Source organism: Virgibacillus subterraneus (genome assembly GCF_900110695.1).
Lineage (GTDB): Bacteria > Bacillota > Bacilli > Bacillales > Amphibacillaceae > Lentibacillus > Lentibacillus subterraneus.
Map to the genome: position 1 here is coordinate 230,686 of NZ_FOEH01000003.1, position 115,343 is coordinate 346,028.

Here is a 115,343-nt window from a genome sequence, read left to right on the forward strand (position 1 = left end):
TTCAGGCATGTATGCGGTGGATCAAGATCAAGGGCATATAACGTAACCGGTGATTACATGGAGAGTGAACCATATTGCGTTTATATTCCAAAAGCAATGCGGAAAAAGAAAAAACAAGCTAACTAAACTGCAAAAACTTCTAGCAGGTATTTGGCTAGAAGTTTTTTCTTTTATTGGAGAATTGAAAGGCGTGTATTAATTTTATAACAGGTCGGGCGAGTAGTTGCGCACTTCCCACGATAAATAAAATGGCGCCTGCAGTTTTTAAAGGTTCAAAAAGAAAAAACACACTTCCAATCAGAAACCAAAGCCCAAGTGTGAAGTCATTTAATAAAGTTATCAGTCGGTATTTTTTGTTAAATGAAAGTTCATAGGTACCGAGATGGATATCCAGGAAATTTTTTTCATCTTTTATAAAAGCCATAAAAATCCCTCCATAGGGTTTAAATACCCAATTGGAGGGATTAGCAAAACATAATTATAGGAAGAGAATGACAAGTATACCTACGATAAAGCAATAGAATGCGAAGTATTTAAGGTTTCCGCGTGCCATTACATTCATAAACCAGCGTAATGAATAATAGGAGGCAACAAGTGATGCTGCAAATGCCAGGATATAAGGTATCGCTAGTACGCTTATGTTATCATCTCCAAGAATTTCACCGGCAGACATAACCGTTATTCCTAAACTTACTGGAATATAAAGCAGGAATGAAAAACGTAAAGCTGTTTCTGATTTCATGCCAACAAGCATTGCTGCGACAATCGTTGCACCTGAACGGCTAATCCCTGGTATTAGAGCAACAGATTGAGCTAAACCAACAATAATTGCGTCCTTTATGGTTATATCACCATCATTCTTATTGCCACGTAAATTGCGAATGATCCATAAAGCAAGTCCAGTTATAAGTAGTGTATAACCGATTACGGATACTGTGCTTAACTCTTCTTCAATATAATCTTCAAATAATACACCAAGAATACCAGTTGGAATCGTTGCAATAATGAGAAACAGGATAAATTGAAAATCACTTTTTGCAGCGTTATCCTTCGTTGAAATATACCGAATCCCATTTTCAACCAACCGATATATATCTTTTCGATAAATAACAAGGACAGCAATAAGTGAGCCAAAGTTAACCAGTATTTCGAACGATAGCCCTGTTACCTCGGTTACACCAAATAGCTCGCGTAAAATAACAAGATGGCCGCTTGATGAAATCGGAATAGGCTCAGTAAAACCTTGTATCAATCCTAAAAAAGTATATTTTATTAATACCCAAAGCGAATTAATTACTTCCATTGTGTTTCCTCCCAAACGAAGATGGATTTTCAACCATAACAAGTCACCAACCTATAGGCAATTGAATAGTCTAGTTGGTGAGGAGGTTGAAAATATGAATCAGAATTATCAACAAATGTATGAATTATGTAAGAATCATATGCATTCTTATGTACTGGTTGAAATGAATGATGGAACAAAAGTAGATGGCATCATAACAGGTCTTGATGATGAATATGTATATGTTGCAGTTCCATTAGGGCAAGGAGATGAGCAGCATGCAAATGCATACCCGTCTGACCACCAGCAGCGCCAATTTGGTTTCGGGTATCCCGGTTATGGGTATCCCGGCTATGGCTATGGTTATGGGTTCGGTTATCCTAGAAGAAGATTCAGACGACTTATCTTACCTTTGGCAGCACTTACTGCATTAAGTGTATTACCCTGGTATTAAAACAAAAACCCTTGCCATTCGTCACCTTGAAGGCAAGGGTTCATCAACAGTTTAAATGACTGCTTAAGTACAATTATGACACTCGCCATAAAAGCCTAGTTAATGCCAAGTTTTCTAATAAATTTTAAATTATATTATTGTTCACTTTCACTTTTTAAAGCACCTTCACCCAAAATGCTGATAGCAATTGTAACGATTACGGCAAGTATAACTGTGTTCATCAAATTGAATGGGTTGCCAGCCATACTACTTAAAACGTATGAAATAACACCACTAATTAAAAGTGCCCAAACTAATGGAAGTAGAAACCGCATAATTTACACCTCTTTTTTTATTTACGACAAGTACTGATTCGTGAAACTTTCCTCATATAGTTTATCAAATCCACATAAAAAATAAAAGTATTTATTAGTTAAGAATAAAAGTGAAGGATGGATATTCATGTTATTTTTAGTAGAGAACTGTTTTCAGTGGGTTGGTTTTCATATTGTTAATTGTTTACTGGAAAATGGTTATAAAGTAGATGGAATTGACGATCTCTCCTCAGATAAAAAAAAGCACCTATCAATGTTTGTGGGAAGAAATTCATCATTCCAGCATATATCTTCTTCGGAAAGGGATGCAACGTACGATAGTTCAATTAAAATCACAGAAAATCAACTTGATTTAACACTTCAACAGAATACAAGCCATTTAATTAAACTTCCAATACTTTTTGGTGAATGGATGCCTATGAAAATTAATGGAATGTATCATCATAACTCATTTATACCGTTTGATTCGGATATTTTTTTGAATGAAGCAATTTATATAGGAGACTTTATGAAAAGCCTTACCCAGTGGATAAAGTCGTCTCAATTACCAGAAATCTTAGAAGTTAAATCAATAAATAATAAACAAAGTGAGGAGATAAAACTTGAAAATTCCGTCTATATTCGAAACAATAGAACTATAGAAGAAAATCTAAAAATGGTTATAAAGCACTATGAGAAATTTGAAGACTTTTATTAATATCCTGAGTATTAACAGGTAATTAGCATTTTTCAAGTTGTAGTTTATGGTTAAAATACAGACAAGCAATCATCAATCCGGATTGGAGTGCGCGCGTTGAAAAAAGTTTCCATTGTTATATTAACAGCTATTATATTTATGATTTTATCGGGATGTTCAAATTATTTTGATCAAGGTAAATTGCAGAAGGCAGGAATGCTGGTTGAAACATCTATTCACGATCAGCCATGGGGGAAAAAGGGGTATCAAGGATTACTTGAAATAGAGGAAGAGTTTAATGTTGATGTTTTTTTCAAAGAAGGTATTCAAACCGAACAGGAAGTTAATGAGGCAGTTGATGAACTGGTTAATCAAGGGGTAAATCTTATATTTGGACATAGCAGTACATATGGGAAACACTTTAAAGATATTTCAACAGCATACCCAGATGTTCATTTTGTCTATTTTAACGGTGGTCAGTTTGATGAAGATTTGACGAGTCTGAATTTCAACTCACATGCCATGGGGTTTTTTGGTGGAATGATTGCAGCAAGGATGACCGAAACGGATAATGTAGGGGTTGTTGGAGCGTTTGAATGGCAGCCTGAGATAGAGGGTTTTTATGAAGGGGCAAAATACCAGAACCAAGAAGTTGAGGTACACTTAAGTTATGTAAACAACTGGAATGAAAGTCAACTTGCATTGGAAAAGTATGAACACATGCAGAACAAAAATGTGGATGTATTCTATCCAACCGGAGATATGTTTAGTGCTTCTATTATTAAACATGCAAGTGAAGATGACTTGTATGCTATTGGATATGTTTCAGATCAATCTGAAATCGCTGAAAATACAGTTTTGACAAGTACAATTCAGCATGTTGAAAAATTATATGTTCTTACTGCGGAAAAATTTAATGAGGGAGAGCTTCGTGGTGGTGTGTTAACGTTTGACTTTAAGGATGATGTTATCTCTTTGGGGAAATATAGCCCGGATGTCCCTGAGGAATTTAAGGACAAGATGAAAGAAGCGGTTGAGGAATATAAGGAAACTGGATTATTACCGAATGAACAAGAGTCAGATTAATTCTTTTTCTTGCACATTGGGAAAGAATGCATTAAAATTAGTACCAAGTCATAAGATTTGATATTAACATTAGTTATAAGGGGATGAAAATATGAATGTTGGTCTTTTAGGCACTGGACATTACGTCCCAACCAACGTAGTGACGAATAAAGATATGGAAAAAATTGTCGACACAAACGATGAATGGATAAGAACAAGAACTGGTATTGAAGAACGCAGAATAGCAAGTGATGATATAAATACTTCAGATATGGCCTTTTTTGCAGCACAGGAAGCATTGAAAGAGTCAAATGTAAAGGCAGAAGATATTGATTTAATACTTGTTGCTACTGTAACACCAGATACACCGTTTCCATCAGTATCATGTATGATCCAGGACAGATTAGGAGCACGTAAAGCTGCGGCAATGGACATAAGTGCAGCTTGTTCAGGATTTATGTACGGGGTAGTTACAGCTAAACAGTTTATCGAAACAAATGCCTATAAAAACATTTTAGTAGTTGGTGTAGAAAAGCTTTCTAAAATTACCGATTGGTCAGACCGTAATACATGTGTGCTTTTTGGTGATGGAGCTGGCGCGGCAGTAGTAGGACCGGTTTCAGAAGGTAAAGGAATTCTGTCCTTTGAACTTGGAGCAGATGGTTCAGGCGGAAAAGAATTATACCAAAATGATGAGGATCACCTTATGATGAATGGTAGAGAAGTATTTAAATTTGCTGTGCGACAAATGCCGGATTCGTCGGTAAATGTCGTTGAGCAAGCTGGATACAACAAAGAAGATGTTGATTATTTAGTACCACACCAGGCGAATATTAGAATCATGGAAGCGGCCCGGGAAAAATTAGGAATTTCAGAAGAAAAAATGGCGACTTCCATTAAACGATATGGAAATAATTCGTCTGCTTCTATTCCGATAGCTTTATCTGAAGGTGTAAAGAGTGGTAAGATAAAAGATGATGATTTAGTCGTTTTAGTTGGCTTTGGCGGAGGATTAACGTGGGGTGCTATTGCGCTTCGCTGGGGCAAATAACTTAGTTTACGTCATAGGAGGAATACGCAATGGAGGAAAGAAGAGTAGTTATAACAGGACTCGGATCAGTTTCCCCCGTAGGAAATGATGTACAGACAATGTGGGATAACGTTGTCGCAGGGAATTCTGGAATTGATTATATAACTAGACTTAATAAAGATGATTTTCCCGCACATGTAGCTGCAGAAGTGAAGGATTTTGATCCAACCCTTTTCATGGAGAAAAAAGATGCAAGAAAGATGGATTTGTTTACACAATATGCTGTGGCTGCTTCTAAAATGGCAATTGACGATGCAAATCTTACAATCGATGAAAACAATGCTAATCGAGTTGGAGTTTGGATTGGGTCTGGCATTGGTGGTATGGGAACATTAGAAGATCAGCATACGAAGTTTTTGGAAAAAGGATATCGTCGTGTGAGTCCTTTCTTCGTGCCAATGATGATTCCGGATATGGCAGCAGGTCAAGTATCAATCCAGTTTGGTGCAAAAGGAATTAACTCATGTACTGTAACAGCATGTGCATCAGGCGCAAATTCAATTGGTGATGCCTTTAAGGCTATTGAGCGCGGTGATGCTGACTATATCATCGCAGGCGGAACCGAAGCACCGATTACAAATATGGCATTTGCGGGTTTTTCTTCGGCAAAAGCATTATCAACAAATGAAGATCCAAAAAAAGCAAGCCGCCCATTTGATTTAGATCGTGATGGATTTGTAATGGGTGAAGGAGCAGGTATTCTAATTTTAGAAACACTAGAATCTGCACAAGAGCGTGGTGCGCACATTTACGGTGAGATTGTTGGCTATGGTGCAACAGGTGATGCGTATCACATTACTGCTCCAGCAGAGAATGGTGAAGGGGCTGCACGTGCCATGCAGCATGCAATTGAGGATGCAGGAATTTCCCCTTCAGATGTCGACTATGTGAATGCACATGGAACAAGTACACATCTTAATGATAAGTTTGAAACAGTAGCAATCAAAACGGTTTTTGATGAATATGCTTCTAAACTGCCAATATCGTCGACCAAAGGGGTCACAGGGCATTTGTTAGGTGCAGCTGGTGGTATTGAATCAGTCATATCTATTAAATCGATTGCGGACGGTCAAATCCCTGGGACAATGAACTATGAAACACCAGACCCGGATTGTGATCTTGATTATGTTACCAACGGATCTCGGAAACAGGATGTCAACGTCGTGATGAGTAATTCACTTGGATTTGGTGGACATAATGTTTCGTTAATTTTTAAAAAGTTTAACTAGTCTAAGCAAGAGGCTGGCCTGAGGAGGTCAGCCTTTTTTTATGGCGGTTTAGAAACTATAAATACTTTTTACTGGAGGTTTTAAGAAAGCAATTTACGATTTCATAAGAATACCTTTAACGAATGCCAAGTTTCTGAGATTTGGCAGGGGGAAGCGTGTGGAGTGGCCGGACCGCGAATAGTCGTACAAGAGTTGTATCACTTCGCTCTGCTTACAGCTATTCATGTATTCCATTGCCCATGCATAAAATAAAATAAATGCACTGGACAAGCATGGGTGGTGGAAAAAATGGGGACTGTCTTTTTATTTTTGATAGGCTTTGGACTGGCTGTTACAGGTGGGGTAACAACGATAGCATATATGAATTTCCTGCCTTCTGGGATTTCTTGGGGGGATTATTTAATTTTCATCACAGGACGGTTGGAATGTTATTTTTTACCAATAGGCTTTATATTAATGGCAATTGCACTTTTTCGATACCCTCACAATATGTAAACTTCTCGCAAATCGAATATTTTTTTGCATGATGGTCATAATGTATTTTAAATGATTTCATTTTAGAAAAAGACAAAGTGCAAAGAAGCGAGGGTTGTATATGTTGTATTTACACGATGTTTGGGTTAATTGGTTTGAAGGTGAAGAAAATGGCTATAGTGTTTGCTATTTTCATGAGTGGCGAAAAGAAGACGGGATAGAGCTGTTAGATCAGGTTCCACTACTATACATATCTGAAGTGCTTTATAACTACATAGAAAATGACATGCATGATTTACCTAAAGGACTTCTTGATATGATTCACAAACGTGCCTATGTCCGCAAAGGCCAGGAGAGAACGGTACTTGATTACGCATGTGTTGTTACCGACGGCAAGGATATTATTGCTTTTGATTCAATCGGCTATCGGATACCTATTCGTAAAAGCAGACTTATTCCACGTCAAGAGCAACTTGTGTTTGATATGATCAAAACCACCAAACCAGAATCGTTTAAATTTGAAGGAGAAATCGTCGAAAAAGAATATCATATGCTTTCGATGGCTCCAGAACTTGTTCATGGATTGACACGCAGAGAAAGGCAGCTCAAGCAATTGCTGATGATTGCCCTTGATCAATTGAGAACTGCAAATAACCTGGAAGAGCTTCGCTACTGGCTGACCGAATGGGATCCGAAAAAATACCCTTATATTCGGTATATGAACGAGGATAAAGTGTGGGAAGCACTTTATGAGGGTGTTAAGCAAGGGTGGAGTATTGGGCATGAAGAATTGTGCAGCAAGATGATTAAAGGACAGCCATTTCTGGAAAGAATGTGGGAGCTTGAACAAGCGCCTGAGCAAAATACATCGAAGCAGAAGTAGAGCATTGGCGGGCTCGCCGAATTCACGGCGGATATAGCTGAAACGATAAAGTTCGACACGGAATCGATAAAGCCACCTCAGAATTGTTGGAAGTTAAACTCGGAATAGATAAAGTTCGACAAGAAAACGATAAAGTTCACCTTTCACGAAAAATAAGGGGTGCTCCGATATAACAAAATCGGAGCACCCTCTCCATTTAACGCTTTTTCTTCACGCGTCCTAATCCCATTGCTTTTTTAGCTTTTGCTAATGATTTATTAGCTGTTAAGGAAGCCTTTTCTGCCCCTTTATCTAAAATCTCATCCAATGCTTCTGAATCGATTAACTCGTTATAGCGCTCCTGAATAGGTTTCAGTACATCCACAATAGCATTTGCAACGTCCTGCTTAAATTCACCATAACCTTTACCTGCATAAGCAGCTTCGATAGCTTCTACTGATTTACCACTACAACTAGCGTAAATAGTCATCAGGTTAGAAACGCCAGGTTTATTTTCTTTATCAAACTTCACAATGCCCTCTGAGTCAGTGATAGCACTTTTAATTTTTTTCTCAATTTTCTTCGGTTCATCAAGCATGGAAATAAATGATTTTTCATTTTCATCTGACTTACTCATTTTACTTGTTGGTTCCTGCAATGACATAATGCGGGCCCCGACTTTAGGTATGTGGACTTCAGGTATCGTGAATATGTCATTGAATTTTTTATTGAAACGTTGTGCCAGATTTCGTGTCAGCTCAAGATGCTGTTTTTGATCATCACCAACAGGGACAATATCTGTCTTATATAACAAAATATCCGCAGCCATTAGAGGAGGGTATGTTAGTAATGAAGATGAAACGGTTTCTTTACCTGTTGATTTATCTTTAAACTGTGTCATACGCTCCAGCTCACCGATATAGCTGATGGACTGCAGCATCCAGCCCAGCTGTGTATGTGCTGGAACTTCTGATTGAATAAACAAGGTTGATTTATCCGAATTAATTCCAGCTGCAAGGTATAAAGCTGCTAGTGAACGAATGTTTTGTCTTAGCTTCAGTCGATCCTGAGGTACGGTTATTGCATGCTCATCCACAATACAAAAGTAGCAATCGTGATCCTCCTGAAACTCTACAAATTGCTGAATTGCACCTAAATAATTACCAATCGTTAATGTTCCACTCGGTTGAATTCCAGAAAATATTGTTTTCATTTTCCACACTCCAATATATTTTTTTCCATTAAAAAAAGCCCATTTATCCCTATCGAAAAGGGACGAATGAACCGCGGTGCCACCCTGATTATCCTACATGTGCAGGATCACTTACTGTTAAATTAGCTCGAAAGTCCAATTCCAATTCACCGTGGTACTTGTTTCCACCAGCCACAAGCTCTCTAAAAATCCAGCGGGTAATTGTACTTTATCTTTGTCAACGCTAAGTGTATTAATTTTGCTTTATTATATATGAAGATAGAGGAGAAAATCAAGTCTCATTGATTAACTGGTATATTTACAGGAAGTAGATGATGGGACAATTTATTTTTAGTAAAAGAATTTCAGAAAAGTACAGGAAGCCGTTTAACAAATTAACATAATAATTCTAATTATGATAAAATACAGGTATAAATTGAGCACTAATCTTAAAGATTGTTGAAAGGAAGAATAAGCTTGAAACGTAGAGTTGTGATTACAGGGACGGGTGTTATTTCACCATTGGGAAATGATACAGAAACCCTTTGGGATAACATAAAGAAGGGAAAGTCCGGTGTTAAGCGACTGGAATCCGAGGTATATGAGGATATTAACACAAAAATTGCGGGTTACATAGATGATTTTCATGGGGAGAAGTACCTTGAATCTAAGGAAATAAAACAGTATGATTTGTTCACACAATATGGGTATGCTGCTGCAATGCAAGCATTAGAACAGTCAAAAATAAAATTGGATGCGGTGGATAAGGATCGAGTTGGAATTTATATTGGCTCCGGTGCTGGAGGTCTGCAAACTCTATTACATAATCATAAAACAATGCTGGAAAAAGGAGCCAAACGGGTGTCCCCATTCTTAATCCCAACGTCTATAAATAATATAGCTTCGGGATTAGTTGCGATTAAGACAGGGTTTCGTGGACCTAGTTTTGCAACAGTTTCTGCCTGTGCGACGAGCAATCATGCTATTGGAGAAGCTTATTTAAATATAGCTCATGGATATTCAGATGCAATTTTAGCAGGTGGGGCAGAGGCTACCATTACACCACTTTATTTTGCCGGGTTTTCAAAAATGCGTGCAATGTCAACTAAAAATGATACACCTAAAACGGCTTCTCGTCCATTTGACCTTAACCGTGACGGCTTTGTTATGTCAGAGGGAGCAGGTGTTTTATTTTTGGAAGAATATGAACATGCAAAGAATCGTAGTGCACCTATACTTGGTGAAATTATCGGTTATGGAAGTACAACAGATGCATACCATATTACAGCGCCGAATTATCAGGGGGCTGTAAAAGCGATGAAGCTGGCAATCGAGCGGGCACAGATTCAGCCGGAAGATGTGGACTATATCAATGCCCATGGGACAAGTACTCCGGCGGGTGACATTTCCGAGACAAAAGCGATTAAAGAAGCATTTGGGGAACATGCGCAACATCTCAAAGTCAGTTCTACGAAATCCATGACAGGTCACTTGTTTGGTGCAGCAGGAGCTATTGAGGCCGTGATTACACTGAAAAGTATGGCAGAAAATATTTTTCCGCCGACAATTAACCTGGAAAGTCCAGATCCAGAATGTGACTTGGATTATGTAGGAAATAAAGCTGTGAAAGGTAACATTACTATTGCTTTATCCAATGGTTTCGGATTTGGCGGTCATAATGCTGTGATTGCTTTTAAGAAGGGCTAACTCTTTTGTCTTACTGCATAAGTGCAACTGAGGCTTATCTATATTAAGGCACTTGGCGATAAGCCAAGTTTTCTAATGATGTTTGCTTCTAAAAGTTTGTGATATTTTCATAAAAACATGAAGGAGGAGTATGAATGTCTTCAATATCAAATCAAACGACTCTAAGTCAGAGTGTTTCAGAAAGACGAAAGGCACTAGAGGAACGTTTTCCGGTATGGCCGCGGGATACAATTGCAAGACACTTTTCAAAAGCATGTATTCAATATAAAGATAGACCTTATATCTACATAAATAATGAAGTAGTTACATATGGAGAAGTCTGGGACAGGGCAGTTCAATATGCAAAGGCATTTATAAAACTAGGGGTGAAGCGAAGAGATCATTTGGCGATTTTAATGGATAATGATTCCACCTTCCCATCATTGATGATTGCCTCTTCTCTAGTTGGAGCAGTATTTATTCCAATCAATGGGATGCTTACGAAGGATGAATTGAGATATATAATTTCTCAGTCAGATACCCAGTATTTAATTTTAGAGCAGATGATAAAGGATAAACAACATGGTGAAGCGATTTCCGAATTACTGGATGAAGCGGATTTTCAAGAAAATAGTGAATTAAAGCAAGTTATTTGCTTTGAAAATGAAAAACAGGATTCCGTCAAAAATCATTTTCTAACATGGGATGATTTTATCAAAGGATCAGAATCCGTTACATATGAGGAATTGGAACAAAGGTGGGGTGAGTCCCGTTATCCAGATGAAGTTGCTATTATAATGTATACATCCGGTTCTACCGGGAGCCCAAAAGGTGTAATGCTTACAGATGATATGCTTCTTCGTTCTGGATATGGTACATGTATGAGCAGGGCGATTGAAGAAGGACGGGTGACGTTTGCGCCTCTGCCATTTTATCATTGCTTTGCTATTATTGAAGCAATTTTTGCGATGTCCTTTGTCGGTGGTTCGTTCATATCAGCACTTGGGGCATCTCCGCTTTTATCACTGCAGTTAATGGAGAAATACAAGGCAAACGATTATCTGTGTGTACCTTCCACATTGGTCCCATTATTGAATCACCCGCGTGTTTCCGAATTTGATTTATCCAATCTTTTTGCCATGTGGTGTGGTGCAGCGCCAGCTCCAGTTCCTGTATGGAAAAAGGCAATAGACGTACTTGGTTTAACCGAAATAATTACTGGATATGGTCAAACAGAGGTGGCGTCATCAGGGGTCACGACGGAAATTGGTGATTCGCTTGAACGCATCTCATCAAGAGTTGGTCGTCCGAAGCTCAATGGGAGCAGTGGACTTCCGGAATTTAATGGCAGTGCAGTTCAGTATAAAACGATTGATCGGGATACCGGGGAAGACTTGCTTGCTGGTTCTGTAGGAGAACTTGCAGTTAGGGGTGCTACGGTTACCCATGGCTATTATAAAAAACAGGATGAAACGGCAAAGGCAATTGATAAAGATGGATGGCTCCGTACAGGGGATGTTGGAAGAATTGACGAAAATGGTTATCTGCAGGTTCTTGGCAGAAGTAAAGAAATGTACAAGGTATCAGGAGAATTGGTATCCCCTCGTGAGGTGGAAATAGCAATCTCCCATCATCCAGCAGTCAGTCAAGTAAACGTTATTGGTGTACCAGATGCCTTAACAACAGAAATAGGTGCTGGTTTTATTGAGCTAAAAGAGGGTGAAACCTGTACAAGAAGGGACATTATAGATTGGTGTTCTTCCCGTCTTGCCCGTTTTAAAATCCCTCGTCATATTTGGTTTATAGATTCTACTGAGTGGCCAATGACGAGCACAGGGAAAGTGCAAAAATTCCGTTTAACGGAAGTAGCAGAAGAAAAACTATCAAGAAACAATTGATAAAATTTTCATGACGGGAGGATTAACAAATGGCAGAAGCCTGGCAACAGGAAAAGATGCGTGTCCAGTATAAGGATACGGACCAAATGGGTATCGTACATCATGGCAATTATGTAACCTGGTTTGAAGTTGGCCGTACCGAATGGATGCGTCATTATGGGATTGCTTATAAAAAGATGGAAGTCCTAGGTCTTCTTCTCCCGGTAATAGATGTAAATGTAAATTATAAAAAATCTGCCCACTTTGACGATTGTATCGCTATTTATACAAAAATAGCCAACGCTTCTCCAGTGCGTTTGGAGTTTTTATATGAAGCCAGAAAAATTAGTGAAGCAGAATTCAAACAAAGCGAAGGGAAAGAAACAGTTGTACCTTCCGGGGAGCTGCTTGCAAAAGGTTCAACAATGCATATGTGGGTAAATCAGGAGTGGAAACCAGCACGCATCAATAAAGTTGCTCCTGAAGTTTATGCTGTTCTCCAAGAGCTAATATAAGAAATTAGCGAGCGAAAAAGACAGGAAAACGATATTATTATTAAATACTGAAATGACCATCAATTTGGTGGTCATTTTTTAGTGTTACTTTTGAAACAGTGTGTACTCTTGATTTTATTACTAGGCGTTTTCATTTTCCATATATCATAGGTTCTATAGTAAAACAAGACTTAGCGTTTATGCTAATATTTTAATTGTAATTAATGAAAAAGAGTAAAGAATATGACATGCACTATTTACTTAAATAGCTGAACAAACGACATAATCATTTAACCAAAATTGAAAGGAGTCTTACTTGATGAGAAATGAATTAATGGAAATGCTGGAAGAACGGAAAGATGAAATGATCGAAATCCGTCGCCATTTACACGAGCATCCTGAACTTTCTTTTAAAGAAGAAAGAACAGCAGCCTATATTGCCGATTTTTATAAAGGAAAGAATGTTGAAGTAGAAACGAACGTCGGAAATGGATATGGAATCATTGTAACGTTAAAAGGTCAATTGCCAGGCAAAACCATCGGCCTTCGTGCTGATTTTGATGCGTTGCCAATCACAGAAGAAACAGCTTTTTCGTTTAAATCAAGCAATGAAGGTGTGATGCATGCGTGTGGACACGATGCCCATACAGCGTATATGTTAATTTTGGCAGACTGCCTCATCCAATTAAGGGATAACATCAAAGGAACCATTAAAATTATTCATCAACATGCAGAAGAGCAACCTCCTGGTGGTGCAAGAAGCATCATTGATTCTGGAAAACTTGGTGAGTTAGAGGCAATCTTTGGCATTCATGTTTTACCAATGGCGAAAGCAGGAACAGTTGGCTATCATAGTGGATATTCATTTAATGGGCGTACTTATTTTAAGTTACGGATTCAGGCAAGCGGAGGGCATGGATCATCCCCTCATAAAGCAAATGACGCTATTGTGGCAGGATCCTACTTTGTAACAGCAGTACAAACAATTATCAGTCGTAGAGTAGACCCGCTCGCTACAGGTGTCGTAACGATTGGTTCATTTGATGGAAAAGGTAGCTTCAACGTTATTAAAGATAGCATTGAGCTTGAAGGTGATATTCGTTATTCGAATGATGAAACACAAGCGGTTATCGACAAAGAATTTCATCGGATTGTGGGTGGAGTGGAAGAATTGTTTGGGGTAACTTGCGAGCTAACGTATACACCTGACTATCCACCATTATATAATGATCCTGAATTGACTGCATTTGTTGCAGAGACCTTGGAAGGGGTTAAGGATAAAAACATTACAGAAGTCAGAGAATTTCCTAGGATGGCACCATCAGATGATTTTGCGTATTACTTGGAAAAAATCCCTGGTTCTTATTTCTTTATTGGATGTACCCCAAAAGGTGTTACAGACCCTTACTTTAACCACCACCCAAAATTCGATATAGACGAGGATGCGATTCTTATTGCAGCCAAATCAATGGGTCATGTTGCTTGCAGTTATTTGGATATGGATTAAATGACTCGTTTCGTGACACATGAACCCGAGTGCCACCCTGATTACGGAGGGATGAGAGCGCGAAAGAGGAGCTGAAGCAGTTGAAAGGTTTCTCATGAGAGGGATGAGAGCGCAAAAGAGGTATTTAAGCCAGTAAAAAGTCCTTCATCGAGGTGATGAAGGACTAAAGGCATCATGAAATTTTATTCGTAGTAAGTCCACTGATGAACCCCGACAACATGAAAATTAGTTGCCAGTATTTGTCGAATCGCCCTTTTCGATTGTACTACTTGGCACCAGTCATGAATGGTATTGGTGGTAATCCTTTCGTTTAGGAATAGAATCTTAAATTCTTTTACACTTCTTAATACAGTGCTTGTAATTGGCTCTGTGAATCCACATTCGTGACAAACACATTTCCTTTTCATTATAGACACGGAAAATGAATCACATTTAGCACAGGTAGTCCCTTTTTTTAGTTGGTCATAATCGTAGGAAGGTATTTGTTTATAAGGAGAATCGGTGTTATTCAACGACAATAATTTTTCTGCAAGTTTTTTAGCAGATAAGAAAGTATAACTACTTTCTTACTGCATAAGTGCAACTAAGGCAATTCGCCCAAAGGCTTGGCGAATTACCAAGTTTTCTAATGACTTTCAGTTAATTTTGAAGGTATTATATTTAAATTTTCCATGTATTGCTTAACTTGAGTTGGAAAAATAATTGGTTTATCTAGAGGTGCTTGGTATAAGGTGAATTTAGGATTAATAAAGACTATGGAAGCATCAATTTGGAGTTTGAATCCGAGGCTGAGAAGTAACTGACGTAGTAAGGATTCGCTTCTACTCAATTGGAGATATGGATTAATAACTTCTAAGTTGGGTTTCTTGAATAGCTTATCATACTCATAATAATAATCGCCTTCATAGTTTTTCACTTCAAAAAAATAGATTTTACCTGCCAAGATAATGAGGGAGTCAATTTGGAATGTGGTATTATTTACTATCAGTAACAAATCATTTAATATCAAGCATTCACACTGTAGTTTTTCTGTTAAGCTATCAAATAACACCTCTCCTTCTTAGCCTTTTTTAAGATTGAAATAGTGCTGCCTTACCTTGCTATCTAAATTCATTCGTTTGCTTAATAATTCTATGATTATTAATTCATTCGATTTTGTACGCGATTTATAGGGCATAGTCCACCTCCTCTTATTTATAGAACTGATTTTATTATACTATAATAGAATATTGAAATGGAATACAAAAGGAGCATGAAGCTAATGATTGACATCGAGTCTGTATTATAACTATAATATGAACATATACCGATATACACATATATAAAACTGAATTGAAACGGAAGGCGAGGGAATTATAATGGAGGAAAATAAAGAAGCTGAAGAAAACGAACTAAGAAAAGACTTGGATGAAGAAACATTGTTTGTGGTATCTCAAACTTTCAAGGCATTAGGGGATCCAACAAGAATTCGGATTCTTCATTTACTCTTTAATAAAGAATACTCCGTAAATGAGATTGCAGAAACACTGCACCTTAGACAATCTACTGTTTCACATCAATTACGCTTCCTGAAAAATTTACGACTAGTTAAATATCGTAGAGCGGGTACGACGTTATTTTATTCTCATGATGATGAACATGTAATGAATATGTTAAAACAAACATTGGATCACGCTTGCCATCATTAATAAAATCAAAATCACACATTTAATATGAGCGAATTGTTGCATAGGAGGTGTTACAAAAATGGGACACGATCACGGTCATGATCATACACATGGTGCAAACAAAAAAGCTTTAATGATTAGTTTTTTAGTAATCACGGCTTATATGATTATTGAAGCAATAGGAGGATTCCTTACTAATAGTCTTGCATTGTTATCTGATGCAGGTCATATGTTAAGTGATTCCATATCACTCGGAGTTGGCCTGTTAGCCTTTAAATTCGGGGAAAAAGTAGCTAATTACAGCAAGACTTACGGTTATAAACGATTCGAAATACTAGCAGCTGTGTTTAATGGGGTCACCCTCGTACTTATTTCAATTTATATTTTCTACAAGGCTTACAGAAGATTTACAGAACCACCTGAAGTCGCAACGACTGGGATGTTAATTATCGCTTCTATCGGCTTATTGGTTAATATTTTTGTAGCATGGATATTGCTGCGTGGAGATACAGAAGAAAATTTAAATTTACGTGCTGCTTTTCTTCATGTGTTAGGTGACTTATTGGGTTCAGTCGGTGCAATTACTGCTGCATTGCTAATCATATTTTTCAATTGGGGATGGGCCGATCCACTAGCAAGTGTTATCGTTGCTGTTCTCGTGCTTATAAGTGGCTGGAGAGTTACGAAGGATGGAATTCACGTGTTAATGGAAGGAACACCAAAGAACGTAGATTTAGATGACATCATAAATACGATGGAAAGCGCTGAAGGCATTAAAAGCATACATGACTTGCACGTTTGGAGTATCACTAGCGGACAAAATGCACTCTCTTGTCATGCGGTAGTAGATGGAGACTTATCTGTTCATGAAAGTCAGAGGCTGTTACGAACGATTGAACATGAATTAGAGCATAAAGGTATTGGCCACGTGACAATCCAGATGGAAAATAATGAACACCCACATGAAGATTCGCTGATGTGTCAAAATGACCATGAACAGTTGGGTCATCAACATAATCATTAGAAATCTTTATAAAAAACCTCCATTGAAGTATCAATGGGGGTTTTTTGCCATAAGAAGTAAGTTCTATTCATCCATTTTATATCGTAAACTTTAATATATAATGGATTATATCCATTACTAAAACTAGCATATTAACATACACTACTTTCTCCTTAATTACAAGTAAAATTGAACGAATTTTTTCGACAAATTTTGAAATATGATGTTCTAAATTTCCTCGTTATCCGTTATAATATAATTAAAATGTGAATGGGAGATTGATAGAAAATGGAGAAAAAAAACATCATGATCATAGCAACAATAAGTGTTATTCTCCTACTTGGGATTGCAGTTCCAATGACTTTACATACAAGCAGTGGTGAGGAAGTCTATAAAGCTAGTCCACATTTGGAAAGACAGACAAACATAACCCTAATTGACACGAGCAAAAAATTGCAGCGTTTTACATATGATGCCGGGGTAGACTTTGAGTATCCAGATGCCGTTCGTGGTATTTATGTTACAGGACCATCTGCTGGAGGAAGCAGATTTGAAAAACTTACTAGTTTAGTAGAAAATTCGGATTTAAATGCAATGGTAATTGACGTAAAAGAAGATCATGGTAATTTAACATTTAAGCCAAAAGAAGGTTCACCATATGAGGATATTGGAATTAATTATATTAATGAACCACGAAAATTACTAAAAGTCCTTGAAGATAAGGGGATTTATCCAATAGCAAGAGTAGTAGTTTTTAAAGATTCCGTTTTAGCTAATAAACGTCCTGATTTATCTTTTACTAAGAATGGAAAAGTTTGGACTAATAATAAAGGGGAAGCTTTTGTTAATCCATTTGAAAAAGAAGTATGGGAATACAACTTAGAAATTGCCAAGAAAGCAGCTGAGCTCGGTTTTCAGGAAATTCAATTTGATTATGTTCGTTTTCCGGAGGGCTTTGAAAATTACGATAGTGAATTGAGTTATAGCCAAGGTGATTATAAAGATGATAAAACGAACAATATTAAACGGCGTGTGAAGGCGGTAACTGACTTTGTTTCATATGCAAAGGAAGAATTGGAATATTATGATGTAGATGTCGCAGTAGATATATTTGGTTATGCTGCAACAATTCAAGAAGCGCCGGGTATTGGACAGAACTTTACGAAGATTTCAAAGAACGTGGATATCATATCTTCTATGATTTACCCAAGTCATTGGACATCTTATTTTGATATTCCTGTGCCTGATAAAGAGCCATATAAGTTAGTAACGGAATATGCTAAAGTTGAGAATAAAGTGTTAGGAAAATTGGAAGAACCACCAACTTCCAGACCATGGATTCAAGATTTTGAAGCACCATGGTTATATAGTGGCGCAACTAAACAGTATGGAAAAGCTGAAGTAGAAACACAAATAACTGCATTAAAAGAAAATGGAATTAATGAATTTCTAATTTGGAATGCAGGAAATACTTATACCGAGAATGTTGATTATACACCTCTCAATTAATATAATAGTACAAACTCATATAACCATTATGAAAAATCGGGCTTCTTTAACGTATAGAGCCCGGTTTTTTTACGTATAATAAACTTTAAAATCGATCTGTGGAAATAACTGGCTATCTTTAAAAAATAAGAGGATAATGGACTCTGTAGAAGATAAATCATGAATTTATCCATTATTTGTTATTCATAAGCCATATTCTCTATCAAAATCGATTTAACAAAGGCAGGCTCATTCGTTATAATGTAAAAGACTACTAAAGATTAAGGAGTAGATCTATGAATTGGTATCAAAAGCTAAACAAATATTTCCCAATCGAGGAAATGAAGTCCAAAGAGCATATGGATATGCTTTTAAAGGAGAAAGGTGACGTCTATTATAAGGATGAAAGCCCTGAGCATGTTTTGATGTATGCTGAGTTTAATTCATTTCTATTTATAGATTATGTCTGGGTCTCTGCGAACTCAAGAGGCAAAGGAACTGGACATAAGCTGATAGAAAAGCTTAAAGAAAAAGATAAACCAATCATTCTAGAAGTGGAACCAGTTGATTACGATGACACAGACACAGCGAAGAGACTTCATTTTTATAAGCGGGAAGGTTTTACCCACGCACAATCCATTGGTTACAATCGCCGCTCATTAGCTACAAATGAGGATACTCCTATGGAAATCCTGTTTTGGTCTCCAAGTGATGATTCCGAAGAGGAAATTTATGAAAAAATGAAAAAGATGTACGAAGACATTCATACCTATAAAGACGAAGAAATATATGGTCGAGCATATCAGCCTGTCGATGAAGTACTAAGTTACGATGAAGATCGTGAGTCTGATAACATATTTGAAAATCTAAAAGAAAAAGCATGAACAAGTTTTAGCCTCTTGTTATTTTAGCAGCAAGAGGCTAAATTTTTTAGGAAGTTTAGTATAAATACCTTCTTACTGCATAAGTGCAACTAAAGCTTGGCGATAAGATAAGTTTTCTAATTATTTTTCAATTAAAAGGTTTAATTTAAAATGAATTAGGGTAAGTTAAAAATACATGAGAACATTTCATGAACATTTATCAACACAGTAAATTTTATAGGAAATACTCTACCTTTCGTTTGACAAATGTAGTATAATTATACATATTGGTTATTTAAACTTATTTTAATCTAATAAGTTATTCAAATGTTTATGAAATGACCATATACACTTTTAGATTGAGGAGTGAAGTTTCATGGTAACACTTTATACCTCACCAAGTTGTACATCTTGCAGAAAAGCAAAAGCATGGTTAGAAGAACATGATATACCGTTCACAGAACGTAATATATTTTCCGAACCATTATCGCTGGATGAGATAAAGGAAATATTACGTATGACTGAAGATGGTACAGACGAGATTATATCAACACGATCAAAAGTCTTTCAAAAATTGGATGTCAATATTGATCAGTTGCCGATGAAAGATTTATTTAATCTAATCCAGAAAAATCCTGGATTATTACGTCGACCAATTATTCTTGATGAGAAACGTTTGCAAGTAGGGTATAACGAAGATGAGATTCGCAGGTTCCTACCTAGAACCGTAAGAACTTTTCAACTACGTGAAGCTCAGCGGCTGGTAAACTAAGTAATCGTCGATGTATAACAATTACTAACAAAAACGCAGAACCTGAAGTTAGAGGTCTGCGTTTTTTTTCATTAAAAGCTAGTGACAAATTGAACGAAATAGGTTAAAATATGAAATTAATTATTAATTTATAGGCATATGAATTTTCAATTTGTATAAGATGTCATACAATAATAATATAAGATAAAGAATGGTTAATAACGTGTAATAAAGGGAACACGAATAATAATAAACATTAAAGGTGAAGTAGTCTCTTCCACCATTACTATTGACCGTGTAGTCAAGCTTTTTCTAATAGAAGGGAGAGAAATAAGATGGAAATAGAACGTATAAATGAGAATACAGTAAAATTCTATATATCCTATATCGATATAGAAGATCGTGGATTTGAACGTGAGGAAATTTGGTATAATCGCGAACGTAGTGAACAATTATTCTGGCAAATGATGGATGAAGTTAATTATAAAGAAGACTTTAATGTCGAAGGGCCATTATGGATTCAGGTGCAAGCCTTGGATAAGGGGCTAGAAATTGTTGTAACCAAAGCACAGGTATCCAAAAATGGTGAGAATATCGAGTTGCCAACTGAGAATGGAAAGACAATCGATATCTCAGTTGATGATAAGATTGAGGATATGCTGGATGACAAGTTTGGTGAAGGTGATGAAAATTCATCCAAGTCCAAAAAAGAAGAGGACGAAGATGGAAACTTATCACTAAGTGTAATGTTTAATGACTTTGAAGATGTTATTCAGTTAAGTCATTATTTCCAAGATAACAAAGATAAAACAGATAAAATAGAAGATACACTCTTCCATTACGACAATAAATATTATCTGTATATAGAATTCCCACAGGATGAGGAAATTAAAGATGAACATCAAGAAGATTTGATTAGTCAGATTTTTGAATTTGCGAACGACACGGAAGTAACCATTCACTTTCTGGAAGAATACGGGAAACAAATATTTGCCGATAACACATTTGAACAAGTACGTTCCCATTTTCCAGCTATCATTGGACGCTCTTAATAGAGTGTCTTTTTTTATGGCTGTTTTTCTATTAGTTGATGTTGAATAGAGAAGCGTTGCCCTAGGATATGCGAGGTGTATTTCCGAATCGGTGTCGTAGCACTCAAGTATTTCTCCACATTATGTCAAAGCTTATATCCAACTACGAAGATGAAAAATAACAAGACTTACGAAAAGAGCCTGTTTTAATTGAAGGAATTTGTCACTCTCTGTCGAATAATTATAAAATGGAGGTGTAAAATTAATGCTTCAGGCTAAAACTAAATATGGAACCGTTGTTACGCCAGCAACCTTATCTAAGTCGGAAATTAAAGTACTAAAAGAGCGAGAAGAGTTCAGTTGTCCAACCTGTAATGAGCCAGTAATGATGAAAGCAGGCACGCAAATGATTCCGCATTTTGCTCATCATTCCAAAAACAATTGTCCTTCGAGTGAAGGTGGAGAAGGGGCATATCATGAGAGGGGAAAAATGCTGTTATATCAATGGCTTAAGCATCAACAGCTTACTGTTCAGCTGGAGGCATATTTACCGGCGATAAGGCAGCGGCCAGATATTTTAATTTCGATTAACAATAAACTCGTAGCAATTGAGTATCAATGTGCACGGGTTCCGGCTGAACAAATCCGTGAACGTAATGAAGGGTATCTCAGTGTAGGTATAACCCCAATTTGGATTTTGGGTGCTAATCGTCTGACACAACATAATCGCAATCATTTAAAAATTGATCAGTTCCAGCTTCAATTTATTCATCAATTTTCTTCTGTTTTACCACTCATGTTATTCTACTTTTGTCCCAATAGTCTTCAATTCATTTCATTTAAGGATTTTTACTTTTCCAAAACACAAACGGCAATAGGTAAATTTCATACGAAAAAATTGAATCAAATGTCATTTAAAGATATGTTCCAAGCTAACTTCTATTCCAAAAACGAATTGTTTCATTCTTGGAAGAGAGAAAAACGTTCATTTCGGCTAAAGAAGGCAAACCGCTTATATGGACGGGAATTGAATTGGCACGAATGGATTTACCTTAAGCGGACACACAAGGAGTTCCTCCCATCAATAATCCACCTGCCGATTTGCACACAATTTATGATGAAAACACCACCATGGGACTGGCAAAGCAGAATTTGTCTTGAAGTCATAGATCCGCTCCCAATAGAAAGCCATGTTTCAATTAAATCGTGTCAGTATCTACTTAGACGTCATATCCATCATCCTAAAGAATTCCCCTTAGTCAAGCAAGCGGTGAACCCGGTTCATCAATACCTTCAATTGCTGGAACAGTTAGACGTAATCCAGCAAGTTTCTCCTAATTATTTTGCCAAAAAGAATCCTATAAAATTTCATAAAAATATTGAGCAGGCCTTGGCTGGCGACGAGAAGCTGCTAAATTTGTTAATTACAAACAAATTACGAGCATGATTACCAATTATTTCGTTATACTAATTAGAATGAAGGAATTTTTTCATTTTATCTAGAATTAGTAAGGAAAGAGGATAAAGGAGGAAACCATAGTGGCAAAAGCAACAAAGGAGTTACCAAAAAGAAGTGAAATTCCACAAGAAAAAACGTGGAAGCTGGAAGATATTTTTAAAACGGATGACGCATGGGAGAAAGAACTGCAAGCACTGAAAGATGACATCCCATCAATTGAAAAGTTTCAAGGAAAAATAGCGGAGTCTGCGCAAAATCTGTATGATGTATTAAGGCTTCAGGATCAACTGTCAGAACGAATTAGCAAGCTATTTACATATGCACATATGCGATCTGATCAGGATACAACAAATTCAACATATCAGGAGATGAACTCAAAGGCTGAGAATCTGCTGACACTTGCATCAAGTTCAATGAGTTATATTGTTCCTGAAATCCTGGCAATGAACGAAGAAAAACTGCAAAGCTTTGTTAAAGAGAAAAAGGAATTAAAATTCTATGATAAAACACTTGATGAGATTTCACGACAGCGGCCACACGTGTTAAGTAAAAAAGAAGAGGAATTACTAGCTGAAGCGTCAGAGCCGATGTCTAGTGCAGAAAATACGTTTGGAATGCTGAATAATGCCGATTTAACTTTTCCAACGATTAAAAATGAAGATGGGGAAGAGATTGATTTAACCCATGGGCGTTATATAGGATTTTTGGAATCCAAAGATCGCAGTGTGCGTGAAGCTGCTTTTAAAGCAATGTATGAAACGTATGGCAAGTTTAAAAATACATTTTCTGCTACATTAACTGGCACTGTTAAGACAGATAATTTTAATGCAAAGGTCCGTAATTATAATTCCGCACGTCACGCAGCTTTAGATGGTAATAATATTCCGGAGCAGGTGTATGATAATTTGATTGAAGCAGTTAACGATAAATTATCATTGCTACATCGATATGCTGAACTGCGTAAGAAAGTGCTCGGACTCGATGAATTACACATGTATGATATGTATACACCACTTGTTAAAGATGTTGATATGACAATTCCTTATGAAAAAGCACAGGAATATGTGATTGATAGCTTTGCACCACTTGGTGAGGACTATGTGAGTAAAGTAAAAGAGGGATTTGAGAGCCGCTGGATTGATGTCGAAGAGAATAAAGGTAAACGAAGCGGTGCATACTCATCAGGCGCGTATGGTACTAATCCATATATATTACTGAATTGGCAGGATAAAGTGAATGATTTATTTACTTTAGCACATGAACTTGGACATTCATTACACAGCTATTACACACATGAGTCGCAGCCATTTCGTTATGGAAACTATTCAATTTTTGTAGCAGAAGTAGCATCGACATGTAATGAAGCGTTACTAAATGATTATATGTTAAACCATGTGGACGACGAGAAACAAAAACTTTATCTGTTAAATCACTTCCTTGAAGGATTTCGTGGGACTGTTTTCCGTCAAACAATGTTTGCAGAATTCGAGCATGACATTCATAAACGCATGCAGGAAGGTGAGGCTCTAACTGCAGAGAAGCTAACGGAAATCTACTACGAATTGAATAAAAAATACTTCGGAGATGAAGTTGTTTCGGACGAAGAAATTGGTCTAGAGTGGGCGAGAATTCCACATTTTTATATGAATTATTATGTCTATCAGTATGCAACTGGATATTCGGCAGCTACTGCACTCTCCAATCAGATTCTTAATGGGGAAGAGGGCGCGGTCGATCGTTACCTTGACTTCCTGAAAGCAGGAAGCAGTGATTATCCGATTGAAGTCCTGAAGAAAGCGGGCGTTGACATGACATCCAAAGAGCCGATATTGGCAGCACTTGATGTGTTTGAAGAAAAGCTTAATGAAATGGAAGAACTGCTGTTGAAATAAGGAAATGGGCTGTCACCGTCTTAATTGTGGGTGACAGCCCTTTTTTAACAATGCATAAAATCAACTAAGTTTCGTCATTAAAGCTTGGCCATAAGCCATGTTTTCTAATAAAACTCATCCTCGCATTCCTCCACGGTAAACATTTCTATGTGTAAACGTATAAATGGTTAGATAAATTGAAATAAATAACATTGGTAATGTAATATATAGTGGTATCAACTGCATTAAACCGAGAATGTTTAAGAAGATGACAATAACTGTTGTGATTAAAAAGATAAATGGGAGGAAATCCTGCATGATATCCACTCCAATCATAGTATGTTAGTACATCATATGTGACAGAAAAATGAATTAGAAGTGTGACATTTTTGTGAAAAGGTTCACCTGCGATTGAAAAAAACTCCTGCTGTTGATAACATTATAAATGTGAGATGAATCACAAACAAAAACCCCTTTTGTTTGATCATGAAACTTTCTCCCATCCCCCCCCTTTGTTTATAATAAAGGTCGGAGATCTATTTAGGATATACGCTGCCCCGTATATCCTTTTTTATTGTTTGACTATGATTTTCCCAGTTTTCGCTGGCTGTCTTCCGAGTTTTCACCAATAGAGGAGAGCCATTAAAATCAGACAAAAAAATACCCAAAGCACAATCAACTCCATGCTTTGCGTATTATTCATCATTATATCTCCAAAATGTCCCGTATTTCACGGGGATTTTTTCTACTGACCGCCTTAACAATAATTTCTTCATTTCTTTTTCTGTCTTAGCTGTTGTCCAGTCATATACTACCGAAATTTCTTTGTTACCGACAACACCATAATTTTTAAGGAAGTTTTCCAATGGTGGTTTGCTTGAAGGTACTGGGTCTTTCTGTAGAATCTGTTTCAGCACTTGGACATAAATATCATATGGATAAAGACCGGAAATTTTAATCCCTTCTTCTTCAGAAGCTTGATTAAAAAACACAATCGTCGGGATATAGTCTACTTCCATTTCCTTTGTCAGCTTTAAATCACACTGAAATGCCTTTTTAGCTGAAGTAGAATATAAATCATCTTCAAATTCGTCAATGTCGAGATTTGATTGTTTTGCACATTCCATCAATACTGCTTCATCTGAGATGTTCTTCTTTTTCAGGAAGACATTCTCCTGTATTTTTCGTAAAAAGATTCGTCCCGCTTTTTTCCCTTGCAGTTCGGCTGCTTTTATTGCAAGCGATGCAATCCATGGTGACGAAACCGGATTCTCAATCCATAAATCACCATCACAACTCATACCTGTGCGGTTAGCTGTTTTTTCCCAAATATCTTTTAACCGCTTCGGTTTATCAAATTTATCTTTATTAAGTGTATTTAAATGCCCGCTGATAATCGGACGTATAGTGAAAAATCGTCCATATTCGATAGATAACTTTTTTAGATAAGGTTCCAGCGACCAGCATTCGGGACAAAGCGGATCTACAAAAACATAAATTTCAATTGGTTTTTTTACAAAATCAAAGTAGCTATATTTTGCCGATGTGTTTGTACTTTTTGAGCTTATTAGCCCAGATTGACTCCAACTCACATCGATTCTCCTTTCTATTATTACGGTGTATTCATCATATGGTGTGCCGTCATGGTCAGTTTTTCAAATATAGCTGTCTTGTACGGTTCCTCAATTTCTGCTTCTTCCAATGCTGCATTCATACATTCCAACCAAGCGTCTTTTCGTTCAGGTGTAATTTCAAAAGGTAAATGACGTTTGCGCAGCATCGGATGACCACGTTCTTCGGAATATAGTCTTGGTCCACCGAAAAATTGTGTTAAAAACATTCTTTGTTTTCGGGCGGTTTCCGTTAAATCATCTGGAAAAATTGGAATCAGCTTCGGATGATTACCTACTTTTTTATAAAAAGCTGTTACTAGTTTATCGATTGAATCAAAGCCGCCAATTGCTTCGAACATTGTTCCAGGTTTGGTCATACAGTTATTCTCTCCTACTATGTTTGTTTTAATTGTAGCAACGTAAAATTTTAAGAGCAACTAATCTGATTTATTCTACTGAATAATTGCTGTCGTTATTAACCTTGGAAGAGAAGAAACGTTGTATCTTATTAGGTGTTTGACGTTGTTTAATATTAAATTTTTCCAATATATCCTGCATCATCTTAAGACCAATTTCCTCGGAAGTAGCTTCTATTTCCAATTCATAGTCAGATGTGTCACCATATGAACTATAATCAAGTACTAATAACACGTCTTGATAATTTAGCTCACGTCGTTTGGTCGTCAAACTTCCGAAGTATTTTAAATCATCTAGATAAATACCCTTATTTTCCAATTGCTTGGAAGTATACTCTTTTGCTACAAATTCCCCGTTTATCCATTGAACAGCTTCCGGTTTTGTTAAGGTATCATGAGTTTCAAGCAAACCGGTATCATGTGGTTCTTTTAATGTTAGTGTAAATGTGTTATTTTTTTCCCTGATCCTTAGTGCACATCCATTTTTTTTAAGAGAAAAGTCAGCCGTTTCAAAATAATGATTTGTTTGTGTTTGCGCTCCATTTGGAAAAGGTAAACTATATAAGATGCGTTCAAACTCGTCTTTTGTTAATAAATTTTTATATTCGATTTCAATTTCCTGTGCCAATTAAAAACCTCCAAATATGAAAATTAATAGAAGTTTAAAAAGTTAAAAGGATGGTTGAATTTGTTTAAATAATAGAAATAGCTACATCCAATAACCAGTCACTTTCACTTTTGTTAATTATGGCGAATGATATACAAATATGCAAAGATTATCCATTTTCATATATTATGATAAAATGGGAAAAAAGATGATATAGGTGGTGTAAGGATGAATTGGGATGTAATACTTGCCCCTTATTCACAGGCAGTGGAAGAATTAAAAGTAAAATTAAAAGGAATTCGTGCACAATTTGAACACGAATCAAGACATTCGCCAATTGAGTTTATTACGGGGAGGGTAAAACCAGTTCCCAGTATCTTAGAGAAAGCAGAAAGCAGACAAATATTACTGGACCGGGTCGAACAGGAATTGCAGGATATTGCGGGAGTTCGAGTTGTTTGCCAGTTTGTTGATGATATTTATACAATTGTAAACATGATCAAATCACGTAACGATTTAAAGATTGTTGAGGAGAAAGATTATGTATCAAGAAAGAAGGAAAGTGGCTATAGATCTTATCATATGATTATCGAATATCCAGTTGAGACGATACATGGCGTGAAGATGATAGTAGCTGAAATTCAAATTCGCACATTGGCAATGAATTTCTGGGCAACAAACGAACATTCATTAAACTATAAGTATAAAGGCAGCATTCCATCGAATATTAAATCAAGACTGCAGCGAGCTTCTGAAGCAGCATTCAAATTGGATGAAGAGATGTCTATTATTAAAAATGAGGTACAAGAAGCACAACGAATATTCCACCGAAAGTAAGGAGAGAGTTGACTGTGAAATTTGCAATAGTATCAAAAGGCGATGAAAGATCAAACAAAATTAAAGCTACTATGAAACAATATTTAACAGATTTTGATTTGGAATATAATGAAGATGATCCGGGATTAGTTATTTCTGTAGGCGGCGATGGCACGTTCCTTGAGGCTTTTCATCGCTATGTGCATTGCATTGATTCAACCGCGTTTATTGGAGTACATACAGGCCATTTAGGATTCTATGCTGATTGGGTGCCAGATGAAGTTGAAAAATTAATTATTGAAATTGCCAAGACTCCTTTTCAAATTGTTGAGTATCCATTATTAGAAGTGATTATTCGCGGAAAAAACGGTGGAAAAGAGGATCGTTTCCTCGCTTTAAATGAAGCTACAATTAAAACGACAGAAGGGTCAGTTGTATTTGATGTAGAAATTAAAGGGGATCATTTCGAAACATTCCGGGGTGATGGCTTATGTATTTCAACCCCTTCAGGCAGTACAGCGTATAATAAGGCGCTAGGTGGCGGAATTATTCACCCATCACTTGAGGCGATTCAGCTTACTGAAATGGCGTCAATTAACAATCGCGTCTTCCGTACGATTGGTTCACCATTAATTTTGCCGAAACACCATACATGCCTGTTGAAGCCGGTTGTGGACCGCAGCTTTTTAATCACGATCGATCACTTTACGCAAAATTATACACATGTAAAATCAATCCAATGCCGTGTGGCAAAAGAACGAGTCAGATTTGCAAGGTTTAGACCATTTCCATTTTGGGACAGGGTGCGCGATTCATTTGTTGCAGATGATGATAAGGAATTTTAGTAATAAGGTAAAGAGTGTGGCAGGTGAAGTGAGTTGAAGTGGATAATTGAAAATGAATATCAAGGACTGATTATTCGAGAATATTTACAGCAGGTACAAGCTTTCTCCAGAAATGTAATTAAAGCAATCGTTCATGATGGTGGGGAAATCTATGTGAATGGGTCACCCAAAACAGTTCGCTACCAATTAGAAGTTGGTGATACACTTTCGGTTACATTTCCAAAAGAGAAAAAAGGTCCTTTTATGACACCTGAAGAAATACCGCTTTCGATTGTTTATGAGGATGAGGATGTATTAATTATTAACAAGCAGCCACACATCGCAACTATTCCATCCAACATTCATCCTTCTGGAACTATTGCAAATGGGGTTCTTTTCTATTACGAAAACCACGATATACCATACACAGTTCATATTGTGACACGACTAGACAGGGACACCTCAGGGTTATTACTCATTGCGAAACACCGCTACAGTCATTCGATTATGGCGGCATCACAAAAGGCAGGCAGGATAAACCGACGTTATCATACAATAGTAGAAGGCCATTTAAAAAATAAAAAAGGATCCATCGATGCACCTATTGGACGCAAAGAAGGTTCCATTATTGAAAGAACAGTAACAGCAACAGGGAAGCCTGCTATTACGAATTATAATGTTGTGGAAGAGTCGCTAACCCATTCGCTCCTGGATGTTCACCTGGAAACGGGGAGGACCCATCAAATACGCGTACACTTTTCTGATTTAGGCTATCCAATAGCAGGTGATGACCTGTATGGAGCTTCCACTGAGGTGATTAACCGTCAGGCACTTCATTGTTATCAGCTTTCATTTGTACATCCTTTAAGCAAAGAGAGAATGAATTTCACAATACCTATAGCTCATGATATGGTCGAATTGATTCACTCAAAATAATGAAATTTCTCCTCGACTAAAGGCTGTTTTGATGGTACAGAAACGATTTTTTCCTCGGGTAATCGAAAAGCAGTCAACATATTTCCAAATACACATCCAGTATCAATATTAATTGTTTTATTAATGATACGCGGCTCTTTTATCGGTGTATGGCCATAGACAATCCAGTGACTACCTTGATAATCCTGGGCCCAATCGCGTCTAATCGGACGGCCATCCTCATCAAACTTTCCAGTAATATCACCATAAAGTACAAACGTTTTTACTCGATTATCTGTTCGTCCTATATATGCTTCTTTAATTCCTGCATGTGCGACAATAGTTTTTAATTCTGGTATTTCCAGATATAATGGAGTATTTTCGTATAACTCGATAAACTGTTCTTTTAACGTTTGCTGTTCAGACTTCGGTAATGATGTATATTCCGCTACCGTTGTTTCCAAGCCATAACGCTGCATGACATCGTTTCCTAAAAAGTAACGATATAATTTGTTGCAATGGTTACCTGGAACATAGTAAGCTTTCTTGTGTACGATTACCATCTCATATACAAGTTTAATTAACGCTATGGAATGTGGACCCCGATCGGTAATATCACCTAGAAATACAGGAGTTCTGCCATCAGGGTGCAAGAAGATTTGTTTTTCATGTCTGTAGCCTAATGTATGAAAGAGCTTCTTAAGCTCATCCATACATCCATGTACATCACCGATAACATCTATTTTCATTATTCTTTCCACCTAGCCTCGCTAAACATATATTCTTTCGTTCTAGAATGCACATTAAGAACAATACCAATAGACAGCATATAGGTGATTGTTGAACTACCGCCGTAACTTATGAATGGGAGTGGGAGTCCTGTAATAGGTAACAGCTGGATTGACATACCGATATTTTGGAAAATTTGATAGGCAAACATACCAACAAGACCTGTTACAAGATAGCTGCCATAAGTATCGTTACTTAACAATGCGATGTGGATCAGACGATAAACTAATAAGAAAAATAACATTACAACAAGACTTGCACCGACAAAGCCAAATTGCTCTGAAATTGCTGTGAAAATCATATCGGTATGGCGTTCCGGTACATAAACCTCCATGTCACCAATGCCTTTTCCAAATAACTGGCCTGATCCTATTGCCATCATCGCCAATATCAATTGATAGCCCGCATCATAATTTTGCTGCGGATTCAACCAGCCGTAGAATCTACTTGATACGTGGTCAAACACTGATTCTTCCAGGTAAACAGCAATTGGCCCAGGAAATAAATACCATAGGACAATAGCCAGTAACACGATATCAATTACGATAAAAGCTATTGAAAAAAGAATTCGCCATTGGACACCTGATACGAGAATCATAAAGCCAGTTATCGCTATCAGCACTAACAATCCACCCAAATCTGGCTGTACTGCTAATAAAGCCATTGGGGGAGCAGAAATTATAATTATTTTCGCAAGCAGTCCTAAATCACTTCTAATCGTTTTCTCAATATATTTAGTGTTATGACGAACCATTACATGTGCAAGTGTCAAAACAAGGATTACCTTCATAAATTCACCAGGTTGGATCGTTCCTATCACCGGAAATTTAAACCAGCTGACAGCACCATTTGCTTCATGGACAATTCCAGCTGGAAATCCAGCGAAAAGCATGAGCAGTGAAGTTAATCCAACCCCATATAGTATCCAAGTAATTTGATGAAAACGGTCATAATCAATAAGCATGACTGCAGTTATTACGATTCCCCCAGCTATGAACCATAATGCTTGTTTAAGCATGAAGTTTGACCCGTCATATTTTTCGGGTAAGCTGGGTTCGATTGTAAATAAAGTAAATAGACTTACTAAACCTAAGAGTATTAAGATGAATACTAGCGTATAATCAATATTAAGATTTTTCATATTTAACCATGCTTTCTGTATAATCTTGTTTGTTTCTATCCTTTAGCAATTTTACACGATAATGACAAATAAATTAAGTCCTCATTTCAAAAAGAATTAAGCAGGAACATATTGGGAGTTAATTTTATAAATGCTATAATTACTGCAGGACAAAGATAGAAGAAGGATGTGATCATATGGAACATATAGATAACCAATTGCAGACCCTTATAAAAAATGAGCAAATAGAAGCATTCCGAGATGAATTTCTGGATTTGCATCCATATGATCAAGCCGTGTTTTTTATGGAACAGCCAGAAGATATTCGACTAAGAATTTATATGTACTTATCACCTGAAGAAACAGCGAATTTCATGGAAAACATAGATCTTGACGATATTGAACCGTTTTTCATGGAGATGGATCCACGTTTTGCAGCGATGGTATTTGCGGACATGTCGACTGATGACGCGGTAGATATTTTAAATGAATTAGAAAAAGATGCCGTTGTTAGTTTTCTCACCATAATGGACAATAAAGCTGCCAACGAAATTAAACAATTACTGCATTATGAGGAAAAAACTGCCGGTAGTATTATGACAACGGAGTTTGTAGCGATATATCAAACCAAGACTGTAAAAGATACAATGCAGTATTTGAAGGCTGAAGCTCCAGTAGCTGAAACAATTTATTATTTATACGTAGTTGATCAAGATAAACGGCTTGTTGGGGTGCTATCGTTACGCGATTTGATTATTGCTGATGATGATACACTGATATCAGATTTAATGAGTGAAAAGATTGTTTCCGTATCGGTTGCAAAGGACCAGGAAGAAATTGCTCAGATGATGCGTGATTATGACTTCCTCGCCTTACCGGTAGTTGATTTTCAGAACCACTTATTAGGAATTATTACTGTCGATGATATTTTAGATGTAATGGATGAGGAAGCAAGTGATGACTATTCTAAACTGGCTGGTGTATCCGATATCGATCGACCAAATGATAACGCGTTTATTTCAGCAAAAAAACGCCTGCCATGGCTTGTAATATTATCGTTTTTGGGAATGTTTACAGCAAGCTTGATTGGTCAGTTTGAAAATACACTTGATGAGGTTGCAGTTCTAGCGATTTTTATCCCGTTAATAGCAGGAATGGCTGGAAACACGGGTACACAGGCACTAGCTGTTGCAGTTCGCGGACTTGCGAATGGTGATTATGGCAAACAGGGAAAGATGAAGCTGGTATTGCGTGAAGCTGGAACAGGGCTAATTACTGGGACAGTTTGCGGACTAGTCATTACTATAATTATTTTCCTGTGGCAGGGCCAGTTCTTTCTCGGATTACTAGTAGGCTTATCGATTATGGCAACGCTAATTGTTGCCACGCTAGCAGGATCACTAGTACCAATTTTGATGGATAGACTTAATATAGATCCGGCTGTTGCATCTGGGCCATTTATCACAACAATCAATGACATCATTTCAATCCTTATCTATTTTGGGATGGCAACAGCATTTATGGGCTTTTTGGTATAGGCATAGGCGAAATACACATATTCGAAACTGGGTTCATATAATGGTCTGACTAATGGAATACAAAGGAGAGAATGCATGATGGGAGAAAAGAAGTTTGCCAAAAGCCCATTACTCTATATTCATCAGCCATCAATAGGAACACCAAAAGCTCCAATGCAACATCAATACACAACGCCAAAAAATGCACCAGCTGAACAGGTGGTGGCTCAGGAAACCAAAAGTGTGCAGAAGCGTCCCTTAAGACGAGATCATTTTAATAAAAAAAGTGACGGGGAAGCAGAAGATACAAATGAAGAAGCAGATGAGAGTGATGAAAGCTCAGATCAAGAGCGAAAGAAATTTAAGGATATGACATTAAATGAGCGTGTTGACTATTTTGTTAATCCACCCAAGCATGTTCCTGCAATGAAATGTGAAGTTAAAACAGAAGAACGAAATTATCGCGGTACCATTGTTGATTTTCTGGAAGATAATGTTATCATGCGTCTTGGCAGAAGAACATCAACAACAGAAATACCTTTTGATTCGATAAATGATATTCGTCTTATTGGTTTCTAAAAAAAGAAAGTGCGCCGCATTGCTGCTGGCGCACTTTTTTGGGTTTATTGATTAGTTAAAAGCTGAAACTGCAGGAAGGCATGTTATATGACAGAAGCAATTTAGATCAACCGTCAAGCAGATTCCTGTAGCACGTAAAGGTTTCGTTTCCTGGTCTACTGGGTCCTTTGGATTGTCGTCATTGTCACCTGGGTCTCTTAATAATTCCACTACAGCACAGCAATCATCCATCACACGCTTAACGCGGAAGTAAAAGCTTGCCTGAACATCCCCAATATCATCTGGATGAGCACCGAAGCCTTTAAAAGGTTTACAGCTATCTTTACAGTATAATATTACTGGTACTGTGTCTAATCCATTGCCATTGTCTGTTTCCCCAAGCAAATCACTGATGGACCGTTCGCAGCTCGTGTCACAGCAATTCTCTACAACATCATTTTGTGCATCAACTATTTCTCTTAAAATATCGCATACACAGTTACCTGTATCAAAGTCTTTTCCACAACCCATGAATTATATCTCCTTCCTAAATATTATTGACTTGTTGTCTTTAATAGGATATGTGTCAGTAGGTATATGGTGTGGGCATTCGTCAGCATTATTGAGATATTTATAATAGAAATCTTTTTTAATTTGGGGCATTTGTCTATACCCATTGAAAAAAGATACATAGACTAATAGCGACCATGAATTCAAAGGGAGTGTTAATGAAATGTCTGATAACAGAAAAGTTATTCATGTTAAGGATTTAGTAATAAAAGCAGATAATGTTTACTTTGACAGACCTGATCGCCGTCGTAGAGATCCTTTTTTCGGAGGTAGACAGGATGATGATGAGAGGGTAGAAGGTTTAGAAAGCTCAGGTCATCGGCATCGGGACCAAAATGATGAAAGTTCAAGTTCCGATTCTAGCGACAATGATAATCGTGGACCATTTTCCTGGATATAGTAAGCAGAAGGTTGCAGACAGCTTTGGGTAGCTGTCTTTTTCTTAGCTTAGAAAATTATAAAATATAAGTGTTAATGATAACTGGACTTTCGAATCAGCAACGTCCAGCTCCAGCGTCTACGATAAGAAATAAAGGATGTTTGACTAAAACTCCCGCATCTTGTGGCTACATCCAACTGCCGGGATAAGCTGTCGCAGTCCATACGGTGCACTTACGCTATTGATCTAAGGGAGTGAATGAGAGTGAAGCGTGACATTCGTTTGCTTAAGCAGTTGAAAATAATTGAAAAACATTTAGCTAAAAATGAAAAATGGTTCCAATATCCAGAGAAGAAAATGCATGTTTTTGAGAAGGAAATGGATGACTGGAATAAAGAATTTTTGCAAGGGGTTTCTGAATTTGAAAAAATAATGCATGAATTTGAAAAAAAAATGGAATAAATTCTACTAATAAAGGGTATTGTTATATAGGTATCGAATATATAGATATAAAATGGTGTTCTTGGCGATAAGCCAAGTTTTCTAATACAAATAAATTTAAAAACAGGTAGAAGGGGATGTTCACGGTGGGTTATATTTTACCGATAAATCATTATCAGTATAAAGATTACCAGCAGCGTGTAACTGAAGATAAACAGGATCCTTATTACATTGAGAAACCATACAAAGCAATGTTGGAAGCAAAACACCTGGATATAGCTAGGCAAGAAGGGCGGCTCAGAACAATTAAAGACTCTGGATACAAGCTATCTGCTGTAAAATCACCAACTGCCGAAAAAATACTAGCTGATGTTACAGGAAAAGGCCATCATTTTAGTGATAGTATATAATAGTAAAAGAGAGCCCTTGCCAATTAAGGCTGGGCTCAATTAACCAAGCTTTCTTGCCTGTTAAATATATAATTAGGTTTTAACCATTAAATCCTTGCGATAAACAGGATTTCTAAAGACAAAATAAGCTATGTCTCTTTTTCGGTAAATGGTAGTACAAATAATTCACCTTTCCCCTCATTCCACTCTGCATAAAAGACTTCTTTTACTGAATTGAATTCTTGTTTGGTTAGTTCCTGTTCGAGCCAGCCCTCCGATAGATTTTCTTCTTTTAGATTATCCCACAATACCTCTCCATCATTAATTAATGTAATTGGCAGCCTGATAGTTTTAGGAGCTATATTAAAATCTTGTTTGGTCGTAGTTTGGTGAATGGATTTTTTCATCACGGAAACCGTGCCATCTGTTTCCAAGATAGCGTATTCCACTTCCGAGATGGAAAATACGTCTTTAGACCTAAGTAAGTGTTGTAATTGGTTGATATCCAGCTTATTTTTCTTCATTTCTTCTCTTATTAATTTTCCTTTATGAATAATGATCGAAGGCTGTCCTTCCAAGAGAGAACGGGTTCCTTTATATTTTTGCGTAATAATTTCTGTTACGTACAAAACAATTCCAGCTACTAATACTGCGAAGGCAATTTCAATTACCCCGGCTTTATCATCAAAAATTGCATTTCCGACAAGTTCACCCAAGACTAACGCTGCAATAAAGTCGAATGCAGTTAGCTGTATTATTTGTGTTTTACCTAGTACCTTAGTCAATATAAATAAGGCAAGGAAGCCAAACAATGTTTCAATAAATATTGGCATTAAATTTTGCATCAGAAGCTCCCCCTCATAGCACTTTCTCCATTAGGATATCCGAAAAGGGAATCACCATACATCAGAAAACGTGGCTTTTCGCTAAGCGTTAGTTGCACTTATGTTGCAAGAAGGTTCGTAACTGCAAAAAAAAAGCGACAGTCCGTTTGGAAACAGACTATCGCTTTAATTTAGTTCTTTTACCATTGTTACATGAGGGATGCCAGCGTCCATGAATTCACCGGAAATTGTTTTGTATCCGAGTCGCTGGTAGAAATCAATCGCATGTGTCTGGGCATTCAATTTGGCTTTGCCGTAGCCTTCATTTTTGATGATGGCTTCCATTGACTCAATCATTTTTGCGCCATTGGATTTGCCTCGCTGATCCTTGAGAACACAAATTCGTTCTAATTTGCCGTAGCTGTCTACAAAACGTACCCGACTGGCTGCGATTGGCTTGTCATTATCGTAGCCAATCAAATGAATAGCTTGCTCATCAAACTCATCAAGCTCCTCTTCAGCTGGTACGTTTTGTTCATCAACAAAGACTACTGTTCGTACGTTATATGCCTGGTGTCTCTGGTCATTTGTCTCAACTACTTTTACTATCACACTTTTTCCTTCCCAAAAACGAACGATTCATAAACAGTCCATGTTCCATTATCCAATTGATACAAAAGCTGGAAGCGATCTACAGTATCCTCAAATTGGATGTCTTTCATTTGCATGCTGCCAAACACGTCAGAATACTCATCATGTGAAAGTTTCTGAGCAATAGTTATATGTGGTACAAAGTTGTACTCCATATTTTCCGGGAACTTGCCTGTCTGCATTTTTTCAAATAAATCGATCAGCTGCTTTGTAGGCTCAACCTTCAGATAAATTGTGTTGGTTACAGGTGCAAATGTACTTACTTTGTTAATTTGTAACTTAAACGGTTCTGTATCATTTGCGATATGCTTTAATTCTGTAACAAGTTCATAGATTGTTTCATCATCAGCTTCAAATGCTTCCTTAAGTGTAAGGTGTGGTGGAATCAGAGCATAATGCGGATCGTAACGTTTTCTGTACGAGTTAATGTCATCTTGAATTGGTTTTGATGGAAAAATAGCTATACCATATTTCGTCATAAGAATCCTCCTACATAATTTTTGAAAAATTGGCTTATTGGCTTATCGCTAAACGGAACCTAAGAAATGTTTTCTTAGAGTATCTTTTACTTTGGAGTACAAACCTTAGTGGCGAAAGCCTTAGTTGCACTTATGCATTAAAAGAAATGCTTTATTGTATTTTGGTCTACCTTTTATTATAACAAAAATTTACTTAGTGTATAAAGAAGATTTTCAGAAATTAGTAAATATTTAGCCGAAAAGCGTTGATAGTGCTCGCTTTAAATCTTTTTGCCAAAATTTCCAAGTGTGTTCGCCTTCTTCCAATTCATGATACGTATAGCTCATGCCTATATCCTTAAGTAGTTCATTAAGCCTACGGTTTGGTGTTATGAAATCGACTTGTTTTCCATCTGTTGTATCTACCGCTGTTTCAGCTGTTCCAATTGTATGATAAATATCAATGGAATTGGAGTTTTTGGCGTTTTTAACGGCTTCTGTAACAGTGTCATCAACATAAGGCGATTGCATGATTACTTTGCCAAATGTGTTTGGATATTTCAAGGCTGTCATGAGAGCTAGTGTTCCAGCAAGTGAATCTCCCATTAGAGCACGGGACTGACCCATATGATAAGTAGGGACCAATTCATCAAGGAAAGGTACTACTTCATGTACCAGGAATTTGATATAGGCATGCTGCTGATCACCAGTTGGGTGGTACTTTTTCTTGCGGTCATATTTATCCTGATAATGAATCCCAACAAAAACGGTATTATTAATTTCATCATTTGAGTGCAGCTTGTCACTTAATGTGGCAACGCGACCAAGCTGATAGTAATCGTCACCATCCTGCATAATACATATGTGGTACTTGTAAAGAGGTGAAAACGATTCTGGCTGATATAGTTTAAGTGTCATTGTTTCATTTAAATAGTTGCTTTCAATTTCTTTGTCGACCATAGTTCCTTTTCGTCCGATTGTATACACCTCATTTGAATGTGTCTTGTTAGCTTCCTTTATTTCTGGCAATATAAAACAGTTTACAAATAGAGTCTATCATGTTTGGATTGGATATTCTATGCACGTTGTTTAAATTGACCTTTGTACAAGTCATAGTAGTTGCCTTCTTGCTCAATTAATGACTCATGAGATCCTTGCTCGATTATTTCACCATGCTCGAGCATGATTATTTTATCTGCTTCCTGAATCGTATTTAGCCGATGGGCGATTACAAAACTGGTTCGGCCTTGCATGAGCTCTTTTAATGCATCCTGAATTTTTAATTCGGTTACTGTATCAATGTTACTTGTTGCTTCATCCAAAATAAGTATTGATGGATCGGCTAAAATCGCTCTTGCTATCGTGATAAGCTGTTTCTGACCTTGGCTGATTCCGCTGCCATCCTGGTCCAGAATAGTATTATATCCATTTGGTAGCCTTACAATAAAGTCATGCGCATTTGCATTTTTGGCAGCTGAAACAACTTCTGAATCAGTGGAATCCAGACGTCCGTAACGGATATTTTCCCGGATGGTCCCGTTGAAAAGAAAAGCATCCTGCAGCACAAACGCCATATGCTGTCTTAGACTTGAACGTTTTATGTCTTTTATATCCACACCATCAAGCGTTATTTCGCCGGAATCATAATTGTAGAAGCGGGAAATTAAATTAATAATCGTTGTTTTTCCGGCCCCAGTATGACCGACAAATGCAACTGTTTGACCAGGATGCGCCTCAAAGGTGACATTCTTTAAAGTAAATGTATCTTCATAGGCAAATGAGACATTTTGGAACTTTAAATTTCCGTCAGTTTGCTTTAGGTCTCTTGCAGTCTGTTCATCGGTTTCTTCCTGTTCTTCATCGATTACATTGAAAACCCGCTCAGCACCAGCAACAGCTGACAGTAAAATATTAAACTGGTTTGACAACTCGTTTAATGGGCGGGTAAATTGTCGTGCGTATTCGGTGAAAATAACAATAACTCCAACTGTGATAATCTCCTCAATTGCAAGTATACCGCCGACCAACGCAATCAGACCAAAGCTTAAAAAGTTGAGCATGTTCATGACCTTTGGAATAAATCCGGAGATTGTCATCGCCCAAAAACCAGAATGCTGCAGGCTTTTGTTCCTTCCCTTAAACTCATCAATCACACGTTTTTCCTGGGAAAAAGCTTTAATAACGTGCTGGCCTGAAACAGTTTCCTCAACATATCCATTCAGATCACCCAAATGATTTTGCTGCAGTTTATACAATGGACCAGTTCGCTTGGTGATCCAGCGTATCCCAAGGAACATAACTGGGATAATCGTCATCGTCACTGCTGTCAGGAGGGGACTCAAGATAAGCATGACAACTAAAGTACCAACTAGGGTTAGGATACTCGCAAAAATTTGAATAACCGACTGGTTGAGAGTGTTATTTACATTGTCGATGTCGTTGGTAATCCGGCTCATCAATTCGCCATGCTGTCTTTTATCAAAATACGAAATCGGCAGGCGATGGAACTGATGGAAAAGATTTGAACGTAGTGAATAAACGGTATTCTGCGCTATGCCTACCATCCAGTAATTTTGTAAAAAAATCGATAACGAATGGAAAAGGTAGATAATAACCAGCCAGATTAACAGCATGCCAAGTCCTGATGCTTCTTGTGTCACGATATAATCATCGATTGCCATTCCGACCATGAAGGGCCCAAGCAGACTTAAACCGGAACTGATTAACACCATGAAAATCACAAGTGTGAGCATCGCCTTTTCACGAGCAAGGTATGACCAGATTCGCTTAATCGTGCCAGAGGTGTTGCGGGCTTTATCTTTTTTCTCGTGTTGTATATTTTCAAGCGGAATTTTTTTATATTGAAAAGGATGTTTAATATCTTTAAGTGGCATCAGGAAGCTCCTTTCCAAACTGTGACTCCACAATTCTGCGGTATAGGCTGGACTGCATCAATAGTTCATCGTGTGTACCAAGGGCAAGCACTTCACCATAATCCATCAGTAAAATGCGATCAGCACTCATGGCAGTAGAGATTTTCTGAGTAATGATTAGCGTTGTACAATCATCATGCTGAATCGCATCAAGCAATTTGGATTCAGTAGCAAGATCCAGAGCACTCGTACTGTCATCAAGCATTAGTATCTTCGGGCGGCGGATCAATGCGCGCGCAATCGAAATTCGCTGCTTCTGACCGCCAGATAAATTGACACCTTTTTGACCGATTTTTGTATCATATTGATCAGGCAAGTCCATAATCGTGTCATGAATTTGCGCATCCCGTGCCGCCTGAAAAATTTCCTCCTGTGATGCATGTTCTTTTCCCCATGCAATATTATCAGTGACGGAACCAGTGAACAGGAGCGGGTTTTGAGGAACATAACCGATACTCAGTCTAAGCTGTTCTAATGTATAGAACGTAATCGGGTCATCATCAATATAGATATTACCGTTTTTTACATTGTACAATCGTGGAATCAACTGGAATAATGATGTTTTACCAGAGCCTGTAGCACCAATTATCGCAAGCTTTTCACCTGGGTTCACTTGGAATGAAATGTCCTCAAGTACTGGATCTTTTTGGTTTGGGTAATTGAATGAAACGTTATCAAACTCAATTTTCCCACTAGGGACAGCAGCCTCATCACGTGCATCCTGATGGTCAACAAGGTCAACATTAACACTAAGCACCTGATTTAAACGTTCGGCAGACGCTTTTGCGCGTGAAAATGCCAGAATAATAAATGTGAACATCGAAATTGCCATTGCCACGCGTAATGCATAATTCACTATCGCAACAACGTCCCCAACAGATGTCTGCCCAGATACTGCTAGTGAGTTTCCATACCATAAAATGAAAATAAGGCTTAAGTTCATCACAAATAATAAAATCGGCATCGATGCTTCAATAAACCGGAATGTCGACCGCGTCATCGTTGCCAGATCGCTATTCGCTTTGGTAAATCGCTCTTCCTCATGATCACGGCGCAGAAACGCTTTAATCAACCGCATCCCAGCGAGATTCTCCTGCATCACTCGGTTCACATTATCTACGCGGCTCTGCACTTTATCAAACATCCGGCTCGCAACCTTAAGCACCCATAATATAAAAACAACAAGAAGAGGCACAGAAATTAGGAAAATCAGTGCCAGCCTGGCATTTACAATAAATGCCATCACCACACCACCGATAACAATCAATGGCGCCTTTGTCATAATACGCAATGCCATAAAAATCGTATTCTGAAGCTGGCGGACGTCATTTGTAAACCGTGTCACAAGCCCAGATGTCGGATATTGATTCAAATTTGCAAACGAGAATGACTGAATCTTATGAAACAGCTTCTCCCGAACATCATAAGCAAACCCCAAACTCGTATGCGACGCAAAAAAGGAATTCAAAATCCCTGCGATAAACGCAGTAAATGCAAGACCAATCATAATGAAGCCCCACATCATAATAGTATCCATATCCTTATTCATCACCCCATCATTAATCATCTTTCCAAGAAAGAAGGGGAGAAGCAGCTCAACCATAAGCTCAATTATCGTCAGGCTATATGCTACTGAAATAGGAATTTTATACGGTTTCAAAAAAGAAAAAACATTCTTCACGTGATGAACCTCCGATGCAAGAAAAACTTGGATTATCGTTACCTTGAAAGGCGAGATATGTATAAAATGGACAATTGTCATTCTATTATAATAGGAAAACAAACATATTTCGAGTGTGGAAGTATTTTTGAAGCGTTGGAATCGGCTGTATTTTTTGGGAGAAGGGCGCGAAAACTGAATAAACTCGGATGAATCCTGAATGTTGTGCCACGAATCCTGAATGACCGGTGCTGAAAACTGATTAAACGCAGAATTACCTTATGAATCCTGAATAATCTCGTCGAAAACTGAATAAATCCAATTGGTAACACCTGAAGCGAGCAAGAGCAGAATTTTCCGGACTTAGTCCAAAAACGTATTGACAGAATTTATTACTCTACTATATAGTTATAGTTGTCCGATATTTACTATTACACGATTCCGTAGCTCAGCTGGGAGAGCGCATGCTTGACAGGCATGAGGTCGTTGGTTCGAGCCCAATCGGAATCATTAAGTCTTAAAAGCCTTTGGTCGTTGATCCGCAACGGTCAGGGGCTTTTTTATATCGATTAGAAATAACTATAAAGCAAAAGAGGCTGATCCACAACGTCTTATACAGACTTATGGATCAGCCTCTTTTTATTTAACGACTATCAATTTATTGAAAAACGACTTGCAAGACCATGGCATCCGCAACATGGATGAACCCAGCATTATTGTTTTTAACGAAGGTAATAAATGTCTCTGCCTTTGATTGGTACTTGTACCATTAAGCGATCAAGTAGCACAATTTGGGTTAAACTCGACGATTTCCATGTTTACTCTATATAAAAATGTACAGGCTGCCATCTGTTCTGTGGGCCGTAATCTTCAGTAGCGGCTTGTGCGTTTTTCAAGCACCAGCCGATAGTTGCGATGGACAGCTTTTTTCATCGGAACAAAAAGAAATCGTGTTGATTTTTAAAAATAAGCTCATACTATTGACAAAAATCGATTACAATTGTAAACTAAAGTTGTTCGATTACAAATGTAAACGAAATGGAGGTATTCCAATGGCCATAGAAGAAAAGATAGAGATTACTGAATCCGAGTGGGAAATCATGCGTGTTGTCTGGACGCTTGAAAAAGCTACAAGTAAAGATATCATTCAAGTTTTACAGGATAAAAAAGATTGGAAGCCGGCGACTGCTAAGACATTTATAGGGCGTCTCGTTAAAAAAGGCATGCTCAATACGGAGCCGAAAGGCAATAAATATATTTATTCGGCTGCCTTCAGTGAAGAAGACAGTGTGAAAAGCGTTACGGATCGTCTTTTCGATCAAATATGCAGTAAAGAAGTAGGGAAAACAATTGCTGATATGATTGCAGGGGCGACATTGAGCCATAGAGATATTGAGTTGCTGCAAACTGTTTTAGATAAAAAGAAAGACGAGGCTGTCGACGAAGTGGCCTGCAATTGTATGCCAGGTCAATGTAAGTGTAGAGATAACCACAATATGAATTAAGGAGTGAAAACCGTATGGAAAAGATGTTGAATATAGAAGGGATGACGTGTGCATCATGCGCGCAATCCGTTGAAAAATCAACGGGGAAGCTGCCAGGTGTAAAAGAAGCAAGTGTCAACCTTGCAACCGAAAAGTTGAAAGTAGATTATGACGAAAGCTCGGTTTCCCTGGAAGAAATTTATGGAGCCGTGGAACAATCTGGATACAAAGCGGTGGCGGATACAGAAACCAAGACGTTCAAAGTGGAAGGGATGACGTGCGCATCATGCGTTCAATCGGTAGAAAAAGCGACGAGAAAGATTGAAGGCGTCATCGAATCAAATGTGAATATGGCAACTGAAAAAATGGTCATCCAGTATGATCCAGCTATAGTGTCCGTAAAAGATATCAAAGAGGCCGTAGCTGGTGCGGGATATGAAGCATATGAAGAAATTGACGCAGCAAGCTCTGTGGATACAGACCGGGAGAAAAAAGAGCAGCATATCAAAGACATGTGGCGACGCTTTTGGCTCTCTGGTCTATTTACCATTCCATTACTTTTGATGTCGATGGGACACATGATCGGAATGCCTTTACCAGGGTTCATTGACCCAGAGTTGAATCCGGTCAACTTTGTCATCACGCAGCTGATCCTGACCACCCCGGTAATGATTTTAGGGAAAAGCTTCTTCACCGTAGGATTCAAAACATTGTTCAAAGGCCATCCGAATATGGACTCTTTGATTGCTTTAGGAACAAGTGCAGCTTACTTGTATAGTTTGATTGCTACGATATTCGTGTTAATGGGAGATGCAAGCTATGCGATGAATTTATACTACGAATCAGCGGCAGTTATTTTGACTTTGATTACGTTAGGGAAGTATTTTGAAGCACTGTCGAAAGGGAAAACTTCAGAGGCTATTAAAAAATTGATGGGCATGGCTCCAAAAACCGCGATCGTTGTGCGAGACGGAAAAGAAGTGGAAATCTCCGTGGACGAAGTGGCAGAAGGCGACATCCTTATCGTTAAACCCGGTGAAAAAATGCCGGTCGACGGCATTGTAGTTGAAGGGGCGACTTCCGTGGATGAATCCATGCTGACCGGAGAAAGCGTTCCAGTCGAGAAAGCTGCAGGCGACAATGTCATCGGAGCAAGCATCAACAAAAATGGAACCATCCGCTATAAGGCGACAAAAGTAGGCAAGGATACAGCCTTATCACAAATCATCAAATTGGTGGAAGATGCGCAGGGCTCAAAAGCACCAATAGCTAAGATGGCTGATGTCATCTCCGGTTACTTCGTGCCGATCGTTATCGTCATATCCTTAGTTTCCGGATTAGCCTGGTATTTTGGCGGTCAGACTGGATTATTCGCGTTTACCATCGCTATTTCCGTGTTAGTCATCGCCTGCCCATGTGCGCTTGGGTTAGCGACACCGACTGCAATCATGGTCGGTACCGGTAAAGGTGCGGAAAATGGTGTTTTAATTAAAAGTGGTGGAGCGCTTGAAACTACCCATGAAATTGAAACGATCGTATTTGACAAGACGGGCACGATCACAGAAGGCAAATTGAAAGTTACTGACGTCATTATTGCCAAGGAAGAGATATCAAAAGATGAGTTATTGACACTGGCAGGATCGGCAGAAAAAGGGTCAGAGCACCCGCTTGGTGAAGCAATCGTGGAAGATGCGGAAGAAAACAACCTTCCTTTTAAAAAGGTCGAAAACTTCACAGCCATTCCTGGTCATGGTATCGAAGTGACCATTGAAGGCAGTAATGTACTAATAGGCAACCGCAAGTTAATGGCTGATAACAAAGTTGCACTGGATGCTTTTTCCGAGACGTCCGATCAATTGGCCAATCAGGGGAAAACGCCAATGTTCGTGGCGCTTGATGGAGAGTTGGCAGGTATCATCTCAGTAGCAGACACGATTAAAGATACAAGTGTGAAAGCAATTGAAAAACTCCATGACATGGGCGTGGAAGTTGCCATGATCACCGGGGACAACAAACTTACTGCAGCCGCTATCGCCAAACAAGTAGGAATCGACCGTGTCTTAAGCGAAGTGCTGCCGGAAGATAAAGCAGCCGAAGTGAAGAAACTGCAGGGAGAAGGAAAGAAAGTAGCAATGGTCGGTGACGGTATTAATGATGCACCTGCACTGGCCCAGGCGGATATCGGGATTGCTATCGGATCCGGCACCGATGTCGCGATGGAATCAGCAGATATTGTCTTGATGCGAAGTGATTTGATGGATGTGCCGACGGCGGTCAACTTGAGTAAGTCGACGATTAAAAACATCCGACAAAATCTATTCTGGGCATTCGCTTATAATGTATCAGGAATTCCGATTGCGATGGGAATCCTATACTTGTTCGGAGGACCATTGCTGAATCCGATGATTGCAGCGGCGGCGATGAGTTTTAGTTCCGTGTCGGTATTGCTTAACGCATTACGCTTGAAAAAATTCAAACCCTCTACTGTTTAAGTTGCTGAGTTAGCTTAAAAAGACAATAAGTAACAGAAGGAGTGTGAAAAGCAATGAAAAAAAATTTGGATCTTGTGCTTTATACGCGCCCGATTTGCTCAGACTGTCAGGATGCGAAAGAGTATTTAGCATCTGAAAATATTGAGTACCAGCATAAAAATGTTGGGGAAAATCCCGAATTTGAAGAGGAGATGAAGGAAATCTCCGGCAACCGGATCGTTCCGTTGTTCGCTTTTTATAAAAAAGGGGTTTTCGGCAAAAGAAAACTGGTGAAAAACCTCATTGGATTTGATAACAATAAAGAAGAAATTAAAAGCTTGTTAAAATAAGCTAAATAGCCCCCTCTGAGTGACAGAGGGGGCATTTTATGGTGTGCCAGGCATGCACACATTCTTTAGGGTTAGAGTCCCGAACCGCGAAGGCGGTAGTAGCGGTTAGCTTAAGACAAGGGTGTCTGGGGTGACCGAGAATCTGAAGGAAGTCGGCGGCAAATCTCCGCCTTGAGGAACACGAACTTCATAGAAGGCTAGGTGTATTTGGGTGAGACTGCCATACAAGTTAAAAGCCCTTACTGCCGAAGGATACACAAAGTAAATACGTTTTGTAATACTTAGATTAATTAATATTTCAACTCTACCTCATCACAAGTCCAATGCTTTCAGGTTAGCGTATACTTTCAACAAAAGTTCTCATCTGTTTTACACCAAAACACAAATCTTGCAAAATAGGAGTTTTTTGAGTAAAAGAGGCTGGAATTTCCTACGATATAAAAATTCTACATGGGGAACCCGGCCCTGCGATCGTAGAATATAGTAATAAAAACGAAATTGACATTGTGATAATTGGAAGCAGGGGTCTTAATAATGCCCTTCAGGAATTTGTGTTGGGGAGTGTAAGCCACAAGGTCGCTAAGTAAGCGAACTGTCCTGTACTTATTGTGAAATAGGTTGGATTGGTCAATGGTTGTGATATATTTGGAAATGGATAGTTTTATCCCTCAAGTAAGGGATGTGTGTCATGTTAAATTTGTAGAATTTACTTCTTTGTTTGTGATTTCGTTGTGATTTCGTAATAAGGTCAGTAAGATTTAGTTGCAGTTAAGAAACCAACATAGCTGTCGATTGCGCAGCCACCATCTAACATGAAAATGAATTTTTAATCGAATTAGAGATGTGTTTTCATATGGAAATTTGAGGTTTGGCGGACAGCAGAGACCTTATTAGGGAGAAATCCGCGAAAATGGTGGTGTTTGCGGACACGAGGGACCTTATTTGGCACAAATGCCCTCTATTAACCATGATATATGAAAAATAAGTGCTTCTGTGTCCGGATAACTTCGAAAAGGTCACTTTTATATAGAAATAGCGTCTCCTGTGTCCGCTCGTTAAGCCCTTTATAGAAGTTAAAGAATACCCCGTGCCTTTGCAACACGCAGACACCAGCTATTATGAAAATGAATTTGTAATCAAACTAGTTCATACAAGAGTATAAATTCTTCCTTATTGCTTAAGTGCAACTAGGGCACACGCCATTAAGGCTTGGTCAGTGCCAAGTTTTCTAATCAGCATAGTTCAACTATTTACCTAACCTTTCCTTTGCTACAAAACCTGATACGTTTCTAGTAGAAAATTGCTATCATACCTATTCTTAAGCTTAATATTAATTAATTCTTGATAAACCAAACGTATTAAATTTTATTTTCCTCAATTGAACCAAATGGATTTCATTGAAAATTTTTGACAGGCATGAGGTCGTTGGTTCGAGCCCAATCGGAATCATTAAACTCAATTAGCTGTGAACCCTCGAAATTCGAGGGTTCACAGCTTTAAGGAGCCTTTACTTCGTTCATTAAACAAATTTCTTTCCATTCTTCTGGTTTTGTAATAGCATAGTTCAAGTGATTAAGAAATTAGCTATTGGAGGAACAACTGATGTCTGATCGCAACAAAGGCATTATATTATTATTGGTATCTGCTTTAGGTTTTTCACTTATGGGGGCCCTTGTGAAGCTATCCGGTGATTTGCCAACAGTACAGAAAGCATTTTTTCGCAATATTGTAGCTGCTATTATTACATTAGGCATCGTGATGTATCATAAAGAAAGATTGTTCGGAAAAAAAGAGCATCAGAAGCTTCTGCTTTCCCGTTCTGCACTTGGGACTGTTGGAATTGTTTTGAACTTTTATGCCATTGATCGTTTGGTTTTATCTGATGCTGAGATGTTGAATAAACTCAGTCCGTTCATTCTTATTATATTCTCGGCGATTTTTTTGAAAGAAATCGCTCGCCGGTTTCAGGTCTTTGCTGTAATCGCAGCGTTTATTGGCGCATTATTCATCATTCAGCCCGAATTTTCCGTAGAGATTTTTCCGTACATTATTGGTGTACTCGGAGCAGTGTTCGCTGCTGGTGCTTACACATTTCTTCGGGTTTTGGGAAATAAAGAAAAATATTATACCGTCGTTTTTTACTTTTCTTTGTTCGCAACAGTGGCGCTACTGCCGTTCACAATTCTTTTTTACGAACCGATGAGTATGAAGCAATGGGCATTCCTTATCCTGGCTGGGTGTTGTGCCACTGTCGGTCAATTTGGAGTAACGCTTGCTTATAAATTTGCACCAGCTAATGAAATATCGATTTTCTTTTATTCGACGGTCGTTTATTCGGCATTATTAAGCATTGTTCTATTCGGACAAATTCCGACGATACTCAGTATAATTGGCTATATCATCATTTTTGGTTCATCGTTTTATATGTTCCTGAAAAATAACCGGATGGATATGCAAAAAGCAAAATAGGCAATATTTATAAAAAATAAGTTAGCTTGAGAGAAGAGTAGTATCTATAATGATGCTGCTCTATTTTTAATTTCGCACGATGAGATTATTTACCCTTTGCATGCATATAATCAATTAGGAACTTTAGAACAGTATAATTAAGTCAAGAGTCAGGAACAGATACATAGGTAAATAAATTACTCACATAGGGAGTGAAGGCTCATGAAGGTGCTCATAACCGAGTTAATGTGGGATGATGGAATTGAAGAGCTCAAGCGCAATGGCTATTCCGTGGATTATGATATGGAGTTGTCACGGAAAAGAAGTGAACTGCTTGAATTGGCACCGGCCTATGATGCACTCATTGTCAGGAATGAAACAAAGGTCGATGCTGAATTGCTTGATGCAGCAATAAACACCAAAGTCATCGGCCGTCTTGGTGTTGGACTCGATAACATTGATCTGGACGCGGCAAAAGCCAGAAACATGCCAGTCATCCCGGCTATACATGCGAATGCGACGTCTGTTGCAGAGTATGTAATGGCATCAATGCTGGATGCCTATCGTCCTTTGGCTAAAGCAGATGCTGATGTTCGTCAGGGCAATTGGGATCGAAAGTTCTTTACGGGATACGAATTAAACAGGAAAACGCTCGGACTTGTCGGAATGGGTGAAATTGCCCACCGTGTTGCTAAACGGGCCAATGCTTTCGGAATGAATATCATGGGCTATGATCCATTTGTTAAGCCATTCGATCATATACTGGCAGAAACCGGTGTTCGGCCGGTGGAAACACTTGATGAGTTGCTTACTCACTCAGACTTTGTTTCCATCCATGTCCCACTGACAAAAGCAACACGGCATATGATCAGCAAAGATAATTTTGAATGCATGAAGCACCATGCTTATGTGATCAATTCAGCAAGAGGCGGAATCGTGCATGAGCAGGATTTGGTGGAGGCTGTGCAATCTGGGGAAATTGCCGGGGCGTATCTTGATGTACTGGAAACAGAGCCTGTTCAGAAGGGTTCTCCACTTTCCAAGGTTGAATCCATCCACCTTTCCCCACATATTGCCGGTTTAACAGATGAATCGCAATCCCGTACAGCTATGCTGGTTGCGAGAGAAGTGATGAAAGTTCTGGAAGGCGGAAAGTCTCTTTGTGCGGTGGTATGATTTGCGTTGCGTCTCCAGGTATGGAAGAGCATGACATTACACGGCTACTAAACTAAATCCAGTATTCCAATTCTCTGCAGGACCAACTTTTAAAGACCTCCAAATCCTCACTGGATACATAGGATTGGAGGTCTTCAGTTTGATATAATTCAAATCCGTCACGGGCATGTTTCCTAACATATTTAAATCCTGTTCTACTATTTCACTTGGATGAACAGGGAAGGGAAGATAAACGATTTATTACATGAACGATAAAACGGAGAATCTACTATTTCAGAATCCGTCATAAGATAGGAATAGCAATGCATCTTCTTGATATGCAGACCTGCTGAGATCAGCGAAGAGTCATATGCACGTAAAAATAATATATTTCTGTGAGTTACTTTCAAAGTATGATCTTCTTCTAAATCAAGGTAACTGCCTAACTCCGCAATCCAATCATTTTCGGTATATTGCTCTTCAAACATCCATATACGTACAGGATTTTCTTCTTTAAACATATCCTGTAATTTATGAAATATACCTACGATATCCTTAGGTTCATTCTGAAGTATCACTTCCTGGTCGATAAAATAAATATGATCTTCTATTTCACTTTTCGTTAAGAAATTTTCCAGTCGTTGCTGAATTTGTATGTAATTCCTTTTTTGTTCGATGATAATACAATAACTGTCTTGATGAACACCGGTAATAAGGAATGTTACTACATGTTCAAGATAGTTATCAAAATTATTAAAGAGGTATAGTATATCTCCTCTATTCATACTTCTGAAATATTCAGGTATATGACGATATGAAGGGGTTCTCTGATCAATATTAAGATTATCCTGAAAAAATTTCATAGGATCAAAATTTAAAACTTTTGCGATGTTTAGAGCAATGTTAAAACTGGGATTACGCTTTCCAGTTTCAATTTGTGAATAAAAAGCCCTGTCAATATAAGCATCTAAAGCCACTTTTTCCTGCGTGAATTGTTTTGACTTACGAAGTCGGATTAACCATTCTCTCTTCATTACTCCCCCCCCCAGTCTTATGATGCAAGTTTTTACTATACCCTTTAGGTAGTAAAATCAATATGCCTTCGTTTGTGGCAATTCGACACATTTCGCTTTTCGTCTTGAATTGAAAGCATCCTGTAGGTAACATTTATTATATTAAATAGAAAGATAGAGATTGCTATACTTATTATACCATGAAAATTCTGATTTATTTTCGATAGATTAAATATAATTATAATAGGGGTATTAAAATGATGATATATTTAAGTGACGAAGCGTTATTAAACGCATATAAGAAGGCGTTGAGACTAAAACTGGAAAGAGATTTTATTGATTTATTAATGATTGAGCTTGATAGAAGGGGAATTGCTTTCAGAAACTACGAAACAGAGTTATTAACCGAACTGACTGCGGAATGAACATGAGTGTTATGAGAACCTGGTCGAGTATTTTTCTGCAGCGTTGGATCAGCACTTCCCATATAAAGGATGGAAGGAAATCAAGATGAAGTCGTGGCGCAGTTTATATCAGCTACTTGTTAAGATTCATTTCCTGGAAAAAGCAACAATCTTTTTAAAACAGCCTATCTAATAACTTATTATAAGTCATTCGTTCGTTAAACAGTTGGTACAATTTGGATTGCTTGTCTCAATAGAAACCTGTTTCCCCCCTTATTCTTTTTGTTATAATATAATTGACGTATGGAGGGGTGTAACAATGCATCATTTAGCAGACAAATATAAAGAAGAGATTTTTGAAACGGTTTTTGAGAACGCTTACCATTGTTTCGTTGTAGTAAATGGTGATGGCTTGATAACATACATGAATAATACGTATTGTGACTTTCTGGAAACAAATAAACAAGAAGTGATTGGCAGACATGTAACCGATGTCATTGAAAATAGCAGAATGCATATAGTTGCTAAATCCGGAAAGGAAGAAATTGCTGACCTTCAATATATCCGTGGTAATCATATGATCGCAAATCGTATTCCTGTACGTTCTGATGGGGAAGTAGTTGGCGCCGTTGGAACCGTCCTGTTTCGTGATACAAAAGAATGGAAAAAGATGAACAGTCATATAAAGGATTTATTACTGGAGCTCGAACATTACCGCAGTCAATTGAATAATCAGCATGGAACAACATACTCGCTCCATGATATTGTAGGCAGTTCCCCGCAAATGAATGAATTGAAGAATAAAATAAAAAAAGTTTCACCTGGCGATGTTTCCGTATTGCTAAGAGGAGAGAGTGGAACAGGTAAAGAACTGTTCGCGCACAGTATTCATCACCTGAGTGAACGAAGTAGTAACCCTTTTATTAAGGTTAACTGTGCAGCGATACCTGAACATTTACTGGAATCGGAATTATTCGGCTATAAAGAAGGTGCTTTTACAGGAGCTAAAAAGGGTGGCAAATTAGGTAAGTTTCAGCTTGCTAATGGTGGTACCGTTTTTTTAGATGAAATTGGAGATATGCCATTAAGTGCCCAAGTAAAGATTTTAAGGGTTTTACAAGAAGGAGAAGTTGAAGCGCTTGGGGCAAATGATACTCAAAAGATAGATGTGCGGATTATAGCTGCCACAAATCAGTCCCTGGAAAAATTAATCGAAGAACAGCGCTTTCGGGATGATTTATTTTACCGGATAAATGTTGTACAGGTTCAGATACCTCCACTTAGAGAACGAACAGAGGATTTGCGGGTTTTATCCAAATATATCCTTAGCAAAGTGACAAAGCGCTCAGGTAAACGGGTTATCGACTTCGACCAGACTGTTTTGGACTGTTTCATGACATATCAATGGCCGGGGAATATTAGGGAATTGGAAAATGTTATTGAATCGGCGGTCCACTTAACGAATACCGAAATTATTACATTGGAAGACTTACCAGACCATATCCAGCCCAATTCCTATATCCTGCAACAGAATGGCACGTTAAAGGAAATCCTGAATAACACGGAAAAGCAAACGATTGAAAGAAGTTTAAATAAAGCAAACGGCGATAAGATGAAGGCTGCAAAACTGCTGGGAATCGGCAAATCTAAATTGTACGATAAGATAAAAAAATATGGAATATAAACTTTCCGTGATTTCGGAAATGTATTCCGTGTTCGTGGAATTACTATATAAGTAAGGGCTTACATTACTATTAAATAAGAATTCAAATCCATTTTCCGTAAAATCGGAATTTGGATTTTTTTCGTTCGAGCTAAAAACGTCGATATTGTGACATTTTCTTAAGATCACTGAAGTTGGCATGGTTTTTGCATATATAATTGTGAGAGGAGTGTAAAAGATGAAAAATACCTATACATCATTTAATGAAGCAGTTAAGAACATTCAGGACGGTTCCACTATTATGGTGGGCGGATTTGGCCTTGTCGGAATTCCGGAGAATCTGATACTTGCTTTAGTGGAATCGAATGTAAAGCATCTGACTGTAATATCCAACAATTGCGGTGTTGATGATTGGGGTCTTGGGCTGCTGCTGAAAAATAAACAGATTGATAAAATGATTGGCTCGTATGTTGGGGAAAACAAGGAATTTGAACGCCAGGTTTTATCAGGTGATTTAGAGGTTGAGCTTGTTCCTCAAGGCACATTAGCAGAGAGAATTCGCGCGGGCGGAGCTGGAATACCTGCATTTTATACACCAGCTGGAGTCGGGACACCACTTGCAGAAGGTGTGGAAGTACGAACATTTGATAATAAGGAGTACTTGCTACAGACTGCATTAAAAGCAGATTTCAGTCTTGTTCGGGCAGCAAAAGGGGACAAAAACGGAAACCTTGTGTACAACAAAACAGCCCGTAACTTTAGTCCATCGATTGCTGCAGCAGGAGAGGTGACAATTGCTGAAGTTGAGCAGCTGGTTGAACCGGGTGATCTTGACCCAGACCATATTCACACCCCTGGTATTTATGTGCAAGGGCTAATTGAAGGTAAGCAAGAGAAACGGATCGAACGATTAACATTAAGAAAACAAGCTTAAGAGGAGGATAATTATTTATGGTAAACCAAGCCGATAAAGCCACAATCCGTGAAAACATTGCAAAACGTGCGGAGCAGGAAATTGAAAGCGGTTCATATGTGAATTTAGGAATTGGCATGCCGACAATGGTTGCAAATTATATTCAGCAAGGTAAAGAAGTTGTTCTTCAGTCAGAGAATGGCTTGCTTGGTATTGGCAGATCACCAGAAGAGGAGGAAGTCGATCCTGATTTAATTAATGCCGGAAAAGAAACCGTTACAGCATCATTAGGTGCATCTTATTTTAGCAGTTCGGAATCCTTTGGCATGATTCGCGGAGGACACCTCGATCTTGCTATCCTCGGTGGCATGGAAGTTTCAGCAACAGGAGATTTAGCTAATTGGATGATCCCTGGAAAAATGATCAAGGGGATGGGTGGCGCAATGGATATTGTCCATGGAGCTAAAAAAATTGTTATTATCATGGATCATGTTAACAAACATGGCCAGCCGAAAATTTTAAAAGCATGCACACTTCCGTTAACAGGAAAAGGTGTTGTTAACCGGATAATAACGGATCGAGCAGTAATTGATGTTACTGATGCTGGACTAGAATTAGTAGAGGTAACGAACGGCTGGACAGTTGATGAGGTTATTCAATCTACAGAAGCAGAACTTATTGTGAGTGAAAATTTGAAAACGGCATCACTTTAAAAAAATGGAGGGATTCACATGTTAGTAGATAATAAAGTTGTTTTTATTACAGGTGCAGCAAGTGGAATAGGGTACGAGATTGGTGTTGATTTTGCTGAGAATGGAGCAAAGGTTGTTTTCTCAGATATCAATGAAGCAAAAGTTAATGAAGTTACGGAAAAACTGAGTAAAGAAGGGCATGACTGCTTTGGAATAAAGTGTGATGTAACAAAGGAAGATGAGCTCACCTCAGCCATTGATAAAACGGTTGAACGATATGGCAGAATTGATGTTTTGATCAACAATGCCGGGTTACAGCATGTTGCGTCAATTGAAGACTTTCCAACTGAAAAATTCGAATTCATTACAAAGGTTATGCTTGTTGCACCATTTATGGCAACAAAACATGTATTTCCAATCATGAAGAAACAAGGATATGGCCGGATTTTAAATATGGCATCGATTAATGGATTAATCGGTTTTGCTGGAAAAGCCGCTTATAACAGTTCAAAACATGGTGTGATTGGACTGACAAAAGTTACAGCGCTAGAGGGAGCTGAACACGGAATTACAGTTAATGCTGTATGTCCAGGTTACGTGGATACCCCGCTTGTCCGAAATCAGCTTGAAGATTTGGCAGGTAACCGAAATGTTTCACTCGAAAAAGTGTTAGAGGATGTTATTTATCCGTTAGTTCCACAGAAACGCCTGTTATCTGTTAAGGAGATCTCTGATTACACAATGTTCCTTGCCAGTGATAAAGCAAAAGGTGTAACAGGTCAGGCAGTTGTATTAGATGGAGGCTACACAGCACAGTAAAAGGGACATGGGGACAGGTCCCTTGTCCCGGAATATCAAACACAGCTCAATAAATAGAATCTGCTAATCTATGAGGAGTGAGAAGATGAACGATGTATATATTTTAGAAGGGGCACGAACTCCGTTTGGAACTTTCGGGGGAGGCCTTAAAGACAGCGACCCAACAGATCTTGGTGTAACAGCAAGCAAGGAAGCAATCAGACGCAGCGGGATAAGTCCTGAGGATATCAACTTAACTGTGATGGGGAATGTTATTCACTCGTCCAAAAATGCTCCATATCTCTCGAGACATGTTGCATTAAAAACCGGTATCCCACATGCAAGCCCAGCTCTTGCGGTGAATCGCCTGTGTGGATCAGGGTTACAATCGGTAGTTTCTGCAGCTCAATCAATCATGCTTGGTGAAGGTCAAGTGGCGCTTGCTGGTGGTGTTGAAAGCATGAGTCTGTCACCACATGCACTAAGAGGAAGTCGTTTTGGAACGAATTTGGGAACACCTCAAATTGATGACATGCTCTGGGCCGCTTTGACAGATGAATATATTGGCGGTGGTATGGGATTAACGGCAGAAAACCTTGCAGAAAAATATTCTATCTCACGTGCGGAGCAAGATGAATACGCTTACCTGAGCCATCAGCGGGCAGCAGAGGCTAGAAATCAGGGTAAGTTTGCAGAAGAAATAACGCCTGTTGAAGTGAAATCCAGAAAAGGTTCAACTTATGTTGAGAATGACGAGCAGATCCGTGAAGATACAAGTACCGAAAAACTTGCTAAATTAAAACCTGCCTTTAAAAAGGATGGCACGGTAACTGGCGGAAATGCCAGCGGGATAAATGATGGTGCTGGTGCAGTAGTTTTGGCAGATGAAAAGTTTGTCCAAGAAAACAAGGCAACCCCAATTGCGAAGATAATCTCATGGGGAGTAGGCGGTGTTGACCCAGCCTATATGGGTATTGGCCCGGTTCCTGCCATTAATAAAGCTTTGGCGAACTCGAATTTATCATTAGATGATATTGATTTAATAGAAGTAAATGAAGCATTTTCGGCACAATATCTTGCTGTTGAAAAAGAGTTAGGTCTGGACAGGGAAAAAGTGAACGTCAATGGTGGAGCTATAGCATTAGGTCATCCAATTGGCGCAAGCGGTACACGAGTGCTTTATGCCGTTATAAAAGAATTACAGAGAAGAAATAAAAAATATGGAATTGCTTCTTTATGTATTGGTGGCGGCCAAGGCATCGCTATGGTTGTAGAAGCAACGTAATTTAATTGATTTATATTTTTAGGAGGGGTTTTTGAATGTTTGGTATTTTACTAGGACTTGTCGTATTAATGGTACTAGCGTATCTGGGATGGTCGATTATATGGGTAGCACCAATTGCTGCCGGGGTAGTGGCAATCACAGGTGGTTTGGATATTCTCGAGGCATACAAAGACACATATATGGGTGGGTTTGTCTCGTTCGCAAAAGACTGGTTCCCTGTATTTATGCTTGGGGCAGTATTTGGTAAATTAATGGAAGATACAGGGATGGCAAGATCTGTTGCAGTTGCGTTTACTAAAGTTATCGGCACGCAGCGTGCAATATTGGGTGTGCTGGTTTCCGCAGCAGTATTAACATATGGAGGAGTAAGTTTATTCGTAGTTGTATTTGCTGTTTATCCTCTTGCATTAACATTGTTCCGTGAAGCAAATATCAGCAGAAAACTGATACCAGCAACGGTTGCGCTTGGTGCATTTACATTTACCATGACAGCTATACCCGGAACACCACAGATACAAAATCTGATTCCGATGGATTATTTTCATACTGACGCTATGGCAGCTCCTGTCATGGGGATAGTTGCAGGGATAGTAATGGCTGTTGGTGGTTACTTGTACTTACGCTGGCGTGAAAAAAAGATGACAGCGAAAGGAGAAGTTTTTACGGAGCCAAAGGATAACAAATTTATTAATGTGGAGGGAGATACACCTTCATTTCTGTTATCGATATTACCACTTTTAACAGTTCTAATTACATTGAATGTATTTGGCTGGGATGTTGTAGTGGCGCTGATAGCAGGAATTGTGTTAATTATGGCGCTTAATATTTCGAAATTTAAAGGTTTTGTTAAAACAATTAATGCCGGAGCAGTTGGTTCTGTAACAGCGATAATTAATACAAGTGCAGCAGTAGGATTTGGTACGGTAGTTAGGGCTGTTCCTGGGTTCGAACGGTTAACAGAACTGCTAATGGGAGTAAAAGGGAATCCGTTAATTTCCGAAGCAATTGCTGTTAATATACTTGCTGGTGCCACAGGTTCGGCTTCAGGTGGTATGGGTATAGCTTTGGAAGCTCTTGGAGATAAGTATTATCAAATATCCCAAAACACAGGAATAGATCCAGAACAGCTTCACCGGATTGCATCACTTTCGTCAGGCGGACTTGATGCCCTTCCACACAATGGAGCCGTACTGACACTATTCGCAATAACAGGAATGACACACAAAGACAGCTATAAAGACTTATTTGTCGTTGCAGTGCTAATACCAGTAATTTCCGTAATCGTAGTAATCCTACTAGCTACAATCGGAATCTTTTAAGGGACAATTGGGACAGGTTGAGACCACTGATAAAGTGCCCTTTTTAAAATAGGTTTCTACGAAAAAGAGTACAGATTCTCAAAAATCTGTACTCTTTTCAAAGGGCATTTTGTAAAAGCTGTCGATATCAAACTATGCGTTGGACTTAAATGAAACTGTCATATAAGGAACCGTTGGGAAGTCGGGGGTACTCCTTCCTACTCGATTTTTGAACACAACTTATATTATATGCACATATATAAACAGCTGGTAGACTTCCCAATACAAGAGAGCTCTTTAATAAAAATTATACAATCATATTTTAATTATAAACCCTAGGAGATATGATCGCTGAACTATATCAAATAGAGCAAAGAGACAGGTTAGTATTTAAGTTTAACCAGATCATGTCTCATATTAACTATTTGGATTCTATAAATATAGTTAATCATTTTTTACTGCTGCTCTAAACTTTACTTGAACATCTTCTCTGACGTTGTTAATTACAAAAGAGTAGGATTTTCCGGTGTTTGGTTGGTGAATCTTTATATATGGATCAGATACATTTAAATTTGAGAACTTATGGATAAGTCGTCCATCTTCTATTCTTGATGTAAACGACCAGTCTGTCACTTCAGTATAGTTATCATTATCTTTACTCGAGAATAACCGATAGTCATTTTCACCTAGACCACTCGTACTGTTACGGTTACGTAATTCTACTGTATCAATAACTTGTGTATCAGGAATATCTACCTTAATACCCAAGCTGCGAGAGTGATAGTCCAAAGCTAGAGGTCCAGTGGTACAAGCATTATCCCAACCATATATGTGTCGAGTTTTCGGTGACACATCTAGTTCGGCAAAACCAACTTGGACATGATTTATTGGCGGTTTTCTGTCTAACAGTTGTAGCACATCGCCGTTTTTAACCCCAACATCAGCTAAAGATCTTTCACGGTCTAGTGGAATTCCATTTTTCAGTAAGGCGAGTGAGTTAGATTTAATACAACTAAGCTTCGATGCTTCTGTGTCAATTACATCTTGAACAATAGTATCACTTGCATGACTTGTTTTCCGTACTGCAAACGGCCATGCCCATTGGTCACGGTCATTTCGTTCTATAAAGAAATCAGGGTTTGTCTCAGACTCTTCTTTTGCAGTTTCGTACTGATCCATGCATGCATTTTGATCAGAGGTTTCCTCAATTACATTGGCTACAATTTTGTAAGGAGCACCATCAAGGGAAACTTGAAATAAAACTAGCAGTTGATTTTTATTTAGTTGGTAAAAAGCTGGCTCCCCGGTTGCTGCACCCAAATTAGTTGTACCACTTGGATCCTGTAAATAAGTAGCTTGTTCCCAAGTGACACCAGCATCATAAGATACACTAATAGCAGCTTTTCCCATCCGTTTTCCTGATTCGGATAAGTATCTATGACCCATAATTAGTTTAGATTTACCTTTAGGCAAGTATTTGGTACATTGACCTAGAGATAAGGATAATGCTTCTGCTTGTTGTCCAGTTGCTACTGGATCTGTCCATGTTTTTCCTTGATCACTTGAGTAAGATAAGTAAACTTGCCCTTTGTTTGGCCCCACCCCCGCTGCATAGCGAATAATAGCAACAATCCGACCATCAGGAAGAACTTGTAATGCTAATTCATTTGCTCCACTTGGATATTTGCTTCCATGATATGGTGGATATTGGGGTGGATTATTTGGGTCATAGGCAATCGTGCTATAGTCAGTCCATGTTTCCCCACCATCAAAGGAACGAAGTACACCTGATCGCCATCTCATTGGATCTGTTTCCCAATCATCAACAAGCTTGGTTGCCCCCCAAATTGGCAGTAGAAGTGTACCATCATCTAATTCAAGTATTTGACTACCACCAACATGGGCTTCTCGAATTGGTTGCGGAAGATCAACAGCACTATCTTTTCCTTGCCAAGTTTCACCGTTATCTGTGGAGGTCGCAATAAATAATTTAGATTCACGATTGTTATAATTGGAGTGATTTACAGCATCATTGTACGGTAGTAAAATTTTTTTATTCTTGAGGGTAGTCATTCCACGTGTGAAAGAAATACTTCCTTGTTCACCGAAGAGCTTAGAGTACGCTACAAGTTCAGATGGTCCCCACGTACGTCCCTTATCTGTTGAACGGATTAACCTTAGTTCTCCGCCAGGGTGTGCATCACCAGATGTATTAAATACAGCTAATAAATCCCCATTAGGTGCCTCAGTTATAGCAGGACGCTGTGCCTGCGAAATTTTTCCATCAGGGAAAGTGTTTTCATCTGTCACATTCCAGGCTTCTACAACCTGTAGACCTGAAGATTCAGCAGCTTCGATACTTTCTGAAAATAGCAATCCCGTAAACAAAACAACAAAAATAAAGGAAATAGCTATTCTTTGAATTAATGTAAAGTTCAAACCTCTTATTCCGTCAACTTTCATTATCAAACAAACCATCCTTTCCATATATTGAGTTATCTAATTCACAATGACTATGGATATTTCATAAAATTCTCAAGTCATTTCACATCACACCTTGTCTAGGTTTTATTGAGTAAAACATTAATTTTACTCAAGTATAATCTTACCAGCTTGCCAAATGCTTGTAAACCTAATATTTGGAATATTATATAAATTAATTCGGATGTAGGATGAGATGATGATGGGCCGCTATCGCCTGTGACCTAAAGTTGTTCTGCTTCCCGACTTATCCCACTTAGCAGAAACAGTAAGAAACAGGGTCTGAAAGAAATTGAAAAGACGATCCGATAAAAGTTTTTTTATCTCGGGATCCTCCTTCCGATCAATCTTTTCACCCGGCCAAGTTTAGATAGGGGAGATTTCTCACCTTTCTTACCTATTTAAGTTTACGCTTACGGGAATTTTTACTTTTCTTTTTATGGTGGCCTTCTTTTTATTAAGGAGAAAATTCAGTGTAACGAAAGTATCGGAAGGAACAATACAAAAAAACAGACCTCGAATTAATGGGCAAAGCATAAGAAAGAGTGTGATGTGGACAAAGTCGCAAATAATCTTTGTTAAAAAGAACAGCGAAGCATGGGTTTCAAGCATATTATGTTTAGGGGACAGCTAGTTCCCAAGTAAAGAGTTTATTTCTCCTTTAGAGGTATCAAAAACGAATTGGTGCAATGAAAAAGGACTTTAGAAAATATGATAATAGCGGAAATTTAGTGAACAACAAGCAAATCCAGAAACCCTTAAGAAAGAGGGGAAGGAGAAGCGTTGTCGCAAAAGGGATGATGTACGCTATTTTGAAGTGACTGTCGACTATGTAGGTATTGTTGAAACGATGAAACTTTATTTTTGTTTGATATCCGTATCCAAAAGATTGGAAACCTTTCCTCTTTATGGATAAGACTTTGTCTCTCATTGAAATGCTTGGGGTGTATTCCATCCGCTGGATAGTTAAAAGTTTTTTTCAAGGAGGAAAAGCAACAACTACGATTAGGGAAATGCCAATCGCAGAACTTCAATACTCAGGTTGTCCATATAACAATAACGTATAATTTTTTTATTCCATTTAGGCCTATTTTCGTAGGATTAATGATATGAAACACTGGGTGGATTGTTTGAAGAATTATAGGATGAGATAAGGATGAAAGAGTATTGTCGAGAGCTATAGAACCTGTTTGAAAAGCTTTTGTATGTGAACATTACCTCAGTTTTCGTATCCGGAACTGTTGGTATTCAAACATAACATCTCTAAAATATGAATACGTTAAAGAGCTACTTGAAGGAGGTAAGGTAGCTTAATAGAACAAAATGTAATAGAGAGAATCCCCCATAGTCACAGGATAATTCAGCTAAAAACCAGACTTGCCGGTACGCGAAATTCAAATAAATTCATAATTATGATTATATTTTGACAATTATTATCAATGATGATAACCTAAAGTAAAATCAAGGTTTAATCTGATAAAAACTTCTGTGGTTTTATGCGGTTTATCAAGATGAATCGCTCATTTGAATATGAAAGTTATGTTGTTTCAAAAAATATAAAAAAAAGATTTAAAGAAATAATGGGAGGTGACAAAAAATGCAGACATTGAAAATGTTTCGACTTGACAAACAAGTGGCAATTGTTACAGGTGGTGCTGGTTTATATGGAAAACATATCTCTTTAGCTTTATGTGAGGGTGGTGCAAAGGTGGTCATTGCTTCACGAAATGCTGCCAAATGCAAGGAACAAGCGAATAATTTGCGAAAACAGGGGTATGAAGCTATTGGTCTAAAGTTAGATTTAAGTAATAAACAAGATATCCGAGATTTTACAAAGCGGATTATACAGATGTATGGTCAAATTGATATCTTAGTGAATAATTCAGTTTCCCGTTATGGATTAAACGATTTGGAAGAAACAACAGTCGAAGGTTGGGAAAACGCTCAAAAAGTGAATGGTACAGGTTTGATGTCGATTTGCCAGCATGTTGTCCAACATATGAAGCAACAAAAAAAGGGGAATATTATCAACATATCTTCTATTCAGGGTGTGCAGGGCCCACATTTCCCTGTTTATGGAAACACAGGGATGACTAGTGGCATCGAATATACATATGCCAAATGGGGGATGGTTGGGATCACGAAATGGATGTCCAACTATTACGGGAAGGATAATATTCGTGTCAACTGCATTAGCCCCGGCGGTTACAATGAGGTTGGTTCTAAAGATGAAATAAAGGCAGAAGAATTTGTAGAAAATTACAGGAAGATGACTCCTTTAGGAAGATTTGCTGAGGCTGATGACATTAAAGGGGCTATTGTTTTTATGGCATCTGAGGCATCCCGTTACATGACCGGTCATAATTTAATAATAGATGGAGGTTGGTCCAATTGGTAACTTCGCCAAAGGTTGACAGTTACTGTATATCTGGGCATTCTATTCCCTTGGCAAAGGTTCAGTAGGGTATCAGTCCTTATGATAAAGTAGATTAGATTAGTTAGTAATGTAAAAGTATGCAAATTTTTGAATATAGGCCCAGTTTAAGGGGACAGCAGACCAAAATGAAATGGTATGAAGAGAGCAATTCTCATCTGTAAGGCGATTATATCTCAAAAAAACTTACCTTGAAAAGCTGAGCTTTTTTAAGGTATCCAAAAATTTCACAAAGTATAGAACGGCCATTGACCAGATATAACGAGGTTGATTCAGACCATTTATTACTGCCAGAGTTTCTAATTACAATTGCAATCTGAGAGGAGAAAATAATGACAATACGTAAAGAAGTAATAGCAGAAGAAGCATGTAAACCAGGAAGTTTGTATTCACAAGCCGTCGTTGTTGACGGTTGGGTTTACGTCTCCGGTCAAGGAGCTTTAGATAAGGATGGCAACGTCCTTCAAGGGCTAGATATGAAGAAACAAGCAAAAATTACTATGGGTTATATTCAAGCCATTTTAGAAGAAGCAAAGTCCTCATTGGATCACGTCATAAAAGTTAATGCACATATTACAGACCATGCTTTGTTCGCTGAATATAACGAGGTATATCAAAATTATTTTAAGGTGCCTTTTCCCGCTCGAACAACTGTTGTCAGCGGATTGGCTCCTGGGATGCTAATCGAGATTGATGTGATTGCCAAAATCAAGCCAGATATATAGATACCAATTTCGTCGCTCATTTTGAGAGTCGTTTGGCTGAAGGAGAGCGGCAATACGAAAAGTTTGAACAAGATGTTAGGGCAAACACGAGTGATAATAAAAGATAGTTACTTTGTAACTGATATTGATAATATTGATCATTAATAAAATTGGAGGAGGACTGTACAATGTATTTGTTATCATTTCTACAAAATGGTGTTCAAAAAGTTGGTGTAAAAAAGGAAGAGGGAATCATTTCATTACCTTATACGTTGACTGAATTGTTAAATTGTGATATTAGGCAGGTTGAGCGTTATCTTAAGGAATATGATCTGCCCTTAGTAGACGAAAGCTACATCGAGTATCTGGCATGTGTTCCTCAAGAAGCAAAAATCATTTGTGTAGGATTGAATTATCAGCGCCATGCTGAAGAATCCGGAATGCAGGTGCCAGATTATCCTATTTTGTTTAACAAATTTAATAATACACTTAGAGGGCACCTACAAGAAGTTACATTACCGAATGTTGCCAAGGAATATGATTACGAAGCGGAATTAGGGGTAGTTATCGGGCAGCAGGCAAAGTATATTTCGCGCGAGACAGCTCGGCAATATATTTTCGGTTATTGTAACATCAATGATTTGTCAGCACGTGATTTGCAAAATCGTACAAATCAGTGGTTGACTGGTAAAAGTTTGGATGGTTTTTGCCCAGTAGGCCCCTATCTTGTTACAGCAGATGAAATTAATAATCCCAATAATTTGAGAATAAGTTGCTATTTAAACGGAGAAGTACGTCAGGATTCAAATACATCTGATTTAATTTTCGATGTAGATGAACTTGTCAGCTATATTTCTCAATTTATGACATTAGAGCCTGGTGACATCATTTTAACGGGAACACCTGAAGGGGTCATACTCGGTTATCCTGAAGAGAAGCGGCAATGGTTACAACCTGGTGATGAGGTGACGATAGAAATTGAAAAGATAGGCCGATTAACAAATAAATTTATAAAAGAAAAATAATGAAAATATAGGTTTAGGCCAGCTACTCACACTTTTTCATAGGAAATCTTTCCCTACCTTGAAATGTAGGGAAAGATTTAGAAGGGATTTCTAATGTGACTGTAACTATATTATTGATTTACTCTCTTCTATTTAGTTAAGTTTGATTGTGTTGAAAACCCCGTTTCAGAGAGATATTACGAGTCGTTTTCATGACATCTCTAGCAATTGAAGGAATGTTCGCTTTACTGAAGCGGTGAACGGTTCCGGAAATGCTGATGGCTCCAATGACTTTACCGAGCATATCGAAAATCGGAGCAGATATACATCTGGCCCCCTCTACCTGCTCTTCATCATCGAGTGCATATCCTTTAGCGCGAACTTGTTCCAGTTCAGCCATATAGTCCTTTGTATGGGTGATTGTATTGTTTGTGAATTGGATACTTTCGTTTTCTTGCAGAATCGTACGGACTTCATCTTCTGGTATATGTGCGGCAATTGCCTTTCCAATAGCAGTGGCATGTATCGGACATTTTGTGCCAACGGAGTCTGTCATGCGCAAGGGATACGTTCCTTCAATGATTTCCAGATAAATGACTTCTCCATGGGACAAAACACCCAGATTCACAGTATCCCCATATTTATCGGCCAGTTTTTTCATATCAGGCAAGGAAGCTGATCGCAAAGAATTTTCCTCCAGCAAATTTCTCGTTAGGGACAGTTGCATGAAACCAAGACCATAACCTTTGTCACTGTTGTGACTGATGAACCCTCGTAATTCTAATGTAAGTAGAATACGATACAGAGACGATTTTGGCTGCGAAAGTTGCTCGGCAATTTCATTTAAGCTCATAAATTCATGTCGGGAGAGAATTTCCAGCACATCAAGCGCTTTTTCAATTGAATGGATCGTGTATCTTTTTTTATCTGTTTCATTGTTCATTAAATCACTCCTTAAAGTGTTCACGGCTAGTTTATACCTTTTCACCGTTTCGGATATCACTATTTGTAATTGTAAATGATAATAATAAAATACGAGTTTTGTCAAGTGAAACAAATAATCTTAATTTTGAGTCAAGTTCAAAATTGTCGTTTTACGGAATTTTGAATATCTCTTGTGATGGCCAGTTTCGTTTTCTATAAAAGACTTTATTAAAATTCAAAAAATTCAATAAAAAGGGTTTACAAGTTGTGCGAGTGATGATATATTATTTTTAGTTAATGAAATTAAGGTTTTAATAGGTGAATAAACTAATCTTGCTAGTTTATTCACTATTGTCTAATTAATACGAGTCTCGAACAATTAAGACGGTGTTTAAAGGTGTCTAAAGTCTTTTAAAGAAGGAGGCGAACAAGGGGAGCTGTTGATTACGATAAGGGATGTTCAAATAATATTGGGGGGTATTACCTTGAAGTTAATGAGAAGGGGTATGGTAATGAAAAAAGTATTGATAGTTTTTATGATGCTATTGTTTTCTGCAATATTGATGTCAGCTTGTAGTAATGATGAAAAAGTCACAAATGAGACAGATTCATTAGACAATGAATCAAGTAATGATAATAGCAACGACGCCAAAACTGAAGCAAGTAATGAAGCTCTTTTAGTGGGAGACGGAAATGGCGAAGTGTTTGGAGAAACCTTTAGAACATTTTGGGTTGATAACCCTAATGGCATTGAATATTGGATTAACCGTGGGTTGCTAAAGCGTGATGCAGATATGAAAAATGTTCATGAGGATTTGGCAGCAAAATATGAGGTTTCTGACGATGAATTGACTTACACATTTACACTAAAGGATGTTGTGAAATGGCATGACGGTGAGGAATTTACAGCCGAAGATGTCAAGTGGAGTATTGAAACAGCGATAAAGTTTCCGACCGCTGTTGATACTTGGTACGCATTTGATGCTATTAAAGGTTATGAAGCCTATAAAGAAGGAGAAGTAGATAATCTGGAAGGTGTAAAGATAAAAGGAAATACTGTCAGTATAGAATTGCGGTATCCTTACGGAATGTTTTTGCAAAAAATATCGAATTTCGATATACTTCCTAAACATTTATTGGGTGATGCAGATATTGTTAAACTACAACAGGATCCGTATTGGAAAAAACCGATAGGTACAGGTCCATATAAAATTACAGAAGTTAAATTTGGTGAATATGCTGTGTTAGAAGCATTTGAAGATTATGATGGCCCCGAACCCAATGTTAAGAAAGTACTCTATCAACGAATACCTGAAGGTAAGGTCTTACCGAAAATACAAGCAAAAGAGTTGGACTATATTGGAGCTTTGAGAAATGTAGATCTAGTTGACCAGATATCTAAGGTACCTGGTTATAAAGTTCATAAAGTACCTCAAATTTACAACAGATATTTTATGGTAAATATGAAAGGAAGTCAGAAACTTGAGGATATTAAAGTTAGACAGGCGATTCTTCATGCCATTGATCGGAAAACTATCGTTGAGGAGACATTCAAAGGACAAGCAGAAGTTGCAGACGGTCATGTACCTCCATCATTTGCTGACGAACATAATAAAAATATAGAAAAATATGAGTATGACCCGGATAAGGCTGTGGAATTGTTAGAAGAAGCAGGGTTTGATTTTAGTCAACCACTTAAAATTGCATATTATTATGATAATCAAGAAACGGTTGATTTAATGAATATTGTTGCTTTTTATCTAGAGGAAATAGGTGTCAAGACAGAAATTAGCCTATTAAAAGGAGACCTATTGGAGTTAATTTATCATCAAGCAGATTATGACATTATTTACGCAGCTTTATCCCAACCAGATCCTGCCTCAGCGATTCAATCTTATTCAGAGGGCAGTTTGATGTTCCAAACTGTATGGGATGGCTATCAATATGATCAAGTGTTCTCCTTACAGGAAGAACTGGCTCAGACGAGCGACCTTGAGGATAGAGCAAGATTAATAAAAGAAATTGATAAAATACAAGCTGAATCCTTATATATCCTTCCATTCTACCATATGAATGTTTACGCAGCTGTAAATGAATCAAGACTAAAGACAGCAGGGGAATACGGAAATGAGTGGGTAGATTATAAGAGACATTTAGAAAACTGGCAATTAAAAAATTGATAATTAGATTTTAATTAATAAAGTACTTTTGAAAGGGTGTGGATTTAATATACACCCTTTTATTCCTCATATTTTTGATAGAGATATTGTCATATAAACAAGGTTATAAGATTGAAAGGAGATTTGAAAATTGCTGTCATACTTTATTAAACGGCTTTTAGCAGTAATTCCTATACTTGTACTCACAAGTATTATTGTTTTCGCTGGGCTCCAATTAGCACCAGGTGATCCACTTACTCACCTTATTGATCCAATGGAAATGACTGCTGATTTTGACAGAGAAGCACTCGAAGAAGAATACGGTCTTAATGATCCCATATACGTACAATATTTTTCTTGGGCTGGGTCTTTGATTCAGGGGGAGCTTGGCTATAGTCTTGTTAATGGAGCGAAAATTTCAGATGTTATCTTTCGCAGATTACCAGCAACGTTTGAACTTGCCGGTGCAGCATTGTTCATATCTTCAATCTTGGGAATTCTGTTAGGCTTAATATCTTCAATAAAACCAAATTCTTCTATAGATTACTTCGGTCAAGGATTCGGGGTGCTTGGTGTTTCCATCCCAGACTTTTTCTTGGGTATTTGTGCGATACAAATATTTGCTGTTACTTTAGGCTGGTTCCCCGTTGGGGGACGATTGGAGTATGGTACAGAAGGATTTTTGGATAGAGCGGATCATTTGATCATGCCTGCACTTATATTAGGTTTTTCTCTTACCGCCGCGGTTATGAGATTTACCCGGGGTTCTATGCTAGATATTTTAAACAAGGATTATATAAAAACTGCAAGAAGTAAAGGAATACCCGAAAGGGTTGTTTATGCAAAACACGCCCTGAGGAATGCCTTGATGCCTGTTGTGTTAATTCTTATGTTTCGTCTCCCATTCCTTGTAGGCGGCACAATTGTAATTGAACGCGTTTTTAATTGGCCGGGTATGGGGAGCATGATAATTGAGGCAGTTACCGGAAATGATTATCCTGTTATTATGGTAACAACTCTGCTGGTGTCATATGTAATTCTTTTAGCAAGTTTACTAGTCGATTTGATCACAGCCCTGTTAGACCCCAGAGTGAGATTTGAATAAAAGAATAGTGCCAAATTTTTTGGTGAGAAAGGTTGAATCGGATGAAAAGTGTTACAACAAGATCCAGTATTGTACAAAAGCAATGGTCTAATTTGAAAAGAAATAGGTTGGCTGTCTTTGGTCTATTTATCATTGTTGTGCTGGGACTAGCAACAATATTTGCTGATCTGTTAACTTCATATAGTCCTAACGGTGTCGATTTGAGTAATAGAGTTCAACCTCCTTCAACCGAACATTTTTTGGGAACGGATAAACTAGGTCGTGATGTATTCTCAAGGGTTCTTTATGGTGGCAGGTTGTCAATCACTATTGGACTATGCGGAGCATTAGGTGCTGCTTTCTTGGGGGTGATTTTTGGTAGTATTGGAGGTTACTTCGGAGGTTGGGTCGACCGAATACTGCTTCGCTTGTCAGAAGTTGTGATGTCATTTCCTGCTCTCGTCCTTATCATGATATTTATTGCTATATTCGGACAAGATGTTTTTAATTTGATCATAGTATTTGCTGTTACTGGTTGGATTGGTGAATATAGACTAGTTAGGGGAAGGTTCCTATCCCTTAAAAACGAATATTTTGTTGAATCTTGTCGAGCTTATGGCATGAGTAACTTACGGATTATTTTTGGTCAGATTTTACCTAATGCTATTACGCCAGTTATTGTTTCTGTTACTCTCGCTACTGCTCTGTATGTAATAGCAGAGGCTGGTTTAGGTTACCTTGGATTAGGTGTACCACCAACAACTCCTACATGGGGTAATATTCTGAATTCTGCCCAGTCAATTGATGTTGTTCGTGAATACTGGTGGCTCTGGTTGTTTCCAGGAAGTGTTATCTCTCTATTTGTTTTAGGCGTGAATACATTTGGTGATGGTCTCAGAGATCTAATTGATCCTAATCAATAAAAAAGCATTGGTCAGAACCATCATGGTGCGCCAAACAAAGGGTCTAGAGTAAAGTTCTGATTACATGCTTTGTATAGAATAGCATATTATTCCTCCAAATCGAGTAATTTTATTGTCTTGGCTTGATATTTTTGGCCGGGACCCATATGTCAAGAGGGGATTTTTGCCATAACCTTGTTTTGGGAATGTAAAATACAAAATTTCTAATTGAAAGACTTAGTTATACAGGGTTATACAGAAAATTATTTTTCTAGATACTATATAAAATAGTGTGGAGGTTAAAATTTGAGTGAACAAACTATATTAAAGGTTAAAAATTTACAAACCCAATTTACATCGGGAAATAAGACTGTTAACGCTGTAAATAATGTCTCATTTTCCTTAAAAAGTAAGAAGACGTTAGGCATTGTTGGAGAAAGCGGGTGTGGGAAAAGTGTGACGGTTCACTCAATCACACAGTTGCTTCCTCCATTGGGGAAAATAACAGATGGCAAAGTCACTTATATTAAAAATGGAAATGAAATAGAATTAAGTGGATTGAAAAAACAGGGGAGACAAATGCGTTCAATAAGGGGGAAGGAAATTGGTATGATATTTCAGGATCCAAACACTTCTCTTAATCCTGTATACACAATTGGCAATCAAATTGTTGAAAATATTCTTCAACATGAAAAAATAACAAAAAAACATGCAATAGAGAAAGCAGCGGATATGTTAAACTCGCTTGGAATTCCAATGGCTCACACTAGAATGAATGATTATCCTCATCAGTTTAGTGGTGGAATGAAGCAAAGGGTTGGAATTGCGATGGCCATGGTAAGCAATCCTAGTATCTTAATAGCTGATGAGCCGACAACAGCGCTTGATGTAACCATTCAGTCACAGATTCTTGAGCTTATGAAAAGAATCCAGGAAGATTATGGAACATCGATTATCTTCATTACTCATAATTTGGGTATTGTTGCAAATATGGCAGATGAACTTGCTGTAATGTATATGGGTAAAATTGTTGAGTATGGTTCAACCAGACAAGTACTCACCTCACCTAAACATCCTTATACTGAAGCATTGTTACAATCAGTGCCTTTTGTAGGGATGGACAAGGAAAAGCGTCTGAAATCTATAAAAGGTAGTACACCCGATCCTTCTTCATTACCAGAAGGCTGTTCCTTTGCATCAAGATGTGAATTTGCTACTGAAGAATGCAAGGTTTTTCCTAATGAGTTTCATTTGGGGGATGGGCACCACGTGAAATGCTGGCTATACAAAGATAAGGAGGTGAGTATTAAAAAAGATGGAAAAAGAGATAAAATTGGAAATTAAAGAATTAAAGAAATATTATCCTGTTTTAAAGGGGGCTTTCAAAAAGGTTGTAGGCCAAGTGAAAGCTGTTGATGGGGTAAGTTTCTCAGTTAACAAAGGGGAAACATTTGGTATTGTAGGTGAAAGTGGCTGTGGTAAGACAACATTGGGAAAGTGTTTAGTGAACTTGCAGAATCCAAGTTCAGGAGAGCTACTATACAATGATACAGAAACAGGAGTAAAAAATGCACTGAATTTAAGCAAAAAAGAATCATTTAAAATGCGAAAGAAAATACAGATTGTTTTTCAAGATCCGTACTCATCGCTAAATCCTTTAAAGACAGTTTATTCAGCTTTTGAAGAGCCGTTAAAAATCCATAAGATGGGCGATAAATCAAAGAGGAAAAAAATTATCACTGAAATTTTTGAGTTGATAAATCTTAAACCAGAGTTTATGCACCGTTATCCACATGAATTTTCTGGGGGGCAAAGACAGCGCATTTGTATTGCTAGGGCACTATGTATTGAACCTGAAATTATCATTTGTGATGAACCGGTCTCATCATTGGATGTATCTGTGCAAGCACAAATTCTAAATTTACTTAAAGACTTGCAGGAACAAAAAGAACTTACCTATATATTTATAGCTCATGACCTTAGTATAGTGGAATATATGAGCGATAGGATTGCTGTTATGTATTTAGGTAAAATAGTAGAGCTTGCGGATGCAAAACTACTATACAAAACCTGTAAGCACCCTTATACGGAAGCTTTAGTATCAGCAATTCCTACTCCAGATTTTGACAAAGAACCTATTAGAAATGTTATGAAAGGTGATCTTCCTAGTCCCATCAATCCTCCAAATGGATGTAGCTTTCATACAAGATGCCCTCTTGCTGAAGAGAGATGTAAAATAGAAGAACCAAATCTTAAAAGAGTTAAAGGTTCTGAGAATCATTACGTTGCTTGTCACCTTGTTTCAACGGTAGAGGAGTAAGTTATAATTAACTTTGTTGGAGGTTAGACGGTAAATGTATTCTATTAAAGTGATTGAAGAAGGCTTTGTGTTTGATAATCCACTGCCACAGTTAAGAAGCAGGCATGCATATTTTCCAAGTCTAACTATGATGGACGATGGAAGTATTATGGCAACTTATGTTATGGGAGAAGCATTTGAAAGTGTAGATCTTACCACTATGCTTGTTAGAAGTACGGACGTAGGGAAATCATGGAAGGTACTAGGCCCATTACTCGACAAGTCTAAACTTGAGGTGCAGGTTAGTGACACACTAAAAATAGGAAAAGTAAATGGAGATAGGCTTGTTGCAGTAGGGTACTGTTTTCCAAGAGAGAATGCAGAATTACCTGTAGCAAATTCTGAAACAGGAGGTGTTCTTGAAGATTATATTATTTTTCTTGAATCAAATGATTACGGACATAGCTGGGAGAGGGTTGAAAAGTTAGACACATCATTCAGTGAGCCTGTTGAAGCCTCTGCACCAGTGTCGGTACTAAAAAATGGGAGGATGGCAATGCCTATTGCGAATTTCCCTAAATGGAATGGTGTGTTCGATGATAGGCCTTGTGGTAGACTGATGGTATCTGATGATTGTGGAAAGACATGGGGCGATGATGCAGTGACTATGAGATTCAAAGAGTCTAGTATTTTAGTATACGAGCAGAGAATGTGCCAACTGGCTGATGGGACAATTATTGTGATTGCCTGGAATGAGGATATGCAATCCGGTAAAACTCTCCCCAACCATTTTTCGATATCAACAGATAACGGGACTTCATTTTCACAGCCTAGATCGACAGGGATCATGGGGCAGACTGCAAATTTAGTCCACATTGATAAAAATTTGATTATGGCGTTTCACTGTATCCGTAAAGATACTGATAAGCCTGGCATATATGCATACATGGTGGATTTGTCAAAAGGAGAATGGAATATTCTTTTTGAGGAAGTCGTCTGGGAACCGAAGATGCCTTTAAAATCATCCCATACTATGGCAGAGGTTTTTTCGTCTCTCAAGTTTGGTCAACCTTCTGCAATACCTATAGGAAACAATGAATATATAATGGTGAACTGGGTTATTGAAGAAGGACAAGGTAGGATTTACTGGAGAAAACTTAAAGTAGAAGTTAAGAGCTCTTGAAATTGTTATAAATGGGAGGAAGTCTATTTGAAATTAAAGGGTAAAGTTGCTGTAGTGACAGGTGCAGGCAGTGGCATTGGCAAAGCTACTGCAGTAGCGTTAGCGTTGGAAGGTGCAGCTGTTGTAGTTTCAGATATTAACAAAGAAAATGGAGTAGAAACTGTTAACGAGATTGAGAATTTTGGAGGTAAAGCCTTTTTTTTTAGATGCGATGTAAGCGTAGATAGTGATATGAAAAGTCTTATTAACCAAACAGTAAATAAATATGGGAAAATAGATATTCTTCACAATAATGCTGCTATTGGTATCCGATCAGATATTACAGAAATGTCAGAGGAATTGTGGCAGCAAATAATTACTACGAATCTTTCAAGTGTATTTCGAGGATGCAAATATGCTATTCCTCATTTGATAAAAAATAAAACTAGCGCCATCGTTAATACTTCATCAGTTGAAGCTCATCTAGGGTTTCCAGATACTGCTGCATATGCCTCTGCAAAAGGTGGTGTGTTAGCCATGTCAAAGAATCTTGCCGTGCAATATGCAAAGTACAACTTGCGTGTAAATTGTATTTCACCTGGTATTATTAATACACCCATGAATAACAGAGCATTAGAGATCTCATATGATCCTGATAAATTAAAAGAAACATGGAATCAGTTAAGTCCAATTCAGCGTATCGGCGAGCCCGAAGAAGTTGCAAATACTGTTGTTTTTTTAGTCAGCAATGATGCTTCATTTATAACCGGTGAAGATATTCGAGTAGATGGTGGATTAGTACTTAGACCTTAAGGAGGGCATAATGAAGCAATCGCATAATATTGAATCATTCATAACTGAAAGTAATTCAGGAATTTGGCGATATGAAGAGTTGTTGCCTAATGTCTCTATTCCAGACCAAATAACAATGGGAGAAGGGAATACACCATTGGTAAAGAGTAATAAAATTGCAGACGAAATTGGACTATCTTCTTTATATTTTAAAATGGAATCCAGTAATCCAACTGGATCATATAAAGACCGTATTGCTGCCATGGGAGTTTCAAGGGCCATTCAACAAGGCCGTTCGGCTTGTATTGGAACAAGCTCCGGTAATGCAGGAGCTTCGTTTGCCGCATATTCAGCAAGGGCAGGTATACCCTATCATTTACTTGTCTTGGAGCATATCGTTGAATCCAAATTGACGCAGGTGCTGGTACACGGAGCAGAAGTGAAAAGAATTAAGAACTTTGGCGAAAGTGAAAAAGTCGGTGAAAAGGTCTTTAATTTTATTGAAGACCATGCAACAAATCTGAATTGGGAAATGATGATTACTGCATTTAAATATAACCCCGTTGCAATGGAGGCTGTAAAAACTATATCATTTGAGGTCTATCAAAACTTGGGAAACCGAGTACCTGACGCTGTATTTATACCAGTTGGAGGTGGAGGATTGTTTACGGGTATTTGGAAAGGTTTTAAAGAAATCAGACAACGAGATATTGATTCTAAAGTCCCTAATATTATTGCTGTACAATCGGAAGGATGTTCAAACATTGTGAGAGCGTGGGAACAGAGTAAAGTTGATCCATTGGACGGTGACTCAACTTCTCAAATTTCTGGACTGCAAGTTCCTAATCCTCCTGACGGACACGAAGTATTGGAAGCCTTAAGTCAACAAGGTTGGGGACATATGATTGATGACTCAAAAACGTGGAGGTGGCAAAAGAAACTCGCTTTAGACGAAGGGATTCTTTGTGAACCTGCTTCTGCAATCTCGTTAGCAGGTGTTGAACAGGCGCTTAGTGAGGGCCGAATTAATAAAGACTCGGATGTCGTATGTATAATAACCGGTGCCGGTTACAAAGATTCCAAGAGCTTAAAAAAAATCGCTGATCAGAGGCCGGAAGTTGGTGTTTATGATATTGATCAACTTCAAATTTAATTTAAGGTGATATTTAATAAATATATTTTAACGGTCAGTGATAAATAAAAAATAAAGTTCTTGACTTATTATTCCGAAAAAAAGACGGAATCTTCCGTAAAATAAACTTCTAAAAGTTGCGAATTCTCTCTGTGTGAGTATATGACCGATGCGCTCTGTGGTACTTTATCTTTTTCTTTAATTCATTTGACCCCGGCCTTCTGAATCATTAGATTACTAGTCTGTAGTGGATACCGAAACTACTATCAATAGGTTGCATAACTAATAAAATTAAAACTGTAAAGGAGTTAAGAACATGAAACTAGACAAGTTTAAGGGTATTATTGTAGCCATGAATTCTTGCTATGACTCAAATGGGGCAATTAGTACACACGCAGTAAAAAAGCTCACCCGCTTCCTGATAGATAAAGGTGTTAGTGGTCTATATGTGGGTGGCAGCACAGGTGAAGGCTTTTTACAAACCGTAAATGAACGGAAGAAAGTTCTCGAAGCAGTGATGGAGGAAAATGCGGGAAGAGTTACGGTCATTGCACAAGTCGGCAGTATATCTACTCGTGAAAGCATGGAGATCGCCCAACATGCGGAAGGCCTGCATGTTGATGCCATTTCCGCAGTACCACCGTTCTATTATAAGGTGTCTGAAAAAGGAGCGGAAAACCATTGGATGCATATAATTGAAAGTACATCGTTACCATTCATTATTTATCATATACCGCTAACTACAGGGTTTCATATTTCCATGAATTTGTTTCAAAGAATGGTAGCACATGAACAAGTTATTGGCCTTAAAATTACTACCCCCAGCAGCTATGAATTACAACAGTTTAAAGAAGTTGGCGGTAACGATTTTATTGTTTTTAATGGACCGGACGAGCAATACTTAGCCGGGAGAATTATGGGGGCGGATGCAGGAATTGGTGGTATTTATGGAGCCATGCCTGAATTATTTTTAAAGATTGAACAATCATATACAAGTGGAAACCTTACTGAGGCTCGAAAATGGCAATTTATTGTTAATGGAATTATCACAGATATACTTAAATTACCAACCTATGCTGCGCTTAAAGAAATTGTAAAGTTGCGCGGAGTAGATTGTGGCATGCCCCGATTGCCGATTGAGCCGCTTACCAATGATACTTACCCCAAAGTTGAGAAATTGCATAAAAAAATCATGGAAGCTGTTAAGCAAAAATGAGCATACTGAATATGTTTAAAAAAATTGAGCAAAATGATATAAAACTTGAAGTCATATTGTACCGAAACCAATTGCCAAGGTTAACCTTTCCAGAAGACAAAAAAAATGAACAAGAGGTTATTGAGAAGTATATGGCTTTAACAGAGGAAAGTAATGGAGGAATTTGGTATATTATTTGGTTAATTTTACCAGTGACGAGGAATTTGTATTAAACTGGCTATGAATTCAGATAATCCGTCGTTTACTATTTTTAGCATGCCTAGAATAATGAAGAACAAAGGACATGGGTAGACTGATACACATTGTAGATAACCCTGGTGATGGCATGACAATATGTATCGGTTCGCTTGGATTGGATAAATAACAGTGTTCCTGAAATCATAAGTCTTTTTTGGAAAGAAACAACGTATTCACTTCTTATATATACGTAATGCCAAACGGTTTTCGAAAGTCTGTTTGAAGAATGTGCTTATTTTCAGATGTACGGTTCGTTGGATATGTATGAATAACAAAAGCTATTTTCGAGATCAAGTATGAAGGACTTCTCGTCCTGAACCGCGTTTAACCATTTATATATGATTTCAACCTCATACGATAGTTGCCCTTTGCTACATTTGCATTTGTTTTCTGCGTGATAATTTTATTAATCTTCGGATAGAATTAATGAAAGGGTTTACAAGGTGGGAGGAAGGTGATATATTAATTTTAATAAAATAAAACAAAGGTTTCATTAGATGAAAATAATTAAAATTATATGTTTCACTTTTTAGCATATTTACTAGTTTAATTGAAAGAACAACATTTGCTGCTTTAGGGGTTATTTTTAAAAGGGGCGTGTCATAAATAAAGATCTATGGACTAGAGGAAAGTCACATAGAGTATATCGATGATCGATAGTGTTAAATGGAAATAGCTATCAAGACGAACATACAATCAGCTAGAATTTGTCAGAGGAACATGATACGAATTAATGTTGTGTGCAGTTTGGCCATTCTGAGAAGTTCAAGAATTTTTTTCAAATTTAAACTGTATGTAAATAATTTTTACAGGATTGATAACTAGAAAATAGTTCCAGAGTATAGGGAGGGAAAACTGATGAATCACAATATAAGAATAGGGGTTGCGGGAATATTCCACGAAACTAACTCCTTTGCTCCAGGCAGAACAGAACTAGATGATTTTCGAGGTGCTTGGGTAGAAGATGCGCGGGTGTTTGACCAGAAATTCCGTGAGACCCGTACCTCTATGGGAGGAGCAATTGATGGAGCCGAACAGGAAAGGGCGGAGCTAGTTCCTGGCCTGATCACGGAAACAACCCCCAGTGCGATGGTAACCAGGGAAGCAATTGAGGTATTGATAGATACGCTTGTAGGTTCAATACCTCAGGATCTGGACGGACTGTTGCTTATTTTGCATGGCGCAATGGTTTCTGAATCTTACTCGGATGTTGAAGCAGAAATTCTAAAGCGGCTGAGAAAAAAACTAGGTAATATACTGCCTGTCGTTGTCACCCTTGACTTACATGCCAATACGAGCGAAGCGATGGTGCAACAAAGTACCTGTATTGTGGGGTATGATACTTATCCTCATGTTGATATGTATGAAAGGGCTGTTGAGGGAATGGAAATTCTTGCTGCTACTATACGAAATGAAATAAATCCGACTGCAGCCTGGAAGGCTCCTGGAATGCTTGTTACACCACAAACCATGGATACATCTGCATTACCGATGAAGGTGCTTATGGACCGCGCCCATGAAATAGAACACGATCCACAAGTTTTGAATGTGACAGTAGCGGGAGGATTTCCGTATAGTGATATACCGGATGCCGGCATGTCTTTTATAGTGACGACGAATAACGATGAAGCGTGGGCACAGAAGTGCGCAAACAGTTTATCACAACTCGCATGGGATTTAAAAGAAAAGTTCGTTTTCCAGGAGGTATCGATTAAGGAAGCGGTTGAATTAACATTGAAGTATAACGAAGGACCGGTCATTTGGATAGAAGGATCTGATAATGTTGGCGGTGGCTCTCCTGCTGATGCAACTCACGTGCTGGAACATATAGTCCAGTTGGAACAGCCAAGTATGATGGTCATACGGGATGCTGAAGTAGCTAAGAAAGCCCATGAATTGGGAGTCGGTCATGATATCGATTGTGAACTGGGAGGCAAGAGTGACCGTCTTCATGGCCAACCGGTACCGATACAGGGGAGGATTAAACGGTTGTATGATGGTAGGTTTGTTCATGAAGGCCCTTATATGACAGGAAAGGAAGGGAACATGGGTAAGACTGCGGTGATTGAGTCAGCGTATTTGACTGTTGTCGTTACCGAGCTTCGTGTGCCACCCTTTGATGTTGCTCATGTTCATAGTGTGGGCATAAAACCGATAGACTACAAAATTATTGTTGTCAAGTCCGCTGTTGCCTGGAAAACTTCATTTGGAGCTGTGGCCAGGCATGAAATTAATGTGGATACGCCTGGGTGCTGCAGTGCCAATTTAAATCACTTTGCATACAAACATGTCAATCGTCCCGTGTACCCCTTAGATTGTTCTGAATGATTCAAATCGAATAGTTTATCGTTTGGTATAGTGATAAAAAACTAGGAGGTAGTTTAATGTTTAAGTTTGAAAGATCGGTAGAAAAGATGGTTGAATCAAAAAAATATTTGGCTGGTGGGGTGGCTAGTTCTTTACGTGCCTCGATGAAACCTACACCTTTATTTGTTGAAAAGGCAGAAGGGTCCCGTGTGGAGGATGTTGATGGGAATCTATACATTGATTATTTATTGGCATATGGACCCCTAATTTTGGGTCATGCCCACCCAAAACTGACGGGAAACATTCACCAGAGCATGCAAAAAGGATATACATACGGTTTACAACATCAGGGGGAAATCGATTTGGCTCGGCGTATCACAGAGCTTCTACCCAGTGCAGACAGTGTCTCACTGAGTGGATCAGGAACCGAAGCAGTTATGCTTGCACTAAGATTGGCGAGGGCTCATACGGGTAAACGCAAGGTTGTTCGTTTCCATGGTCATTTTCATGGCTGGTCTGATAGCATCTTTACCGCCTTTCTGACCCCTGATATGACTCAGGATATTAGTCAACAAGACGAAGTTAGTATATCACCTGGAACTGGTGGGCAAAGTGAAAAAAGTCTGGAAGATGTCATCCTACTTCCTTGGAATGATGTGGAAGCACTGGAATCCACTTTGGATGAGCACGGGCATGAAATCGCTGCTGTCATCTCCGAACCAGTCATGTGCAACAATGGCTGTATTATACCAAAGACTGGATATCTGGAAAAAATGAGAGAACTGACGTCTAAACAAGGTATTGTTATGATCCTAGATGAAGTCATTACCGGATTCCGCTTTGGACCTGGGGGAGCCCAGGAAAGGCTAGGTGTTACACCTGATTTGACGACGATTGGCAAAGCAATGGGTGGGGGCATTGCCATTAGTGGTGTTGCGGGCAGGAGGGAACTGATGCAGCTTGTAGAAAGCGGAGAAGTCAATCATCTGGGGACCTTGAATGGAAACCCCGTCTCCACTGCTGCTGCTTTGACCGTCATTGAAGAGTTGGTCAGGAACGATGGAGCAGCCTTTCTGCGCATGGATGACTTGACAGATGAATTGGTTCAGGGGATACGTGCGTGTTTGAAAAAATATAGAATACCGGGTCTTATCAATCACCTGGGGCCGGTCTTTCACATGATGTTCATAGAGGAAACAGAAGTACGTGATTTTGCTACTTTTCAAAAACGGGATGCCGCAAAGTATACCGAATTTGCTGCCATCCTCCTCGAGGAAGGAGTTCTTGTCCGTCCGAGTGGCTTATGGTATATTTCAGCCGTTCATGACCGGCAGGATGTTTTGGAAACATTGGATACTGTGGAACGGGCGTTGAGACGTCTGGCTGCTGAGTCCACCACAAAAGGAGCTGCCACATGAGACTTGCCGGTAAAACTGCCTTGATTACAGGAGGATCTTTAGGTATCGGGCGAGCGGTCGCACTCTGTTTTGCTCAGGAAGGTGCAAAAGTGGCCATATCGGGCCGTGGAAAGGAAGCGTTAGAGGAAACAGCTAGTATTATCAGGTCTAAAGGTGGCGAAGCACTATCCATTGTGGCTGATGTACAGTCTAAAAGTGAAATCGATAGAATGGTAGATTACGTCCTGAAATCATGGGGTCGCATCGATATCTTGATTAACAACGCGGGCATTTGCCATTCCAAACCTGTACTTGACATAACAGAAGAAGAATGGGACCAACATTTGGACATTAACCTAAAGGGAACCTTTTTAAGCTCTCAGCGGGTGGCCAGAGAATGGGTGAAACGAGGAGAGGGAGGTAACATCGTCAACATGTCCAGTGTTAATGGTATACAGGCAGAGGATAATCAGGCCCATTACAATACAAGTAAGGGTGGTATAAATCTACTGACAATGTCTATGGCATTGGAGCTTGCAGAAAAAGACATTCGTGTTAATGCCCTCTGTCCGGGTTTTATCGAAACACGTCTTACACGTCCAGCTATTCAGAATAGACCGGTCATAAAGGAATATTTGAAAACCATCCCAATGAAAAGGGTGGGGCTACCTGAAGACATTGCGGGTGCCGCCTTGTTTATGGCATCTGATGACTCCCGTTATATGACGGGGCACTGTCTTGTTGTGGATGGAGGACAAGTGATTAAATTGTCTTAACGAGTCAGATTTTAGTTATACAAAAAATCTGAGGAAGAGGTGTGAGAATGCATGGTGAAACAAACAAAGCACTAGTTCTAGAGGGGGATATTAGACTTGCTATGTTGGGCATGGTCGATGGCAACGGACACCCTTATTCGTGGAGCGCTATATTTAATGGTTACAATAAGGAGGAAATGAAGGCTTGTCCGTTTTCTGGCATCCCAGATTATCTTGAAAAGCAACCAGCTCATACGTTTGGTATTGATAGAGCCAAGGTAACACACATTTGGACGGATGACTCTAGAGATGCGGGAAAAGTCTCAAATGCTTCTTTTATTCCTCACATTGTGGATAAGGCGGAGGACGTCATTGGGGAGGTTGATGCCGTCATTGTAGCAACAGACAAGGGGTATGAGCATGTTGATCGATGCCGTCCTTTTGTGGAGGCAGGGCTACCAATTTTTGTTGATAAGCCACTGGTGGATAACGAACAGGATTTAAAGATCTTTTCCGAATGGGTATCCTCCGGATCCATGATTCTTTCTTCCAGTGGAATGCGCTATTGCAAGGAATTTATGCCCTACCGACATACCACGCACGAACTGGGAGAACTTCGCAGTGTTAGCATTACCACAGCCAAAACATGGGAGCGATATGGTATTCATGCTTTGGAGTCTATCTATCCCATTGTCGGTTCCGGATTTATTTCTGCGGTCAATACAGGATCTTATGAGCGCAATGTGGTGCACTTTAAGCATGAGTGTGGAGCTGATATCGTTGTGACAGCAACACAAGACATGTTCGGCGGATCGGGGCTCTTGCAACTTTGCGGAACAAAGGGACACGTGCAGACAAAATCAGAGGATTCTTACTTTGCTTTTAAATCACAACTGGAATCATTTATTTACTATCTCAGAACAGGTGAAAGACCTTTCCCATTTGCTGAAACAACTGAACTCATGAAGATGATTATTGCCGGTATTCGTAGTCGGGAACTGGGTGGAAAGGAAGTTCTTCTAGCAGATATTTCAGAATGTTAATTGAACGGAGTAATGATGTAGGTAGATAAAAAATGGCACAGGAGGCCAAAATATGTACGATCAAGTTCGTATGCGCCCTAGTCGAGTCATGAGCAAATTACGTAAAGGTCAGACTGCCACATGCATGAAAATTAATCTAGCTGATGCGAGGGTCATTGAAATTGCCGCGATGGCCGGCTTTGACTGTTTGTGGACAGATATGGAACATGTACCCAATGACCTATCTGCTATAGAAAAGCAGATATTGGCCGGAAAGGCCCATCAGATTGATGTCATTGTCCGTGTTCCGAGAGGAAGTTACAGTGATCACATTAAGCCTTTGGAAATGGACGCTGCAGGTATTATGGTACCTCACGTCCTGAGCCTAGCTGATGCGAAACAAATCATTAAGTATACGAAATTTCATCCCCTAGGCTTGCGGCCACTTGATGGAGGAAATGCTGATGGGGCTTATTGCAACATTAATCTTACCGACTATATGGAACAAGCTAACCGTGAACGTTTCAATATCTTACAGATTGAGGACCCGGTGCCAATTGATGAACTGGAGGAAATTATTTCCCTTCCTGGCCTAGATATGGTTTTTTTTGGACCCGGTGATTTCAGTCAGGCCATCGGTGCCCCAGGGCAATTCAATCATCCCCAAATCACAGAAATGCGCAAAAGGATTGCCCATATTGCTCAAGAAAAGGGGAAATTTGCCGGTACTGTTGGAGGCGTGCAAAATTTTGAGTCTCTGACCGAAATGGGATATCAATTTATTAGTGTAGGTGCTGATGTTTTTGGTTTGAGCCAGTATTGTAAAGACATCATCGACAATCTGTTAAAGGTGGGCATGCCTAAACATTGTAATATATATGAGGGAAAGTGATAAAAATGTAGCAATAGTTTTGATTTAATCTCCAACTTGACAAGGGAGGCTAAAATATGCAGGAAAAAACTATTATTTGCGGCTGTGTTGTCACGCCGTTCGGGCTGATTGAAAACGGTATGGTTGTTGTAGAAAAGGATCGAATCATTGCTGTCGGCAGACGGGATGATAAAAAAATACAGCAGGCTAAGAGTGTATATGACGAACGAAACCATTACATCATCCCCGGTTTTATCGATATTCACTGTCACGGAGGATTGGCAGGTATGTTCTACGAGGATCATATAGATAAATTTACATCTCACCATCTGCAACATGGAACCACAAGTATTCTGCCAACCTTCGTCTATAACCAGTCACATTTGGAGATAATGAATGCCTTGCCTGAGGTACTGAATGCGATGGAACAGAGATTTTCAACTGTTTTGGGTATTCATATGGAGGGACCTTATATTAACCCGAAATATGGAGCCATTACCGCCCCTATTCGACCTGTAAACCCTAAAGAATATGAAGAAATCCTGCAACTTGCTGGAGAGCAGATCAAGTTATGGACACTGTCACCTGAACTGAATGGGCAGACGGAATTTATGCAAAAAGCTTGTGAATATGGAATTGTGTTTTCTGTTGGCCATTCTGAGGCTACTCCGGACACAATATTTGAGGGGCATCGCCTTGGGTTGCGAGTGGGTTGTCACTTGACTAATGCTTCAAGTTCTACACCGAACAACTCTCGTTTTGACGGCACTTTGGAACTTGGCGTGCATGAAGCAGTGTTGCTACATGATGATATGTATGCCGAAGTAATTCCTGATCGTGGGGGGATCCATGTACGTCCGCTGATGCTTCGACTGATTGTCAAAACTAAGGGTGTAAATCGTGTGATTATCATTACGGATGCAACAGGATACGTTGATGAAGCAAATGGTCCGGATGTTTGTATATTGCAAGGGAATGAGCACACTCCAGGAGGAGAAGAGAAGGAAATCCTGGCCGGTAGTCTGCTAACTATGGATTCCGCTGTGCGTAACATGATGGAGCATACCGGAGTAGGGATTGTAGACGCTTGCAAGATGGCATCGCTTAATCCAGCCAGATTACTTGGTGTTGATCGCGACTTGGGGAGCATAGAAGTAGGTAAAAAAGCGAACCTTTTGATTATTAAGGATAAAGTTGATGTTCAATGGGTCATGTTGGAAGGACAAATTAAGCATAAAATTGAATAAATGCAAATGTTGCACTTTTTTAGAGGCATGAAAGATTACAAAGAGGAAAGGAGTAATGAAAAATGAACGTCCTTGATTCTTTTTCATTAAAGGGAAAAGTAGCCCTAGTGGTAGGCGGGACCGGATTGTACGGACGTCAAGTTACATCAGCACTGGCAGAAGCAGGAGCAAGCACTTATGTCACGACACGACATAAAGACCAACTGCAGGATGTGAAACAAGAATTTAAACAGGATGAAAGTGTAGATATTCATGCTTTGTACATGGACCAAACCAAGGAAGATACTACCATAAAAGTTAGAGATAATTTATTAAAAGAACATGGGAAAATCGATATCCTGGTTAATAATGCTGTTGCCCGGGTAATGGAAACCGGTTGGAATAGTGATACAGCTCAATTTTCCCAAAGTATGGAAATTAATGCGACGGGCATGTATTCTGTTACCAAAATTATCGGCAATGTCATGTATGAGCAAAAAAGCGGCTCGATTATACAGATGGGCTCCATGATGGGAATGATTGGCCCGGATGGCTGGCTATACGATGAAGGTTTGAAAGACAGTCCCCCAGATTATTTCTTTCACAAAGGGGGTATGGTGAACTTCACAAAATATGTTGCCAGTTACTATGGGCAATCGAATGTACGCTGTAACTGTATCAGTCCGGGTGGGATTGAATCTTACCGGACTCCACCTGAATTTGTGGAACGATACAATACACGTACGATGCTTAATCGCATGGCTAATGATACAGATATTAAAGGCATCATTGTCTTTTTGGCTTCTGATACCTCTGCTTATATTACAGGAGCAAATATTCCAGTAGATGGTGGTTATACAGCAAAATAATAGACCTTTATTGTGTAAGTAGTATTTACATGATTACATTTTCATTACTTGGGAGGAAAATCATATGCAACAGGAAACAGTCAGTGGACTGCACATTTCCCCTTTCACATTAGGTACTGTGCAATTGGGCATGGATTATGGCATTGCCAATAAACAAGGACGACCTGATCAAGATGCTTCGTTTTCTATTTTGAGAAATGCTTTAGAAGCAGGCGTGTGTTCCTTCGATACTGCACATGCTTACGGAGAGTCTGAACAGGTACTGGGGTCCTTCTTCACAGATAAGGACAAAGCTACCATCATTACAAAATCCAATCCTGAATACAGTATTCATACTTCTGAAGTGGAATTGGAAAAAAACATGTATTGTCAGGTGGAGACAAGCCTGACTCATTTGAAGATTAACAAGTTGCCTGCACTGCTGATACATAATCCCGACATATTGCTTCGACATGGAACAACGGTGACGGCTGTCTTAAAGAAAATGAGGAGTGAAGGTCTTGTTGACAAAGCAGGGGTCTCCTTCGGTGCCAATACGGATGAACAATTACAAGCCATCTGGGATTTCGTGAAGGATGAGTTGTACGAAGTGGTGCAGTTTCCGATTAACATTTTGGATCATCGTATGTTTCATAACGGAGGTTTTCAGAAGCTTAAGGAAGCAAAGAAGATTGTTTTTGCCCGAAGTATATTTTTGCAGGGAGTGCTATTTTTTAAAGCGGATGAATTACCGGCTCATCTTGTCGAGGCTTATGAACCACTACGTATTTTACAGGATATTTCCTTTAAAAGTGGATTATCGATTGCCCAACTGGCTGTATCGTTTATTCGTGATCTTGATGTTGTGCACAGTTTAGTGATTGGGGTGGAGAACCTTGAACAACTGATTTCTACATTGTCCTTAATGGAAGGTCCGGAGTTGCCGGAGCAGGTTCGTCAGGAATGTATGCAACGACTAGCACAAGTGCCAGAGAAAGTCGTCAACACTCTTTTTTGGAGCAAATAAATCCCTTTCACATAAGTTGTTCTAGAATTCGGTGAATAAACAGACGGGTAAATTTCCACGAACATAGAGTTATTTCAAAGTTATAAGGAATAAAATAAATGACATAGGAGAGGGAGATATATGCAGATGAAAGAAATGTTTTCATTGAGGGGGAAAACAGCTGTAGTCACAGGAGGTTCCGGTTATCTTGGTTCATGTATGGTTGAGGCAATGTTGGCACACGGAGCCAATGTTACCGTGGCAGATCCGGCAGAGATTCCTGAACGTCTGTTTCCTTATAAAGAGAAAGGGAAGCTCTATCATGTGCGCTGTGATGTATCCGATACTGAATCAATTTGCAACATGTTCGAGAGATCTGCAGACAACTTTGGTCAGTTAGACATTCTAGTCAACAATGCCAATTATGGAGCGGGTTACGGTGATACAGGCATTGACAAGATGAGTGATAAAGTATGGGACATTGGGATAGATGGGTCGGTTGGCACTGCTTTCCGCTGCACCCGCGAGAGTATCTCCTATTTACGTCAGAACGGAGGGGGCAGTATCGTGAATATCGCCTCCATGTATGGTATGGTATCTCCTAATCCAGGAATATACGGATCCAGCGAGGCGAACAATCCGCCCAATTACGGGGCGGGAAAAAGTGGTGTCATTCAATTGACCCGTTACTGTGCCGGTCATTTGGCCAAAGATAATATTCGAGCAAACAGCGTCTCGCCTGGCCCTTTTCCGAAGCCCAGTCAGGAATATGATCAAGATTTCCAGAACAATTTAGCCGATAAAACCATGCTGAAGCGTGTCGGTGAACAACATGAGGTAGCGGGAACAATAGTGTTTTTGGCCTCTTCAGCGTCTGGCTATGTGACGGGGGTAAATATAGCCGTGGATGGTGGCTGGACTGCATGGTAGGCGTGGGATAGAGTGGGAACGCCTACAGACTTGAACTGGTTACAATCACTATATGATCTAATAGATGAAAGGAGAGTGTAAACAAATATGAATATCAACGACTACGATTTTATTAGTGATACACCATTTTTGGCACTTGATCTGGATGTCATGGACAGGAACATTCACCGTATTGCACAATTAGCTAAAGAAGCCAATGTTAAGCTTAGACCTCATACGAAAACACATAAGAGCACAACAGTTGCCGAAAAACAATTGGAAGCTGGGGCAATTGGCATTACTGTAGCAAAGCTGGGTGAAGCTGAAGTTATGGGTGAAGCAGGGATTAACAATATCCTCATCGCTTTCCCAATAATGGGTAAGAAGAAACTGCAGCGCTTCAGTGAACTGCTCAAGCGCAATGAGTTAATGGTTGCTCTTGATGATATTGCAGTAGCAAAAGGAATCAATGAAATAGGGGAGGCGCATAAGAAGATAATCCCGATTTATGTTGATGTTGACTGTGGGTTGTTTCGAATGGGGAAAAGTCCTGAGGAAAGTGTACCATCCATTATCGAGATAGCTAACCTTCCTTTCATTGAAGTTCGTGGCTTAATGAGTCATACCGGTCATGCAGGCAAAGAAGATTCGGATGAAGGAATCAAAAGAGTGGCTATTGAAGAGGCTACGATTCTGCATGAAACAAAGCTCGCCTGTGAAAAGCTGGGGGTTAATATTCAGGAAATTAGTGTAGGGTCGACGTCTACTGCACGATTTATAAAGGATTTACCTTATGCAACAGAGGTGAGACCCGGCATGTACGTATATAACGATCGGGGAACGATGCTTAACGGTGGAGCAAAAAAGGAAGATTGTGCTGTCACTGTTTTTGCAACCGTCGTTTCGCATCCTAGTAAAGATCGCATCATCATTGATGCTGGTAGCAAGACATTGGCCCGTGAGCCAGTAGAAAAAGAAGGTTTTGGTTATGTTAAGGGTCATGAAGAACTAATTATTCAAGCGGTGAATGAAGAGCATGGAATCGTCGAGGTTCGAGGTCATACAGACCTAAAGGTTGGCGATGTGATTGAAATTATTCCTAATCATGTTTGCCCGGTTATAAACTTGGCAGATGAATTACATGGATTTAGACAAGGAAGGTTTGAAAGAATACTTCCCGTTAACGCACGTGGCAAAAACCGCTAGTCTTGCGTGCAAAATAGGTAGATTGTTATCCGTGGGGGGGTCAAAGTGATAAACAAGAGATATCCTAGAACCATTCTGGCTACAGCATGTATACCATGGGATGAATCCCATCAGTTTATGGAAGACATGTTCCGCAAGCACATCAAGGATTTGAAAGATAAAGGTATTCATCACATTTATCTGTTTGGAACAGCCGGGGAAGGTTATGCTGTTTCGGATGCCCAGTTTGATGAAATTGTCCACGTATTTGTGCAAGAAATGCAGGGTCCTGATTTGCATCCGATGGTTGGTTTAGTTAGTCTGTCCTTCGAGACGATGTCTGAACGTCTTAGGAAGGCTTATGCAGCAGGCATTCGAGATTTCCAATTTTCATTGCCAAGCTGGGGACCCTTAGCTGATCGAGAATTGGTTGATTTTGTCCATGCACTTTGTGATCCTTATCCGGATTGTCGTTTTCTGCATTATAATCTAATGCGTTCAAAACGACTGCTACAAGTGGATGAATATGTTCAGTTGGCCAATGATATCCCTAATTTTGCAGGGGCGAAATTCACAACTAAAGATACATTCATCGTGCACCAATTGATGGAGACAGATAGTCCACTTCAATTTTTTCTAGGAGAGCTAGGATTTGGTTATGCACACATGATCGGTGGTGAATGTGGTCTGCTTATATCAATAGGAAATAGTCACATTGCACGTGCGCAGAAATTCTATCAAGCAGCTTTAAACCGTGATCTGTCTAGTCTTGCTGGTTTTCAGACGGAGTTTTCTGGGTTATTAAAAGGTCTGTTTCAATCCATTCGTTCTGGTCATATGGACGGAGCCTATGACAAAGTTTTTTGTAAATTGATCGACTCACAATTTCCTTTGCGTTTACTCCCCCCCTATGAATCTAGCACGGAAGAACAATATGCTGCATACCAAACTTACTTGCAGCAACACTATCCTCAATGGCTGGAATAGCTACAAGAAATTCGTTGAGTTTTAGATTGAAATGACTAAATAAAAGAAGGAGATTGAAGAATATAAATCTGGATAAGCAAAATCCAATCATTGAGACTTAATCTTCCAAAGTCAACCTTAAGGGAATAGGAATACTGTTAATCAGACAACTAGAAAATTTGTTGTTCACTCCGGCGCTGTTCCATAGGTGAATTAGCTTCGGATCTTGTTGTAGATGAAGGATATCAATTAGCTAAATGAGTTATTCTGTTATTTGGCTCGCTTGGGAGACTACCTAGGTGACTTTTATCAAGTGGGTGCCGGGATTGAAGTACTCAGCCTTATTACTTATTACCAGTGAGTCGTATTTTTATCAGTCTCAAATGATGCATGTTAGGAAGTTACAATCCTTGGATGACTTAACCAGAAATTAGCAAGGGTATTTTTTGTTTTCTACTTAGAGTATAGACATAAGCTTCTAGAAATTCTATTTAGCAAAGTTATTAAAGGTGCAGAAATTAAATTAGATTGATAGATAGGTTGCTGATAATTTGTATCTATTAAAAATGAAACAAACATAAGTAATCATTGTGGAGGGAAAAAAATGCTGGAAACGATATGCGATGTGTCATCACGAATAGGTGAATGTCCAAACTGGGATGAACACGATGGAAAATTGTATTGGATTGACTTGCTTGATTCGCAACTGCACTCTTTTGCTATGAAAAACAACCGTACTCAAAGCATTAGACTGCCAGCAAAACCTGCCTCATTTACTTTTTGGAACAATACTGATTTGTTAATTACAATGGGGGGAGGGTTTTATCGACTTGGAAAACATGAGGATAAACCACAGTTATACATGAATACAGCATTACCTGACTATGGTAAAGAGCGTTTCAATGATGGGAAATGTGATGCATTTGGTCGTTTTTGGGTTGGTACTGCAGATAGAAACGGACATACAGGAAGTGGTTGGCTTTACTGTTTAGAACCTAGTGGTAGGTTTCGTAGAGTTCTCCCAAATATGTGCATGTCAAATGGAATTGCCTGGAGCCCTAGTCAAACAGAGATGTATCATATAGACTCACTACAAAAAGTGGTATATTCGTTCAAATATGCAATTGAAACAGGTACTCTCTCAGCAAGGCGTATCTTAATTGATTTTACGGCGCAAGATAGTTTGCCGGATGGATTGACGGTGGATGAGGAGGGGGCTTTATGGGTGGCACACTGGGGCGGTTATAAAGTTACACGACACGATCCGACAACAGGAGCACTTTTAGATCAGATAACACTACCTGTAGCAAATGTTACATCTTGTATGTTCGGGGGAGAGAACCTTAATGAATTATTTATCACCACAGCAGATGAAGGGTTATCAGCAGATCATTTGCTTCAGCAGCCAAAGGCAGGGTGTGTGTTTCGTGTAAAACCTGGAGTCCGTGGCATGCCCATGAATCGTTTTACTGGTATTCTTAATTTGTAAAAATACTGACAATAATACTCCACCTTCATTTGCAGCAAATAAAGTACAAATAACTCTTCACTATGTACGTGCAGTTCGAACTTATAAATTTCAACCAGAGCATGATCAGATTGTGCAGATATATAACTAAAATGATGTTGGAAAGGAGAATCACTAATGGTTAATAGCGACATGATTCATTATCAAAAGCTTCATGCTGACCATTTTGAACTTTCCCGTTCACTGCAACCGGGAAAATACAGTTATTTACTAACGTTTGATGAACAACAATCTGAAGAAGCTGTTATTCCTGTTAATATTATACAAGGAAAAGGTGACGGTCAACTTCTGCTGGTATTTGCGGGTGTTCATGGAGATGAATATGACGGCATTGAGACATTAATTAAGCTTTATAGGAAATTAAATCCAGAGGAAATAAATGGTACTTTAGTTATGATTCCCGTTGCCAATGTTAGTTCATATCGTCACATTTCTAGGGTGTCAAGGGTAGATGGAGAAAATCTGGCTAGAATGTTTCCAGGAAATCCTGAGGGATTATATACGGCACGTCTGGCCTGGTATTTGAAGGAAAAATTTATTCGTCATGCAGATTTTTTCCTCGATCTACATAGCGGAAGTGCTGAATTGTCAATGCCTCCATTTGTAGGATATTATGATTTTAATGATGAAACTGGTAGACGCTCCAAAGAAGCTGCAGAAATTTTCGGAATGGAAGTCATTTGGGGTCATCAGGATATTCCGTCTGGTCGAACGCTAAGTGTGGCAACAGAACTGGGCATACCTTGGCTTTATACAGAAGCATATGGTGGAAGGCGAGTAAGAGAGAAAGAGCAAAAAAAGTTTGAAGAAGGGGTATACCGTTTAATGAATCATCTAGGTATGGTCATTGAATTGGCTAATGCCCCCGAGTCGATGATTCGTTACCGTCTGTTAGGAAATGGAGACACAGATGATTCCGTAAAGATGGAACAAGAGGGTTTTTTTATTCCAAGTGTAAAATTATTGGATCATGTAAAAATAGAAGACGAAATTGGAACAATCTACGATTGGTTTGGTCACCAAATACAAACGTTGCATACAAAAAGTTCGGGTATCGTTGTCATGTTAAGGGAGACAAGATTTAAGAAAAAAAGTGATTCATTATATAAACTGGCCAACATTGAATAATCATTGAATTTATCTAGATGAGAAGTGATGTAAGCTGTGTTGGCAAGACAAGTAATTGATTGAGTGTTTAAAGACTCCAACATACCCCAATATTTGAATTGGGAATTACCTCTTCGAATCAAGTCAATGATTTAAATAACCTAGTGCCAATCACTTCCCAAAACATTTTGTAGCATACAAAACCGGGAAGTGACTGGCACCCTTTTGGTAAGCCTTACTATTATCCTTTTGGGTCAAGGGCTTTTATTATTTCTTCAGTCAGTAAACCTTTGTCTTAAAGAATTTCTTTCATTTGTGAGGCCATATCATACTCCATTATTGAGCTCAACCCAGTTACCAGCGCAAGGCTTTCTTCCATCCATTTTTTGCATTGTTTTTCATTAATACCACGAATATACCTTTCTTCAAGCGGTTGAATTGAATTTGAAAGTAAGTCAATGGAATGTATAAATGTATGGGCTATGATTGGCATCACCACATTTATTTCAGTTGCAATTGCTGTTTCATAGTCAATCACTTGGTAGCACACCAAATGTGTCATTTCCAAAATAGCTGGATTTACTTTTTCAGGCATAATCGTCGAACGTGGCTGTACAGAGGTAAGCATAATTTCTGATAATCCTGTACTTGACCCAGAGCTTAATAAACTCAAATCACTAGTAATTAATTAGGTGAACAGCCAGTTCTTTTAAGGCAAGCATACAACGTATCGGCTCACTTGTGTTCTGCATAAAAGCAAATATATTGGCAGGCTGACGAAATGGTAAGTTTGTTTGCTTGCAATCTTTTTGCATGACTTTCGGGATATATTCAGATTGTAAATTAATTTTTGTCCGCCTAACCAATTTGATATAATGTTTTTGTGTTTTCTTCCAGTTGCCTTCTCACAGAACCAATTGTTTCTGTAAAACTTGAAAACTCTTGCCCCAAACGAACTGGAACGGCATCGTGCAGATGTGTACGGCCAGACAAGCATAAACTGATCTGCTATTTGTTGAAAAGTATGTTCAAGTTTAGTGCTGGGAGCAAATACCGGTTGATCATTTCGACTGCTGCTATATTTAGTGCTGAAGGAAATGTGTAATTAGTTGATTGCGACATATTGACATGATCATTTGGGTGGATTTCGCTGTGGACCTCTCATTTTCTATTCGTTATTGATTGTTAGAATTGATTTTCTCTTCTAGCTTATATTGACGTAACATATATTCAAAACTATTGAGGAAGAAAACGGAGAAGTACCCGAAAATATCGATCAGAATATCCCAAAATATAAAGAAATAGAAGATCATAAAGAAGCCAAAACAGTCATGATATCGTATCTGGAAGATACGATCAGCCAGGTAGAAGAAACCATCAACGTGGAAAAGTATCCAAAAACAAAAGCAACGATTGACAATGCGAAGGACATTCTTAAGGACCCGAAATTCATGGCACAAAAAGGTGTTCACTCTTTAGTAGATCAGGAAGCTCGAGTCGGCCATAAGAGTAAAACCAAGCGCTTTTTGGCTATAAAACAGAATATATGATGACAACAGACGAGAGAATAATTACAGCAGTACACGTAGGAAATGGAAGTTATGTGGGTGGAACGGTAGTTTGATAAACTTTTGAAGAACACTCAAAAATGTGGTTTATTGATAGAAGAAGTCTACGGTGATAAAGCGTACTTTCGCAAACCATTTCTGGATAGAATAAAAGAGTTACAAGCAAAACCCTACATTCCTGTAAGTGAGATGGCTTATAAAATAAATGAGGATAGGTTTAGCTAAAAAAGTTATAAAAATTCAAAAAATGGAAGGCTTTTTCAAATGCCCTTTTACCAAATTATTGAAAAGAGTGCAGATTTTTGAGAAGCTGTACTCTTTTTCGTAGAAACCTATTTTAAAAGGGGCACTTTATAGTGGTCTCGGACAGGTTCATTGTCCCAGAGTGTTTTTCCGAACAAGATGAAGATAAGTTGTTTAAATTGATATTTTCTTCTAAATTATCTAATTTTTAAGAAAAGGACAAGGAGATGATATTTATGGCAGATTGGCTCACAAGTTTAAAAACAGATACACCTCAAGAAGGGTTCGAACTTGCGATTACACTCTCTAGAAAAGGCGTAGGATACACCCAGACTTCTCCAGATGTTCGTGAAAAATTAAGGGAAGACTACGCAGAAAGTGCAGATAGTTTAACAATGGCCTCACAAGTTATAGCAATACATTATCAAACAGTTGCTGCAGCAAATAACTATTGGAAATAAGAACATATCTAAGGACCGGGCGGCTTTTTGCTCGGTCCTTTCTGTTGCAGTCAAGAAATCCTATCATATTGGATACGTACTGTTCAAATTTTCAAATAATGGTAGTTATGTTATACTTGTTGGTTAAATAATTTCTTTAATTAGGGGGTACAGCATGAGCTCGTACATAAAAGTTCTAAAAAATTATGTGGTATTTGAAGGAAGAGCTAGGCGGCAAGAATATTGGATGTTCGGGCTTGTTAGTTTTATTATCGCGATCATATTAGGGATATTTGAAGGGGTGTTAGGAATAACAGGGGTGTTATCAGGACTTTATTCCCTATTTATCTTTCTGCCGGGATTGGCTGTTGCTGTTCGCAGACTCATGATACTGGGGGAAATCCGGTTTATGGGTTTTAATTAGTCTTATCCCAGTGGCAGGGGCAATAGTTTTATTAATCTTAATGTGTCTGGATAGTGAATTATATGATAATAAGTACGGGCCAAATCCGGACATTAGTATAGTCCGGCATGTCAGGTGTTTTCTGTTGAGTGGGACAAGGAACCTGTCCCTCATGTCCCTTATTCTTCAAACATTGCGCTTACATTGGGGTTTTCTTTTTTAGATTGGTCTGTTACTTCAAATGATGGTTTTTGGCTGAAATTAAAGATAGATGCGATGATGTTTCTTGGAAATGTTACGAGATAGGCATTGAAATCTGCTACTCTGGCATTAAAAGTTCTTCGTTGCGCCTGAATATTTTCTTCAATATTTGTAATCCGGTTTTGCAGGTGATTATATTGTGAGGTGAATTTAATATCGGGATACGCTTCCAATCTGCCTAACAGGGTGTTAACAGAACCGTCTAACCGTAGGGAGTCTGCTAGTTTATCTTCCACATTTTTATTTGAATTGCGATTTACCTGTGAACGTAAAGCGGTTACTTCTTCAAGCAATTCCTTCTCATTTTCTACAGCACTTTTCGTCGTTGAAATTAAATTTACAATTTCATCCGCCCGATTTTGTAAAAGTACATCCATATTGGAAAAGGATTGTTCCACTTTTACTGCGCCTTTTTTAACGTTATTGTATGTGATAATGATATAGAGAAGAAACAGTGCAATTACACCAATGATAATAAACATCGTCATGACTTTTCACCCCATTTACGCCTTATTCCATAGTTTTAAGTTCAAATCTAACTCTTCCACTAGCATTAATGCCTGGTTAATATCTTCAAAGTAATTATAAATCGATTCCTTATCAGCCTTCTTATCGATATTAAATTCGAAATGGTCCTGGAGTGTGTTTAACAAGAAGTACATTTTCCCATCCTTAAATGAAAAATAAGGAACAATCTTTTCGATAGTTTTAGCGACAATTTTTAGGTGCTGATTCGGTATACGTTCTTTTGACCTTTCTTTTGCTCCATCAGCCAAGGCCAACATTTTTTCCATGAAGCCTGGTGTTAAAATATAGCGTGCTTTGACTTCATCTGTTGTCTTAACTGCAAATCGCTCATTAAATTCCACGTTGTCAAGCTCGATTTCTTCAAGCTTAGGCTGCTTATGAAATATATCCAGTTTTTTAAAGTCGAAAAACAGATCTTTTCTTGGTGCTATGACAGTAGTTCCTTGAAAATCTTTATTAAAATCAACATCAAAGAATAACCCTTGAAAAATGACGGTTTCCTGTTGGTGTCCATCGGTATCTGACCATGTGTCTATAGCTGTCACTTCGGAAAAAGCGATATCTGTTTTGGGGCTATCATCCGGTTGTAATTCTTCCTCATTTCGTTCCAGACTGGAAGTAACCTGTTTAATATTTTCCGGCGTAGTATTTTGTGCTGATAATTCATGTTCCTTCTCGGTTTCAGTCTGATCCGGGTCATAGACACTTCCCCAAATTAAATCGTCCCCGAGATATTTATCTGGTTTCTTTGGGAAAACTCTCGTATCTAAAAATGTTTCTTTAGGTATATGTTTTTCTGGTGCGTATTGGAATTCAGGGTTAATAAATGTTACAACCTTCCGTACAATACTTTTCTTCATGACGCCTTCGAATGACTTGTATGTTTTGGACATCTTACTAAATCCAATAATAAGTACGACAAATGTTGCAATAAAAAAAGCAATGAAATAGTCTGAGAAAATCAGGCCAAGCAAGATAGGGATTAATGCAGCTACTGTAGTTATTTTCGCTTGTTTATTACGTCTCTTTTTTAAATTTTTTCGGTTTGCTTCTAACTCCTCAATCTCACCCTTTATTTCCTCTTCATAAAATTGATCGAACTCTTCTCTCGTTTTCGAAATCTTTTTCACGGTACATTCCCCTCATTTATAGGTGACATTTCTATAACTACATCATACCGAGGGAAAATAAAAACGTATACTATACTCTGGTATACAATTTTAGCCAACAGAGCAAAATGAAGAGTGTGTTATTTTTCCATTTAAGTTAACCATGCAGATAATTTGAAAAGGAGTGAATTACATTGAGTGATGCTATTAAAGCAAACGTTGAAAAAATACTTCAGGATAGTCATGTTGGGCCGATGGCTACGGTACAACATGATAAACCGCATTCCAGGTATATGACTTTTTTTCATGAAAACCTGAAGCTTTATACAGCAACAAGTAAAGAAACACATAAAACCGAAGAGGTTGAAAAGAACCCTTTCACACATATCTTACTCGGATATGAGGGGGAAGGGTTTGGCGATGAATATGTAGAGTATGAAGGAAAAGTTACCATCAGCAATTCCGAAGAGCTGAAAAAACAACTGTGGATTGAAGATATGAAGCATTATTTTGATGGACCAGAGGACCCGAATTTCATTGTACTTGAGATCGAGCCAATCCAAATTCGATTAATGAATAAAAAAGGCGAAGCGCCGAAAGTGCTGGAATTATAAAAAGAAAGCAAAAACGCAAGCTCTTTCACTGTGAAAGAGCTTGCGTTTTTTTAATAATATGGACGAAATGGAGGAGCAGAAATGAGTCATGCCACCGATCAAGCTGTCCATACTGCTTATTATGCAGTATCGACACTTACTGGAAGGAATGAATAATTTTTAATTAGCACATTCGAAGCCAACATCCATTTGGCGGATCCTCATTCCGTTATTCCTTACAAAAACCCTGTTTGGAGCATGGATTAGGATCCTCGTTCCGTTATTTGCCTTTTTAAGCCCTATTTTCCATTGAATTTGTACAATTAACGGAACGAGGATCCGCCTCATCCCTTCTAGAGCAGCTTTTCACCCTTTTAACGGAACGAGGATCCACTTGTATTTCGTGTTGGAACAATTTCACCGAGTGGGTTCTGTCTAAGAGCATAACAGCTATTTTTTTCCAATTGTGGGATTGCAATGAAACCGTCTGGATAGTATAGTAAAAGATGTAAGTAGTTCAATTAATGAAAAAAGGTGAATGGAATGGGTCGAAATTCGAGAAAAATGGAAATCCTAAATGCTGCCTCAAGGGTTGTCAGTGAGCACGGCATCTTTGATTTAACGCTGGAGGCTGCAGCTAAAGAGGCAGGTATAAGTAAGGGTGGCTTGCTTTATCATTTTCCCTCAAAAGAAGCATTGGTTAAGGGGATGGTTGATCACCTTACGAATAATTATCGGCAGAAAATAGCTGATAATGTCACTGCTGATCCAAATGATAATGGGAAATGGACACGTTCCTATGTTGATGTCACATTTAATCAGACATATCAGAATAAAGATATGAACTCAGGATTATTAGCTGCCAAAGCTGTTAATGAAAAATTGCTGGATCCAATTCGTGATTTGTATTCTGAGTGGCAGGAAGAAATAGAAAACGATGGGATCGACCCAACCAAAGCAACCATTATTCGATTGGCAACGGATGGAATATGGCTGGCAGAACTTTTTGATATATATCATATTGGCGAAGAGAAAAAAGAGATCGTATATAAAAGATTAATTGAATGGGCGAATGAATGATTTACTGAAAAGCAATTAGCCCTATTTTATTCTTAATTTTAAAGAACCTAAAACCCTAATTATGTCAGGGGATTTAGGTTTTTTTTGCGTTCTCTCGCAAAAATTATTCGACAAATTTTTCTGATTATCTGGTTGCACACAAACCGTCCAGATGGTATAGTATCACTTGTGATTATAAACCGTCCGGATGGTACAGTATTAAATGGATAACTAAACCGTTTTACATGAAAGGAGAACTATTATGAATAAAAAAGTCATGTTAACTGCAGCTGTAACTGGTGCTGGTGATACAACGAGTAAAAGCAGTCATGTACCAGTAACACCTAAAGAAATTGCTGAAGCGGCTATTGAATCTGCTAAAGCTGGGGCAACCGTAGCCCACATTCATGCCCGTGATCCCGAAACTGGTGGTATAAGTCATCAGGTTGATCATTATCGCGAAATTGTTGATCGAATTCGCGAATCTGAAACAGATGTAATCATTAATATCACCTCAGGTGGTGGCGGTGACTTCATTCCAAGCTTAGACACGCCAGCTGCTGGTGGTGACGGTACAGACATTCAAACACCTGAACAACGTCACAAACCGGTAGGAGAATTGCTTCCGGAAATGTGCACACTCGACTGTGGCACTACTAATTTTGGCAACATGATTTATATGAGTCCCACTGATTGGCTAAGAGAGCAGGCGAAACTTGTCCAGCAAAGTGGTGTGAAGCCTGAGCTGGAATGCTTTGATACAGGGCATCTTCGTTTTGCTAATCAATTAGTCAAGGAAGGACTTATTGATGGTGATCCAATGCTTCAATTCTGCTTAGGTATCCCCTGGGGAGCGGCTGCAGATGTAGAGACAATTCAATATTTGAAAAGTCGTCTGCCGGAAAATGCTCATTGGTCAGCATTTGGAATTGGACGCATGCAGCTTCCGATAGCAGAAGAGACAGCAAACCTTGGCGGTAATGTCCGTGTCGGTCTTGAGGATAATCTTTATCTTGAAAAAGGTGTTTTTGCACGTAACGATCAACTTGTTGAAAAAGCAGCAAACATGCTGCAGGCAAATAATATTGAAATTTTGAAACCAGAGGAAGCACGCCTTCAATATGGTTTAAGAACCCCTTGAGGAGGAAATGACGATGCATGAAAACGAACAACAAATAGAAAAATTAGCTGTCATAGGAACAGGGGTAATCGGTAACGGATGGATCACCCGATTTTTAGCTAAAGGGTATGATGTAGTTGCTTTTGACCCGGCAGAAGGAGCAGAAGAACGCACGCACCAAAGTATTAAACGAGCGTGGGAATCGATGGAGAAAATTGGTCTGGCTGATGGTGCATCACCTGATCGCTTAACATTCGTTCCTACCGTAGAAGAAGCAGTCCAGGATGCTTATCTGATTCAGGAAAACGTTCCAGAACGAGAAGATTTGAAAAAAAGCGTACTGGAATCAATCGATCAGTTTGCAAAACCAGATGCGATTATCGGATCTAGTACATCCGGTATAAAACCAAGTACATTACAGAAAAATTTAAAGCATCCTGAGCGTTTACTAGTTGCACATCCCTTTAATCCAGTACACATATTGCCGCTTGTTGAACTTGTTGGAGGAGAATCAACAGAACAAACGATAATTAATCAGGCTGTTAAATTCTATGAATCTATTCATATGAAGCCATTAGTTGTACAGAAAGAGATTGAAGGACATGTGGCAGACCGTTTAATGGAGGCACTGTGGCGCGAAGCCTTGCATATAGTTAACGATGGCATTGCAACAACTGAAGAAGTTGATGCTGCGATAGTTTACGGTGCTGGCTTAAGATGGGCACAAATGGGACCGTTCCTGACATTCCATTTGGCAGGCGGCGAGCAGGGAATGCGTCATATGCTGGAACAATTCGGCCCGGCATTAAAACTTCCATGGACGAAATTGGAAGCACCTGAATTAACCGATGAATTGAAAGAAAAAGTAGTTGAAGGCTGCGAAACACATGCCGGCGATAAGTCTGTTGCGGAGCTGGAAGATAAACGTGATGAATTCTTGGTGAAGCTCCTTGATCTTGTTGAAGAATATTGGCCGGAGTCGAAAGGTATCGCTACGAGTGAAAAATAGAGAGGAGCATGATCATGTTTAGTTACCAGGATTATGTCCGCACTGATTGGGTTGACTATAATGGCCACATGAATGACTCTGCCTACGCGAAAGTATTTAGCATAGCCGTTGACCGGTTCATGGATTTTATAGGATTGGATGAAGATGGTCGAAGTAACCTGTCTTATACCATTTTCACGTTAGAAACACATCTTTGCTATCTTCAGGAAGCGCATCAGGATGAACAAATAAATGTGTCCGTACAAATATTGGATACTGACAGCAAAAGAGCCCATGTGTTTTTTGAAATGAAAAACGATAATGGTACTTTACTTGCAACAAGTGAACAGATGCTAATGGGAATGGATACGCAGCAGGTAAGACCAGCACCATTTCCAGGGCAGGTTGCGACTGAAATCAAGAAAATATGGGACGAGCATAAACAATTAGAAACACCTAAACAAGTTGGAAGACGTATTGGTATAAAGAAATAAGCATAGAAGGAGGAGAATTTATATGAATAAAATAGAGGTCAATAATCTAACAAAAATATTTGGTTCTCATCCTCAACAAGGGCTAAAACACTTAAAAAATGGCAAGAAAAAAGGTGAAATTTTAGAAGAAACAGGCATGACGGTTGGTGTGAATCGGGCTTCCTTCTCCGTGAAGCCTGGAGAAATATTTGTCATTATGGGTCTTTCCGGAAGTGGGAAGTCCACCTTAATCAGATTAGTTAATAGATTAATAGAATCTACAAAAGGCGAAGTATTGATTGATGGTGAGGATGTCACCAAAATGGACAAGAAACAGCTGATGGAAACAAGGCGCAAAAAGCTAGGAATGGTATTTCAACGGTTTGGTTTGCTTCCACATCGTTCAGTACTTCATAACGTGGCCTATGGCTTGGAAATTCAAGGTGTCAGCAAAGAAGAGCGTAATGAGAAAGCTATGAAAACCATCGAGGATGTTGGGCTTACAGGTTATGAGAACAGTAAGCCAAGTGAACTGAGCGGAGGAATGCAGCAGCGTGTCGGGCTTGCCCGAGCACTTACCAACGATACTGATATTCTACTGATGGATGAGGCGTTCAGTGCGTTAGATCCAATCATCCGTACAGAGATGCAGGATGAACTGTTGAAAATGCAGAGCAAGTTAGGGAAAACTGTTTTATTTATTACGCACGATTTGGATGAGGCATTGAAACTTGGTGAACGCATTGCAATTATGAAGGATGGCGAAATAGTTCAGATTGGTACTGCCGAAGAAATTCTAGAAAGTCCGGCAAACGACTATGTTTCAAAATTTGTTAAAGATGTTGACCGTTCCAAGGTATTGGAGGCATCACATGTCATGCGGAAACCAGAAGTGTTGCTGTCATATAAAGATGGCCCACGTATGGCAGTCAGAAAAATGGAAGACGTTGGAGCATCCAGTATTTTCGTTGTTGACAAAGAAAAGAAATTCAAGGGACTATTGACGATTGATGATGCGATAAAAGCATATAAAGAGGATATATCTATGGAGCAGTTTCTGATAAGTGATGTTCATACAACTTCTCCGGATACACCGCTTGATGATCTGCTTGGTGTTGCAGCAGATGCAAAATATCCGATTGTGGTACTGGAAGATAACCATTTGCTAGGCATTATTTCCAGAGTATCGATTCTTTCCGGATTAGTGCTTGGTAAAGAAAAAGATGAGGAGGTTACAACATGAATTACTTTAACTTCCCATTAGAGCAATGGACAAATTCATTCGTAAATGACTGGCTATTACCTGAGTTAAGTGGTTTTTTTAACCAAATCAGTATGATCTTGAGATCATTCGTGGAAGGTGTTACAAATCTTCTGGTTGCAATCCCTCCGGAGGCTATTACAATTGTCATCTTTTTACTTGCCTGGAAACTATCTGGCAAAGGTTTAGCACTGTTCACACTAATTGGCGGACTGTATTTGGGTTCTGTTGGGCTGTGGCCTGAATCTCTGCAGACACTGGCAATTGTAATTGTTTCCACTATCATATCTGTCATTCTCGGAGTCCCACTCGGTATACTCAGTGCAACAAATAAAGTTGTAGATCAAATTACGCGGCCCATTTTAGACTTCATGCAGACACTGCCGATATTTGTTTACTTGATTCCGGCTATTCTGTTATTTGGACTTGGTGGTGTTCCGGCTGTGATCGCGACTTTCGTATTTGCTACACCGCCAGCAGTTAGGTTTACAAGTTTAGGAATTAAGCAAGTACCTGAAGAAGTCGTCGAGGCATCCAGGGCGTTTGGATCAACACGTAAACAATTATTATTGAAAGTACAGCTACCTTTGGCAGTACCAACTATAATGGCTGGGATAAACCAGACTATTATGCTGGCATTATCAATGGCAGTTGTTGCGTCAATGATTGGAGCGCCAGGATTAGGGGCTCAAGTATTAAAAGGTATATCAACGGTTAATGTTGGTCTGGGCTTAACGGCAGGATTAGCAATCGTTGTACTAGCAATTATTTTAGACCGATTAACACAAAGCATCGGCAACAAACTATAAATTAGAGGAGAGGTTATTATGAATAAAATTCTACTAAGTTCACTTGCAACGCTTTTACTATTAATGGTTGTAGGCTGTTCATCAGAATCAAGTGACGGGGCAAGTGCAGACAGTAAAAAATCCGATGAAAAACAAACAATCACACTAGGTGTTACACCATGGACAAGCACTGTTCCTCCAACAAAGGTAGCTCGCATTTTATTAGAAGATATGGGCTATAAAGTTGAGGAAACACAAGCAGATGCAGGTAGTGTATATGTTGGTCTTTCACGAGGCGATATTGACGTGTTTATGGATGCTTGGCTGCCTGTACATCAAATTTATTTAGATAAATATTCAGATGATATTACAGATACCGCAGTAAGCTATCCTGAAGCAGCTGCCGGCCTAGTAGTTCCAACTTATATGGAAGATGTCAACAAAATTAGTGACATAAAAGGAATGGAAGACGGTTTTAATAATAAATTATTTGGCATTGAAGAAGGAGCAAGTGTAACCCAGGTTATTGATGAAGCTATTAAAGGATACGGGCTTGACATGACACAAATTAATTCTTCTGAAGGTGGAATGATGGCCCAGGCAATGCGTAAAATGCAAAACGAAGAACCGGTTGTATTTTACGGGTGGCGCCCACACACGATGTTCAACAAGTTTGATCTTAAGATACTTGAAGATGGAGAAGGATTTTTTGAGAAGTCATCTGTACATGTTATTACCAACAATAAGTTGAAGGAAAATGCGCCAGATGCACATGAGTTTTTAAGCAATTGGAGCATTCCAATTGACGATGTTGAAAACATGATCGTTAAGATTGAAGAAGAAGGCATGGATCCAAAGAAAGTAGCACAAAACTGGATTGATAATAACCAAGACAAAGTGGATAAAATGCTGGGTAAATAAACCAGATGTATGCCTTGTGCTGATTCAAGTTATGGTCAGCACGGGCATTATTTTTAGCAGTTAAGAAAGTATAACTACTTTCTTACTGCATAAGTGCAACTATGGCATTCACCAAAAGGCTTGCACTCCAGAGTATAAGGGGTTCTAAGAAAGCAAAATACGCTTTCATAAGAATCCCTTTAACGAATGCCAAGTTTTCTAATAGTGAGGTGTTAAGCATGGCAAAAATTAAAGAAAACAACCAGGTCATTGTTGACAGGGAAGTTCCTTGTACCGTACGAGATGGTGTTAAGCTATATGCCAATATTTACCGTCCGAATGATGGTGGGATATATCCAATCTTATTATGCAGATTACCATATAATAAAAATCTTCCTGACTTTTCACATCGGTACATAGATCCAATCAGAACTGCAATGAACGGGTTTATTGTGGTTATCCAGGATGTACGGGGACGATTCGCATCTGAGGGAGAATTTGTGCCTTTTGAACAGGAAGCAGAAGATGGTTATGACACGGTCGAATGGGCAGCTCGGCTCCCATATTCGGATGGAAATGTTGGGATGTTTGGGCTATCCTATTATGGTTTCACGCAACTGTACGCAGCACTTGAAAAACCGCCATCGTTAAAAGCTGTTTTTCCTGCAATGACTGGAAGTATTTCCGGAGAAGCATTCAGCAGGGATGGTGTGTTTAATTTTGCTTCAGCAGAGACATGGATTCTGGAATCAGTGGCACCTGATTATCTAAAACGAAAACAGGATAGCAGTGAATATGCCGAAACAATCAAAGAGATTACCAATGACCTTAATAAAATAGAAAAATGGCATGACTTCAAACCGATAAATCAATGGCCGCCAGTCACGAAGCATCCGGAACTAAGAGAATTGTTCAGGAAATATCTTAATAAGGTATATCTGACGGACTCTCTTTCAAAAGGAACATTCACCTCAGAGGAATTAAAATTGCCTGCATATCACCTTGCTGGTTGGTATGATAACTTTCTAGGACCAACCATCAAAAACTATCAGGATATGAAAAAATCGGATCATAATCAGAAATTAATCATTGGACCGTGGGGACATGGGGCATTTAATTCTGAAATTGGTGAACGTTCATTTGGCATTACTAGTTCAGGATTGTCGATTGAAGGTAAGGAGGATATCACATCACTTCATATAAACTGGTTTGACTATTGGCTTAAACAAGACAATACTGTTTTACCGGAAGATGACGAGCCAATTAAAATATTTGTAATGGGGATTAATCAGTGGCGTTCTGAGAAAGAATGGCCATTAAAACGCACAAATAACACACCATACTATTTTCATAGCAATGGCAACGCAAACGCTAATTTGGATTCAGGCACATTGACTACCGTTCCACCTGAAGCAGAACAGGCCGATCAATTTGTTTACAACCCAGAAAGTCCAGTTCCGACTAACGGCGGCAGTGTCTTATTTTACAATGGAAAAAACGCCGGACCTCGAGATCAAAGCGAAATAGAAGAGAGGAAAGATGTTCTTGTCTATTCGTCCAAACCCATTAATACGCCTATAGAAGTAACAGGGTGGGTGAAGGTTGTGTTATGGGCGTCCACGGATGCACCTGATACTGATTTCACAGCAAAACTTGTTGATGTATTTCCAGATGGAACCGCCTATAATCTCACAGACGGGATTGTTCGGACATCGCATGTTTCTGGTAGCAATGGGCAGGAAAATCTTAGTGGCAAGACTGTAAAATATGAAATAGATCTATGGGCAACAAGTAATGTATTCTTGCCTGGGCATAAGATCAGGGTCGAAATCTCTTCCAGTAACTATCCGTGGTATGATGTTAACCCAAATACTGGAGAAACTACGCTAGATACATCGGAAATGGTACAGGCGACACAAACAATAGTACATGACAGCGAACACCCATCGCATATAGTATTGCCAGTGATCCCAGCTGAATAAAATTAGCAAGGGCTCAATAAATATTTAATATGGAAAAAAGCTTAGAAGAACTAGGAACCTTGCTTGCCTTCTGGTGGATCCTCGTTCCGTTATTCCTTACAAAAACCCTGTTTGTAGCATGGAATAGGATCCTCATTCCGTTATTTACTATTTTAAGCCTGATATTCCATTGAATTTGTACTGTTAACGGAACCAGGATTCACATTGTATTTCGTCCTGGAAAAACTTCACCTCTAAACTGAAGAATCGGCTGCCGCATTATTCCAACCGTTTGAATCCTTCCTGATGCAGATAGTCAGCAGCGGCTTTATACGTTGCGTGGGTTCCGTCTAAGTCGTCACCAGCATAGATATTCCACGCGTTATAATCGTTCGTTAACATTAGTGTCTGGTTTTCAGAATTGATCCATGTTTCTTCAATAAGCTCTGATTCAGACAGCGAGTCAATTGATTGTTTTATCACTTTACGAAGCTCCTTTTCCGTAAAGTCACGGATATTAACCATCCCTTTCGAATCGATCGGGTAGTTATCATTTATTTGTTCAGCGTAAACAAAACCGTTTCCGTTTGGATGCAGCCGATAAACTACTATTTTCTTATCCATTACACTTTCTTCAAAGTGGAAATTGATTCGACCAAGGGAAACATCGTGACGCTGTAGTTCAGGAAATGATTCAATAATTGCTAGTTTTTCTTCAAATGTAAGCATGAGACCTCCACGTAGAATGTGATTTAATATTCAACCCCTATTATACCACTGGTTTTTTTAAAAATACGAATGATTGTGTTGTGTGCTCATTTGAATTAGTTACTCTTTTGCAAACCAAGGTTCTGTAGACCTGCTGGATTAGATGTATGTAAATGAACTGAAATTTTAAAAAAAGCAGGCTATACCCTGATATCAGTAAAGAATGTTGATAAACAAATTGGATGTATTTAGCCCTCCGTACAGAGAACAATTTGACAAAGTTATATAAACCTTCTAAACTAAGTTATGTAATATGAACTTGTTCATTAAAAGAACATGTTCACAAAATGAATGGATTCAATTTAATGATGAATCTCTGTGTAAACAACAAGATGAGGTTTACATATCATAAAAATCCAAAGGGGGGACTAATTTGATTGAATTAAAGAACATAGGAAAAACTTTTGATGATGGATTTCAAGCATTAAAAGATATTGATTTAACTTTTGAAGAGGGAAAAATAAATGTATTAATTGGTCCAAGTGGTTGTGGTAAAACAACAACTATGAAACTGCTAAACCGATTAGTAGATTATACACAAGGCGAGATTCTGATCGATGAAGAAAATATTAAAGACATTAACCCGATTACCCTTCGCCGCAAAATGGGTTTCGTTATCCAGAATATTGGCTTATTCCCTCATATGACCATTTACAATAATGTAGCAACCGTACCAAAACTATTGAAATGGGAAAAGAAAAAAATCCGCAATAGAGTTGTTGAACTGTTAGAAATGGTCAATCTCGATCCAGAAACTTATATGCTACGCTACCCTTCAGAACTTAGTGGTGGTCAGCAGCAGCGAATTGGTGTTATTCGTGCTCTTGCTGCAGAGCCTTCTACCATTTTGATGGACGAGCCTTTTAGTGCTCTAGATCCCATCAGCAGAGAACAATTACAAGATGAACTGCTTCGACTTCAATCTGAAATCAACAAAACGATTATATTCGTCACACATGATATGGATGAAGCGATAAAAATTGCTGATCAAATTATTTTAATGAAGGATGGAAATATTGTCCAGAAAGGTTCTCCTCAGCAAATTTTAGAGAATCCTGCAAATGATTTCGTGAAGGATTTCATAGGAGAAAAAAGATTAGGAATGGACAGAAAGTTGCCACAGCTTAATGAGTTTATCTCTAAGGATTATATTGCTGTTTCGGATGACACTTCGGTTGAGCTAGCGATGGATAAGATGATAGCCAATCAAATAGCTGAAGCCCCTGTTGTGAAGCATGATGGAAGTTATGCTGGCGTAATCAACTTGTATGAGATGCTGTCAAACAAGGATCAGAATTTGCAGGATTTAATAAATCAATCCAGCTCTGTAATTACTGAAGAAGAAGAAACGGAAAATGTATTAAAGAAACTTGACAAGTTACATGGATCAACTCCAATTATCTCTGCAGGTAATGCACTCGTTGGTATTTTGGACAAAGACAAATTGCTGCAGGCTTTGAAGGATGTAACAGAAGGTAAGAGTGGTGTTGCCTAAATGGAATTCCTATCAGAGTATTTGACATATTGGTCTGAAGATTATTCATCCATTTTAGATTACATGTACGAACATATTCTTATTTCATTTACCGTGATCATCTTAGCAGTTGCTATAAGCGTACCATTAGCTATTTATATGACGAAGATGAAGAGTAACAAAATTAAGGGTCTTATTTTTAACATTGCTAATGTGTTTCAGACAATACCAACCATTGCCATGTTAGCAATAATGATTCCTTTAATGGGAATTGGTTTCAGACCCGCAGTAGTGGCTTTGTTGTTATATTCATTGCTGCCATTGCTACGGAACACGTATTCAGGTATGGAGTCTGTTAGTTCAGAAATCGTTGAAGCAGCGAAGGGAATGGGATTCAGTACATTTCAGAGGTTGTTCAAAGTTGAATTGCCTGTTGCTTTTCCTTACGTTATGTCCGGGATTCGTGTAACTGCCGTTTATATAATTAGCTGGACAACATTAGCTGCATTAATTGGTGCAGGTGGATTAGGTGACCTTGTATTGGCAGGTATTGGTTACAATGATCAATATATGATTTTCACGGGTACTATATTGGCTATCGTAATTGCAGTTTCACTAGATCTAGTTTTAGGTAGAATTGAGAAAATAGTAAAAAGAGCTTAAAAAAAGGGGATTTATAAATGAATATAAAAAATTTTTTAGTCGTAAGTTTAGTTGCTTTAATGTTTCTAATTACAGCATGCGGAAATGATAGTTCAGCAGATGGTGGAGAGGTATTTACTGCATCCGCAGCAAAAAATACCGATTCTAAAATAAATGTACAAATTTTAAAATCATTAGTGGAAGATCAAACAAGCCATGAGGTAGAAATTGTCGAAGATCTTCCAGCGAGTGCTCAAATTTTTGCTGGAATTGATCGTGAAGAATTTGACTTTGCTAATTTATTTTCTGGTGAAGTATATAACAACTATTTTGATGATGTAGAGTATTCAACTAATCCGGAAAAAACATTGAAGCAAGCCCAAAAATTCTTTGGTGAAGAATACGATATCAAGTGGTATGACCCAGTTGGCTTCATTAACAATTACAGTATTGCAGTTAATAGAGACTTTGCAGAAAAAAATAATGTAGAAAACTTAACACAATTAGAAGAATTTGCAGATGAAATGGTATTAGGTACTGATAACGCTTGGATTGAACGTGATAATGATGGGTATAAAGGCTTCCAGGAAACATATGGCTATAAATTTTCTGAAGCCCGCGGAATGGACGTTGCATTAATGTATGAAGGAATTGCAAACGGTGATTTAGACGTTGTAACTGCCTATACAGTAGATCCGCAATTAAAGGAATATGACTTGAAAGTTCTAAAAGATGATAAACATTTCTTTCCACCATACGAGGCTTCTTTAGTGGCACGAAATAGCGTGATTGAAGAATATCCGGAAATTGATGATATCGTTGAATCTACAGTTGGGCTAATTTCTACCGAAGAAATGACCGATCTAATATATGAAGTAGATATTGAAAAGAGAAGTATCAAAGAGGTATCAGAGGAATTTCTAAAAGAAAAAGGAATGTTAGACTGAAGAAAAGGTGAATAAACATGGAGTTCATTAGTAGACTTGTCCAATATATAATTGAAAACTACAGTGAATTGTTATCTCTATCGATAGAACATCTATTAATGGTGGCCTATGGTATAGGACTGGCACTGATTGTTGGCGTACCACTTGGCATTATCGCAGCAAAGTTTGAAAAGCTAGCACCAGTTATCATCTCGCTTACGAATATATTGCAGTTGATACCTAGCTTGGCAATGCTGGCGATATTAATGCTCTATCTAGGTTTTGGATTTGAAACAATTGTCGTTGGATTATTTTTATATTCCTTGCTTCCTATAGTGAAAAACACCTATGTTGGAATTAAAGAAGTTGATGACAGTATAATAGAAGCAGGAGTTGGTAACGGGATGACGACGCTTCAACTACTGTTAAAAATACAATTCCCCTTATCTATTCCGTTTCTATTGGCTGGGGTAAGACTGGCAGCAGTAATAGCTATTTCTGTTGCTACACTTGGCCCTTACGTTGGCGCGGGTGGCTTAGGAAAAGAGATTATATCAGGGATTAGTCTCCAGTCGGATGTAAAAATCTACGCTGGTACAATAATTGCTACTTTAATGGCGATTATAGCCGATATATTGCTAGGGAAAATCGAAGGGAAAACAAAACGTCGGCTTGCCTGATTCTAACCGAAACATAAGTTGCAGAAATTTCGTGAACTGGAATGATGAAGAAGCCCCTTGGTTGTCTTGACCAGGGGGTTGTTCTAAGCAGTTAAGAAAGTACAAATCCTTTCTAATTGCAAAATTACAACCAAGGCTTTCACCATAGTGGAAAAATACATTAAATAAAATTTTGAGGTGTGCGGCTAATGAATGTAAAAAGAAAAGAGATTCAAACGGCTAGAATGTGGCGTTTTTTTCTTGATGCAACTTCAGAGCTTATTGAAGAGAAGGGTTTACACCATATAACTATCCGGGAAATTGCGGATCGGGCTGGGTATACAAGCTCTACAGTCTACAATTATTTTCGGGATTTATCTCACTTGAAGTTTTTTGCTGTCATGCGTGATACGGATAAATACTTAAAAGATCTGCCTAATTACATGGAAAAAGGTAACAACACAATTGAAAAATGGTTGTATGCATGGGAATGCTTTTGTAAACATTCCTTTCAATTACCTGAAGTGTACTCCCTTCTCTATATCGAGAATCTTGGTACTATTCCAGAGGAACTTATGCAGAATTATTATCAGGTTTATGCAAATGAATTAATTAATCTTTCTGAAGAAGTGCAATCCATTATCACACATCACAATATAGCTACCCGAAGTTCTCTCTATATTCAAAGTGCTAGAGAAGAAGGGTTTATCCATGAAGAGGATATTGAGTATATCGCTGATACGACTATGTTGATCTGGACGGGGATGCTAACAAATCTCCTCAATTTGCGAAGAAATGTTTCAAAAGAGGAAGCTGCAAAACAAACAATGGATTATGTATACAAAAGTATTATGTCTACAGTCGTTTCTAAAAAAAGAAAAGAGGTTAACTATATATATGGTGACCGATACGAAAACGGAAGTAGTACGTCTTAGAGGAGTGGAATAAGTTGGTTTTTAACGTAAGTGATTCAAATGATAGAAAAACAATAACAGAGTTTCCAAGAGAGATAGAAAAGAAAAATCATGTGTGGATTCCTATGTCTGATGGGACAAAATTAGCAGCAACAATCTGGTTGCCAAAAGATGCAACGGAAAACCCTGTCCCAGTTATTTTGGAATATCTGCCATATCGAAAAGATGATTTCACAGCAATTCGCGACTCAATTCGTCATCCTTATTTTGCCGGGCATGGATATGCAAGTATTCGTGTTGATATACGTGGAACGGGCAATTCAGATGGTTATTTGCCAGATGAATATTTGAAACAGGAACACGATGATGCATTGGAAGTGTTCGATTGGATTGGAGAGCAGTCCTGGGCAACAGGAGATGTTGGAATGATTGGGAAATCCTGGGGTGGATTTAATGGGTTACAGGTTGCTGCAAGACAGCACCCAGCCTTAAAAACAATTATTACACTATGCTCGACTGATGATCGATATGCAGACGATGTTCATTACCGTGGAGGAAATATACTGGCATCAGATATGCTTTGGTGGGCATCAACCATGTTCGCTTACAGTGCTCGTCCACAGGATCCAGAAGTAGTTGGAGAAGGCTGGAAAGAAAACTGGCTGGAGCGATTGAAGACAACACCATATGTTAATGAATGGATGAGCCACCAAACCAGAGATGCCTATTGGAAGCATGGATCGATAAATGAGGACTACTCGGATATTAAGATCCCAGTTTTTACTGTTAGTGGATGGCAGGATGGCTATACGGATGCAGTATTTCGTCTAGTTGAAAATCTTCCATATGCTAAAGGGTTGATTGGACCATGGGCTCATGAATATCCTGAAGTTGCAACGCCAGATCCGACAATTGGTTTTCTGCAGGAATGCCTCCGCTGGTGGGACCAATGGTTAAAAGGTATCGATACTGGAGTTAAAGAGGACCCAAAATTTATAACTTGGATTCAAGAGAACGAATTACCGGAAGTTAACTATGATGAACGACCTGGAAAATGGGTAGTTGATTCTTCATGGCCTTCAAAAAATGTTAATGAAAAACATTTCTGGCTTAATGACGGGAAACTGGAATCTGAGTTGAATTCTAATGACAAGGTAATTGTGCCAAGCGTTCAGGAACACGGATATTATGCAGGCGTATTTTGCCCATTCGGAGAGCCAGGTGATTTACCGTCTGATCAGCGATTCGAAAACGGAAGATCAGTCGTTTTTACAACGGATCCCTTTAAGGAAAGTTTTGATATGCTGGGGCATCCGATGTTTGACATGGAATTTACGGCGGATCAGGAAAGTGCTCTTGTTGCTGTTAGGCTTTGTGATAAGGCACCAACGGGAGAATCTACTTTACTTAGCTGGGGAATGTTAAATTTAAATCACCTTAATTCCCATGAGCATCCAGAAGCTTTGGTACCTGGAAAGAAATATCAGGCATCTATTAAACTGGATAGTGTCGGCCAAACAATTCCTGCCGGGCACTCACTGGAAGTAGCTATATCACCAACGTATTGGCCGCAAGCTTGGCCATCGCCAAAACCAGTGACATTGGAAATTTATGCAGGGGAATCAACGAAAGTAAGACTGCCTGTCCGTACACCACAGCCGGAAGTGGATGGTGCAGTTCACTTTGACTCGCCGGAAACGGCTCAAGTGATTGATAGAGAAATTCTCAGAACCGAAAATCGGACACGACACATTTCGCATAATACCATAACAAATGTATGGAAGCTTGAAGACTTTTCTGATGAAGGAGAGCGTTTGTTGCCTCATAATGGGTTGAAGCATGGAAGTATAAATAAAAATACTTACACGATTCAATCAGGCAACCCTTTAGCTGCCAAGGCACAATGTGAATGGGAACTGACAGTTGGACGAGACGACTGGGAAGTAAGGCTAATCACCAATAGTGAGATGACAAGTGATAATGATACATTTTATCTAACAAATACAATGACCGCTTTTCATAATGGAGAAGAATGCTTCCAAAATACCTGGAAAAAAGAAATACCAAGAGTCTACCAGTAGAATGAAAAATAATTTATAAAAAGAGAAGTGCCTGTCGCATGGAAATAATCGTTTCCCCGTGACAGGCATTTTTTTGGGACGCAGGGACAGGTCCCTTGTCCCAGCTCATCCTGCTGAGGCGGCCAAGTGGGACAAGGAACCTGACCCCAATGTCCCACTAAAAAGAAGGAATAACCATGAGTGTTGTCGAATAATTAAAGAAAACATCACTTTAATTATGCTGGAGGATACGTATGAAAGTTTTAGAACTGAAAAGCGTTGAGACGCAGTTGGGCGGCAGTGTACTGCTCAGCGATATTTCGTTTTCGGTAGAGGAATCGAGCGTAGTGGCACTGGTTGGACACAATGGCGCGGGGAAATCGACATTAATGAAGACAATATTAGGTGAACTGGAAAAAGCAAAAGGTGAAATAACCATTAACGAAACGTCAACACAAGACGAAGATTTTTTAACCTATAAAGAGCAAATTTCCTATTTGCCGGAAGAACCGCTTTTACTGACAGAACTTACTGTCATGCAGCATTTTCAGCTTTACGCAATGAGTTATGGTATAGAAGAGGCAATAATGGAGGAGAAAATAAAAAGCTATACCTCTGGCTTTGAACTGGAGGACAAACTAAACGAATATCCTGAATCATTATCCAAAGGTATGCGCCAAAAAGTGCAGACCATCTGTGCGCTGCTTCCGGATACACCGCTGCTGTTAATCGATGAACCATTCATGGGACTTGATGTCTATGCAATGGATTATTTAGAGGAATTAATACGTGAAAAAGCCCAGAGCGGAACAGCGGTATTATTGACATCCCATCAGTTGGAGCGGGTAAAGGATATTGCAGATACATATATTATGCTCCAGCACGGGGAAGTGTTGGATCAAGGCCCGATAAGTGATTTTAAAACAATTAGACGGAGGAAGCATGATGAGCGCTACAAAGACTGATCTTCGTGCATATTGGTTAATCCGCAGGGGCCGTTTCGCCAAAAAGAAAAAGGTTTACAAACAAGTGGCAGCAGTAGTATTTGATCTAACGACAGCCATTTATGTTGCTGCATTAGTTGGTTATATAGGGATGAGTTTGTTTCTTACCGGTAATATCACCGAGGAGCTCGCACCGTTTTTTACTTTTGTGGAAGAGAATGCGAGCAAAGGCTATTTACTATTATTAAGTGTGCTGCCAATCCGTTATATCGTTAGGTCTTTTCAGCATTCAGGTATATTGTTTTCCACCTCAGAGTATCAGTTGGGATTGCTGCCATTTAAAAGAGAAAAAATTTGGGCATTTATATACGTGGAAAAATTACTGAAGCTCCTCTTGTTTTTCGGTTCATTAGCAGCACTTCTGATTTTAGTAACGCCCATTTCCAGTTCATTAATAATCTCGTACCTAACACTATTTGCTGTGTATGATCTGGTAATGACAGTACCGCAATGGAAACTGTTTCAACAGCGTTTTTGGATGAAAGCTGGATGGTTGCTGCTTTTTATTTTAAGTAATCTTACTGCAGTTATACTGGAGTCGGAATTGATTGGAATCATACAACTTGTCTTGATTATTTTCGCACATATTGTTATCCTGCGACGCTTATTCATGGAAACTAACTGGGTTCGGGTAACTGAACTCAGTGATTACTATATTTGGAACATGCTGGTGGTCTCACAAGTTTCGCAAACTAAATTTAAAAAGAAAAAGTCCTATAGTATTCTTCAAAACTCAACGAGGCGGAAGCGTTCTTTTGCTACTAAATTCTCTATCTACCATAGGCTTTGGCAGCTGTATCTTGCCAAAAACCTTGGTGTAATTGCACAGGTGATCGGTGCAATCCTGCTGATGCTGGTTGCGTTTCAATTTTTCGAGGAATGGATTTATTATATTGGGATGGCAATTGCAATTCATGTTTATACAGCCTTGTGCGCCAATCTGTTTCATAATCGTTTTCAAGCAGACATTGTCGAACTGCTCCCATGGGATCTATCTATGTATAAGCGGACATATTTCAAGTGGATGGCAATGGGTGGCGGGCTCTTATTTCTGCCGATCTTTTCATACTTCATCAGGCATTGGGATGTATGGGCTCCTTTTCAGTTAGTGTTCATAATTAGTGTTTTCTTGTATGCGTATCACGTGAACATGGATAAAACAATCATCCTGCTGGCTAAAAAATCTGGATTCCTTCAATTGCGGGAGGGGTTAAGTCTTCTGTTCATTATTTTAGTTGCAATCAGTCATATCCTCCCAGTAATTTCGCTTACAGCCATAGGAATTGCCTGGGCTTTATATTTTCAACTGCAAAACAATAATGAAAATGGTCCCAAATCTATTAATTAGGTTTGGGACCTACCTTACTTAGAAAAATTAGTTTTTAATGCTATGAGCCGGAAGGTCCCCAGATTACGCTGCTATCCTCAAAATCATCCGGAGAGGCGAGCGGCAGATTTACGGACGATGGATATTCTGTGTTTCGCAAGATTTGATAATATCCGCCGATGAGATCTTTCCTTTGAGTTGTTGTTGGTAGCAAATGCGGAGTGTCCGCAGTTGTAACCGTAATTCGTATACGATGACCTGGAGCAATTTGTGCGAATGACGGAAATACTTCGACGTCATAACGTTCCACTTCTCCTGGTATCACTTTCTCTTTTGAATCTGCTGTATAAGGATGATTGGGAACAACTAGCTTCCCGTCTTCATCGTACCAGCTTAATTCTTTATTTAAAGCACGCTGACTTCCAATA

112 protein-coding genes, 1 tRNA gene, 3 pseudogenes and 1 other annotated feature (2 of these 117 only partly in view) are annotated in these 115,343 nt (G+C 38.7%); of the genes and pseudogenes, 89 read left to right on the plus strand and 27 right to left on the minus strand.

The features are described 5' to 3' along the window. A protein-coding gene (locus BMY13_RS10800; protein WP_092504532.1) for a TIGR04053 family radical SAM/SPASM domain-containing protein crosses the window boundary here: on the plus strand, window positions 1-126 show its 3' end. Its footprint begins 999 nt before the window's first position; only the last 126 of its 1,125 coding nucleotides appear in the window; its start codon lies beyond the left edge, outside the window; it ends in the stop codon at window positions 124-126. Between the two features lie 28 nt (window positions 127-154). On the opposite strand, the gene BMY13_RS10805 is transcribed toward BMY13_RS10800, so the two are convergent. After that, on the minus strand, window positions 155-424 hold the full coding sequence (locus tag BMY13_RS10805; RefSeq protein ID WP_092504534.1) for a YrhK family protein: 270 nt from the start codon (window positions 422-424) through the stop codon (window positions 155-157). Window positions 425-478: 54 nt separating this feature from the next. Next, window positions 479-1,303 (minus strand): undecaprenyl-diphosphate phosphatase, encoded by an 825-nt coding sequence (locus tag BMY13_RS10810; RefSeq protein WP_092504536.1) that lies wholly within the window; start codon window positions 1,301-1,303, stop codon window positions 479-481. A gap of 94 nt (window positions 1,304-1,397) precedes the next feature. On the opposite strand from BMY13_RS10810, the gene BMY13_RS10815 reads away from it, so the two are divergent. After that, window positions 1,398-1,736 (plus strand): hypothetical protein, encoded by a 339-nt coding sequence (locus BMY13_RS10815; RefSeq protein WP_092504539.1) that lies wholly within the window; start codon window positions 1,398-1,400, stop codon window positions 1,734-1,736. A 134-nt stretch (window positions 1,737-1,870) separates the two neighbouring features. Here the strand turns inward: BMY13_RS10815 and BMY13_RS10820 are convergent, their stop codons facing one another. Then, window positions 1,871-2,050 carry a DUF2929 family protein gene (locus BMY13_RS10820; RefSeq protein WP_092493674.1) on the minus strand — a complete coding sequence of 60 codons (180 nt, stop codon included), beginning with the start codon at window positions 2,048-2,050 and terminating at the stop codon, window positions 1,871-1,873. 127 nt (window positions 2,051-2,177) lie between these two features. Here BMY13_RS10820 and BMY13_RS10825 point away from each other — a divergent pair, with 127 nt between their 5' ends. The 6 genes from BMY13_RS10825 (at window position 2,178) to BMY13_RS10850 (ending at window position 7,467) form a co-directional block, all read left to right on the plus strand. Next, a complete protein-coding gene (locus tag BMY13_RS10825) occupies window positions 2,178-2,747 on the plus strand; it encodes a hypothetical protein (RefSeq protein ID WP_092504540.1) in 570 nt (189 codons plus the stop codon). 87 nt (window positions 2,748-2,834) lie between these two features. Next, the gene (locus tag BMY13_RS10830; RefSeq protein ID WP_342728892.1) at window positions 2,835-3,812 is read left to right on the plus strand and encodes a BMP family ABC transporter substrate-binding protein; all 978 of its coding nucleotides are present in this window, start codon (window positions 2,835-2,837) and stop codon (window positions 3,810-3,812) included. 91 nt (window positions 3,813-3,903) lie between these two features. Further along, a complete protein-coding gene (locus BMY13_RS10835) occupies window positions 3,904-4,842 on the plus strand; it encodes a beta-ketoacyl-ACP synthase III (protein ID WP_092504542.1) in 939 nt (312 codons plus the stop codon). Between the two features lie 29 nt (window positions 4,843-4,871). After that, a complete protein-coding gene (gene fabF / locus BMY13_RS10840; protein WP_092493677.1) occupies window positions 4,872-6,110 on the plus strand; it encodes a beta-ketoacyl-ACP synthase II in 1,239 nt (412 codons plus the stop codon). Between the two features lie 288 nt (window positions 6,111-6,398). Next, complete coding sequence (locus BMY13_RS10845; RefSeq protein ID WP_092493678.1) at window positions 6,399-6,605, plus strand: YuzI family membrane protein; 207 nt, start codon at window positions 6,399-6,401, stop codon at window positions 6,603-6,605. Window positions 6,606-6,705: 100 nt separating this feature from the next. After that, window positions 6,706-7,467, plus strand: coding sequence for a YjbA family protein (locus BMY13_RS10850; RefSeq protein WP_092493679.1), 762 nt, complete (start codon window positions 6,706-6,708; stop codon window positions 7,465-7,467). A 196-nt stretch (window positions 7,468-7,663) separates the two neighbouring features. On the opposite strand, the gene trpS is transcribed toward BMY13_RS10850, so the two are convergent. Further along, a complete protein-coding gene (gene trpS / locus BMY13_RS10855; RefSeq protein WP_092504544.1) occupies window positions 7,664-8,659 on the minus strand; it encodes a tryptophan--tRNA ligase in 996 nt (331 codons plus the stop codon). A gap of 55 nt (window positions 8,660-8,714) precedes the next feature. After that, window positions 8,715-8,889 (minus strand) — a binding site (T-box leader). 226 nt (window positions 8,890-9,115) lie between these two features. Here trpS and fabF (BMY13_RS10860) point away from each other — a divergent pair. The 4 genes from fabF (BMY13_RS10860) (at window position 9,116) to BMY13_RS10875 (ending at window position 14,202) form a co-directional block, all read left to right on the plus strand. After that, window positions 9,116-10,345: a beta-ketoacyl-ACP synthase II gene (fabF, locus tag BMY13_RS10860; RefSeq protein WP_092504546.1), complete on the plus strand. Its 1,230-nt coding sequence runs from the start codon at window positions 9,116-9,118 to the stop codon at window positions 10,343-10,345. Window positions 10,346-10,479: 134 nt separating this feature from the next. Then, the gene (locus BMY13_RS10865) at window positions 10,480-12,222 is read left to right on the plus strand and encodes a class I adenylate-forming enzyme family protein (protein ID WP_092504548.1); all 1,743 of its coding nucleotides are present in this window, start codon (window positions 10,480-10,482) and stop codon (window positions 12,220-12,222) included. A 29-nt stretch (window positions 12,223-12,251) separates the two neighbouring features. Further along, on the plus strand, window positions 12,252-12,716 hold the full coding sequence (locus BMY13_RS10870) for an acyl-CoA thioesterase (RefSeq protein WP_092493683.1): 465 nt from the start codon (window positions 12,252-12,254) through the stop codon (window positions 12,714-12,716). Window positions 12,717-13,014: 298 nt separating this feature from the next. Beyond that, window positions 13,015-14,202, plus strand: a complete 1,188-nt coding sequence (locus BMY13_RS10875; protein ID WP_092504550.1) for an amidohydrolase — start codon at window positions 13,015-13,017, stop codon at window positions 14,200-14,202. Window positions 14,203-14,827: 625 nt separating this feature from the next. Here BMY13_RS10875 and BMY13_RS19990 read toward each other — a convergent pair. Then, window positions 14,828-15,253: a nuclease-related domain-containing protein gene (locus BMY13_RS19990; RefSeq protein ID WP_342728897.1), complete on the minus strand. Its 426-nt coding sequence runs from the start codon at window positions 15,251-15,253 to the stop codon at window positions 14,828-14,830. Window positions 15,254-15,560: 307 nt separating this feature from the next. Between BMY13_RS19990 and BMY13_RS10885 the strand changes: the two genes are divergently transcribed. The 8 genes from BMY13_RS10885 to pepF all read left to right on the plus strand — a co-directional run bounded on the left by BMY13_RS10885 (window position 15,561) and on the right by pepF (window position 24,356). Continuing rightward, a complete protein-coding gene (locus BMY13_RS10885) occupies window positions 15,561-15,890 on the plus strand; it encodes an ArsR/SmtB family transcription factor (RefSeq protein WP_092493685.1) in 330 nt (109 codons plus the stop codon). Window positions 15,891-15,948: 58 nt separating this feature from the next. Further along, the gene (locus BMY13_RS10890) at window positions 15,949-16,893 is read left to right on the plus strand and encodes a cation diffusion facilitator family transporter (RefSeq protein ID WP_092504552.1); all 945 of its coding nucleotides are present in this window, start codon (window positions 15,949-15,951) and stop codon (window positions 16,891-16,893) included. Between the two features lie 267 nt (window positions 16,894-17,160). Then, window positions 17,161-18,381 (plus strand): putative glycoside hydrolase, encoded by a 1,221-nt coding sequence (locus BMY13_RS10895; protein ID WP_092504554.1) that lies wholly within the window; start codon window positions 17,161-17,163, stop codon window positions 18,379-18,381. 275 nt (window positions 18,382-18,656) lie between these two features. Beyond that, the gene (locus BMY13_RS10900) at window positions 18,657-19,244 is read left to right on the plus strand and encodes a GNAT family N-acetyltransferase (RefSeq protein ID WP_092504556.1); all 588 of its coding nucleotides are present in this window, start codon (window positions 18,657-18,659) and stop codon (window positions 19,242-19,244) included. Window positions 19,245-19,599: 355 nt separating this feature from the next. After that, complete coding sequence (gene spxA / locus BMY13_RS10905; RefSeq protein ID WP_092493689.1) at window positions 19,600-19,995, plus strand: transcriptional regulator SpxA; 396 nt, start codon at window positions 19,600-19,602, stop codon at window positions 19,993-19,995. Between the two features lie 314 nt (window positions 19,996-20,309). Continuing rightward, window positions 20,310-21,026, plus strand: coding sequence for an adaptor protein MecA (gene mecA, locus BMY13_RS10910; protein ID WP_092493690.1), 717 nt, complete (start codon window positions 20,310-20,312; stop codon window positions 21,024-21,026). A gap of 244 nt (window positions 21,027-21,270) precedes the next feature. After that, window positions 21,271-22,452 carry a competence protein CoiA gene (locus BMY13_RS10915; RefSeq protein ID WP_092504558.1) on the plus strand — a complete coding sequence of 394 codons (1,182 nt, stop codon included), beginning with the start codon at window positions 21,271-21,273 and terminating at the stop codon, window positions 22,450-22,452. Between the two features lie 92 nt (window positions 22,453-22,544). Next, window positions 22,545-24,356 carry an oligoendopeptidase F gene (pepF, locus tag BMY13_RS10920; RefSeq protein WP_092493692.1) on the plus strand — a complete coding sequence of 604 codons (1,812 nt, stop codon included), beginning with the start codon at window positions 22,545-22,547 and terminating at the stop codon, window positions 24,354-24,356. 114 nt (window positions 24,357-24,470) lie between these two features. Here pepF and BMY13_RS10925 read toward each other — a convergent pair whose 3' ends face one another. From BMY13_RS10925 to BMY13_RS10940, 4 genes are all read right to left on the minus strand, one after another. Then, the gene (locus tag BMY13_RS10925; protein WP_092493693.1) at window positions 24,471-24,653 is read right to left on the minus strand and encodes a hypothetical protein; all 183 of its coding nucleotides are present in this window, start codon (window positions 24,651-24,653) and stop codon (window positions 24,471-24,473) included. Window positions 24,654-25,030: 377 nt separating this feature from the next. Beyond that, the gene (locus BMY13_RS10930; protein ID WP_092493694.1) at window positions 25,031-25,927 is read right to left on the minus strand and encodes a ClpXP adapter SpxH family protein; all 897 of its coding nucleotides are present in this window, start codon (window positions 25,925-25,927) and stop codon (window positions 25,031-25,033) included. Between the two features lie 20 nt (window positions 25,928-25,947). Continuing rightward, window positions 25,948-26,325: a globin domain-containing protein gene (locus BMY13_RS10935; protein ID WP_092493695.1), complete on the minus strand. Its 378-nt coding sequence runs from the start codon at window positions 26,323-26,325 to the stop codon at window positions 25,948-25,950. A 70-nt stretch (window positions 26,326-26,395) separates the two neighbouring features. Then, window positions 26,396-26,992 carry a CYTH domain-containing protein gene (locus tag BMY13_RS10940; protein WP_092504561.1) on the minus strand — a complete coding sequence of 199 codons (597 nt, stop codon included), beginning with the start codon at window positions 26,990-26,992 and terminating at the stop codon, window positions 26,396-26,398. Between the two features lie 207 nt (window positions 26,993-27,199). On the opposite strand from BMY13_RS10940, the gene yjbM reads away from it, so the two are divergent. Genes yjbM through BMY13_RS10955 form a run of 3 tightly spaced genes read left to right on the plus strand, consistent with a single transcriptional unit; the run spans window position 27,200 to window position 29,547 of the window. Next, complete coding sequence (yjbM, locus tag BMY13_RS10945) at window positions 27,200-27,808, plus strand: GTP diphosphokinase (protein WP_092493697.1); 609 nt, start codon at window positions 27,200-27,202, stop codon at window positions 27,806-27,808. Window positions 27,809-27,822: 14 nt separating this feature from the next. Continuing rightward, window positions 27,823-28,632: an NAD kinase gene (locus tag BMY13_RS10950; RefSeq protein WP_092493698.1), complete on the plus strand. Its 810-nt coding sequence runs from the start codon at window positions 27,823-27,825 to the stop codon at window positions 28,630-28,632. 33 nt (window positions 28,633-28,665) lie between these two features. Beyond that, complete coding sequence (locus tag BMY13_RS10955; RefSeq protein WP_092504563.1) at window positions 28,666-29,547, plus strand: RluA family pseudouridine synthase; 882 nt, start codon at window positions 28,666-28,668, stop codon at window positions 29,545-29,547. Here the strand turns inward: BMY13_RS10955 and prpE are convergent. Together prpE and BMY13_RS10965 are read right to left on the minus strand one after the other, a co-directional pair. Then, window positions 29,535-30,275 carry a bis(5'-nucleosyl)-tetraphosphatase PrpE gene (gene prpE, locus BMY13_RS10960; RefSeq protein WP_092504565.1) on the minus strand — a complete coding sequence of 247 codons (741 nt, stop codon included), beginning with the start codon at window positions 30,273-30,275 and terminating at the stop codon, window positions 29,535-29,537. The genes BMY13_RS10955 and prpE overlap by 13 nt on opposite strands. Beyond that, window positions 30,275-31,456, minus strand: a complete 1,182-nt coding sequence (locus tag BMY13_RS10965; protein WP_092504567.1) for an FtsW/RodA/SpoVE family cell cycle protein — start codon at window positions 31,454-31,456, stop codon at window positions 30,275-30,277. Before BMY13_RS10965 ends, prpE begins: the two co-directional genes overlap by 1 nt. A 176-nt stretch (window positions 31,457-31,632) precedes the next feature. On the opposite strand from BMY13_RS10965, the gene mgtE reads away from it, so the two are divergent. Together mgtE and BMY13_RS10975 are read left to right on the plus strand one after the other, a co-directional pair. Next, window positions 31,633-32,973 (plus strand): magnesium transporter, encoded by a 1,341-nt coding sequence (mgtE, locus tag BMY13_RS10970; protein ID WP_092504569.1) that lies wholly within the window; start codon window positions 31,633-31,635, stop codon window positions 32,971-32,973. Window positions 32,974-33,051: 78 nt separating this feature from the next. Further along, entirely contained in the window at window positions 33,052-33,531 is a 480-nt protein-coding gene (locus tag BMY13_RS10975) for a CotO family spore coat protein (protein WP_175476777.1), read from the plus strand. A 51-nt stretch (window positions 33,532-33,582) separates the two neighbouring features. Here the strand turns inward: BMY13_RS10975 and BMY13_RS10980 are convergent, their stop codons facing one another. Beyond that, window positions 33,583-34,041: a CotY/CotZ family spore coat protein gene (locus BMY13_RS10980; protein ID WP_092493704.1), complete on the minus strand. Its 459-nt coding sequence runs from the start codon at window positions 34,039-34,041 to the stop codon at window positions 33,583-33,585. 202 nt (window positions 34,042-34,243) lie between these two features. On the opposite strand from BMY13_RS10980, the gene BMY13_RS10985 reads away from it, so the two are divergent. The 3 genes from BMY13_RS10985 to BMY13_RS10995 all read left to right on the plus strand — a co-directional run bounded on the left by BMY13_RS10985 (window position 34,244) and on the right by BMY13_RS10995 (window position 35,310). Further along, the gene (locus tag BMY13_RS10985; RefSeq protein WP_092504571.1) at window positions 34,244-34,480 is read left to right on the plus strand and encodes a hypothetical protein; all 237 of its coding nucleotides are present in this window, start codon (window positions 34,244-34,246) and stop codon (window positions 34,478-34,480) included. A gap of 243 nt (window positions 34,481-34,723) precedes the next feature. Further along, complete coding sequence (locus BMY13_RS10990) at window positions 34,724-34,921, plus strand: hypothetical protein (protein ID WP_425445152.1); 198 nt, start codon at window positions 34,724-34,726, stop codon at window positions 34,919-34,921. A 125-nt stretch (window positions 34,922-35,046) separates the two neighbouring features. Continuing rightward, complete coding sequence (locus BMY13_RS10995; protein ID WP_092493707.1) at window positions 35,047-35,310, plus strand: hypothetical protein; 264 nt, start codon at window positions 35,047-35,049, stop codon at window positions 35,308-35,310. Between the two features lie 128 nt (window positions 35,311-35,438). On the opposite strand, the gene BMY13_RS11000 is transcribed toward BMY13_RS10995, so the two are convergent. From BMY13_RS11000 to BMY13_RS11025, 6 genes are all read right to left on the minus strand, one after another. Continuing rightward, a complete protein-coding gene (locus tag BMY13_RS11000) occupies window positions 35,439-36,134 on the minus strand; it encodes a DUF421 domain-containing protein (RefSeq protein ID WP_092504573.1) in 696 nt (231 codons plus the stop codon). Between the two features lie 165 nt (window positions 36,135-36,299). Further along, window positions 36,300-36,725 (minus strand): GNAT family N-acetyltransferase, encoded by a 426-nt coding sequence (locus BMY13_RS11005; RefSeq protein ID WP_092504575.1) that lies wholly within the window; start codon window positions 36,723-36,725, stop codon window positions 36,300-36,302. Then, entirely contained in the window at window positions 36,722-37,243 is a 522-nt protein-coding gene (locus BMY13_RS11010) for a YjcG family protein (protein ID WP_092493710.1), read from the minus strand. Before BMY13_RS11010 ends, BMY13_RS11005 begins: the two co-directional genes overlap by 4 nt. A 231-nt stretch (window positions 37,244-37,474) precedes the next feature. Then, window positions 37,475-38,200 carry an alpha/beta hydrolase gene (locus tag BMY13_RS11015; RefSeq protein WP_092504861.1) on the minus strand — a complete coding sequence of 242 codons (726 nt, stop codon included), beginning with the start codon at window positions 38,198-38,200 and terminating at the stop codon, window positions 37,475-37,477. A 98-nt stretch (window positions 38,201-38,298) separates the two neighbouring features. Then, complete coding sequence (locus BMY13_RS11020) at window positions 38,299-40,116, minus strand: ABC transporter ATP-binding protein (protein ID WP_092504577.1); 1,818 nt, start codon at window positions 40,114-40,116, stop codon at window positions 38,299-38,301. Next, window positions 40,106-41,836, minus strand: a complete 1,731-nt coding sequence (locus BMY13_RS11025; RefSeq protein WP_092504579.1) for an ABC transporter ATP-binding protein — start codon at window positions 41,834-41,836, stop codon at window positions 40,106-40,108. Before BMY13_RS11025 ends, BMY13_RS11020 begins: the two co-directional genes overlap by 11 nt. 416 nt (window positions 41,837-42,252) lie before the next feature. Between BMY13_RS11025 and BMY13_RS11030 the strand changes: the two genes are divergently transcribed. The 7 genes and pseudogenes from BMY13_RS11030 (at window position 42,253) to BMY13_RS11060 (ending at window position 49,744) form a co-directional block, all read left to right on the plus strand. Continuing rightward, window positions 42,253-42,325: transfer RNA gene (locus BMY13_RS11030), tRNA-Val, on the plus strand. Window positions 42,326-42,867: 542 nt separating this feature from the next. Further along, window positions 42,868-43,320, plus strand: a complete 453-nt coding sequence (locus tag BMY13_RS11035; protein ID WP_092504581.1) for a CopY/TcrY family copper transport repressor — start codon at window positions 42,868-42,870, stop codon at window positions 43,318-43,320. 14 nt (window positions 43,321-43,334) lie between these two features. After that, window positions 43,335-45,791 carry a heavy metal translocating P-type ATPase gene (locus BMY13_RS11040; RefSeq protein WP_092504583.1) on the plus strand — a complete coding sequence of 819 codons (2,457 nt, stop codon included), beginning with the start codon at window positions 43,335-43,337 and terminating at the stop codon, window positions 45,789-45,791. Window positions 45,792-45,844: 53 nt separating this feature from the next. Further along, the gene (locus BMY13_RS11045) at window positions 45,845-46,120 is read left to right on the plus strand and encodes a glutaredoxin family protein (RefSeq protein WP_092504585.1); all 276 of its coding nucleotides are present in this window, start codon (window positions 45,845-45,847) and stop codon (window positions 46,118-46,120) included. A gap of 413 nt (window positions 46,121-46,533) precedes the next feature. Further along, window positions 46,534-46,707: pseudogene (locus tag BMY13_RS11050) on the plus strand (universal stress protein); the annotation flags it as partial. A 1,015-nt stretch (window positions 46,708-47,722) separates the two neighbouring features. Next, window positions 47,723-48,589, plus strand: coding sequence for a DMT family transporter (locus BMY13_RS11055; protein ID WP_092493716.1), 867 nt, complete (start codon window positions 47,723-47,725; stop codon window positions 48,587-48,589). Between the two features lie 201 nt (window positions 48,590-48,790). Then, window positions 48,791-49,744 (plus strand): hydroxyacid dehydrogenase, encoded by a 954-nt coding sequence (locus tag BMY13_RS11060; protein WP_092504587.1) that lies wholly within the window; start codon window positions 48,791-48,793, stop codon window positions 49,742-49,744. Window positions 49,745-49,941: 197 nt separating this feature from the next. Here the strand turns inward: BMY13_RS11060 and BMY13_RS11065 are convergent, their stop codons facing one another. Further along, window positions 49,942-50,757 (minus strand): helix-turn-helix domain-containing protein, encoded by an 816-nt coding sequence (locus tag BMY13_RS11065; protein ID WP_092493718.1) that lies wholly within the window; start codon window positions 50,755-50,757, stop codon window positions 49,942-49,944. A gap of 236 nt (window positions 50,758-50,993) precedes the next feature. Here BMY13_RS11065 and sda point away from each other — a divergent pair, with 236 nt between their 5' ends. From sda to BMY13_RS11100, 7 genes are all read left to right on the plus strand, one after another. Further along, window positions 50,994-51,161, plus strand: a complete 168-nt coding sequence (gene sda / locus BMY13_RS11070) for a sporulation histidine kinase inhibitor Sda (RefSeq protein ID WP_092493719.1) — start codon at window positions 50,994-50,996, stop codon at window positions 51,159-51,161. 298 nt (window positions 51,162-51,459) lie between these two features. Continuing rightward, window positions 51,460-52,824 carry a sigma-54 interaction domain-containing protein gene (locus tag BMY13_RS11075; RefSeq protein WP_092504589.1) on the plus strand — a complete coding sequence of 455 codons (1,365 nt, stop codon included), beginning with the start codon at window positions 51,460-51,462 and terminating at the stop codon, window positions 52,822-52,824. A 217-nt stretch (window positions 52,825-53,041) separates the two neighbouring features. Next, entirely contained in the window at window positions 53,042-53,737 is a 696-nt protein-coding gene (locus tag BMY13_RS11080) for a CoA transferase subunit A (protein WP_092493721.1), read from the plus strand. A gap of 17 nt (window positions 53,738-53,754) precedes the next feature. Further along, entirely contained in the window at window positions 53,755-54,429 is a 675-nt protein-coding gene (locus BMY13_RS11085; RefSeq protein WP_092493722.1) for a 3-oxoacid CoA-transferase subunit B, read from the plus strand. Window positions 54,430-54,447: 18 nt separating this feature from the next. Next, a complete protein-coding gene (locus BMY13_RS11090; protein WP_092493723.1) occupies window positions 54,448-55,227 on the plus strand; it encodes a 3-hydroxybutyrate dehydrogenase in 780 nt (259 codons plus the stop codon). 85 nt (window positions 55,228-55,312) lie between these two features. Then, window positions 55,313-56,491, plus strand: a complete 1,179-nt coding sequence (locus BMY13_RS11095) for a thiolase family protein (RefSeq protein WP_092493724.1) — start codon at window positions 55,313-55,315, stop codon at window positions 56,489-56,491. 35 nt (window positions 56,492-56,526) lie between these two features. Then, complete coding sequence (locus tag BMY13_RS11100; RefSeq protein WP_092493725.1) at window positions 56,527-57,810, plus strand: GntP family permease; 1,284 nt, start codon at window positions 56,527-56,529, stop codon at window positions 57,808-57,810. A gap of 423 nt (window positions 57,811-58,233) precedes the next feature. On the opposite strand, the gene BMY13_RS11105 is transcribed toward BMY13_RS11100, so the two are convergent. Continuing rightward, window positions 58,234-60,252, minus strand: coding sequence for an exo-alpha-sialidase (locus BMY13_RS11105; RefSeq protein ID WP_245736095.1), 2,019 nt, complete (start codon window positions 60,250-60,252; stop codon window positions 58,234-58,236). 1,615 nt (window positions 60,253-61,867) lie between these two features. On the opposite strand from BMY13_RS11105, the gene BMY13_RS11110 reads away from it, so the two are divergent. The 3 genes from BMY13_RS11110 (at window position 61,868) to BMY13_RS11120 (ending at window position 64,433) form a co-directional block, all read left to right on the plus strand. Then, on the plus strand, window positions 61,868-62,668 hold the full coding sequence (locus tag BMY13_RS11110; RefSeq protein ID WP_217649054.1) for an SDR family NAD(P)-dependent oxidoreductase: 801 nt from the start codon (window positions 61,868-61,870) through the stop codon (window positions 62,666-62,668). A 368-nt stretch (window positions 62,669-63,036) separates the two neighbouring features. After that, window positions 63,037-63,429, plus strand: a complete 393-nt coding sequence (locus BMY13_RS11115; protein WP_092504593.1) for a RidA family protein — start codon at window positions 63,037-63,039, stop codon at window positions 63,427-63,429. 167 nt (window positions 63,430-63,596) lie between these two features. After that, entirely contained in the window at window positions 63,597-64,433 is an 837-nt protein-coding gene (locus tag BMY13_RS11120) for a fumarylacetoacetate hydrolase family protein (protein ID WP_092504595.1), read from the plus strand. 136 nt (window positions 64,434-64,569) lie between these two features. On the opposite strand, the gene BMY13_RS11125 is transcribed toward BMY13_RS11120, so the two are convergent. Further along, window positions 64,570-65,379 (minus strand): IclR family transcriptional regulator, encoded by an 810-nt coding sequence (locus BMY13_RS11125; protein WP_139184817.1) that lies wholly within the window; start codon window positions 65,377-65,379, stop codon window positions 64,570-64,572. Window positions 65,380-65,848: 469 nt separating this feature from the next. Here BMY13_RS11125 and BMY13_RS11130 point away from each other — a divergent pair, with 469 nt between their 5' ends. The 23 genes from BMY13_RS11130 (at window position 65,849) to BMY13_RS11240 (ending at window position 91,467) form a co-directional block, all read left to right on the plus strand. Continuing rightward, entirely contained in the window at window positions 65,849-67,516 is a 1,668-nt protein-coding gene (locus BMY13_RS11130) for an ABC transporter substrate-binding protein (protein WP_175476779.1), read from the plus strand. A 130-nt stretch (window positions 67,517-67,646) separates the two neighbouring features. After that, entirely contained in the window at window positions 67,647-68,600 is a 954-nt protein-coding gene (locus tag BMY13_RS11135; RefSeq protein WP_092504601.1) for an ABC transporter permease, read from the plus strand. A 41-nt stretch (window positions 68,601-68,641) separates the two neighbouring features. Further along, window positions 68,642-69,502, plus strand: a complete 861-nt coding sequence (locus BMY13_RS11140; RefSeq protein WP_092504603.1) for an ABC transporter permease — start codon at window positions 68,642-68,644, stop codon at window positions 69,500-69,502. 285 nt (window positions 69,503-69,787) lie between these two features. Next, window positions 69,788-70,825 carry an ABC transporter ATP-binding protein gene (locus BMY13_RS11145; RefSeq protein ID WP_092504605.1) on the plus strand — a complete coding sequence of 346 codons (1,038 nt, stop codon included), beginning with the start codon at window positions 69,788-69,790 and terminating at the stop codon, window positions 70,823-70,825. Then, window positions 70,797-71,801: an ABC transporter ATP-binding protein gene (locus tag BMY13_RS11150; protein WP_092504607.1), complete on the plus strand. Its 1,005-nt coding sequence runs from the start codon at window positions 70,797-70,799 to the stop codon at window positions 71,799-71,801. The genes BMY13_RS11145 and BMY13_RS11150 overlap by 29 nt, the downstream gene beginning before the upstream one ends. A 34-nt stretch (window positions 71,802-71,835) precedes the next feature. Beyond that, window positions 71,836-72,963: a sialidase family protein gene (locus tag BMY13_RS11155; protein WP_092504609.1), complete on the plus strand. Its 1,128-nt coding sequence runs from the start codon at window positions 71,836-71,838 to the stop codon at window positions 72,961-72,963. Window positions 72,964-72,990: 27 nt separating this feature from the next. Next, a complete protein-coding gene (locus BMY13_RS11160; protein WP_092504611.1) occupies window positions 72,991-73,755 on the plus strand; it encodes an SDR family NAD(P)-dependent oxidoreductase in 765 nt (254 codons plus the stop codon). Window positions 73,756-73,765: 10 nt separating this feature from the next. Next, entirely contained in the window at window positions 73,766-74,887 is a 1,122-nt protein-coding gene (gene thrC, locus BMY13_RS11165; protein WP_092504613.1) for a threonine synthase, read from the plus strand. 295 nt (window positions 74,888-75,182) lie between these two features. Then, window positions 75,183-76,082: a dihydrodipicolinate synthase family protein gene (locus BMY13_RS11170; RefSeq protein ID WP_092504615.1), complete on the plus strand. Its 900-nt coding sequence runs from the start codon at window positions 75,183-75,185 to the stop codon at window positions 76,080-76,082. An 11-nt stretch (window positions 76,083-76,093) separates the two neighbouring features. Beyond that, window positions 76,094-76,294, plus strand: a complete 201-nt coding sequence (locus BMY13_RS11175; RefSeq protein WP_139184818.1) for a hypothetical protein — start codon at window positions 76,094-76,096, stop codon at window positions 76,292-76,294. A gap of 883 nt (window positions 76,295-77,177) precedes the next feature. Next, window positions 77,178-78,647 carry a M81 family metallopeptidase gene (locus tag BMY13_RS11180; protein ID WP_092504619.1) on the plus strand — a complete coding sequence of 490 codons (1,470 nt, stop codon included), beginning with the start codon at window positions 77,178-77,180 and terminating at the stop codon, window positions 78,645-78,647. Window positions 78,648-78,703: 56 nt separating this feature from the next. Next, the gene (locus BMY13_RS11185; protein ID WP_092504621.1) at window positions 78,704-80,044 is read left to right on the plus strand and encodes an aspartate aminotransferase family protein; all 1,341 of its coding nucleotides are present in this window, start codon (window positions 78,704-78,706) and stop codon (window positions 80,042-80,044) included. Beyond that, entirely contained in the window at window positions 80,041-80,799 is a 759-nt protein-coding gene (locus BMY13_RS11190) for an SDR family NAD(P)-dependent oxidoreductase (protein WP_092504623.1), read from the plus strand. The genes BMY13_RS11185 and BMY13_RS11190 overlap by 4 nt, the downstream gene beginning before the upstream one ends. 47 nt (window positions 80,800-80,846) lie before the next feature. Beyond that, window positions 80,847-81,821, plus strand: a complete 975-nt coding sequence (locus BMY13_RS11195; RefSeq protein ID WP_092504625.1) for a Gfo/Idh/MocA family oxidoreductase — start codon at window positions 80,847-80,849, stop codon at window positions 81,819-81,821. A 52-nt stretch (window positions 81,822-81,873) separates the two neighbouring features. Further along, on the plus strand, window positions 81,874-82,692 hold the full coding sequence (locus tag BMY13_RS11200) for an HpcH/HpaI aldolase family protein (RefSeq protein ID WP_092504627.1): 819 nt from the start codon (window positions 81,874-81,876) through the stop codon (window positions 82,690-82,692). A gap of 56 nt (window positions 82,693-82,748) precedes the next feature. Then, window positions 82,749-83,918 (plus strand): N-acetylglucosamine-6-phosphate deacetylase, encoded by a 1,170-nt coding sequence (gene nagA, locus BMY13_RS11205; RefSeq protein WP_092504629.1) that lies wholly within the window; start codon window positions 82,749-82,751, stop codon window positions 83,916-83,918. Window positions 83,919-83,980: 62 nt separating this feature from the next. Next, window positions 83,981-84,766: an SDR family oxidoreductase gene (locus BMY13_RS11210; protein WP_092504631.1), complete on the plus strand. Its 786-nt coding sequence runs from the start codon at window positions 83,981-83,983 to the stop codon at window positions 84,764-84,766. 64 nt (window positions 84,767-84,830) lie between these two features. Next, window positions 84,831-85,772, plus strand: a complete 942-nt coding sequence (locus BMY13_RS11215) for an aldo/keto reductase (RefSeq protein ID WP_092504634.1) — start codon at window positions 84,831-84,833, stop codon at window positions 85,770-85,772. A gap of 120 nt (window positions 85,773-85,892) precedes the next feature. Continuing rightward, window positions 85,893-86,681, plus strand: coding sequence for an SDR family NAD(P)-dependent oxidoreductase (locus BMY13_RS11220; RefSeq protein WP_245736086.1), 789 nt, complete (start codon window positions 85,893-85,895; stop codon window positions 86,679-86,681). Window positions 86,682-86,768: 87 nt separating this feature from the next. Beyond that, on the plus strand, window positions 86,769-87,866 hold the full coding sequence (locus BMY13_RS11225; protein WP_092504636.1) for an alanine racemase: 1,098 nt from the start codon (window positions 86,769-86,771) through the stop codon (window positions 87,864-87,866). 45 nt (window positions 87,867-87,911) lie between these two features. Next, the gene (locus BMY13_RS11230) at window positions 87,912-88,832 is read left to right on the plus strand and encodes a dihydrodipicolinate synthase family protein (protein WP_175476780.1); all 921 of its coding nucleotides are present in this window, start codon (window positions 87,912-87,914) and stop codon (window positions 88,830-88,832) included. Between the two features lie 583 nt (window positions 88,833-89,415). Next, a complete protein-coding gene (locus BMY13_RS11235) occupies window positions 89,416-90,300 on the plus strand; it encodes an SMP-30/gluconolactonase/LRE family protein (protein WP_092504640.1) in 885 nt (294 codons plus the stop codon). Between the two features lie 156 nt (window positions 90,301-90,456). After that, window positions 90,457-91,467 (plus strand): succinylglutamate desuccinylase/aspartoacylase family protein, encoded by a 1,011-nt coding sequence (locus BMY13_RS11240; RefSeq protein ID WP_092504642.1) that lies wholly within the window; start codon window positions 90,457-90,459, stop codon window positions 91,465-91,467. Between the two features lie 274 nt (window positions 91,468-91,741). On the opposite strand, the gene BMY13_RS19750 is transcribed toward BMY13_RS11240, so the two are convergent. Together BMY13_RS19750 and BMY13_RS19755 are read right to left on the minus strand one after the other, a co-directional pair. Continuing rightward, entirely contained in the window at window positions 91,742-92,074 is a 333-nt protein-coding gene (locus BMY13_RS19750; protein ID WP_245736087.1) for a lyase family protein, read from the minus strand. 230 nt (window positions 92,075-92,304) lie between these two features. Continuing rightward, window positions 92,305-92,568: pseudogene (locus BMY13_RS19755) on the minus strand (lyase family protein). 104 nt (window positions 92,569-92,672) lie between these two features. Between BMY13_RS19755 and BMY13_RS19760 the strand changes: the two are divergent. The 4 genes and pseudogenes from BMY13_RS19760 to BMY13_RS19995 all read left to right on the plus strand — a co-directional run. Then, window positions 92,673-93,233, plus strand: a pseudogene (locus BMY13_RS19760) (transposase); the annotation flags it as partial. Between the two features lie 260 nt (window positions 93,234-93,493). Next, window positions 93,494-93,718, plus strand: a complete 225-nt coding sequence (locus tag BMY13_RS11255; RefSeq protein WP_092504646.1) for a hexameric tyrosine-coordinated heme protein — start codon at window positions 93,494-93,496, stop codon at window positions 93,716-93,718. A gap of 154 nt (window positions 93,719-93,872) precedes the next feature. Then, complete coding sequence (locus BMY13_RS11260; RefSeq protein WP_342728924.1) at window positions 93,873-94,121, plus strand: DUF805 domain-containing protein; 249 nt, start codon at window positions 93,873-93,875, stop codon at window positions 94,119-94,121. A 10-nt stretch (window positions 94,122-94,131) separates the two neighbouring features. Beyond that, a complete protein-coding gene (locus BMY13_RS19995; RefSeq protein WP_342728926.1) occupies window positions 94,132-94,323 on the plus strand; it encodes a DUF805 domain-containing protein in 192 nt (63 codons plus the stop codon). On the opposite strand, the gene BMY13_RS11265 is transcribed toward BMY13_RS19995, so the two are convergent. After that, a complete protein-coding gene (locus tag BMY13_RS11265; RefSeq protein ID WP_092504648.1) occupies window positions 94,280-94,849 on the minus strand; it encodes a LemA family protein in 570 nt (189 codons plus the stop codon). The two genes, BMY13_RS19995 and BMY13_RS11265, sit on opposite strands and share 44 nt — an antisense overlap. Window positions 94,850-94,864: 15 nt before the next feature. Beyond that, complete coding sequence (locus BMY13_RS11270; protein WP_092504650.1) at window positions 94,865-96,019, minus strand: DUF3137 domain-containing protein; 1,155 nt, start codon at window positions 96,017-96,019, stop codon at window positions 94,865-94,867. Window positions 96,020-96,192: 173 nt separating this feature from the next. Between BMY13_RS11270 and BMY13_RS11275 the strand changes: the two genes are divergently transcribed. The 9 genes from BMY13_RS11275 to BMY13_RS11315 all read left to right on the plus strand — a co-directional run bounded on the left by BMY13_RS11275 (window position 96,193) and on the right by BMY13_RS11315 (window position 105,162). Beyond that, entirely contained in the window at window positions 96,193-96,612 is a 420-nt protein-coding gene (locus BMY13_RS11275; RefSeq protein ID WP_425445153.1) for a pyridoxamine 5'-phosphate oxidase family protein, read from the plus strand. Window positions 96,613-97,134: 522 nt separating this feature from the next. Further along, entirely contained in the window at window positions 97,135-97,671 is a 537-nt protein-coding gene (locus tag BMY13_RS11280) for a TetR/AcrR family transcriptional regulator (RefSeq protein WP_092493730.1), read from the plus strand. A gap of 241 nt (window positions 97,672-97,912) precedes the next feature. Next, window positions 97,913-98,791, plus strand: coding sequence for a beta-keto acid cleavage family enzyme (locus BMY13_RS11285; protein ID WP_092493731.1), 879 nt, complete (start codon window positions 97,913-97,915; stop codon window positions 98,789-98,791). Between the two features lie 13 nt (window positions 98,792-98,804). Next, window positions 98,805-99,779 carry an L-carnitine dehydrogenase gene (locus BMY13_RS11290; RefSeq protein WP_092493732.1) on the plus strand — a complete coding sequence of 325 codons (975 nt, stop codon included), beginning with the start codon at window positions 98,805-98,807 and terminating at the stop codon, window positions 99,777-99,779. A 14-nt stretch (window positions 99,780-99,793) separates the two neighbouring features. Beyond that, window positions 99,794-100,252 (plus strand): thioesterase family protein, encoded by a 459-nt coding sequence (locus tag BMY13_RS11295; RefSeq protein ID WP_245736088.1) that lies wholly within the window; start codon window positions 99,794-99,796, stop codon window positions 100,250-100,252. Window positions 100,253-100,274: 22 nt separating this feature from the next. Continuing rightward, on the plus strand, window positions 100,275-101,474 hold the full coding sequence (locus BMY13_RS11300) for a quaternary amine ABC transporter ATP-binding protein (RefSeq protein WP_092493734.1): 1,200 nt from the start codon (window positions 100,275-100,277) through the stop codon (window positions 101,472-101,474). Continuing rightward, window positions 101,471-102,301 (plus strand): ABC transporter permease, encoded by an 831-nt coding sequence (locus BMY13_RS11305; RefSeq protein ID WP_092493735.1) that lies wholly within the window; start codon window positions 101,471-101,473, stop codon window positions 102,299-102,301. The genes BMY13_RS11300 and BMY13_RS11305 overlap by 4 nt, the downstream gene beginning before the upstream one ends. 18 nt (window positions 102,302-102,319) lie before the next feature. After that, a complete protein-coding gene (locus BMY13_RS11310) occupies window positions 102,320-103,201 on the plus strand; it encodes a glycine betaine ABC transporter substrate-binding protein (RefSeq protein WP_092493736.1) in 882 nt (293 codons plus the stop codon). A gap of 218 nt (window positions 103,202-103,419) precedes the next feature. Then, complete coding sequence (locus BMY13_RS11315) at window positions 103,420-105,162, plus strand: CocE/NonD family hydrolase (protein WP_092504654.1); 1,743 nt, start codon at window positions 103,420-103,422, stop codon at window positions 105,160-105,162. 258 nt (window positions 105,163-105,420) lie between these two features. Here BMY13_RS11315 and BMY13_RS11320 read toward each other — a convergent pair whose 3' ends face one another. Next, a complete protein-coding gene (locus BMY13_RS11320; RefSeq protein WP_092504656.1) occupies window positions 105,421-105,870 on the minus strand; it encodes a hypothetical protein in 450 nt (149 codons plus the stop codon). Between the two features lie 412 nt (window positions 105,871-106,282). On the opposite strand from BMY13_RS11320, the gene BMY13_RS11325 reads away from it, so the two are divergent. The 8 genes from BMY13_RS11325 to BMY13_RS11360 all read left to right on the plus strand — a co-directional run bounded on the left by BMY13_RS11325 (window position 106,283) and on the right by BMY13_RS11360 (window position 114,936). Continuing rightward, window positions 106,283-107,404: a betaine/proline/choline family ABC transporter ATP-binding protein gene (locus BMY13_RS11325; protein WP_092504659.1), complete on the plus strand. Its 1,122-nt coding sequence runs from the start codon at window positions 106,283-106,285 to the stop codon at window positions 107,402-107,404. Then, window positions 107,405-108,046, plus strand: a complete 642-nt coding sequence (locus tag BMY13_RS11330; protein ID WP_092504661.1) for an ABC transporter permease — start codon at window positions 107,405-107,407, stop codon at window positions 108,044-108,046. A gap of 17 nt (window positions 108,047-108,063) precedes the next feature. Further along, window positions 108,064-108,972, plus strand: a complete 909-nt coding sequence (locus BMY13_RS11335) for an ABC transporter substrate-binding protein (protein ID WP_092504663.1) — start codon at window positions 108,064-108,066, stop codon at window positions 108,970-108,972. 17 nt (window positions 108,973-108,989) lie between these two features. Continuing rightward, window positions 108,990-109,631 (plus strand): ABC transporter permease, encoded by a 642-nt coding sequence (locus BMY13_RS11340; protein WP_092504665.1) that lies wholly within the window; start codon window positions 108,990-108,992, stop codon window positions 109,629-109,631. Window positions 109,632-109,819: 188 nt separating this feature from the next. Next, the gene (locus BMY13_RS11345; protein WP_092504667.1) at window positions 109,820-110,545 is read left to right on the plus strand and encodes a TetR/AcrR family transcriptional regulator; all 726 of its coding nucleotides are present in this window, start codon (window positions 109,820-109,822) and stop codon (window positions 110,543-110,545) included. Window positions 110,546-110,559: 14 nt separating this feature from the next. Continuing rightward, window positions 110,560-112,605 (plus strand): CocE/NonD family hydrolase, encoded by a 2,046-nt coding sequence (locus BMY13_RS11350; protein ID WP_092504669.1) that lies wholly within the window; start codon window positions 110,560-110,562, stop codon window positions 112,603-112,605. 233 nt (window positions 112,606-112,838) lie between these two features. Further along, on the plus strand, window positions 112,839-113,549 hold the full coding sequence (locus tag BMY13_RS11355; RefSeq protein ID WP_092504671.1) for an ABC transporter ATP-binding protein: 711 nt from the start codon (window positions 112,839-112,841) through the stop codon (window positions 113,547-113,549). Then, entirely contained in the window at window positions 113,530-114,936 is a 1,407-nt protein-coding gene (locus tag BMY13_RS11360) for a hypothetical protein (protein ID WP_092504674.1), read from the plus strand. Before BMY13_RS11355 ends, BMY13_RS11360 begins: the two co-directional genes overlap by 20 nt. 40 nt (window positions 114,937-114,976) lie before the next feature. Here BMY13_RS11360 and BMY13_RS11365 read toward each other — a convergent pair whose 3' ends face one another. After that, on the minus strand, window positions 114,977-115,343 hold the 3' end of the coding sequence (locus tag BMY13_RS11365) for a CocE/NonD family hydrolase (protein ID WP_092504676.1). 1,616 nt of this gene lie beyond the right edge of the window; 367 of the gene's 1,983 nt are visible here — the last part of the coding sequence; the start codon falls outside the window, past its right edge — the gene reads right to left on this strand; the stop codon is at window positions 114,977-114,979.

Excerpts from the sequence above, each read along its gene's own strand:
- BMY13_RS10845 (WP_092493678.1), top strand. The coding sequence starts at position 6,399 with ATGGGGACTGTCTTTTTATTTTTGATAGGCTTTGGACTGGCTGTTACA.
- BMY13_RS11020 (WP_092504577.1), bottom strand. The coding sequence starts at position 40,116 with ATGCCACTTAAAGATATTAAACATCCTTTTCAATATAAAAAAATTCCG.
- BMY13_RS11225 (WP_092504636.1), top strand. The coding sequence starts at position 86,769 with ATGAATATCAACGACTACGATTTTATTAGTGATACACCATTTTTGGCA.
- BMY13_RS11210 (WP_092504631.1), top strand. The coding sequence starts at position 83,981 with ATGAACGTCCTTGATTCTTTTTCATTAAAGGGAAAAGTAGCCCTAGTG.
- BMY13_RS11300 (WP_092493734.1), top strand. The coding sequence starts at position 100,275 with ATGAATAAAATAGAGGTCAATAATCTAACAAAAATATTTGGTTCTCAT.
- BMY13_RS11215 (WP_092504634.1), top strand. The coding sequence starts at position 84,831 with ATGCAACAGGAAACAGTCAGTGGACTGCACATTTCCCCTTTCACATTA.
- yjbM (WP_092493697.1), top strand. The coding sequence starts at position 27,200 with ATGAATTGGGATGTAATACTTGCCCCTTATTCACAGGCAGTGGAAGAA.
- BMY13_RS11130 (WP_175476779.1), top strand. The coding sequence starts at position 65,849 with ATGAAAAAAGTATTGATAGTTTTTATGATGCTATTGTTTTCTGCAATA.
- BMY13_RS10805 (WP_092504534.1), bottom strand. The coding sequence starts at position 424 with ATGGCTTTTATAAAAGATGAAAAAAATTTCCTGGATATCCATCTCGGT.
- BMY13_RS11195 (WP_092504625.1), top strand. The coding sequence starts at position 80,847 with ATGCATGGTGAAACAAACAAAGCACTAGTTCTAGAGGGGGATATTAGA.
- BMY13_RS10925 (WP_092493693.1), bottom strand. The coding sequence starts at position 24,653 with ATGCAGGATTTCCTCCCATTTATCTTTTTAATCACAACAGTTATTGTC.
- BMY13_RS11150 (WP_092504607.1), top strand. The coding sequence starts at position 70,797 with ATGGAAAAAGAGATAAAATTGGAAATTAAAGAATTAAAGAAATATTAT.
- BMY13_RS11330 (WP_092504661.1), top strand. The coding sequence starts at position 107,405 with ATGGAATTCCTATCAGAGTATTTGACATATTGGTCTGAAGATTATTCA.
- BMY13_RS10915 (WP_092504558.1), top strand. The coding sequence starts at position 21,271 with ATGCTTCAGGCTAAAACTAAATATGGAACCGTTGTTACGCCAGCAACC.
- BMY13_RS11260 (WP_342728924.1), top strand. The coding sequence starts at position 93,873 with ATGAGCTCGTACATAAAAGTTCTAAAAAATTATGTGGTATTTGAAGGA.
- prpE (WP_092504565.1), bottom strand. The coding sequence starts at position 30,275 with ATGAAAATAGATGTTATCGGTGATGTACATGGATGTATGGATGAGCTT.
- mecA (WP_092493690.1), top strand. The coding sequence starts at position 20,310 with ATGGAAATAGAACGTATAAATGAGAATACAGTAAAATTCTATATATCC.
- BMY13_RS11035 (WP_092504581.1), top strand. The coding sequence starts at position 42,868 with ATGGCCATAGAAGAAAAGATAGAGATTACTGAATCCGAGTGGGAAATC.
- BMY13_RS11140 (WP_092504603.1), top strand. The coding sequence starts at position 68,642 with ATGAAAAGTGTTACAACAAGATCCAGTATTGTACAAAAGCAATGGTCT.
- BMY13_RS10870 (WP_092493683.1), top strand. The coding sequence starts at position 12,252 with ATGGCAGAAGCCTGGCAACAGGAAAAGATGCGTGTCCAGTATAAGGAT.
- BMY13_RS11110 (WP_217649054.1), top strand. The coding sequence starts at position 61,868 with ATGCAGACATTGAAAATGTTTCGACTTGACAAACAAGTGGCAATTGTT.
- BMY13_RS11095 (WP_092493724.1), top strand. The coding sequence starts at position 55,313 with ATGAACGATGTATATATTTTAGAAGGGGCACGAACTCCGTTTGGAACT.
- BMY13_RS10820 (WP_092493674.1), bottom strand. The coding sequence starts at position 2,050 with ATGCGGTTTCTACTTCCATTAGTTTGGGCACTTTTAATTAGTGGTGTT.
- BMY13_RS11190 (WP_092504623.1), top strand. The coding sequence starts at position 80,041 with ATGAGACTTGCCGGTAAAACTGCCTTGATTACAGGAGGATCTTTAGGT.
- BMY13_RS11235 (WP_092504640.1), top strand. The coding sequence starts at position 89,416 with ATGCTGGAAACGATATGCGATGTGTCATCACGAATAGGTGAATGTCCA.
- BMY13_RS11175 (WP_139184818.1), top strand. The coding sequence starts at position 76,094 with ATGTTTAAAAAAATTGAGCAAAATGATATAAAACTTGAAGTCATATTG.
- BMY13_RS10885 (WP_092493685.1), top strand. The coding sequence starts at position 15,561 with ATGGAGGAAAATAAAGAAGCTGAAGAAAACGAACTAAGAAAAGACTTG.
- BMY13_RS11355 (WP_092504671.1), top strand. The coding sequence starts at position 112,839 with ATGAAAGTTTTAGAACTGAAAAGCGTTGAGACGCAGTTGGGCGGCAGT.
- BMY13_RS11360 (WP_092504674.1), top strand. The coding sequence starts at position 113,530 with ATGAGCGCTACAAAGACTGATCTTCGTGCATATTGGTTAATCCGCAGG.
- BMY13_RS11045 (WP_092504585.1), top strand. The coding sequence starts at position 45,845 with ATGAAAAAAAATTTGGATCTTGTGCTTTATACGCGCCCGATTTGCTCA.
- BMY13_RS10850 (WP_092493679.1), top strand. The coding sequence starts at position 6,706 with ATGTTGTATTTACACGATGTTTGGGTTAATTGGTTTGAAGGTGAAGAA.
- BMY13_RS10865 (WP_092504548.1), top strand. The coding sequence starts at position 10,480 with ATGTCTTCAATATCAAATCAAACGACTCTAAGTCAGAGTGTTTCAGAA.
- BMY13_RS10965 (WP_092504567.1), bottom strand. The coding sequence starts at position 31,456 with ATGAAAAATCTTAATATTGATTATACGCTAGTATTCATCTTAATACTC.
- BMY13_RS10810 (WP_092504536.1), bottom strand. The coding sequence starts at position 1,303 with ATGGAAGTAATTAATTCGCTTTGGGTATTAATAAAATATACTTTTTTA.
- BMY13_RS11320 (WP_092504656.1), bottom strand. The coding sequence starts at position 105,870 with ATGCTTACATTTGAAGAAAAACTAGCAATTATTGAATCATTTCCTGAA.
- nagA (WP_092504629.1), top strand. The coding sequence starts at position 82,749 with ATGCAGGAAAAAACTATTATTTGCGGCTGTGTTGTCACGCCGTTCGGG.
- BMY13_RS11310 (WP_092493736.1), top strand. The coding sequence starts at position 102,320 with ATGAATAAAATTCTACTAAGTTCACTTGCAACGCTTTTACTATTAATG.
- sda (WP_092493719.1), top strand. The coding sequence starts at position 50,994 with ATGATGATATATTTAAGTGACGAAGCGTTATTAAACGCATATAAGAAG.
- BMY13_RS11055 (WP_092493716.1), top strand. The coding sequence starts at position 47,723 with ATGTCTGATCGCAACAAAGGCATTATATTATTATTGGTATCTGCTTTA.
- BMY13_RS11280 (WP_092493730.1), top strand. The coding sequence starts at position 97,135 with ATGGGTCGAAATTCGAGAAAAATGGAAATCCTAAATGCTGCCTCAAGG.
- BMY13_RS11120 (WP_092504595.1), top strand. The coding sequence starts at position 63,597 with ATGTATTTGTTATCATTTCTACAAAATGGTGTTCAAAAAGTTGGTGTA.
- BMY13_RS11090 (WP_092493723.1), top strand. The coding sequence starts at position 54,448 with ATGTTAGTAGATAATAAAGTTGTTTTTATTACAGGTGCAGCAAGTGGA.
- BMY13_RS10935 (WP_092493695.1), bottom strand. The coding sequence starts at position 26,325 with ATGACCAAACCTGGAACAATGTTCGAAGCAATTGGCGGCTTTGATTCA.
- BMY13_RS11220 (WP_245736086.1), top strand. The coding sequence starts at position 85,893 with ATGCAGATGAAAGAAATGTTTTCATTGAGGGGGAAAACAGCTGTAGTC.
- BMY13_RS11155 (WP_092504609.1), top strand. The coding sequence starts at position 71,836 with ATGTATTCTATTAAAGTGATTGAAGAAGGCTTTGTGTTTGATAATCCA.
- BMY13_RS11285 (WP_092493731.1), top strand. The coding sequence starts at position 97,913 with ATGAATAAAAAAGTCATGTTAACTGCAGCTGTAACTGGTGCTGGTGAT.
- BMY13_RS11200 (WP_092504627.1), top strand. The coding sequence starts at position 81,874 with ATGTACGATCAAGTTCGTATGCGCCCTAGTCGAGTCATGAGCAAATTA.
- BMY13_RS10890 (WP_092504552.1), top strand. The coding sequence starts at position 15,949 with ATGGGACACGATCACGGTCATGATCATACACATGGTGCAAACAAAAAA.
- BMY13_RS11180 (WP_092504619.1), top strand. The coding sequence starts at position 77,178 with ATGAATCACAATATAAGAATAGGGGTTGCGGGAATATTCCACGAAACT.
- BMY13_RS11255 (WP_092504646.1), top strand. The coding sequence starts at position 93,494 with ATGGCAGATTGGCTCACAAGTTTAAAAACAGATACACCTCAAGAAGGG.
- BMY13_RS11340 (WP_092504665.1), top strand. The coding sequence starts at position 108,990 with ATGGAGTTCATTAGTAGACTTGTCCAATATATAATTGAAAACTACAGT.
- BMY13_RS11105 (WP_245736095.1), bottom strand. The coding sequence starts at position 60,252 with ATGAAAGTTGACGGAATAAGAGGTTTGAACTTTACATTAATTCAAAGA.
- thrC (WP_092504613.1), top strand. The coding sequence starts at position 73,766 with ATGAAGCAATCGCATAATATTGAATCATTCATAACTGAAAGTAATTCA.
- spxA (WP_092493689.1), top strand. The coding sequence starts at position 19,600 with ATGGTAACACTTTATACCTCACCAAGTTGTACATCTTGCAGAAAAGCA.
- BMY13_RS11240 (WP_092504642.1), top strand. The coding sequence starts at position 90,457 with ATGGTTAATAGCGACATGATTCATTATCAAAAGCTTCATGCTGACCAT.
- BMY13_RS11075 (WP_092504589.1), top strand. The coding sequence starts at position 51,460 with ATGCATCATTTAGCAGACAAATATAAAGAAGAGATTTTTGAAACGGTT.
- BMY13_RS11080 (WP_092493721.1), top strand. The coding sequence starts at position 53,042 with ATGAAAAATACCTATACATCATTTAATGAAGCAGTTAAGAACATTCAG.
- BMY13_RS10875 (WP_092504550.1), top strand. The coding sequence starts at position 13,015 with ATGAGAAATGAATTAATGGAAATGCTGGAAGAACGGAAAGATGAAATG.
- BMY13_RS11065 (WP_092493718.1), bottom strand. The coding sequence starts at position 50,757 with ATGAAGAGAGAATGGTTAATCCGACTTCGTAAGTCAAAACAATTCACG.
- trpS (WP_092504544.1), bottom strand. The coding sequence starts at position 8,659 with ATGAAAACAATATTTTCTGGAATTCAACCGAGTGGAACATTAACGATT.
- BMY13_RS11345 (WP_092504667.1), top strand. The coding sequence starts at position 109,820 with ATGAATGTAAAAAGAAAAGAGATTCAAACGGCTAGAATGTGGCGTTTT.
- BMY13_RS11170 (WP_092504615.1), top strand. The coding sequence starts at position 75,183 with ATGAAACTAGACAAGTTTAAGGGTATTATTGTAGCCATGAATTCTTGC.
- BMY13_RS11185 (WP_092504621.1), top strand. The coding sequence starts at position 78,704 with ATGTTTAAGTTTGAAAGATCGGTAGAAAAGATGGTTGAATCAAAAAAA.
- BMY13_RS11335 (WP_092504663.1), top strand. The coding sequence starts at position 108,064 with ATGAATATAAAAAATTTTTTAGTCGTAAGTTTAGTTGCTTTAATGTTT.
- BMY13_RS11060 (WP_092504587.1), top strand. The coding sequence starts at position 48,791 with ATGAAGGTGCTCATAACCGAGTTAATGTGGGATGATGGAATTGAAGAG.
- BMY13_RS11040 (WP_092504583.1), top strand. The coding sequence starts at position 43,335 with ATGGAAAAGATGTTGAATATAGAAGGGATGACGTGTGCATCATGCGCG.
- BMY13_RS19750 (WP_245736087.1), bottom strand. The coding sequence starts at position 92,074 with ATGCTTACCTCTGTACAGCCACGTTCGACGATTATGCCTGAAAAAGTA.
- BMY13_RS11305 (WP_092493735.1), top strand. The coding sequence starts at position 101,471 with ATGAATTACTTTAACTTCCCATTAGAGCAATGGACAAATTCATTCGTA.
- BMY13_RS11115 (WP_092504593.1), top strand. The coding sequence starts at position 63,037 with ATGACAATACGTAAAGAAGTAATAGCAGAAGAAGCATGTAAACCAGGA.
- BMY13_RS11100 (WP_092493725.1), top strand. The coding sequence starts at position 56,527 with ATGTTTGGTATTTTACTAGGACTTGTCGTATTAATGGTACTAGCGTAT.
- BMY13_RS11290 (WP_092493732.1), top strand. The coding sequence starts at position 98,805 with ATGCATGAAAACGAACAACAAATAGAAAAATTAGCTGTCATAGGAACA.
- BMY13_RS10975 (WP_175476777.1), top strand. The coding sequence starts at position 33,052 with ATGGGAGAAAAGAAGTTTGCCAAAAGCCCATTACTCTATATTCATCAG.
- BMY13_RS11085 (WP_092493722.1), top strand. The coding sequence starts at position 53,755 with ATGGTAAACCAAGCCGATAAAGCCACAATCCGTGAAAACATTGCAAAA.
- BMY13_RS11010 (WP_092493710.1), bottom strand. The coding sequence starts at position 37,243 with ATGACGAAATATGGTATAGCTATTTTTCCATCAAAACCAATTCAAGAT.
- BMY13_RS10895 (WP_092504554.1), top strand. The coding sequence starts at position 17,161 with ATGGAGAAAAAAAACATCATGATCATAGCAACAATAAGTGTTATTCTC.
- BMY13_RS11295 (WP_245736088.1), top strand. The coding sequence starts at position 99,794 with ATGTTTAGTTACCAGGATTATGTCCGCACTGATTGGGTTGACTATAAT.
- BMY13_RS10900 (WP_092504556.1), top strand. The coding sequence starts at position 18,657 with ATGAATTGGTATCAAAAGCTAAACAAATATTTCCCAATCGAGGAAATG.
- BMY13_RS10825 (WP_092504540.1), top strand. The coding sequence starts at position 2,178 with ATGTTATTTTTAGTAGAGAACTGTTTTCAGTGGGTTGGTTTTCATATT.
- fabF (WP_092493677.1), top strand. The coding sequence starts at position 4,872 with ATGGAGGAAAGAAGAGTAGTTATAACAGGACTCGGATCAGTTTCCCCC.
- BMY13_RS10835 (WP_092504542.1), top strand. The coding sequence starts at position 3,904 with ATGAATGTTGGTCTTTTAGGCACTGGACATTACGTCCCAACCAACGTA.
- BMY13_RS11000 (WP_092504573.1), bottom strand. The coding sequence starts at position 36,134 with ATGCAAAATTTAATGCCAATATTTATTGAAACATTGTTTGGCTTCCTT.
- BMY13_RS11315 (WP_092504654.1), top strand. The coding sequence starts at position 103,420 with ATGGCAAAAATTAAAGAAAACAACCAGGTCATTGTTGACAGGGAAGTT.
- BMY13_RS10815 (WP_092504539.1), top strand. The coding sequence starts at position 1,398 with ATGAATCAGAATTATCAACAAATGTATGAATTATGTAAGAATCATATG.
- BMY13_RS10980 (WP_092493704.1), bottom strand. The coding sequence starts at position 34,041 with ATGGGTTGTGGAAAAGACTTTGATACAGGTAACTGTGTATGCGATATT.
- BMY13_RS11265 (WP_092504648.1), bottom strand. The coding sequence starts at position 94,849 with ATGACGATGTTTATTATCATTGGTGTAATTGCACTGTTTCTTCTCTAT.
- mgtE (WP_092504569.1), top strand. The coding sequence starts at position 31,633 with ATGGAACATATAGATAACCAATTGCAGACCCTTATAAAAAATGAGCAA.
- BMY13_RS10985 (WP_092504571.1), top strand. The coding sequence starts at position 34,244 with ATGTCTGATAACAGAAAAGTTATTCATGTTAAGGATTTAGTAATAAAA.